This window comes from Roseburia hominis, assembly GCA_040702975.1.
Taxonomy (GTDB): domain Bacteria; phylum Bacillota; class Clostridia; order Lachnospirales; family Lachnospiraceae; genus Allocoprococcus; species Allocoprococcus hominis_A.
Genome location: CP159990.1, coordinates 1 through 115,343 on the forward strand (window position 1 = coordinate 1; position 115,343 = coordinate 115,343).

General features: G+C 45.7%; 97 protein-coding genes and 1 pseudogene (1 of these 98 running past the window's edge). 17 read left to right on the forward strand and 81 right to left on the reverse strand.

What is annotated here, in order from left to right; translation table 11 throughout:
- Positions 1 to 89 precede the first annotated feature (89 nt).
- Positions 90 to 1,562, forward strand: coding sequence for an IS1182 family transposase (locus tag ABXS75_00005; protein ID XCP85230.1), 1,473 nt, complete (start codon positions 90 to 92; stop codon positions 1,560 to 1,562).
- A 125-nt stretch (positions 1,563 to 1,687) separates the two neighbouring features.
- On the opposite strand, the gene ABXS75_00010 is transcribed toward ABXS75_00005, so the two are convergent.
- Positions 1,688 to 1,969: a hypothetical protein gene (locus ABXS75_00010; protein ID XCP85231.1), complete on the reverse strand. Its 282-nt coding sequence runs from the start codon at positions 1,967 to 1,969 to the stop codon at positions 1,688 to 1,690.
- Positions 1,970 to 2,345: 376 nt separating this feature from the next.
- Complete coding sequence (locus ABXS75_00015; GenBank protein ID XCP85232.1) at positions 2,346 to 4,334, reverse strand: thioredoxin domain-containing protein; 1,989 nt, start codon at positions 4,332 to 4,334, stop codon at positions 2,346 to 2,348.
- Positions 4,335 to 4,573: 239 nt separating this feature from the next.
- On the opposite strand from ABXS75_00015, the gene ABXS75_00020 reads away from it, so the two are divergent.
- A complete protein-coding gene (locus ABXS75_00020; GenBank protein ID XCP85233.1) occupies positions 4,574 to 5,929 on the forward strand; it encodes an MATE family efflux transporter in 1,356 nt (451 codons plus the stop codon).
- A 273-nt stretch (positions 5,930 to 6,202) separates the two neighbouring features.
- Here the strand turns inward: ABXS75_00020 and ABXS75_00025 are convergent, their stop codons facing one another.
- The 13 genes from ABXS75_00025 to ABXS75_00085 form a co-directional block, all read right to left on the reverse strand.
- Positions 6,203 to 7,219, reverse strand: coding sequence for a M20/M25/M40 family metallo-hydrolase (locus tag ABXS75_00025; GenBank protein XCP85234.1), 1,017 nt, complete (start codon positions 7,217 to 7,219; stop codon positions 6,203 to 6,205).
- A gap of 147 nt (positions 7,220 to 7,366) precedes the next feature.
- A complete protein-coding gene (locus tag ABXS75_00030) occupies positions 7,367 to 8,365 on the reverse strand; it encodes a LacI family DNA-binding transcriptional regulator (protein XCP85235.1) in 999 nt (332 codons plus the stop codon).
- 151 nt (positions 8,366 to 8,516) lie between these two features.
- Positions 8,517 to 9,155 carry a beta-phosphoglucomutase gene (gene pgmB / locus ABXS75_00035; protein XCP85236.1) on the reverse strand — a complete coding sequence of 213 codons (639 nt, stop codon included), beginning with the start codon at positions 9,153 to 9,155 and terminating at the stop codon, positions 8,517 to 8,519.
- A gap of 194 nt (positions 9,156 to 9,349) precedes the next feature.
- A complete protein-coding gene (locus tag ABXS75_00040) occupies positions 9,350 to 10,237 on the reverse strand; it encodes a DMT family transporter (protein ID XCP85237.1) in 888 nt (295 codons plus the stop codon).
- Between the two features lie 5 nt (positions 10,238 to 10,242).
- A complete protein-coding gene (locus tag ABXS75_00045) occupies positions 10,243 to 12,543 on the reverse strand; it encodes a glycosyl hydrolase family 65 protein (protein XCP85238.1) in 2,301 nt (766 codons plus the stop codon).
- 36 nt (positions 12,544 to 12,579) lie between these two features.
- Positions 12,580 to 15,597 carry a glycoside hydrolase family 2 TIM barrel-domain containing protein gene (locus ABXS75_00050; protein XCP85239.1) on the reverse strand — a complete coding sequence of 1,006 codons (3,018 nt, stop codon included), beginning with the start codon at positions 15,595 to 15,597 and terminating at the stop codon, positions 12,580 to 12,582.
- 119 nt (positions 15,598 to 15,716) lie between these two features.
- A complete protein-coding gene (locus ABXS75_00055; GenBank protein ID XCP85240.1) occupies positions 15,717 to 16,538 on the reverse strand; it encodes a carbohydrate ABC transporter permease in 822 nt (273 codons plus the stop codon).
- On the reverse strand, positions 16,538 to 17,464 hold the full coding sequence (locus ABXS75_00060) for a sugar ABC transporter permease (GenBank protein XCP85241.1): 927 nt from the start codon (positions 17,462 to 17,464) through the stop codon (positions 16,538 to 16,540). Before ABXS75_00060 ends, ABXS75_00055 begins: the two co-directional genes overlap by 1 nt.
- A gap of 28 nt (positions 17,465 to 17,492) precedes the next feature.
- A complete protein-coding gene (locus ABXS75_00065; GenBank protein XCP85242.1) occupies positions 17,493 to 18,728 on the reverse strand; it encodes a sugar ABC transporter substrate-binding protein in 1,236 nt (411 codons plus the stop codon).
- A gap of 453 nt (positions 18,729 to 19,181) precedes the next feature.
- Positions 19,182 to 20,744, reverse strand: coding sequence for an ABC transporter ATP-binding protein (locus tag ABXS75_00070; GenBank protein ID XCP85243.1), 1,563 nt, complete (start codon positions 20,742 to 20,744; stop codon positions 19,182 to 19,184).
- 592 nt (positions 20,745 to 21,336) lie between these two features.
- Positions 21,337 to 22,350 (reverse strand): radical SAM protein, encoded by a 1,014-nt coding sequence (locus ABXS75_00075; protein ID XCP85244.1) that lies wholly within the window; start codon positions 22,348 to 22,350, stop codon positions 21,337 to 21,339.
- Entirely contained in the window at positions 22,350 to 22,613 is a 264-nt protein-coding gene (locus tag ABXS75_00080; protein XCP85245.1) for a PqqD family protein, read from the reverse strand. The genes ABXS75_00075 and ABXS75_00080 overlap by 1 nt, the downstream gene beginning before the upstream one ends.
- A 291-nt stretch (positions 22,614 to 22,904) precedes the next feature.
- Entirely contained in the window at positions 22,905 to 24,749 is a 1,845-nt protein-coding gene (locus ABXS75_00085; GenBank protein XCP85246.1) for a helix-turn-helix transcriptional regulator, read from the reverse strand.
- Between the two features lie 409 nt (positions 24,750 to 25,158).
- Here ABXS75_00085 and ABXS75_00090 point away from each other — a divergent pair, with 409 nt between their 5' ends.
- From ABXS75_00090 to ABXS75_00100, 3 genes are all read left to right on the forward strand, one after another.
- Entirely contained in the window at positions 25,159 to 26,001 is an 843-nt protein-coding gene (locus ABXS75_00090; GenBank protein ID XCP85247.1) for an Rpn family recombination-promoting nuclease/putative transposase, read from the forward strand.
- A 306-nt stretch (positions 26,002 to 26,307) separates the two neighbouring features.
- Positions 26,308 to 27,162, forward strand: coding sequence for an Rpn family recombination-promoting nuclease/putative transposase (locus ABXS75_00095; GenBank protein XCP85248.1), 855 nt, complete (start codon positions 26,308 to 26,310; stop codon positions 27,160 to 27,162).
- A 306-nt stretch (positions 27,163 to 27,468) separates the two neighbouring features.
- Positions 27,469 to 28,341, forward strand: a complete 873-nt coding sequence (locus ABXS75_00100) for an Rpn family recombination-promoting nuclease/putative transposase (GenBank protein ID XCP85249.1) — start codon at positions 27,469 to 27,471, stop codon at positions 28,339 to 28,341.
- A gap of 240 nt (positions 28,342 to 28,581) precedes the next feature.
- On the opposite strand, the gene ABXS75_00105 is transcribed toward ABXS75_00100, so the two are convergent.
- From ABXS75_00105 to ABXS75_00140, 8 genes are all read right to left on the reverse strand, one after another.
- Positions 28,582 to 30,480: an ABC transporter ATP-binding protein gene (locus ABXS75_00105; GenBank protein XCP85250.1), complete on the reverse strand. Its 1,899-nt coding sequence runs from the start codon at positions 30,478 to 30,480 to the stop codon at positions 28,582 to 28,584.
- 3 nt (positions 30,481 to 30,483) lie between these two features.
- Complete coding sequence (locus ABXS75_00110; protein ID XCP85251.1) at positions 30,484 to 32,232, reverse strand: ABC transporter ATP-binding protein; 1,749 nt, start codon at positions 32,230 to 32,232, stop codon at positions 30,484 to 30,486.
- Positions 32,204 to 32,782: a MarR family transcriptional regulator gene (locus tag ABXS75_00115; protein XCP85252.1), complete on the reverse strand. Its 579-nt coding sequence runs from the start codon at positions 32,780 to 32,782 to the stop codon at positions 32,204 to 32,206. The genes ABXS75_00110 and ABXS75_00115 overlap by 29 nt, the downstream gene beginning before the upstream one ends.
- 254 nt (positions 32,783 to 33,036) lie before the next feature.
- Positions 33,037 to 33,969, reverse strand: a complete 933-nt coding sequence (locus ABXS75_00120) for an alpha/beta fold hydrolase (GenBank protein XCP85253.1) — start codon at positions 33,967 to 33,969, stop codon at positions 33,037 to 33,039.
- Between the two features lie 35 nt (positions 33,970 to 34,004).
- Complete coding sequence (locus ABXS75_00125; protein ID XCP85254.1) at positions 34,005 to 35,381, reverse strand: citrate/2-methylcitrate synthase; 1,377 nt, start codon at positions 35,379 to 35,381, stop codon at positions 34,005 to 34,007.
- Positions 35,382 to 35,476: 95 nt separating this feature from the next.
- On the reverse strand, positions 35,477 to 36,157 hold the full coding sequence (locus tag ABXS75_00130; protein ID XCP85255.1) for a TIGR00266 family protein: 681 nt from the start codon (positions 36,155 to 36,157) through the stop codon (positions 35,477 to 35,479).
- Between the two features lie 145 nt (positions 36,158 to 36,302).
- The gene (gene rsmA / locus ABXS75_00135) at positions 36,303 to 37,193 is read right to left on the reverse strand and encodes a 16S rRNA (adenine(1518)-N(6)/adenine(1519)-N(6))-dimethyltransferase RsmA (GenBank protein XCP85256.1); all 891 of its coding nucleotides are present in this window, start codon (positions 37,191 to 37,193) and stop codon (positions 36,303 to 36,305) included.
- Between the two features lie 303 nt (positions 37,194 to 37,496).
- Positions 37,497 to 38,258 (reverse strand): TatD family hydrolase, encoded by a 762-nt coding sequence (locus ABXS75_00140; GenBank protein XCP85257.1) that lies wholly within the window; start codon positions 38,256 to 38,258, stop codon positions 37,497 to 37,499.
- A gap of 235 nt (positions 38,259 to 38,493) precedes the next feature.
- On the opposite strand from ABXS75_00140, the gene ABXS75_00145 reads away from it, so the two are divergent.
- Positions 38,494 to 38,784 (forward strand): hypothetical protein, encoded by a 291-nt coding sequence (locus ABXS75_00145; protein ID XCP85258.1) that lies wholly within the window; start codon positions 38,494 to 38,496, stop codon positions 38,782 to 38,784.
- A 269-nt stretch (positions 38,785 to 39,053) separates the two neighbouring features.
- Here the strand turns inward: ABXS75_00145 and ABXS75_00150 are convergent, their stop codons facing one another.
- The 12 genes from ABXS75_00150 to ABXS75_00205 all read right to left on the reverse strand — a co-directional run bounded on the left by ABXS75_00150 (position 39,054) and on the right by ABXS75_00205 (position 50,780).
- Positions 39,054 to 39,356: a metal-sensing transcriptional repressor gene (locus ABXS75_00150; protein XCP87205.1), complete on the reverse strand. Its 303-nt coding sequence runs from the start codon at positions 39,354 to 39,356 to the stop codon at positions 39,054 to 39,056.
- A 100-nt stretch (positions 39,357 to 39,456) separates the two neighbouring features.
- Positions 39,457 to 40,446: an ABC transporter substrate-binding protein gene (locus ABXS75_00155; GenBank protein ID XCP85259.1), complete on the reverse strand. Its 990-nt coding sequence runs from the start codon at positions 40,444 to 40,446 to the stop codon at positions 39,457 to 39,459.
- Between the two features lie 26 nt (positions 40,447 to 40,472).
- Positions 40,473 to 41,261, reverse strand: a complete 789-nt coding sequence (locus tag ABXS75_00160) for an ABC transporter ATP-binding protein (GenBank protein ID XCP85260.1) — start codon at positions 41,259 to 41,261, stop codon at positions 40,473 to 40,475.
- A gap of 19 nt (positions 41,262 to 41,280) precedes the next feature.
- A complete protein-coding gene (locus ABXS75_00165; GenBank protein ID XCP85261.1) occupies positions 41,281 to 42,351 on the reverse strand; it encodes an iron ABC transporter permease in 1,071 nt (356 codons plus the stop codon).
- Positions 42,352 to 42,738: 387 nt separating this feature from the next.
- The gene (locus ABXS75_00170; GenBank protein XCP85262.1) at positions 42,739 to 43,122 is read right to left on the reverse strand and encodes a hypothetical protein; all 384 of its coding nucleotides are present in this window, start codon (positions 43,120 to 43,122) and stop codon (positions 42,739 to 42,741) included.
- A 79-nt stretch (positions 43,123 to 43,201) separates the two neighbouring features.
- Positions 43,202 to 44,434: an ABC transporter permease gene (locus tag ABXS75_00175; GenBank protein ID XCP85263.1), complete on the reverse strand. Its 1,233-nt coding sequence runs from the start codon at positions 44,432 to 44,434 to the stop codon at positions 43,202 to 43,204.
- A gap of 122 nt (positions 44,435 to 44,556) precedes the next feature.
- On the reverse strand, positions 44,557 to 46,182 hold the full coding sequence (locus ABXS75_00180; GenBank protein ID XCP85264.1) for an efflux RND transporter periplasmic adaptor subunit: 1,626 nt from the start codon (positions 46,180 to 46,182) through the stop codon (positions 44,557 to 44,559).
- Positions 46,183 to 46,184: 2 nt separating this feature from the next.
- A complete protein-coding gene (locus tag ABXS75_00185) occupies positions 46,185 to 46,886 on the reverse strand; it encodes an ABC transporter ATP-binding protein (GenBank protein XCP85265.1) in 702 nt (233 codons plus the stop codon).
- 302 nt (positions 46,887 to 47,188) lie between these two features.
- Positions 47,189 to 47,506, reverse strand: coding sequence for a hypothetical protein (locus ABXS75_00190; protein XCP85266.1), 318 nt, complete (start codon positions 47,504 to 47,506; stop codon positions 47,189 to 47,191).
- 270 nt (positions 47,507 to 47,776) lie between these two features.
- A complete protein-coding gene (locus tag ABXS75_00195) occupies positions 47,777 to 48,691 on the reverse strand; it encodes a hypothetical protein (protein XCP85267.1) in 915 nt (304 codons plus the stop codon).
- Positions 48,688 to 50,118: a HAMP domain-containing sensor histidine kinase gene (locus ABXS75_00200; GenBank protein XCP85268.1), complete on the reverse strand. Its 1,431-nt coding sequence runs from the start codon at positions 50,116 to 50,118 to the stop codon at positions 48,688 to 48,690. Before ABXS75_00200 ends, ABXS75_00195 begins: the two co-directional genes overlap by 4 nt.
- An 83-nt stretch (positions 50,119 to 50,201) precedes the next feature.
- Positions 50,202 to 50,780 (reverse strand): response regulator transcription factor, encoded by a 579-nt coding sequence (locus ABXS75_00205; GenBank protein XCP85269.1) that lies wholly within the window; start codon positions 50,778 to 50,780, stop codon positions 50,202 to 50,204.
- A 298-nt stretch (positions 50,781 to 51,078) separates the two neighbouring features.
- Here ABXS75_00205 and ABXS75_00210 point away from each other — a divergent pair, with 298 nt between their 5' ends.
- The gene (locus ABXS75_00210) at positions 51,079 to 51,924 is read left to right on the forward strand and encodes a C39 family peptidase (GenBank protein XCP85270.1); all 846 of its coding nucleotides are present in this window, start codon (positions 51,079 to 51,081) and stop codon (positions 51,922 to 51,924) included.
- 123 nt (positions 51,925 to 52,047) lie between these two features.
- On the opposite strand, the gene metG is transcribed toward ABXS75_00210, so the two are convergent.
- Positions 52,048 to 53,973 carry a methionine--tRNA ligase gene (gene metG, locus ABXS75_00215; GenBank protein XCP85271.1) on the reverse strand — a complete coding sequence of 642 codons (1,926 nt, stop codon included), beginning with the start codon at positions 53,971 to 53,973 and terminating at the stop codon, positions 52,048 to 52,050.
- 1,112 nt (positions 53,974 to 55,085) lie between these two features.
- Here metG and ABXS75_00220 point away from each other — a divergent pair.
- The 4 genes from ABXS75_00220 to ABXS75_00235 all read left to right on the forward strand — a co-directional run bounded on the left by ABXS75_00220 (position 55,086) and on the right by ABXS75_00235 (position 58,102).
- A complete protein-coding gene (locus tag ABXS75_00220) occupies positions 55,086 to 55,604 on the forward strand; it encodes a DUF6431 domain-containing protein (protein ID XCP85272.1) in 519 nt (172 codons plus the stop codon).
- 89 nt (positions 55,605 to 55,693) lie between these two features.
- Positions 55,694 to 56,962, forward strand: a complete 1,269-nt coding sequence (locus tag ABXS75_00225; GenBank protein ID XCP85273.1) for a DDE-type integrase/transposase/recombinase — start codon at positions 55,694 to 55,696, stop codon at positions 56,960 to 56,962.
- Entirely contained in the window at positions 56,962 to 57,768 is an 807-nt protein-coding gene (locus tag ABXS75_00230; GenBank protein ID XCP85274.1) for an AAA family ATPase, read from the forward strand. The genes ABXS75_00225 and ABXS75_00230 overlap by 1 nt, the downstream gene beginning before the upstream one ends.
- 19 nt (positions 57,769 to 57,787) lie before the next feature.
- A complete protein-coding gene (locus ABXS75_00235) occupies positions 57,788 to 58,102 on the forward strand; it encodes a DUF6618 family protein (GenBank protein XCP85275.1) in 315 nt (104 codons plus the stop codon).
- A 171-nt stretch (positions 58,103 to 58,273) separates the two neighbouring features.
- On the opposite strand, the gene ABXS75_00240 is transcribed toward ABXS75_00235, so the two are convergent.
- The 6 genes and pseudogenes from ABXS75_00240 to ABXS75_00265 form a co-directional block, all read right to left on the reverse strand.
- Positions 58,274 to 58,933: an SEL1-like repeat protein gene (locus tag ABXS75_00240; GenBank protein XCP85276.1), complete on the reverse strand. Its 660-nt coding sequence runs from the start codon at positions 58,931 to 58,933 to the stop codon at positions 58,274 to 58,276.
- A gap of 174 nt (positions 58,934 to 59,107) precedes the next feature.
- Positions 59,108 to 59,472: pseudogene (locus ABXS75_00245) on the reverse strand (MGMT family protein).
- A 5-nt stretch (positions 59,473 to 59,477) separates the two neighbouring features.
- Positions 59,478 to 60,593, reverse strand: a complete 1,116-nt coding sequence (locus tag ABXS75_00250) for an SEC-C metal-binding domain-containing protein (GenBank protein ID XCP85277.1) — start codon at positions 60,591 to 60,593, stop codon at positions 59,478 to 59,480.
- A 132-nt stretch (positions 60,594 to 60,725) separates the two neighbouring features.
- Complete coding sequence (gene aspS / locus ABXS75_00255; GenBank protein ID XCP85278.1) at positions 60,726 to 62,105, reverse strand: aspartate--tRNA(Asn) ligase; 1,380 nt, start codon at positions 62,103 to 62,105, stop codon at positions 60,726 to 60,728.
- A 601-nt stretch (positions 62,106 to 62,706) separates the two neighbouring features.
- On the reverse strand, positions 62,707 to 63,501 hold the full coding sequence (locus tag ABXS75_00260) for a Type 1 glutamine amidotransferase-like domain-containing protein (GenBank protein XCP85279.1): 795 nt from the start codon (positions 63,499 to 63,501) through the stop codon (positions 62,707 to 62,709).
- 16 nt (positions 63,502 to 63,517) lie between these two features.
- Positions 63,518 to 64,537: a Gfo/Idh/MocA family oxidoreductase gene (locus tag ABXS75_00265; protein XCP87206.1), complete on the reverse strand. Its 1,020-nt coding sequence runs from the start codon at positions 64,535 to 64,537 to the stop codon at positions 63,518 to 63,520.
- 250 nt (positions 64,538 to 64,787) lie between these two features.
- Here ABXS75_00265 and ABXS75_00270 point away from each other — a divergent pair, with 250 nt between their 5' ends.
- Complete coding sequence (locus ABXS75_00270; protein XCP85280.1) at positions 64,788 to 65,120, forward strand: hypothetical protein; 333 nt, start codon at positions 64,788 to 64,790, stop codon at positions 65,118 to 65,120.
- A gap of 464 nt (positions 65,121 to 65,584) precedes the next feature.
- Here the strand turns inward: ABXS75_00270 and ABXS75_00275 are convergent, their stop codons facing one another.
- The 3 genes from ABXS75_00275 to ABXS75_00285 all read right to left on the reverse strand — a co-directional run bounded on the left by ABXS75_00275 (position 65,585) and on the right by ABXS75_00285 (position 69,464).
- The gene (locus tag ABXS75_00275; protein ID XCP85281.1) at positions 65,585 to 66,058 is read right to left on the reverse strand and encodes a MazG family protein; all 474 of its coding nucleotides are present in this window, start codon (positions 66,056 to 66,058) and stop codon (positions 65,585 to 65,587) included.
- 117 nt (positions 66,059 to 66,175) lie between these two features.
- Positions 66,176 to 67,438 carry a hypothetical protein gene (locus tag ABXS75_00280; protein XCP85282.1) on the reverse strand — a complete coding sequence of 421 codons (1,263 nt, stop codon included), beginning with the start codon at positions 67,436 to 67,438 and terminating at the stop codon, positions 66,176 to 66,178.
- 625 nt (positions 67,439 to 68,063) lie between these two features.
- Positions 68,064 to 69,464, reverse strand: a complete 1,401-nt coding sequence (locus ABXS75_00285) for a nucleobase:cation symporter-2 family protein (GenBank protein XCP85283.1) — start codon at positions 69,462 to 69,464, stop codon at positions 68,064 to 68,066.
- Positions 69,465 to 69,769: 305 nt separating this feature from the next.
- Here ABXS75_00285 and ABXS75_00290 point away from each other — a divergent pair, with 305 nt between their 5' ends.
- Positions 69,770 to 70,231 carry a hypothetical protein gene (locus ABXS75_00290; GenBank protein XCP85284.1) on the forward strand — a complete coding sequence of 154 codons (462 nt, stop codon included), beginning with the start codon at positions 69,770 to 69,772 and terminating at the stop codon, positions 70,229 to 70,231.
- 137 nt (positions 70,232 to 70,368) lie between these two features.
- Here the strand turns inward: ABXS75_00290 and yqeC are convergent, their stop codons facing one another.
- A complete protein-coding gene (yqeC, locus tag ABXS75_00295; protein ID XCP85285.1) occupies positions 70,369 to 71,049 on the reverse strand; it encodes a selenium cofactor biosynthesis protein YqeC in 681 nt (226 codons plus the stop codon).
- Between the two features lie 243 nt (positions 71,050 to 71,292).
- Here yqeC and ABXS75_00300 point away from each other — a divergent pair, with 243 nt between their 5' ends.
- Positions 71,293 to 71,880 carry a TetR/AcrR family transcriptional regulator gene (locus tag ABXS75_00300; GenBank protein XCP85286.1) on the forward strand — a complete coding sequence of 196 codons (588 nt, stop codon included), beginning with the start codon at positions 71,293 to 71,295 and terminating at the stop codon, positions 71,878 to 71,880.
- Between the two features lie 208 nt (positions 71,881 to 72,088).
- Here the strand turns inward: ABXS75_00300 and ABXS75_00305 are convergent, their stop codons facing one another.
- From ABXS75_00305 to ABXS75_00395, 19 genes are all read right to left on the reverse strand, one after another.
- Complete coding sequence (locus tag ABXS75_00305; GenBank protein ID XCP85287.1) at positions 72,089 to 72,325, reverse strand: DUF3343 domain-containing protein; 237 nt, start codon at positions 72,323 to 72,325, stop codon at positions 72,089 to 72,091.
- Positions 72,325 to 72,528, reverse strand: coding sequence for a sulfurtransferase TusA family protein (locus tag ABXS75_00310; protein XCP85288.1), 204 nt, complete (start codon positions 72,526 to 72,528; stop codon positions 72,325 to 72,327). The genes ABXS75_00305 and ABXS75_00310 overlap by 1 nt, the downstream gene beginning before the upstream one ends.
- Before the next feature lie 52 nt (positions 72,529 to 72,580).
- Complete coding sequence (gene yedE, locus ABXS75_00315) at positions 72,581 to 73,678, reverse strand: YedE family putative selenium transporter (protein ID XCP85289.1); 1,098 nt, start codon at positions 73,676 to 73,678, stop codon at positions 72,581 to 72,583.
- Positions 73,679 to 73,766: 88 nt separating this feature from the next.
- Positions 73,767 to 74,903: an aminotransferase class V-fold PLP-dependent enzyme gene (locus ABXS75_00320; GenBank protein ID XCP85290.1), complete on the reverse strand. Its 1,137-nt coding sequence runs from the start codon at positions 74,901 to 74,903 to the stop codon at positions 73,767 to 73,769.
- A gap of 216 nt (positions 74,904 to 75,119) precedes the next feature.
- Positions 75,120 to 76,037: a selenium metabolism-associated LysR family transcriptional regulator gene (locus tag ABXS75_00325; protein XCP85291.1), complete on the reverse strand. Its 918-nt coding sequence runs from the start codon at positions 76,035 to 76,037 to the stop codon at positions 75,120 to 75,122.
- The gene (gene selB, locus ABXS75_00330) at positions 76,037 to 77,950 is read right to left on the reverse strand and encodes a selenocysteine-specific translation elongation factor (GenBank protein XCP85292.1); all 1,914 of its coding nucleotides are present in this window, start codon (positions 77,948 to 77,950) and stop codon (positions 76,037 to 76,039) included. The genes ABXS75_00325 and selB overlap by 1 nt, the downstream gene beginning before the upstream one ends.
- A complete protein-coding gene (selA, locus tag ABXS75_00335) occupies positions 77,947 to 79,341 on the reverse strand; it encodes an L-seryl-tRNA(Sec) selenium transferase (protein ID XCP85293.1) in 1,395 nt (464 codons plus the stop codon). Before selA ends, selB begins: the two co-directional genes overlap by 4 nt.
- 68 nt (positions 79,342 to 79,409) lie before the next feature.
- Positions 79,410 to 80,450 carry a selenide, water dikinase SelD gene (gene selD / locus ABXS75_00340; protein ID XCP85294.1) on the reverse strand — a complete coding sequence of 347 codons (1,041 nt, stop codon included), beginning with the start codon at positions 80,448 to 80,450 and terminating at the stop codon, positions 79,410 to 79,412.
- Positions 80,451 to 80,722: 272 nt separating this feature from the next.
- On the reverse strand, positions 80,723 to 81,331 hold the full coding sequence (gene yedF, locus ABXS75_00345; GenBank protein ID XCP85295.1) for a sulfurtransferase-like selenium metabolism protein YedF: 609 nt from the start codon (positions 81,329 to 81,331) through the stop codon (positions 80,723 to 80,725).
- Between the two features lie 233 nt (positions 81,332 to 81,564).
- A complete protein-coding gene (locus tag ABXS75_00350; protein ID XCP85296.1) occupies positions 81,565 to 82,143 on the reverse strand; it encodes a xanthine phosphoribosyltransferase in 579 nt (192 codons plus the stop codon).
- 138 nt (positions 82,144 to 82,281) lie between these two features.
- Complete coding sequence (locus ABXS75_00355) at positions 82,282 to 82,938, reverse strand: nucleotidyltransferase family protein (GenBank protein XCP85297.1); 657 nt, start codon at positions 82,936 to 82,938, stop codon at positions 82,282 to 82,284.
- On the reverse strand, positions 82,929 to 85,211 hold the full coding sequence (locus ABXS75_00360) for a molybdopterin cofactor-binding domain-containing protein (protein XCP85298.1): 2,283 nt from the start codon (positions 85,209 to 85,211) through the stop codon (positions 82,929 to 82,931). Before ABXS75_00360 ends, ABXS75_00355 begins: the two co-directional genes overlap by 10 nt.
- Positions 85,199 to 85,675 (reverse strand): 2Fe-2S iron-sulfur cluster-binding protein, encoded by a 477-nt coding sequence (locus ABXS75_00365; GenBank protein ID XCP85299.1) that lies wholly within the window; start codon positions 85,673 to 85,675, stop codon positions 85,199 to 85,201. Before ABXS75_00365 ends, ABXS75_00360 begins: the two co-directional genes overlap by 13 nt.
- A complete protein-coding gene (locus tag ABXS75_00370) occupies positions 85,665 to 86,519 on the reverse strand; it encodes an FAD binding domain-containing protein (protein ID XCP85300.1) in 855 nt (284 codons plus the stop codon). The genes ABXS75_00365 and ABXS75_00370 overlap by 11 nt, the downstream gene beginning before the upstream one ends.
- A gap of 149 nt (positions 86,520 to 86,668) precedes the next feature.
- Positions 86,669 to 89,563, reverse strand: a complete 2,895-nt coding sequence (locus ABXS75_00375) for a translation factor GTPase family protein (protein ID XCP85301.1) — start codon at positions 89,561 to 89,563, stop codon at positions 86,669 to 86,671.
- A 91-nt stretch (positions 89,564 to 89,654) separates the two neighbouring features.
- Positions 89,655 to 89,813, reverse strand: a complete 159-nt coding sequence (locus tag ABXS75_00380) for a hypothetical protein (protein ID XCP85302.1) — start codon at positions 89,811 to 89,813, stop codon at positions 89,655 to 89,657.
- Between the two features lie 374 nt (positions 89,814 to 90,187).
- Positions 90,188 to 91,276: a diguanylate cyclase gene (locus tag ABXS75_00385; GenBank protein ID XCP85303.1), complete on the reverse strand. Its 1,089-nt coding sequence runs from the start codon at positions 91,274 to 91,276 to the stop codon at positions 90,188 to 90,190.
- Between the two features lie 373 nt (positions 91,277 to 91,649).
- On the reverse strand, positions 91,650 to 92,390 hold the full coding sequence (locus ABXS75_00390; GenBank protein XCP85304.1) for a peptidylprolyl isomerase: 741 nt from the start codon (positions 92,388 to 92,390) through the stop codon (positions 91,650 to 91,652).
- Between the two features lie 316 nt (positions 92,391 to 92,706).
- Entirely contained in the window at positions 92,707 to 93,648 is a 942-nt protein-coding gene (locus tag ABXS75_00395) for an L-lactate dehydrogenase (protein ID XCP85305.1), read from the reverse strand.
- A 214-nt stretch (positions 93,649 to 93,862) separates the two neighbouring features.
- On the opposite strand from ABXS75_00395, the gene ABXS75_00400 reads away from it, so the two are divergent.
- Positions 93,863 to 94,117, forward strand: coding sequence for a barstar family protein (locus ABXS75_00400; protein ID XCP85306.1), 255 nt, complete (start codon positions 93,863 to 93,865; stop codon positions 94,115 to 94,117).
- Between the two features lie 14 nt (positions 94,118 to 94,131).
- Here the strand turns inward: ABXS75_00400 and ABXS75_00405 are convergent, their stop codons facing one another.
- Both ABXS75_00405 and ABXS75_00410 read right to left on the reverse strand, forming a co-directional pair.
- Complete coding sequence (locus tag ABXS75_00405) at positions 94,132 to 94,566, reverse strand: hypothetical protein (GenBank protein XCP85307.1); 435 nt, start codon at positions 94,564 to 94,566, stop codon at positions 94,132 to 94,134.
- A gap of 412 nt (positions 94,567 to 94,978) precedes the next feature.
- Positions 94,979 to 97,120, reverse strand: a complete 2,142-nt coding sequence (locus ABXS75_00410) for a CAP domain-containing protein (protein ID XCP85308.1) — start codon at positions 97,118 to 97,120, stop codon at positions 94,979 to 94,981.
- Positions 97,121 to 97,887: 767 nt separating this feature from the next.
- Here ABXS75_00410 and ABXS75_00415 point away from each other — a divergent pair.
- Both ABXS75_00415 and ABXS75_00420 read left to right on the forward strand, forming a co-directional pair.
- Complete coding sequence (locus tag ABXS75_00415) at positions 97,888 to 99,363, forward strand: nucleotide sugar dehydrogenase (protein XCP85309.1); 1,476 nt, start codon at positions 97,888 to 97,890, stop codon at positions 99,361 to 99,363.
- A gap of 16 nt (positions 99,364 to 99,379) precedes the next feature.
- Positions 99,380 to 100,465 carry a GDP-mannose 4,6-dehydratase gene (locus ABXS75_00420; protein XCP85310.1) on the forward strand — a complete coding sequence of 362 codons (1,086 nt, stop codon included), beginning with the start codon at positions 99,380 to 99,382 and terminating at the stop codon, positions 100,463 to 100,465.
- Positions 100,466 to 100,565: 100 nt separating this feature from the next.
- Here the strand turns inward: ABXS75_00420 and ABXS75_00425 are convergent, their stop codons facing one another.
- From ABXS75_00425 to ABXS75_00490, 14 genes are all read right to left on the reverse strand, one after another.
- Complete coding sequence (locus ABXS75_00425; protein ID XCP85311.1) at positions 100,566 to 100,814, reverse strand: hypothetical protein; 249 nt, start codon at positions 100,812 to 100,814, stop codon at positions 100,566 to 100,568.
- A 13-nt stretch (positions 100,815 to 100,827) separates the two neighbouring features.
- Positions 100,828 to 101,172 (reverse strand): hypothetical protein, encoded by a 345-nt coding sequence (locus ABXS75_00430; protein XCP85312.1) that lies wholly within the window; start codon positions 101,170 to 101,172, stop codon positions 100,828 to 100,830.
- The gene (locus ABXS75_00435; GenBank protein XCP85313.1) at positions 101,147 to 102,322 is read right to left on the reverse strand and encodes a hypothetical protein; all 1,176 of its coding nucleotides are present in this window, start codon (positions 102,320 to 102,322) and stop codon (positions 101,147 to 101,149) included. The genes ABXS75_00430 and ABXS75_00435 overlap by 26 nt, the downstream gene beginning before the upstream one ends.
- Before the next feature lie 127 nt (positions 102,323 to 102,449).
- The gene (locus ABXS75_00440; GenBank protein XCP85314.1) at positions 102,450 to 103,412 is read right to left on the reverse strand and encodes a hypothetical protein; all 963 of its coding nucleotides are present in this window, start codon (positions 103,410 to 103,412) and stop codon (positions 102,450 to 102,452) included.
- Between the two features lie 321 nt (positions 103,413 to 103,733).
- Positions 103,734 to 104,930 carry an NAD-dependent epimerase/dehydratase family protein gene (locus tag ABXS75_00445; GenBank protein ID XCP85315.1) on the reverse strand — a complete coding sequence of 399 codons (1,197 nt, stop codon included), beginning with the start codon at positions 104,928 to 104,930 and terminating at the stop codon, positions 103,734 to 103,736.
- Between the two features lie 35 nt (positions 104,931 to 104,965).
- Complete coding sequence (gene wecB, locus ABXS75_00450; GenBank protein ID XCP85316.1) at positions 104,966 to 106,135, reverse strand: UDP-N-acetylglucosamine 2-epimerase (non-hydrolyzing); 1,170 nt, start codon at positions 106,133 to 106,135, stop codon at positions 104,966 to 104,968.
- Between the two features lie 149 nt (positions 106,136 to 106,284).
- On the reverse strand, positions 106,285 to 107,322 hold the full coding sequence (locus ABXS75_00455; GenBank protein ID XCP85317.1) for a polysaccharide biosynthesis protein: 1,038 nt from the start codon (positions 107,320 to 107,322) through the stop codon (positions 106,285 to 106,287).
- Positions 107,323 to 107,342: 20 nt separating this feature from the next.
- Positions 107,343 to 107,816: a DapH/DapD/GlmU-related protein gene (locus ABXS75_00460; protein XCP85318.1), complete on the reverse strand. Its 474-nt coding sequence runs from the start codon at positions 107,814 to 107,816 to the stop codon at positions 107,343 to 107,345.
- Between the two features lie 70 nt (positions 107,817 to 107,886).
- Complete coding sequence (locus ABXS75_00465) at positions 107,887 to 109,434, reverse strand: lipid II flippase MurJ (protein ID XCP85319.1); 1,548 nt, start codon at positions 109,432 to 109,434, stop codon at positions 107,887 to 107,889.
- Positions 109,424 to 110,728 carry a hypothetical protein gene (locus ABXS75_00470; GenBank protein XCP85320.1) on the reverse strand — a complete coding sequence of 435 codons (1,305 nt, stop codon included), beginning with the start codon at positions 110,726 to 110,728 and terminating at the stop codon, positions 109,424 to 109,426. Before ABXS75_00470 ends, ABXS75_00465 begins: the two co-directional genes overlap by 11 nt.
- A gap of 15 nt (positions 110,729 to 110,743) precedes the next feature.
- On the reverse strand, positions 110,744 to 111,913 hold the full coding sequence (locus ABXS75_00475) for a glycosyltransferase (protein XCP85321.1): 1,170 nt from the start codon (positions 111,911 to 111,913) through the stop codon (positions 110,744 to 110,746).
- 18 nt (positions 111,914 to 111,931) lie between these two features.
- Complete coding sequence (locus ABXS75_00480) at positions 111,932 to 113,011, reverse strand: CapA family protein (protein ID XCP85322.1); 1,080 nt, start codon at positions 113,009 to 113,011, stop codon at positions 111,932 to 111,934.
- A gap of 187 nt (positions 113,012 to 113,198) precedes the next feature.
- Positions 113,199 to 114,563, reverse strand: coding sequence for a hypothetical protein (locus tag ABXS75_00485; protein ID XCP85323.1), 1,365 nt, complete (start codon positions 114,561 to 114,563; stop codon positions 113,199 to 113,201).
- On the reverse strand, positions 114,563 to 115,343 hold the 3' portion of the coding sequence (locus tag ABXS75_00490) for an SDR family oxidoreductase (GenBank protein ID XCP85324.1). 194 nt of this gene lie beyond the right edge of the window; only the last 781 of its 975 coding nucleotides appear in the window; the start codon falls outside the window, past its right edge — the gene reads right to left on this strand; the stop codon is at positions 114,563 to 114,565. The genes ABXS75_00485 and ABXS75_00490 overlap by 1 nt, the downstream gene beginning before the upstream one ends.

Below are 115,343 nucleotides of genomic sequence, written 5' to 3' on the forward strand. Positions count from 1 at the left end.
AAGGGCACTGAAAAAGTCTGATTCTAAAAAAGAATTGGGCTTTTTTAATGTATCCATTATAATAGAATCATGAGGAAGGAGGTTCTGCCATGTTGAAAGACCATTCACAGTTGAAACTTTCATTATCACCCTATCAGGGGATTTATGATGCAATCATTCCAGCAAATCATCTTTTGCGTAGAATTAAAGAAAATATAGATTTTAGTTTTGTAAATCCAATGCTCCGTAAACAGTATTGTGAAAATTTCGGGCGGCCGGCGAAAGAACCGGAGATGATGTTTAAACTGCTTTTTCTGAAAAAGCTGTACGATCTGTCCGATGAAACCCTGATCAGCAGTGCTCAGACAGACATGGCATATAAATTTTTTCTGGATCTGGAACCAGAAGAAAAAATGATAGATCCCAGTCTTCTGACGAAATTCAGAAAGACCCGCATCACGGAAGATATTCTGGAGGAAATGCTGAAAGAAACAATCCAGCAGGCTCTGGACAAAGGTCTAATCAAATCGGGAACGATTATCGTGGATTCTACCCACACAACTGCATCCGTCCGAGCGAAATCCCCCACACAAATCCTGAGGGATATGAGTAAACAACTTCGGAAAGAGATTTATAAAAATGCTTTTGAATTATCAGAGAGATTTCCAGAGAAACCATCTTTGGAAGCAGGATTGGACGAAGAGATCGCCTATACGAAGGAACTGCTCCAGGTTCTGGAGGAAGGGATAGAAACCTGTGGAAATCAAAAGATACAGAAAATCTCTAAAGAGATGAAAGAACTGCTTGAGAACGAACAGATCAGAGAGATCCGTTCCAAAGATGATAAAGATGCACGGTTTGGGCACAAAACGGCGACCAGTACGTTTTATGGGTATAAGAATCATCTCGCAATGACAGAAGGCCGTCTGATTGCTGGGATAAGTGTAACAGATGGAGGAGCACCGGATGGTCAGGAATTGCCGAAACTGATAGAAAAAGCACAGAAAAATGGAATAAAAGTAACAGAAGTTATCGGAGATATGGCATATGTCAGTGATGATAATCTGGAAGTTTGCGGAAAAGAGATTGCACTGATTGCCCGAACGAATACAGCTGTAGCGGCGGCTGCAAACGGAAACCTTGCGGAGGGGTTCTGTTTCAATAAAGATGCAGGGTTGCTGCAATGTCCTGCCGGAGAGCTTTCCATGCGAGTGGAAAAGAGAGCTGCCAAAAACGGAAACACCTATTTAAGATATATATTTAGCAAAGTTAAGTGCCGGAAATGCCCGCAAAGAGAAAACTGCCGTGTAGGAAAATCAAACTCAAAAGAACGGAGTTACAGTATCACGCAGGCAAGCGCGAAAAACATGGAAAGGCTTAAATTTGAAGAAAGTGAATACTTCCAAGAGAGAATGAAAATCCGGCATAGGATAGAAGAAAAGAATGGAGAATTAAAAGAAGCCCACGGTTTGCGCAGAGCAGATTCAAGAGGGTTATTTGCTATGCATGTTCAAATGTATTTTACCGCATTTACAGCAAATGTAAAAAGGATAGTAAGATTACAGGAATTGGCTATGGCTTAAACCATAGCATTATTCTGTAATCTTATCGAAAAAGAACTGAAAATCACAAAAAATCGTCATAAAAGAAAAACTCCCACTTAAAAAATGGAAGTTTTTCAGTGCCCTTTGTTTATAGGGGATTCAAGCTAAAATCGAACATATGTTGCTGCAAAACTGTGGGGCGCAAGCTCCTGTTCCTGAAGAAGTAAATTCAGGTTTTCCAATACGCCCAATACACGAAGCACATTCAACATACTATCTAAATAAACGCTTTCCCCTTTTTCCATCCGAACAATTGTTCTAATTGCCACTCCGGATTGTTCTGCCATACCTGCCTGAGTTATCTGCATCCTGATTCTGGTATCCCGGATTCTCTGACCAAGTTCCATCATAATTGTCTCGTTATTTTCATTTCCATAAATTGTCACAGCAATATTCTCCTATCCGAAAATGTCATATCTGTCACTTATTATATCACAATTAACTTTAATACGTCAATTGTGGCATATTATGTTTATCCCCCAGATTTTCTTTTTTATTTCTGCTTAATAAATCATTAATAAATTTTCGATTTCTTTTAGAATCTAATCATATTTTAGACACATTTAGGGGATATACTAATACTCAGATAGTTGATAAAACAACTATCTCCCCCCTCATAAAGTAAAAGCAATCGGGGTGACCCGATTGCCGCACTTTACTCTCATTCCTTTAGATAACTATAAAAAGAAAAGTCCGCTAACCTAAATGGTTAGCGGATTTTCTTCGCATCTCTTTGACCGGATCATCGCCCCGGAACACCTTTTACCTGATAAAATTTTGCGGTGAATAGTTATTAGTCGGAGGAAGACAGGTATGATCTTTACATACATAATAAGTCGTTTTGTCATTCAACAACTTGAATTCCTCTGTTGCTTCTGTAACTATTTTTATATCCGCATATAGAGGCAGTCCAGTGATAATCTTCTCCACACATTCTTCCTCTGCCAACACAACCGTAATTTTCTGAGGAGGATACCGATACAGAAGCCGCGCAATTAAAAACATACTATACCCTGCCGGATAATGCTCTGCCTCTGCAGACATATATGCAAACTGTTTCCTGACCGCCTGTTCATCCTCTTCTTTTTGAACCTCTGCATTCCCTCTCCCTGCAATGTCATCCGGAAGAATCTGCGAAAGTCTGACCAGACAATACGCCATCACGGAATTACCGCTCGGCAGTGCTCCGTCATAGCTTTCCTTTGGTTTTGTGATCAACCCCTCATTCCGGGTTCCATATAGAAAATAGCCCCCATTTTCATCTTCAAACTGCTGCCGGGCCTCATTGCAGATCTGCTTTGCACGCTTCAGATATTCAGGCCTTAAGGTTGCCTCATACAGACTGATTAATGCCGCCGTATAGTAAGCATACTCATTCAGAAACCCTTTCACTGACCGTGTATAATCCCGGCAGCTTACGTAAAGCTGATTTCCATCTGCAAGATGCCGTTCTATAAAGCAGTATGCCTTCTCCGCCGCCGAGCGGTAAATCTGCTTTCCCGTGACCCGGTATAGGACTGTCATCGCACAGATCATAAGAGAATTCCATGAAGTAAGAATTTTATCGTCCAGATGGAGCTTCGCCCGGGTTTTACGATAATCATATAAGGCCTTTTTCTCTCTGTCAAATGCTGCGGAGATTTCATTGCCATTCAAGAGGTTCGGAATATTCTTCCCCTCAAAATTCCCTTCCCTCGTAATCCCAAAATATGCGCAGAATCGGTTTCCGCTCTCCTCTCCCAGAACTTTGCATATTTCACCATAACTCCATACGTAGTATTTCCCCTCTTCTCCTTCGCTGTCCGCATCCTGGGCAGAGTAAAATTCTCCGTCCTCCCCTGTCATTTCCCGCAAAATATACTCCGCTGTTTTCTCTGCCGTATCAAGCAGCCTGTCATCGCCGGACGCCTTGTATGCCGCAGAATATGCCAGTATCAGCAGCGCATTGTCATACAGCATTTTTTCAAAATGCGGCACCAGATAGTATCTGTCTGTGGAATATCTTGAAAATCCATAGCCGATCTGGTCAAAGATGCCTCCTCTGCGCATTTTATCCAGAGTGAACGTCACCTGCTCAAATGTCGTTTTTTCTTCATGAATCTGTGAATACAATGTCAGAAAAATCAGATTATGAGGGGTTGGGAATTTGGGTGCCTGCCCAAATCCACCGCACTCCTCGTCAAAACTCTGCGAAAAAATCGCTGCAGCCTGTTTAGGAAGATTCTCATCGCCATCCCCGGATATTTTATTGTCCCGCGTACCCAGATGCGCGAGTATCGTATCTGCCGATGCTGTCAGCTTTTCCTTCTGGCTATTCCATTTATCCACAATGGCAAGCAGCAAATCCCGAAATCCCATCCTGCCATAATGTGATTCGGGCGAAAAATATGTCCCTGCAAAAAACGGTCTTTGCTGCGCCGTCATAAAAATACTCATGGGCCAGCCTCCACTTCCGGTCAACGTCTGACAAACATTCATGTAAACGCTGTCAATGTCGGGCCGTTCCTCCCGATCTACCTTAATGGATACAAAATATCGGTTGAGAATCTCCGCAATTTCCGCATTTTCAAAGCTCTCATGTGCCATGACATGACACCAGTGGCATGTACTGTAGCCGATGCTTAAAAATATCGGTTTGTTCTCCCGGTTCGCCTTCTCAAACGCCTCATCACCCCAGGGATACCAATCCACAGGATTGTCCGCATGTTGTAAAAGATAGGGACTGGTCTGTTCTTTTAAATGATTGCTCATATCATATCTTCCTCTTTCTTTTCATTTATCTGATATTTTGCACCATCGTCAGCAAATTATGCTTTATTATTTTATGCATCTCCATATGTTTACCAATGAAAACGGTGATCCGCAAGTCCCGGCATTTTCTTTTCCAAATCCTCTTGTAACTTCTCACGGAATCATATAAGATATTCCTTAGACATTATTCTAAAATAAGATAAGAACTGCCGTCTGACCGGCAGTTTCATGGGAGGTTTATGAAAAAGAAAAAGGCTTTGGATCTGACTTCGGGTCCGATTCTAAAAACACTTGCCGGATTGGCACTGCCGATCATGGCTTCTTCTTTTCTTGCGACAGCGTATAACCTGACGGATATGGCATGGATCGGAATGCTCGGCTCAAAAGCCGTGGCCGGTATAGGCGTAGGGGGAATGTATGTCTGGCTGTCGCAGGGGCTGGTCGCACTGGCCCGTATGGGCGGGCAGGTCAATGTTGCCCAATGCTGCGGAAGTGGGGAAAAGCAGCGGGCGCAGCATTACTCGGGGGCCGCGATTTGGCTCACCATCGTGTTCGGCGTCATATTTACGGCTATCTGCCTCACATTCACTGATCCGCTGATTGCTATTTTTAATGTGGGAGATCCTGAAACGCTCACCGCCGCAAAAGTTTATATGCGCATTACCTGTGGGCTTACGCTATTTCCTTTCCTTACGCTAACTTTGACCGGACTATATACGGCTCAGGGTGATTCCCGGACCCCGTTCTTCGCCAATCTGGCGGGACTTGTTGTCAATATGATTCTGGACCCGTTAATCATTCTCGGAATCGGGCCATTTCCAAGACTGGAGGCTGCGGGGGCTGCCATTGCTACGACTACTGCCCAATTCCTGGTACTTGTCGTTCTTGTGGCAGGCGTTTTCCGAAGCGGGGAAGACGCCAATATTCTGAAAGGGATGCGGCTGTTCGCGCGGATTCCTTCCGAATATTTCAAATCCATCTGCCGGATCGGGATTCCGACAGCGCTTCAGAGTATGGCCTACTGCGCAATTTCCATGGTTCTGACGCGATTCGTGTCCGACTTCGGTCCCGGAGCGATTGCTACCTTCCGGGTCGGCGGGCAGATCGAGTCCGTGTCCTGGAATACGGCGGACGGGTTCGGGGCTGCGCTGAATGCATTCGTGGGACAGAATTACGGGGCAAAGAAATCCGAAAGAATTCGGGAGGGATATCATATTTCCCTGAAGCTTTTGGTGGTATGGGGACTTGTGATCACCGTTGCTTTCGTCTTTTTCCCGAAGCCGATCGCAAACCTGTTCTTCCATGAAACAGATGTAATTGAGATTGCGACGGAATATCTGATGATCATTGGTTTCAGCGAGCTTTTGATGTGCGTGGAGCTGATGACCGTCGGCGCGCTGTCCGGACTGGGGATGACAAAGCTTTGCAGCACCATCAGCATTTCCCTGACCGGATCAAGAATCCCTCTGGCGATTGTGCTGGTACATATGGGAATGGGGCTTGCCGGAGTATGGTGGGCAATGACCCTGACCTCCATGGCAAAAGGGATCATCTTCTACCTGACATTCAGACGAATCAGTAATAAACTGGACTAATCTGCGGCCAGATATACCAAAATTTATATTTTTTATTAAAAACTTCTTTAGAATTTTTCGATTTCTTTTATTTTCTGCACATACTTTGGACACATTTAACGGGTATACTATAAGTCAGATAGTTGATAAAACAACTATCTCCCCCCTCATAAAGCAGTGCAATCGGGGAAACCCGATTGCCGCGCTTTACTCTCATTCCTTTAAATAACGATAAAAACAGCAGACCCCCGGGTATAGGTTATCCGGGGGTTCTGCTGTCTTAAAATAATATTTTTACGCTTCATATGATGCCAAAAACTCAGCAATCAACTCAATACAGCCTTCCACATCCTTCTCGTCCGCCACTTCGGCCGGAGTATGCATATACCGAAGCGGAATAGACACGAGCACACTCGGTACTCCCTGGCCGGAAAATACGATTTTATCCGCATCCGTATAGGTCAGGCCGCTTGCCGCCTCTTTCTGCACAGAAATCTGCATACGCGCGGCGCACTCTTCCATGCGCGCATTTAATTTCTTCGCCACGATAGGCGCATTGCAAAGCGCCGGGCCTGCTCCCAGCTTTACATCACCGGACTCTGCCGGATTTACCCCCTCATAGTCGGTACAATATGTAACATCTACCACAACTGCCGCTGTGGGGCGGATTCTTGCGCTGGTCCAGTAAGCGCCGCATTTGGTCGTCTCTTCGCCGACCGTCGCCGCCACATACACGCCAACCTTGCATCCCTTTTCTTTTGCACGTCTTAAGGCTTCCATAATAATAAATACGCCCAGACGGTCATCTAATGCACGGGCAGAGAAACGGCCGTTCATCAATTTGCGAATGCTGGTATCCCGCACGATCGGATTGCCCAGTGCCACTTTTGAAAGAGCTTCTTCTTTTGTACGCGCTCCGATATCGATCAAAAAGTCCGCTTCTTTTAGGTCCTTTTTCTCGAACAGGTCGCGGCGTCCTTCCACTACGCCGTATACATCGCCATTCGCTGTCTTAATTACGACCTGCTGTCCCGGATACGTTCCCTGAATGATTCCACCTCTTCGGATTACCTGAAGGCTGCCGTCCTCGGTAACGTTCGATACCATAAGTCCGATCTCATCCACATGCGCTGACAACATAACCTTGACCTCGCACTCGGGATTCAAAACACAGACCACATCCCCCATTTCATCTTCCCGGATCTCATCTGCAATCCCCGTCATATACTTTTTCACGACCTCCTGCGCCGGTTCTTCATAGCCGGATACAGAAATCTCGCTTAAAATATCTGTCAGAAACTTCTCGTTCATCTTGTCATTTCCTCTCTTTCTCTGCCACCAGTATAGCACCAAGATGAACGTCCACTGGACGTTCACTTAGGTATGCTTGGCAACTGACATCCGGCATAAGACTGCCGGATATTTTTTATTGTAATTCTATTCATTCCTCACTGCCTGTCACACACCCATTCTCCGGCTAACGCTCTCCCTTATCTTAAGTGTAGTCGGCACAGACACATGCATACTAATCTCCCGCTCCGATTGAATCCGTTCAGAAAGCATCCTCACAGCCTGACGCCCCATAAAATTCATGTGCACATGAACCGTCGTAAGCGGCGGCATCAGATATTTAATCATCGAAATATCGTTAAAACCGATCACACTGACATCCTCGGGGATCTTAAGCCCCTTCTCGACGATCGCCTTGTAGCAGCCCACAGCCAGAGAATCATTGGCTGCAAAGATCGCAGTGGGAGGATCTGCCTCCTCCAGAAGCTCCTTTGCCAACTGATGTCCGTATTTCGGAGTATATCCGCCGATCTTCACATACTCCTCACGAAACAGTCCCCGCTCTTTCATATATCTGCGGTAACCCGGCAGCCGGGAATCTTCTATGATATGTCCGTCGGAATCTATCTCGCTTCCTCCGATAAAACCGATCCTCCGGTGCCCCATCTCCCAGAAATAGTCCATCACCTTCCTCATCGAATGATTGACATCTGTGACCACAGAGTCCGTAAGCTCACGGTTCCCGATGGTATCCACGAACACCGTCGGTTTTTGGAATTTCTCAATCCGGTCCATCATGGAATGACTGAATGTACCAAGACATATCAGACCGTCCACCGCAGATACCTGATCGATCCCGTCATCAAGGCTAACAGGTACTCTCTTATTTCTCTCTTCCTCTATTTCCTTTTCTATGGCTACACGCACCGACAGATAAAACGTGTCCTGAAGTTCCTCCTCAAGAGAATACGAACAAATAACCCCGATCTTTAACTTTTTTTTCCTCTTCTTCTTAGCCTTCATCTGATATTCAAGCTGTTCTGCAGCCTCAAATACCTTTTTCTTCGTCTCATCCTGCACATTGAGCGTCTCATCATAATTAAGCACTCTGGAAACCGTCGCAACAGACACGCCTGCCTTCTCTGCGATCTCTCTAATAGTTGACATACCTTTCCCTTCCTCAAACAATCTGCTGTTCTCGTCTTAGTATATCACAGCTTCTCCGAGCTAAAAAGCCGTCAAATCCTCCTTTAAGTATACCTGTAGTTCGAATGCGTGATATACTTCACACCTTTGTTCAGTATATCACGAACCCACTCTATTTTACAACCGCTTTCAAATCAGAAAATGTCTCAAGATTCCATGTGGCAAGCCCGCTTAAAACCGCATCTCCGATTGCAGCACACTCCATATTTCCGGCTTTGGCTGCCTGAACGCCTGCGACCGCATCTTCTACCACCAGACAAGCCTCCGGCGCTTCTCCGATAAAGCCGGCAGCCTTGACGAACACTTCCGGATCCGGTTTGGAATGTGTAATATTATTTCCATCGGAAATAGCGTCAAAATAATCGCCAAGACCTAAGCGCTCCAGAATGAAACGCGCATTTTTGCTGGAAGATCCGATTGCCAGTTTAAGCCCCATTTCCCGAAGTGTATCCAGGGTATCCTTCACCTCCGGGGAGAGGTCTGCCGGGCTCATATTTTTCAACAATTCTTTGTAAATCTCATTTTTTCTGGTAACATAATACAGCTTCTCTTCCTCCGACATTACTTTGTCATATTTTTCCAGAATGATCTCGAAGCTGGCCATACGGCTCACTCCGCGCAGTCGGTTGTTGATGGTCTCATCAAAGTAAATTCCAAGTTCGTCGGCAACCGCTTTCCATGCCTGATAATGGTAACCGTCCGTGTGACAGATCACTCCGTCCAAATCAAAAATAACTGCCTGATATCTCATAATCCTACTCCTTTTTCAAACATATTTATCCCTGTATATTCCCAGGGCAAACATCTTTTTTCGTCTATTTCGCCGTTTTTCGACGCATTTATAGCCCCGTTTTCGCTCATTTAGCCGCAAAAAGGGCCGCTACATCAACAAAAATACCCTTGAAAAATATATTTTGTTTCATGCAGCAGCCCATAAGGCCTAATCTACGCCCCCGCCTGACTTTCGTTCCCTCCTGGCTCCGTGCCCGTCTCCGCCAGATTGGAAATAATCACCGCAGCCAGAATGATCACACAGCCCGCGACCATCCGTCCCGTAATCCGCTCATGGAGAATCAGAATGGAAAATAACGTTCCAAACACGGATTCCATCGAAAGAATAATCGCCGCTTTCGTCTCATCTACATATTTCTGGCTCGCTGTCTGCAGCAGATAGCAGACCGTCGTACTGATCACGCCCAGATACAGCACACTGAGCCAGCCCTTCATCGTCACGTCAAAATGAAGCTCTCCGAATATGAAAAGGCTCACAAGTGACAGTACAAACGCCGTACACATCTGTACAAAATTAAGTACCACCGCACGGTACTGTTTTACGAACTCGCTGGTGAAAAAGATCTGAAAAGCAAACCCTACTGCACAGATCAAAGTAAGCGCGTCACCAAGGCCTAAGGTCAGGTTCTTCTCCAGCGACAGGATTCCCACGCCGACCACGGCCATCACTGCCCCCGCAATGCTTTTGATCCCTACCTTCTTTTTCAGGATCACCCAGGCGATGAACGGTACCATCACCACATTGAGAGCCGTGAGAAATGCATTTTTGGACGGCGTTGTATATTGAAGCCCCACAATCTGCAGCGCAAAGCCGGTAAACAGCGCAATTCCCATCAGAATCCCCGCACGGACTTCACACAGCCTAACCCCTTTTAATCCTTTTATGCTCAAAAGCCCCATGAGGACCGCCGCCAGCAAAAAGCGCACCGTCATGATCTGGAACGGCCGCAGGCTCTCAAGCGCCATATCGCTCGCCACAAATCCACCGCCCCATATCACGGTCACCGTAATAAGTCCGGCAATCGACAGATATTTTTTCATGCCTGTTACCTCCGTGCCTTTCTCATTTCTCCATTCACACATACCGTGATCTCTTCGCCCTCAAGAACGGTAAGCTCTACGCTGCCGTCTGCGGATATCGCAACTTCCAGAGAAGTTCCTCTATGGTGAATCCTGAAGTTAAGTCCTTCCCACTCTTTTGGAAGGTTCGGATGAATATGCAGCACCTCATCTTCGATCGATACTCCGGCAAACCCAAAGATAACCGTCTGCCATACGCCGCCTGCATTTGCCGCATGGATTCCTTCTCTGGTATTTCCCTGAAGGTCAATGAGGTCAAGAAGCGCAGCGCGGCGCAGATACCGATATGCCTTGGAACTATCCCCCACTTTCAATCCCATGATCGCGTAGATACTGGGGCTAAGAGAAGATCCGTGAAGGGTCCGTTTCTCATAGAAGCTGTAATTCAGTTTCGTGGTCTCCTCGTCAAACTCCTCTCCCAGAAGGTGGAGCAGCATCACCACATCGGCCTGCTTGATAATCTGAGTCGACTGGCGCTCTACTGTTTTCAGCGCTTCCGGTTTTATCGGCCAGTCATTTTCATCATACTTCTCAATCACCACCTCCTGGAGGTCAAAATAGCCTTCGAACTGCTCCAGAAGCGGAGTTCCCTCCTTGCGCGGAAGATAAATCTTCCCCTGCACCTGCTTCCATGCGTTAAGCTCTTCTTCCGCAATCTGAATCTTCTCAACCAGCGCCTGATACTTGTCCGGACAAGTTTCGCGCATCACCCGGGCAAGCTCCAGACAGTAACGCAGATTCCACCTGGCCAGATAATTGGTGTAAAGGTTATTGTCGACCGGCTCATGCCACTCATCCGGTCCCGTCACCTGACGAATCTCATAACGGTCTTTCTCCTCCACATACTGTAAGCGGCTCGCCCAGAATCTCGCCGTCTCCATTAAGATCTCCGCTCCGCGCCCATACAGGAAACCCACATCTCCGGTTATCTTGACATAATTTGCAATACCGTAGGCAACCGCCGCCGTCACATGATGCTCATAAACCGCCACATAGCATCGGTAGCAGGTTCCGTCCGGCTCGATAGTCCAGTCCGGGCACTGCTCCGTACCGTCGTCTGCGGATTCCCAGGGATACTGCGCACCACAAAAACCATTTTTTCTGGCGTTCGCCCTCGCCGCGTCCAGAAGGTGATATCGATAATTTTCCAGATTCCTTGCTTTTTCCGGGAATACATAGGCGAAAAATGGCATCATGAACAGCTCCGTATCCCAGAATGCGTGGCCGCCGTATTCCTCGCCGTGCAACAATTTTGCTCCGATATTTACCCGATCATCAAAATCACTCGCCGTACTCATCAGATGGAAAATATTAAAGCGTACCGCCTGATCCAGTTTTTCGTCTCCCTGAATCTTAATATCTGCCTGGTTCCACAGCTTCTCATAAACCTGCGTGTGCTTCTCAAATTCTTTGGTAAATCCCTCGGCGGCAAATTCCTGCACAGTCCGGGAGATAGCCTCTTTGATCTCTTCTTTGCACTTCTCCCGCTCTGTGTAAATACTTACGTATTTCACCACCTCATAGGTCTTCCCCTCTGCAGCATCAAAATCCAGGAATTCCACGGCCTGTTCTCCGAAATCATGGAACAGCACAGTCTTGGTACCCTTCACCTCCACGCGGGCTCCGCAGCCCACATGCAGGTGGTTGTCTCTTGTAGCTGCTTCCAGATAAGCGCCTTTTTCTCCCAGAGCCTCGTTCGCTGTAAGGTAAATGTGTTTTACCTTGAATCTGGGTGCGTCGCAGAAATTGATGACCGATCCGTCAATGATATTCTCTATCTCGATAATTCCACTGTAATTCAGCGGAGTCACATATAGTTTTACAGCCATGCGGTGCACGTCTGCGCGGCTTACGAAGCGGACTCCCTCTACCAAAGTCTCTCTTCCTTTTCTGTCACGCAGATGATACTGCTTTACCAGACATGCCTTCTTCATGTTAAGCGCACGCGCAAAGGAAAGGATTTCACAGTTTTCGATTCCTACCAGCTCTTTTTCCACATAAAGTTTGATTCCCAGCCAGTTCGGAAGGTTGGCAAGCTCCCGCATAAAGGTCTCTGATTTGTCAAATACGCCATTTACATAGGTGCAGGGAATGCTTCTTGTGGTTCCTTCCTCATAGCTTCCCCGGGTTCCCAGATAACCATTTGTCAGGCAGAAAAGACTCTCATACTTCAAATTCTCTTCCGGTTTGTAGCTGTCCTGCAAAATCATCCATCTGTCGTCGTCCAAAAATTGATTCAATCGTTCTGAAAATCTTTCTCTTACCATGTTTAAAACTGCTCCTTTTCTCCTATATGTTAAAACTTACATATATTTTATAGTTGCCTGGCTTACTTCCCCGCCTGCGGGCACAGCCTGCAGGGTAAACGCCAACACAAAATCTTCCCGTTTTACTCTGTATTCTTCTAACTGTTCCTCACCGCAGCTATTACTTCCAAGTCCCGAGTGACGGTGATCCAGGTGAATGGTTACATAATCCGCTTTTTGAAGCTCGAACGGGTGCTTTGCCTGTTCTACCATCTTGTCCGTATAGTTAGACAGATTTATTCCCAGAGGCATTTCCATTTTACAAAGCAGCGTATGCTCTCCGTCTCCTATTCCGAACCACTCCACATTCTCGCGATGACCGTTCTCCTGCGGATAGACATAGTTTGTCCACATTTTGTCCACCGTGTTTTGGAAAACTCCCATGTGGCAGGCGCTCATGGAATCCACATAATTCTCTCCCGGGCCCATTCCGCTATAGATGACGTTCTGAAGGCTCCGATCTGCCTGCATCACAACGCCAAGCCTCGGAAGGAACGGTGGTTCAAGCCCGCCTCTTTGAACAGTCTTCGCATCCAGATTTACCTTGATCTGGCCGCATGGATATATTGTATATTCATAGGTGCATTCGTAACCCCAGGACTGGTTCATGCATCCAAAATATTTTTGAATACGGACCACTGTTTTTTCTTCATCTGACTCCCAGGACATTCCCGCATTCTGTTCGCTGGATTTCTGTATGAAATATTTGTTCATCCAGTCGTCCTTCTTATACATATCGTTGTCGATCGTCGCGCGGTATACGGTCATCTCAGGTCCGCCCGTCAGATATTCTTTTCCCTCAAACGCCACAGACAGAAGCGTTCCGAAAACGGTGTGGAATTTTGCACAGATCGCTTCATTTTCCACCGTCAGAATCTTTTCGTTCTCTGTGACAGCAAGCGGCGTTCCCTGCGGTCTTGCCTGATACACTACTCTTCGTTCATTCATTTCAAACTGTCCGAAGGAAACCTCATGCCCTTCGTCTGCATAAGCTGTTTTCTTCTTTTCACGGACAGATATCTCAAGGTAATACGTAACGTTTGCTTCCGGCTCAAAGGCTTCATACGGAATCGCAACACGCTCCTCCTCTCCCGGAAGTGCCGAAAGACTGTCAATCTCGCCGCTCTGGATTACGCTTTCATTTCCCTTGATCTGCCAGTAAAGTGTCAGATCCTTAAGTGTACGGAAGTCATAATAATTTTTAAGACAAATCTCATTATTGCTGCCTTCCTGGCGCGAGATCCCTACAGGCGCGATCACCTGCTTGTATTCCAGAAGAGCCGGAGAAGGCGTCCGATCCGGCATAAGCATTCCGTCGATACAGAAATTGCCGTTTGTCGGGAAATCCCCATAATCCCCGCCGTAGCGGTAATAACTTTGTCCGTTTTCCTCCGTATAGATTCCGTGGTCATACCACTCCCAGATAAATCCGCCCTGAAGCCGCTTGTAGGTCCGGTACAGCTTCTGGTACTCTAAAAGTCCTCCCGGACCGTTGCCCATGGCATGTCCATACTCGCACATTACATGGGGCTTATTGCCCTTACCTTTTGACTTTGCAATCTCCTCAAGCGGTTTCAGACGGGTATACATAGTGGAATATACATCTGTTACCTCCGCCTCGAAATCCCCTTCATAATGAATCAATCTGGTCGGATCCAGCGCCCTGATCGCTGATGCTGCGCTGCGGAAATTGCACCCGAAAGCGGATTCATTTCCCATGGACCACATGATAATCGACGGGTGGTTCCGGTCCCTTATTACCATGCGGACGCTTCGGTCCACATAGGCCTTCTCCCATGACGGATCGTCGGTAATCCAGGTGTAATTCTCCAGCCACTCAAAGCCATGGCATTCCAGATCTGCCTCGTCAATGACATAAAGGCCATACTCATCACACAGATCATAAAAATATTCGTTGGCAGGATAGTGGGAGCAGCGTACTGCATTGATATTATGCTGCTTCATCAAGATCACATCGGACTTCATCTGCTCGTAGGTGACGCTTCGCCCTTCCTTCGGGTTGTAATCGTGATGATTGACTCCATTTAACAAAATAACTTTTCCATTGACACAGAAATTGTTGTCGATCATCTCAATTTTGCGGAAACCGGTGCGCACGGTTATCCGGTGGGACCCTGACGCAATCCGGACCTCATACAGATTCGGCGTCTCTGCAGTCCAATGTGCTGCCCCCGGAAGCTGTGCCTCTACGTGCGCCTTTCCGCCCGCTGTCTTGAATGTCCCCCTTGCTTCCGGTTGTGTTCCGTCAAAGCTGCATTTATCAGATACCGGATACAATTCCCAGGTTCCCTCACATGAGTCCATGCGCGTACGGATATCCATGCTCAGAATTCCCGTCTCATAGGCATCGTCAAGGCTGCCGCATACTGCCGCATCCAGAATCGCATCCTGCGGTTCATTAATTAACTCTACATCGCGGTAAATGCCGGAGAGCCACCACATATCCTGATCTTCCAGATACGTGCCGTCGGACCATTTGTAGACCCGGACCGTGATATCATTTTCACCCTCTTTTACATATTCCGTGATATCATACTCGCCAGGGAGCCGGCTGACCTTGCCGTAGCCTGCGTGCTGTCCGTTCACCCAAACGTCATAGGCGCTGTCTACTCCGTGGAATTTAAGAATGGTATTCCCTTTTAACCATTCGGTATCCAGATTAAATTTCTTTTTATAGATTCCTGTCGGATTTTCCGTGGGTACAAAAGGTGGATTTACCGGAAACAGATACAGCACATCTGTATAGTGCATCCTGTCATAGCCCCGTAATTGCCAAACAGACGGAACATCGATCGTATCCCATCCTCCCATATCTGTATCCGTATTCATAAACCCTTCCGGAGAAAGTTCAGGGGCCTCTCTGTATAAGAAATGCCACTTACCGTTTAGTGACATCTTCTGTGATGAATCCCTGTAAAACGCAGTACGGGCCTGTCTTCTGCCAATCTGATCAAGTAGCTGATCTTCCCATCTTTTCTTTACTCGTCTTACCATATGTTTCTCCTCTTCCTTTCTGTTATCCACTGCGGCAGCGTACGAATCCGGCATGTTTCCATGCGTATCCGGCGCTGCCGCGGGATCTTATGCACCTGCCGCGCTGCAGCAGACGCCACTTATTTGATTGAGCCGCTCGTACCTTCCACAATGTACTTCTGTGCAATGATGAAGATAATGATCGGCGGAATGATCATAATGATCGTGATGCAAAGCATCGGAATGATCTGGGTCTCGTGAACACCCTTGAAGGATGCAAGCCCGAGAGCCAATGTGTATTTGCTTCTGTCCTGCAAAAAGATGAGTGGTCCAAGATAATCGTTCCACACACTGATCATGTTCAGCACGCCTACCAGAATCAGAGACGGCTTCAGGATCGGCATGAAAATCTTCCAGTAAATCTGGAACGAATTGGCTCCGTCAATACGCGCTGCCTCCTCGAAATCCTTCGGGACTCCCATAAGGAACTGACGCATCAGGAAAATGTAGTACGCAGAACCGAACCATGCAGGAATAATCAGCGGTTTCAGGGTGTTGATCCATCCGAACATCTTGAATTCCATGTACTGCGGGATCATGGTAACGTCCCACGGAATCATCATCGTAGACAGCAGGATCATGAACAGGATGTTTTTTCCCTTGAAATTGAACCGTGCAAATCCATAAGCTACTAAAGAACAGGAAAGAATCTGTCCTGCTGTGGTTCCCACTGTTACCAGAATAGAATTCCACAGATACGTTCCAAAGGGCTGTGCCTTCCATGCGTTCACAAAGTTCTCAAAGAGCCACTTTGCCGGGAAGAGCTTCGGCGGATAGGCGATTGCCTCTGCCTCTGTCTTAAATGCCGTAAAGAACATATATACGAATGGTGACAGGAAATAAACTGCCACAAGGCCAAGCAGGATATAAATAATGACTTTAGAAGTCTTAGACATTTTCATTATTTTTTACCCCCTCTCTTTTTCTTCTTTTCCGTACCGCCGGCCTCTGTCTCATAGAATACCCATGCGGAAGAGGATTTGAATACCAATGCGGTCAGACACAGGATAATCACGAACATTACCCATGCGTTCGCACTTGCATAACCCAGTTTGTGGTGCTTAAATGCATTGTTGTAAGTGTACAGCCCGTAGAAATATGTGGACTTCAGCGGACCGCCGCCTGTCAGAAGCATTACCAGTGTTACCTGCTGGAAAGAACTGATAATGGAAGTGATCAGGTTGAACAGGATCGTCGGTGTAATGATCGGCAGTGTAATGCTGAAAAACTGTCTTGCCGGGTTCGCACCATCAATGGCAGCGGCTTCATATACGTCAATCGGAATATTCTTGATATCCGTATAGAAGATCAACATCATACTTCCTACTCCGAAGGCGCTGGCGATGATAACGGCCAGAAGTGCCCAGGCCGGATCGACCAGCCATTTCGGTCCTTTGATACCAATCAGAGATAACAGGTAGTTCAGAACACCATAATCTCCGTTCAGTATCCATCCCCAGAGGATGGATACCGCAACGCCCGAAATAACGGTAGGAATATAGTAAATCGTTCTGAATATCTTGACACCTTTTACCGGCTGTGTGATCAGCATCGCCAGAAACAGCGCGATGATCATGTTAAGCGGTACAAAGATTGCCGCATATTTCAAACTTATGGTAAGTGATTTTAAAAATTGCTTGTCGCTGGTAAACATTTTAACGTAGTTACCAATACCCACGAATGTCGGGTCTGCTGTCAGCGGCCAGTCAAAGAAACTCATGACCAATGAGAAAATAAGCGGGCCGATGGTAAATACAAGGAAACCGATGATCCATGGCAAAATGAAGAGATACGGAGTCGCCTTCTTCATCAAATTATTCTGCTTCATTCCTTTATCCCTCCTATCGGGGTATGTATTATTGCTCTGCTGCCTCGTCTAATACATCAGATACGTCTTCCATCGCACTCGGGTTGAATACGCGCTCGAAGGACAGAGACAGGTTCTCTGATAATTCTGACCAGCTCTCGATGATAAAGCTTGCTGGTGTGTAGTCCGCGCTCTGCTCAAGCATGGTGTAGAATGCTGTGTATTCCGGCTGCTCCATGATTCCCTCAGACTCAACAACGCTGTGAAGTACAGGAAGCTCTCTTCCGATTCTTTCTTTGTTCATTTCTTCACTTGTCCAGAACTTGATGAACTCCCATGCAGCTTCTTTGTTCTTGGAATCCTTAGACATAGAGATTCCTGATGAGCTTAAGATGCTGACAGAATCGCCCTCGCCTGCAAATGCCGGAATATCAACAACGCCGAAGTTCACGCCGTCTTCTTTCAGAGTGTTGATCGACCAGGAGCCGTAAACGTACATAGCTGTATTTCCGGAACGGAACTCATCGGTACCGCTCTTCTCAGTCGCAACCGCATAGCCTTCTTTTTCCATATCCTGGAACATCTTGAATACTTCTTTTGCCTTGTCGGAGTTCAGGTTGCCGTCAAGGTTGCCCTCTTTATCCGTATAAGCGGTTCCGTTGCTCCACAGATACATCTCAAAATCATACGGGTCCGGTTTCATCTGGAAAGAGAAGCCCTTCTTGCCTTCACATTTTTCGGTGATGGTCTTGGAAGCTGCAATCACATCGTCCCATGTCCAGTCGTTCGTCGGCTCCTCAATGCCTGCTTCTGCGAAAATGTCTTTGTTGTAGAACAGCGCATGTGTGGTAAATCCGATCGGAATACCATATGTTTCTCCGTCCAGAGAGTTGTAGTTCCACAGAGTGTCATAGAAATTGGATTTGTAATCAGCGCCTTCGCTTTCAATGTAGGAATCCAGCGGTTCCAGTCCCTGATAGTACGCCGGGTAGTTCCACATATACATAACGTCCGGTGTATCGTTTGAACCCATGCCGGCACTGATCTTGGTATCGAACTCTCCGCCGTATGCTTCCAGTGTTACTTCGATATCGTCATGCTCTGCATTGAACTTATCTACCATTTCCTGCTGAGCATCTACATCTTCAGCCTCATCCCAGGATGCAAAACGTACCTTTACTTTTCCATCGCTTGTTTTACCATCTTCTTCCTTGCCGCCACATGCGCTAAGAATCATAGTTCCTGTCATTGCGAGTGCAAGTAATACTGCCAACCGTTTTTTCATAACTAAAATCCTCCTCTGATTTTTTACTGGTTTTTGGGAAGTTTTTCGGAAGACTTGCCGGCATTCTTCCGTTAAACGCCCTGTGCTAAATACTACTTCTTTTTACCTTTGTTTTATTTCGTATTTAACTTATGTAATAATCATACACTTTAACTAGTAAAAAGTCAACGTTTTACTAGTTAAAAAACTGTATTTTTCACATAATAGACATTTTCAGGACTTTGATTTTGTCTATTTTTCACAATTTTTTAAGTGTATTCTTGGTTTTTAATTTTATGAAATCGGTTTTATGTTTGGTAAAACTTTCATTTTTTACCTCTTCTCAGGTATGCCCAGCTATAAAAATAACCTTGCCGGAATAACAATATTGTTCATTCCGACAAGGTTATTTTGTACCTTCTCCTTCACCATTTTGAATCCTGAAAGGTATTTTCTCTACGCGTTCCGGCACATTTAAAGTATCTTTCCATCCGCCATACGAATCTGACAGCTATACTTCTCCAAATGCTCCTTCGCAGTATTATGCGTAATTGCAATAATCGTTCTGTCTTCCATCTCCAAAAGCCTGTCCATAATATACTCCGACAGTTCGGTATCAACCGCTGAAAGAGCCTCGTCCATAAGAATCACTTTTCTATTGGAGGCCAGTGCCTTCATGATGATGACAAGCTGTTTTTCCCCGCCGCTTAAAGACTTTGCATTTTCCTGTTGTAAAATATACTGCACTTTGGGGTGGCCGCCCAATATTTTCTTGCTTTCTTTCATATCATAACATCCGAACAAGGTAATATTATCCTCGATCGATGCATCATAAACATGTTGGTTCTGTTCGATGATTTCACAGATCTGCGAAATATCCGTGTTCCTAAGTTCATGCCGGTCGAACCTGATCTTCCCACTTTCGTAGGGCAGCCGTCCCTCCAACACTTTTAGAAACGTGGATTTACCGGAACCGTTTCCCCCGGTAACCGCATATTTTTTATTCTTTTCAAAAACAAATGAGACCTCCCCCAGATGGAACTCCCCATTTTGTGCGCTTACCTGCGATACCTCGATTCCCTTATCAAATTCCTGCGGGATTTCTTTTGTCTCAGGTTTTTTCCGGTTCATGACTTCACCCAGCCCGCTCCAGATTCCTTTGACTGCCATGATTTCCCCAATGCAATTCAGGATATCCCTGACAGGGAAAACGAACTGGTCCACATAGCTTAGTGCTGCAGCGGCCGTGCCGATCGTGATCTCCTTCTGAACCAGGAGAACCCCCACTGCCCCAAAGGTGGCAAGTCCGATCAAAAACATGGTCGTTCCGTTTAGAATGACAGAAAATGCCCTGAATTTCCCGTAATGCTCCATACTGTCCTCAGCCTCTACCAGCTTTTCATCATAATGTTTCATGATATAAGGTTTGCTCTGCCTGTTTACATTGGTAAACGCCATCAGGATATCCTGCGCTCTCTCCAAATACTCTGCCAGTTTATCGAGGCTTCTTTTTTTTCTTGCCGATAATTCCTTTCCCGTTACTCCTGGCAGGAAACTGGCAAGACCGGAAAATATCAGAACGACAACCAATATCCGAACGTCCAAAACTGCCAGACACACTCCGTAAGCCAGAATGTGCAGGGAGGATTCTATGATCATCAGTACATTTTCCATCGCCTTTTGCATTTCCGAAATGTCGTTGTTTAACGTGGAGATATATGTAGCCGTCGATTCCTTCTGGAACTCGGGAAAGTCTAAATCCAGCATGCCGTCAAAAACGTCTCTTCTTATCAGAATATAAAAATTTCTGTCCGCCCGCCACGCCGCTCTTTGCGAAATATATTCGCACACTCCTCCGGCGAGGACAATCGCGAGATAAAGGGTACACAGGAAGATGAGGCCTTTTGCATTTAGGAAGTCTCCGTCCAGTAATAGTTTTATGATGAACGGAATGCCTGCATTAACGATGGAATAGCAGCCACTCATTCCGATTCTTAGGACGATGAGCGGGAGGATTTTTATGATGTATTTTTTCATGGTCTTTCTCATTCCTTTATAAATTGTAAATTTCCTCGTTATTGTTTATTTATAGGCGCAAATGGACAATTTTCTACCATTCGTTATCTGACTCGCTTACATAATCTTCAAGCAATATATTACATAGAAATTGCTCCTTGGACCAGCCATTGGAAATAACGTCTTTTAGGGTGTACGATAAAAGATAATCCTATGTACTGGTTAAAAGTTCAAGAATTATCTTATAGCGTACACCCATAGATTACTTTGTTCCTATCTTGAAACAATTATTGCTCAAAGAAGATACATTGCGCCTTCTTTCAAGCGCCCCTCCGACTTAATGCAGAAGAGCTAATTAATCTTATCTTCCATTACAAGTATGGCCATTGCAAAACCCTCCACGAGGATCAATTGCCTCACCACCCTTTATAAGCGGTTTTTTGTACTCTTTCATGATATCACCTCCTCCAAACGTATTTTTATAGTACACAACATATGGCAAAAGTCATATATACATACTATACGTTTTTAAATGCAACATATATGTATAAAATCCACTCCGTTAATGCCAAAGTCTCCAAGTACATTTATTATCGTTAAAACATTACAAGAATTATTTTAAAACTTTTCTTTCCAAATAACGTACAAGCGCAATTTCTCGGGCCACTGATGAGCATCCATAAATATCATCATCTTCCAACAATGCCAATCCCGGGCATCGGTCGCAATGTTCCTTTACTGTACATTCTTTACACGGTTGCAAATCCGATTTGGTTATATTTTGAATTTTAAATAATAATTCAGAATTATACCAAATATCTCTAAGTCTACTATTTTTAACATTCCCAACACACATATATAAAGAATTACACGGGAAGACATCACCTTTCGCGTCAATTGAAAAGCTATAGCGCAATGTAGGACAGGCTTCCGGTTTGCTTTCATTTCTCTTTATATTGCTTGTAACTATCTCGTCTAAATCCTTCACAATAGTTATCAAATCTTCTTTATTAATTCTTAATTTTAGCGTCTCTTTGTCACCATTACTTTTCGCAAATATGACTGGAGATGACAAAAAAGCATATCCCTTATCTTGACAAAAATCATATATATCTTTATACGCAAATGCATTATCTATCATCAAGGGTGTTTTTATTCTCACGGGTATGTCATATTTTCGTATCAGTTCTAATGCTTCCATTGTCTCATTCCATGAACCACTCTTCCCTGTTATCTCATCATGAACAGAACTGTCCATAGAATATAAGCTAACCGAGAATTCACAAATATACATATCCGCAATTTTCTTAACTAATTCTTCGGAAAGCAGTGTAATATTGCTCATTAATATCACTCTCATATGCAGCTTTCTCGCCCATGAAATAATTTCCAGCAAATCTTTCCGTATAAATATTTCACCACCAGTAAAATAAACAGTTAATACCCCCATCTCTCTTAATTGTGTTAAGATATCAAAAACTGTTTGTTTATCCAGATAATACTGAGCAGTATCTGGTATGTAACAATGCTTGCATTTCAAATTACACTGCGTCAATAATTCTATAATGCATGTTACTGGCCTTCTCTGTTCATAAGCCTTCTCATGAAAAATGTCTAATAGCTCCATCAATCGCTCACCTCCACTAATTCCAGCTTATCCAAATCTGCAATAAAATCGTGTAAATCAGCTCTAATACAGTCAGCGTCAGCGCAATACTGAGCACATAATGCCTGACATATCTTGTCCAAACTTCGTTTTTCTATTGCCAGCCAAAAATCTTTAGCACTATTATCTAAAACATAAACTCTTTTATTTTTCTCATTAATTATGTATACTTCATCATCTAATACTTGCCACGATATAGTGGCGGCATATTCCACCTTCGTCATTAGTGCATATCCTTCCCTTCACAGCAACATTTGCCTATTTTTTATTTCTCGCTTTTATCATCTCTTATCCTACATCATTTTTCCAAAAAAGTTTATGATGTTCCACGTGAATTTTTTTCTCGTGAAACATCATAAACTTCTTTGTAATTTTCATTTAAAATTCAAATAAATCAACACAAATTAAGGAGGTCTTTATGAAACACATTAAGAAAAATATTATTATCATTATACTGATACTCTCTCTTATTAACGGAATTGCATCTACCGTTTTGCCTTCTACTCTATCAGTGTTTACTTATGTTGCTGATAATGGAGGCGGATTTGATCCCGGTAATGTTTAAATTTCTCATAAAAGTGGAACTTCGAACTGGTTATATACTTTTCAACCAATTGATATCTGGCCTCATGCCGGTATAGTTTTAACGAATCGCCCCCTCTTACATAGAATAAGGCGCATTCTTCTTTGCTCTCCTGATCCATCGCACTGGCCATGGTAACTAACGCCCTACCTATTCCATTTCCCTTCCCGGCTTCCATGGCCACTTCTATTCGTTCCTTCGAATACCCAATCGCTGTTTCTGTCTGCCCAAGTTCTTCCAAAGCTGTAGCCAGATTTCCTACTACTAACTCCCATTCCAATATATGGAACACATTCCTTACCCGACCGCTATTTAACGCCTGAAGCTGCATTTTCAACACCTGAGCCGCTTCAGCTTTTCTTTGTTCCCCAAATAAAATTAATGCAATTATACTTAATACGCTGTGCTCTTCTGTCGTAAAGCTTTGCTCAGTCATTTTTATCTTTTGTAAATCAACCGTTTCTTGCAGTATCTCTGCAAGAATAGCCAAACTTTCTTCCCCACTTATTTCTCCCTTGCAATACCGTATTTTTGTTTTCTCACTTTGTAAAAACTGTCGGTTCTCAGAGTATGACATATCCAGTCTTTGTTCAATTTCTATCAATTTTTCATATGCCTCATCATACTTCAATTTATGTAATTTCCCGAAATACTCTCTTTTCAGTTCCAGCACCTCATAATCCTCTACCATAATGACCGTATGAACCGTGCTGCCCTTCCGTCCCATTTTCTCCAACAATTTACAGATTACTTTATTCCTCGGACTGCTCCTGCCATTTTCTATTCTCGACAAGGCTTCCTGAGTACAGATATCTTCGCACAAAGCCTCTTGAGATATTCCTCTTGACACGCGCATTCTCTTAATTAATTCGTAATCAATCTCAAACCGTCGATTAATATGCTGAAACAACCGGAATTTTTCAAATGAAATTTCGTATGCTTTTTCCGTTTCCAAAAGGCTGGCACGCTCTTGTCTGAGAACCCTGACCAGTTCCGGTCTAATCCCTCGAAACTCCAATATTTTTGCATACTGTCCCAGGATTTTCGGCATATACAGAAGCTTTCCCGTATCCCTCAAAATAGTCAATGCTCTTCGAGTGTAACCTTCGAGATATTCCGCTTCTTTTCTCCAATCACATATTTTTCCGAGAAGAATCACCGCATACGGAAGCACCTTCACGGCCTCGATATCCAGCAGTTTTCTTTCATTAATATACTCTAAAAGCTCCCTTACCTCTTTTTCTGACCTCGCCTCTCCGATTCCAAGGCAGATTTCCCAGCGGAACAATAAGAGCTTGATTTCCTCCGCACTGAGCGCGATTTCTCTTATTGCGTTTTCAAGCGGCATGCTTTGCCCTATCGCTTCCTCGACATACCGCAGAATTGTCTCTGCATTTTCTCCCTTTATCCAACCAATCTGCGCCCGCTCCTGCATGATAAACTGCCGGTGCAGCGGCTTTGCAGCAACCTTCCGTCTCTCATACTCTTTCAAATGTGTTTCCGCTTCCTCTAACCGGCTGTGGCAGATACTTTTCTGAACGAGATACTGCAATTCGTAAATCTCATAGGCGTCCCGAGGCAGAATATATTCCAGACGTTCTGTCGATTTTCCTAATCTTCCGAATATCCTGTCCAGCATAAAATAATCGATTGCCGTCTGATTTTGTTCGATACGCGCAAAATGAGCCACAGAACACAAGCCCTCGCAGACCTGCTTTTGGCCAAGGCCCGACTCCTGCCTTATTTGATAAATGATGTCTCCAATCTCTTTTCCCATAAAATTAACTCTTTTCTTAGCCCTTACAAGATAATTTTACCAAAATCAGGAAAGTTTCTCAATTCAAACCTTGTGAAATGGCCATATGGGATGCCTTATGGTTATTCTCTGGGAACCTGCCTTATCTGCTTTATTTTCTAAAAGGCGACACCTTTATCTACAATCGGCATTGCAGCCGTCTCTATTAAACTTATAAAATTCTACATATTGCTTTTCCGACGCCTGCGGTGTATGATTAATTCACTATCGAGGCAAAGAATTCAAAAGGGTCACAAATTCATGGCTGATCGCCAAAGCATTTCATAATGTCGACAAAACGGAACGGACAGGAGGGGATAACTATGACCTTATAATTTCTTTTTTTTATTTGTAATGTACCAGATGACTATGATACACTTAAGGAGGATACATGGACTATAAACAAAATATCATACCGCTGAAAGACCTGAACCTGACCAGCAAATTCCTTTTTGACGAAGTAATGGATGATCCGCAGACTCATCAGGATGTGCTCAGTATTATTTTCGGGAAGAAGATTCCGCTTCTTGACAAAGCAGAGACTGAAAAGGAGTTGCGGGTGTCGCCCCTGATTCGCTCCATCCGCCTGGATGTGTTTTCTATTGATGAGGAAAATGTGATTTACAGCACAGAAATGCAGGCACAGAAGAAAGTTGACCTGGCAAAGCGGAGCCGGTACTACCAGGCTCTTATCGACACCGGACTTTTGAAACCCGGTATTCCGGATTACAATTTGCTGAATACTTCATACATTATCCTTATCACGCCTTTTGACCTGTTTGGTTACGGGAAGTATCAATACACTTTCGAGGCCAGATGCCGGGAAGTCCCGGAATGTATACTGGAAGATAAGGCTACACGCATATTTCTGAATACACGTGGAACGAACGACGATGAAGTTTCACAAGAGCTGGTGGATTTTTTGCACTACCTGGAAAATACGACGGCCTCCGTGGCAAGCGCTTCTGGCAGTGAACGAATCCACCGGATTCATGAGCGGGTGCATAAGGTCAAACTCAGCGAAGAAATTGGAGTGAAGTATATGCAGGCTTGGGAAGAAAAATATTTTGATCGGGAAGAAGGACGCAACGACCTTTTAAAATCACAGATTAGGAAAAAACTCATAAAAGGCAAGTCCCCTGAAATCATCGCCGATGAAGTAGAAGAAGAACTGGACACTGTCCTGACAATCATTCAGGAAATTACTGAGGAAGATACAAGCAATAACCAATAGGCGACCCAAGAGGAAGGCGCGCTATTTTATGGCACCTTCCTCTTAATATTTTAACTTTTTACATCACTACTTTAACCTCTATCAAACTTATACCATTCTGCATATTGCTTTTCCGGCACCTAAGGTGTATGATTAATTCACTATCGAGGTAAAGAATTCAAAAGGGTCACAAATTCATGGCTGATCGCCAAAGCATTTCATAATGTCAACAAAATGGAACGGACAGGAGGGGATAACTATGACCTTATAATTTCTTATTTTTGTTTGTAATGCACCAGATAACTATGATACACTAAAGGAGGATACATGGACTATAAACAAAATATCATACCGCTGAAAGACCTGAACCTGACCAGCAGATTCCTTTTTGACGAAGTGATGGACGATCCGCAGACTCATCAGGATGTGCTCAGTATTATTTTCGGGAAGGAGATTCCGCTTCTTGATAAAGCAGAGACCGAAAAGGAATTACGGGTGTCGCCCCTGATTCGTTCCATCCGTTTGGATGTGTTTTCTATTGATGAGGAAAATGTGATCTACAGCACAGAAATGCAGGCACAGAAGAAAGTTGACCTGGCTAAACGGAGCCGGTACTACCAGGCTCTTATCGATACCGGACTTTTGAAACCCGGTATTCCGGATTACAATCTTCTGAATGCTTCGTACATTATTATCATCACACCGTTTGATTTATTTGGTCATGGGAAGTACCAATATACTTTTGAGGCCAGATGTCGGGAAGTTCCGGAATGTATACTGGAAGATCAGGCTGTCCGCATTTTTCTGAATACGCGAGGAACAAACGACGATGAAGTCTCAAAGGAACTGGCAGATTTTCTTCATTATCTGGAAAACACGACAGCCTCCGTGGCAGATGCTTCTGGCAGTGAACGGATTCGCCGGATTCATGAGCGGGTGCATAAGGTCAAACTCAGCGAAGAAATTGGAGTGAAGTATATGCAGGCTTGGGAAGAAAAATATTTCGAACGGGAAGAAGGACGCGCAGAAGGGCGCAACGACCTTTTAAAATCACAGATTAGAAAGAAGCTCTTAAAAGGTAAGTCCCCTGAAATCATCGCCGATGAAGTAGAAGAAGAATTGAATACCGTCTTGACAATCATTCAAGAAATCACAGAGGAAAATACAAGCAATAACCAATAGGCTGCCCAGGAGGAAGGCATGCTATTTTATAGCACCTTCCTCTTAATATTTTAACTTTTTATATCACTACTTTAACCTCTATCAAACTTATACCATTCTGCATATTGCTTTTCCGGCACCTAAGGTGTATGATTAATTCACTATCGAGGTAAAGAATTCAAAAGGGTCACAAATTCATGGCTGATCGCCAAAGCATTTCATAATGTCGACAAAACGGAACGGACAGGAGGGGATAACTATGACCTTATAATTTCATATTTTTATTTGTAATCTACCAGACGACTATGATAAACTGAAGGAGGATACATGAACCACAAACAAAATATCATACCGCTGAAAGACCTGAACCTGACCAGCAGATTCCTTTTTGACGAAGTGATGGACGATCCGCAGGCTCATCAGGATGTGCTCAGTATTATTTTCGGGAAGGAGATTCCGCTCTTTGATAAAGCAGAGACCGAAAAGGAATTACGGGTGTCACCCCTGATTCGTTCCATTCGTTTGGACGTGTTTTTTATTGATGAGGAAAATGTGATCTACAGCACAGAAATGCAGGCACAGAAGAAAGTTGACCTGGCGAAGCGGAGCCGGTACTACCAGGCTCTTATCGACACCGGACTTTTGAAACCCGGTATTCCGGATTATAATTTGCTGAATACTTCATACATTATCCTTATCACGCCTTTTGACCTGTTTGGTTACGGGAAGTATCAATACACTTTCGAGGCCAGATGCCGGGAAGTCCCGGAATGTATACTGGAAGATAAGGCTACACGCATATTTCTGAATACACGTGGAACGAACGACGATGAAGTTTCACAAGAGCTGGTGGATTTTCTGCATTACCTGGAAAATACGACAGCCTCCGTTGCAAACGCTTCTGACAGTGAACGAATCCACCGGATTCATGAGCGGGTGCATAAGGTCAAACTCAGCGAAGAAATTGGAGTGAAGTATATGCAGGCTTGGGAAGAGAAATATTTTGAACGGGAAGAAGGACGCGAAGAAGGGCTAAAAGAGGGTTATTCTTTAAAATTAAAGGATTTAATCAAAAAGAAACTCCTCAAAGGCAAGTCTCCTGAAATCATCGCCGATGAAGTAGAAGAAGAACTGGACACCGTCCTGACAATCATTCAGGAGATTACCACAGAAGACACAATTTCTAATCATAACAACTAAACCGAGATGAACGCCCATTGGCCATTCACTTAGGTATACCTAGGGGCATCCCGTATGGTCATTCGGCCGTCTCACAAGGTATACCCAAAGGGCATCCCGTATGGCCATTCGGCCGTCTCACAAGGTATACCCATAGGGCACCCCGCATGGCCATTCGGCCGTTTCACAAGGTATGCTTAACAACAGCAAGAAAGAAAACGGGAGATGCACTATTTTCGGCACCTCCCGTTTTTCTATCCCCTACGCACTGATCGCATTTCCGGTATACAACTGATAATATTTCCCCTTCTCCGCAATCAACTGATCATGGGTTCCTCTCTCTATAATTCTTCCCTGTTCCAGAACCATAATACAATCTGAATTCCGCACCGTAGAAAGTCTATGGGCAATGACGAACGTTGTCCGTCCGTGCATCAATTTATCCATGCCTTCCTGTACAATCCGCTCCGTTCTGGTGTCGATGGAGCTGGTCGCCTCATCCAGAATCAGAACCGGCGGGTCCGCGATCGCCGCACGGGCGATGGCAAGAAGCTGTCTCTGTCCCTGGCTTAAGTTCGCCCCGTCTCCGGTCAGCATCGTATCGTATCCCTTCGGAAGCCTTCGGATAAATCCGTCCGCATTGGCGAGCTTCGCTGCTGCCACCACCTCTTCGTCCGTAGCATCCAGTTTACCGTAACGGATATTCTCCTTCACGGTTCCCGTAAACAAATGCGTATCCTGAAGCACAATCCCCAGGGACCGTCTCAGATCATCTTTTTTAATTTTGTTGATATTGATTCCGTCGTATCGGATTTTTCCGTCCTGAATATCGTAAAACCGGTTGATCAGGTTGGTGATCGTCGTCTTTCCGGCACCCGTGGAGCCTACAAATGCGATTTTCTGTCCGGGTGTGGCATAGAGCTTCACATCATGAAGAACAATCTTCTCATCAGTGTACCCGAAATCCACGCCGTTAAACACCACGTCGCCCTTGACTTCCACATAATCCACGCTTCCGTCCGCCTGATGCGTATGCTTCCATGCCCAGCGTCCGGTTCTTGCCTCGCTCTCTACGAGCTTTCCGTCCTTCTCTGCCACATTTACCAGAGTCACATAACCGTCGTCCACCTCCGGCTTCTCGTCCAACAGCCGGAAAACACGATCCGCGCCTGCCATTGCCATGACCACCGCATTGAGCTGCTGGCTCACCTGGTTGATCGGCATGCTGAAGCTCTTATTAAACGTCAGGAAGCTTGCAAGTCCTCCTAAGGTAAATCCGCCGATTCCATTCAGCGCCAGGATGCCTCCCACGATTGCGCAGATCACATAGCTGATATTTCCAAGCTGCGCATTGATCGGCCCCAACATGTTGGCGAAGGTATTGGCCCGGTCCGCACTCACATACAGCTTTCCATTCAATTCCCGGAATTTTTCCTTGCTCTCTTCCTCATGACAGAAGACCTTCACCACCTTCTGTCCGTTCATCATCTCCTCGATATATCCATTGACCCTGCCTAGGTTAATCTGCTGCTCTCTAAAATATTTTCCGCTCTGTCCCGCCGCTTTCCTGGAGCTGGTAATCATAATCGTGACCATGATCAGCGTCACGATGGTAAGCGGAATATTTAAGATCACCATGCTGACAAATACACTGACTACCGTAAATGCACTATTGATGACCTGCGGAATACTCTGGCTGATCATCTGCCGGAGCGTATCGATATCATTGGTATATATAGACATGATATCTCCATGCGCATGCGTATCAAAATATTTAATCGGCAGCTTCTGCATATGCTCAAACAGATCATTTCGCAGATCTCTTAAGGTCCCCTGCGTCACATTTACCATAATCCTGTTATACGTATATGTCGAAAGCACTCCGATCGCATAGAACACCGCCACACGGGCGATCGCATGTGCCAGCGGTCCAAAGTCCGGTTCGTCCGTCAGAAGAAACGGCGTAATGTACTCATCAATCAGGTTTTTCGTAAACATGGTACCCTGTACGTTTGCCAGAACGCCCACGCAGATCAGGATCGCCACAAGAAAACAATGTGCTTTATATTTCCGGAACACATACTGCATCAGACGTACAAATAATTTTCCGGGATTTTCCACCTTCGGTTTTGCTCCCCGCATTGCCATTGGTCCTGCCATCTTCTACTCACCTGCCTTCTCATCAAAATCTCCGCCGCCCTTGGTCTGCGACTCATATACCTCGCGGTAGATCGCATTTTCCCGAAGCAGCTCCTCATGAGTTCCAAATCCATTTATACGGCCCTCGTCCATGACGATGATCCGGTCCGCATTTTGCACACTGGAAATTCTCTGGGCGATGATCAGCTTCGTGGTATCCGGTATCTCCTCGGCAAATGCTTTTCGAATCTTCGCATCTGTCGCCGTATCCACCGCGCTGGTACTGTCGTCGAGAATCAAGATTTTTGGTCTTTTAAGTAGCGCTCTTGCAATACAAACTCTCTGCTTCTGCCCGCCGGACACGTTGCTTCCGCCCTGCTCAATGTGCGTCTCATAGCCGTCCGGGAGCCTCTGGATAAACTCGTCTGCACAGGCCTGGCGGCAGGCCAGTTCACATTCCTCACGGGTGGCCTCCTTATTGCCCCAGCGCAGGTTATCCAAAATAGAGCCGGAAAACAAGACGTTATTCTGCAATACCACGGACACCTGATTCCTAAGTGCCTCCATGTCATATTCCTTCACGTTATGACCGCCGACAATGACCTCTCCCGCCGTCACATCGTACAGACGGCTGATCAGGTTCACCAGACTCGTCTTCGCACTTCCGGTTCCGCCGATGATCCCAATCGTCTCTCCCGAATGGATATCCAGCGTAATATCCTTGAGAACCGGCTCCTTTGAGTCTTTCCGATATGCGAATTCCACATGCCGGAACGAGATACTTCCGTCCGGAACCTCATGAATCGGGTCTGCCGGATTCTTTAGATCGCTGGTCTCACCCAGCACTTCTGAAATACGTTTTGCACTCGCCGCACTCATAGAAATCATGACGAATACCATCGACAACATCATAAGGCTCATCAGAATATTCATACAGTAGGCCAGAAGGCTCATCAGTTCTCCGGTGGTCAGGCTGTTTGCCACGATCATCTTCGCCCCGATCCAGCTAATCAAAAGGATACAACTGTAGACCGTAGTCTGCATGATTGGTGCATTAAAGACCAGATTACATTCTGCCTTGACAAAAATCTTATAAATATTTTCGCTGGTCCTCTTAAATTTGCTGGTCTCCTCCTGCTCCCGCACGTACGCTTTTACCACGCGAATCGCGGAAACATTTTCCTGAACGGACGCATTCATGTCATCATACTTCGGAAATGCCTGTTTAAAATACTTTGTGGCATTATTCATAATCGCAAATAGAACGACTCCCAGCACCAGGACCGCCACCAGATAAATGCTCGCCAGCCGGGCATTGATGTAAAATGCCATAACCATCGCACAGATCAGACTGGCCGGCGCCCTCGTAAACATACGAAGCAGCATCTGGTAGGAATTCTGGATATTCGTCACGTCCGTTGTAAGACGAGTTACCAGACCCGCCGTGCTGTATTTGTCAATATTGGAAAATGAGAAAGTCTGAATGTTGTTAAACATCGCCTCTCTTAGGTTTCTTGCAAAGCCCGCCGACGCCTTCGCGCCGAATCTTCCGCCTGCAATTCCGGCAAACAGCCCAATCGCCGCCGCCACTACCATCACCGCACCTACCTTGTAAATGTGGTGAATGTCCCCCGCATTGACACCGTCATCTATGATAGAAGCCATCAGAAACGGAATGACCATTTCCATCAGCACCTCCAGGATCATGAACATCGGTGTTGCAAAGGACGCTCTTTTGAATTCTTTAACTTCTTTCAATAAAGTCCGGATCATCTGTCTCCTCCTTCCCATCCGAGCATTCATTTTTCTGCTTTTGTAAGTTATCTCTCAGCTTCTTTGTCACCTGGAAGAAAACCTCCAGCTCCGCATCGCTGATTCCCTCCAGCGTCCTTACATTCAGGTAATTTACCAGGCTTTCAAGCGCCTCATGTGTATGAATCCCCTTGTCTGTCAGGATCACTTTTTTAAGCCTCGCATCCCGGTCCACGGATTCCCGCCGAAGATATCCCTGTTTCTCCAGCACCTGAATCACTCCGGTCACCGTAGACCTGCTCACCTTAAAAAATTTCTCAAGATCCTTCTGGAAAACCTCCTTGTCTCTGTTATCATACAGGTACCGGATAATCCAGCCATGCATCAAGGTGATCTCGTCGATCCCGGCAGCCTTGACATGCGCCGACATGTTCTGCTTAAACATACAGTTCAGTCTCCGTATCTCCATACCGATCCGCCGCTTCTTATCGGTCTCTTCCATATTCTTCACCGTCCTTTTTAATTGTTCTTTTCCAAACTGTTTAGTATTAAATTGTTTGGTTCCGAACATTTATCTAAGTCCATATTCTATTTTACACAAATATATACTATTGTCAACCACCATAAGGAAAGTTCTATAGACTTTTGTCCGGAACCTGGCCGTCAAATCATAGATGGCTGTACGTTTTTGCCCAATACTTCTCCTCCCGTTAGAGAGTACATATAGCATTAGTCGTTCACTTAGATATGCCTGCAAAGCAAAAAAAGAACAACTGCCCCACAAGGTAATTGTTCTTTTCTCTAATTTTTTCTAGTCTTCTTATTTTACAGCTTATTCCGTTTTTCTTCCAGCCATTCCAGGATATCCGTAAATACCGTATCCCGGTCTGTCTCATTCAGAATCTCATGACGATCATTCTCATACAATTTGATGCTTACGTCCTGAATCCCGCATTTCCTGTAAGTGTCATAGACCTGTTTTACGCTCTTTCCGAAATTCCCCACCGGGTCGTCTGCTCCCGCCACCAAAAAGAGCGGCAGATTTACCGGAATCCTGCGAATATTTTCCTTCTTCTGTGCAAACTGGATTCCACGGAACATGTGGTAATATGCATTAACCGTAAAACGGAAGGTACACCAGGGGTGCGCGCGGTAAGCGTCCACTATGCTCTCGTCCTTAGTCAGCCAGTCCTTATCCGTGCGGGCCGGTTCAAATTTCTTATTATAAGAGCCAAATGCCATATTGTCGATCAGCGCGCTCCGGTAAGTCCAGCCCCTGACCGCGGCGATCACGCGGCAAAGCATTCGCCCCGCTCCCAGCACTACCGCCGGCTGCGAGCCGGTTCCCATCACGATCACGCCAGAAAGGCCCTCGCCATATAACTCCATATATTGCCGAATCAGAAATGAGCCCATACTATGTCCCAACATAAAATAGGGAATATCCGGATATTTTTCCTTCGTTATGAGCCGTAGCTTATGAATATCTCCGATCACACATTCATTTCCCCTGGTATCATGAAAATATCCGTGCAACTCCTCGCTTCGCACAGAACCTCCGTGGCCCAGATGATCATGTCCGACAACATAATACCCATGTTCATTTAAAAATCGCGCAAATGCATCATAGCGGTCAATGTATTCCACCATACCATGGCACATCTGAAGGACTGCTTTGATCTCACCCTCCGGCTTCCACTCGATCGCATGAATCCGCGTCGCTCCATCTCTGGATGGATACGTAAATTCCTGTTTCATCGGTATCAGTTCCTCCTCAAATACTTTATCAAACCTTATCGCTGTTCCAATTTAACATAATCCCTGTAAGGTGCCAGCGGTTTATACGCCGGACGTATGATCTTATCCACATTCTTAAGCTCTTCCAGACGGTGCGCACTCCAGCCTACGATACGCGCGGTCGCAAAGATCGGTGTATAAAGCTGCTCCGGAATGCCCAGCATTCCGTAAACAAGTCCGCTGTAGAAGTCCACGTTGGCGTTGACCCCTTTGTACATCTTACGCTTCTCGGCGATGACTTTCGGCGCCATACGCTCCACCTTCTCATATAATCTATACTCTTTATCATATCCTTTTTCACGGGCAAGCTGCGCCACAAATTTCTTGAAGATCTCAGCACGGGGGTCGGAGACTGAGTAGATGGCATGACCCATTCCGTATATCAGTCCCTTCTTGTCAAACCGCTCTTTATTCAGCAATCCTTCCAGGTAATTTCTTACCTCGTCATCGTCGTCCCAGTCTTTTACTACTTCCTTCATATCCGCAAACATCTGCGTCACCTTGATATTGGCTCCGCCATGTTTCGGTCCTTTCAGGGACGCCATCGCTGCTGCAATGGTTGAATACGTATCCGTTCCCGAGGAGGTAACGACATGCGTTGTGAACGTTGAATTGTTACCACCGCCGTGATCCATATGGAGTACCAGTGCCATATCCAGAATCCTTGCTTCCAGCTTACTGTATTTCCGGTCCTCACGAAGCATCAGCAGAATGTTCTCCGCCACGGATTTTTTCGGGTCCGGCGCATAAATATACATATCTTCCCCTCTGCGGTAATTATATGCATGATAACCATATACCATGAGCATCGGGAACTGGCTGATCAGATTCAGACACTGTCTCAATACATTCGGGATACTGGTATCGTCCGCCTTATCGTCATACGTATACAGATTCAAAATAGAACGGGACAGGCTGTTCATCATATCCGGACTCGGCGCCTTCATAATGACATCACGCACAAAAGTCGGCGGCAATGTACGTCGCTCTGCCAGATTCTCCTTAAAACGCACCAGCTGCTCCATCGTGGGAAGTTCACCAAACAGAAGCAGGTAAGCAATTTCTTCAAACCCGTATCTTCTCGGCACCAAAAATCCTTTTACCAGATCCTTGATATTATATCCTCTGTAATACAGATTGCCGGCGCAGGGAACCTCCTGCCCCTTCACAATCTTCTTGGCACATACGTCAGATATATTGGTCAGGCCGGCAAGCACACCTTTCCCGTTTAAATCACGCAGACCTCTCTTGACATCGTATTGCGTGAACAATTCTTTGTCAATCTCGTTGTTCTTCTCGCAAAGCGCCGAAAGCTCTTCAATCTCCGGTGTAATCTCAAACAATAAGGTTTCCAAATCTTTTACTTGATTCATGTGTTTTCCCCTTTCTTTGGTCCTGCCCCCCCAAACGACGAGTTTCTTTCTGGCACAAAGTTCGGCAAATACCTGGTTATTTACGAAACGTTGTACTAATTCCCGGTCGGGAAATATGGGCGGAGCGCCCCTGCCACCGCACTGATCGGCATGGTCTGAAGCCACACATGACCAGGTCCGGTAATGACCGTATTAAATAATCCTTCCCCTCCAAACACAATATTCTTAGCCCCTTTTACAGACTGAATATCCACCTGGCATGACGCACTCATGGCAGCCAAATAACCGGAATCCACAACGATCTGCTGTCCCGGCTGCAGATCATACTCTACCACATGCCCGTCGAACTCTGCGAAAACTATTCCGTAACCGGATACTCTCTGCAGAATAAATCCTTCCCCGCCAAACAGACCGGAAGCTACCTTTTTATGAAAATGTACCGAAAGGCTGACTCCTGCTTCCGAAGCAAGGAATGCCTTTTTCTGGAAGATGTACTCCTGTCCCGGTCCCACCTCAAAGACGCGGACAGACCCCGGGAAGCTGGATGCAAATGCAATCAGTCCACTTCCACCCTGCGCGGTATAAATATTCTGAAACATCTTCTCCCCGGAAAACATACGCCCAAATGCCTTTCCAATACCTCCGTTCGTCGTAGTCTCCATCAGCATGTTCGGCGACATCCACGCCATAGAACCACTCTCCGTGATCATCTTCTCTCCTGCCTCCAACTGGCAGATTACTACCGGCAGCGTGTCGCCCTTGATCTCATATTTCATTTTAGCCCCTCCTTTTCCTGCCGGCATATCCCCGGCGTCTCTCACATCGTGTTATATTATGATATATACTTAAGTACAGATGCAAAGAAAACCTCGCACCTTCTACATAGTACCATAATTCTTCGCATCATAGCCCCTCCGGACATTATACCGTAGTCTTGGCCTCCATCAGCCTCTTTAAAATATCTGCCAAACGTGCGAATTCGGTAAGGTTAAGCGCCTCTCCCCGAATGCTGCTTCCACGTCCAAGCTCTTCGATTGCTTTTTCTATAATCTCTTTCGAAATATTAAGTTCTCTGGAATTCTTAAGCCCGTTGGCCAAAGTCTTTCTTCTCTGATTAAACGACGCCCGGATAATCTGAAACAAAAACGCCTCATCCTGCACCTGGACCGGGGGCTTCTCATGCCGGGTCAGCCGAATGACTGCAGAGCCAACGGACGGCCTTGGCATAAAGCAGTTCGGCGGCACATTCGCCACGATATACGGCTCTGCATAATACTGCACCGCCAGAGACAATGCGCCATAATCCTTGGTGCCCGGTCCGACCTGCATACGGTCTGCCACTTCTTTTTGAACCATGACCGTGATACTTTCCAGCGGTACATGCTTTTCAAACAGCCCCATGATGATCGGAGTCGTGATATAATAAGGAAGATTCGCCACAACCTTGATCGGGCGCCCTTCGTTTTTCTCTCTCACCAATTCTTCGATATCAAGTCTCAGGATATCTTCATTGATCACGGTCACATTATCGTAACCTTTTAGTGTATCCCACAAAATCGGGATCAAATTCTTATCGATCTCAACTGCTGCCACTTCTCTTGCCGCACACGCCAGATATTGCGTCATGGTTCCGATGCCGGGACCGATCTCCAGGACAAAATCATCTTTTGTGATCTCGGCAGCCCGAATAATCTTATCCAGCACATGCGTATCGATCAGGAAATTCTGCCCGAATTTTTTCTGAAAATTAAAGTTATATTTTTGCAGAATCTCAATCGTATTCTGCGGGTTTCCAAGTGTTGGTTCTCTCACTGATGCTCTCTCTTTCTGTCTGTTCTCCAAACCAATATTTCTTTATAATGCCATGATTCTTCGAATCATGGCCCCTCCGGGAGATTTTAGCGCTCACATTTCTGCGGTGAACGCAGAAATCTATGCGCAGTATAATGTCTGGCGACATTATACCATAAAACGCAGTGCGAACTCACGAGCGTTCCGCTCGTTCGTTCACGGGCTTTCGCCCTATCAAAGCGCAGGAAAAGCAATCCGCCTGCAAGCAGTCGATTGCTTTTTCTGCACTTTGGCACTGCTCATTGCTTTCGTGGACATTATACCTTACAGCCGATACATTTTACGGGCATTTTCCTCTGTGACACGGATCACTTCCTCGGGCGTGATTCCCTTAATCTCGGCAATCTTCTCGGCCACATAGGTCAAATATGCTGAATTGTTGCGCTTCCCCCGATATGGTTCCGGCGCCATGTACGGGCAGTCTGTCTCCAGCAAAATCCGATCCAGTGGGATCTCGGCTGCCACATCTTTTAGTTTCTTAGCATTCTTAAAAGTAACTACTCCTCCGATACCGATGTAAAATCCCATCTTAACATACTCTTTTGCCATCTCTACCGAATAGGAATAGCAATGAATCACCCCGCCAAGGCCTTTCGCGTAATTCTGCATGATATACATGGTATCCGCAGCCGCCTCACGGCTATGAATGATCACCGGAAGATCCAGCTCCCTTGCCAGCTCAAGCTGACGAATGAACCACTGCTTCTGCACTTCGTGCGGCTCGTTGTCCCAATAATAATCCAGCCCGATCTCGCCTACCGCTACGACCTTATCCTCCCGGAATAACTCTTTCATTTTTGCAAATTTCTCTTCATCCAGAGCGCCTACCTCATCCGGGTGAATCCCCACCGCCGCATAAATGAACGGATATTTATGTGCCAGGGCAATCGCATACTGACAGGAATCATAAGACGCGCTGACATTCACGATCGTGCCGACCCCCTGAGACGGCATGGACACCAGCAGTTCCTCCCTGTCGTCTTCAAACTGTTTGTCATCGTAATGACTATGTGTATCAAATATCATATTATCTCACCTTCTAATCTATGTCATATACTGTATCAGCATCGTACTTATTAGTATAACACACTTCTACCCTGCTGGAAAATAAATTTTTCACTTGCCCCAAATGCTCTGCTTATGTATACTATAAATAGTACCGGAATAGTTGTCCGACGGACATACTTCCGGCAAGAGTGATAACCAATGGAAGTGTGGGGAATCTTCCAAAAATATGACTGATGCAAGGAGGATATTTGCAATGAAAGTATTTGACAGTGTAAACAAAACAGAGGTCGAGATCGAACTGTCTGACCTTAAGAAGATCATGATTGACGGACGTCAGGTCGATCTGTATTTTGACCATGTAAAGACGGATGCAGACGGATACCTTTCCTGGGACGTAGAGCACTGGTCTTCCATCGACCCGAAACGTTTTATTCGCTGCTACTCCCTGAAGGGGAAAGTACTCAGCGAGTCCACCGGACATAATTTGTATGACCTTGCGAATGAATTCCATCCGGAAGAGGCTACGAAAATCGAGCTCAGCTAGTACAACGGTTCATACCTTGTGAAACGGCCGAATGGCCATACGGGATGCCCTATGGGTATACCTTGTGAAACGGCCGAATGGCCATTCGGGATGCCCTTTGGGTATAATTAACTGGACTTTATGCGCAGGGTATTTTTCAAAGAATGCATATTGAGCCTGTCAGGGCAATAGGACCCGGGTCATTCCCGGCAAATGTGAGAATGCCTGAACATACGAAAAAGTGCTGATACAACTTCGACGGAATCCGCAAGGTGTAGCAGCACTTTTCACTATTTCACAAACTTGTCAATCGCCTGATTCAAAAGCTCAATCGCCTCGTCATCGCCCTCCTCTACCGCATGGACGATGCAATGATTCAGATGATTCTTAAGAACCACTTTTCCGGTATTATTAATCGCAGAGCGGACAGCCGCGAGCTGAATCAGCACTTCGCTGCAATCCTCATCGCGCTCGACCATGCGTTTGACTGCTTCCAAATGTCCGATTACCCGGGATAATCGGTTTATCACCGCTTTTTTCTCTGCGACGCTATGCACATGCTTATAATGGCCGTCTCCGAGAGCCGCCTGAATTTGTACTTTGATTTCTTTATCCACATTCTCACCCTTGCCTTCCAATCCTGCCTCCAAATTATCTTATCAAATCCACCCGGGCAGGTCAAGCTGCTCCGCCCTATTCTGCCGTTTCCGGGTAAAACGCCTCTGACAGCCTCTCCACCGTATCTGCCATACGATCCCCGGCCAGAACGCTCTCCAGAGGGATCACTGCAAAACGCTCTTCCTTTACACAATCCAGCTGGGATAAGGTATCATTTGCCTTGATCTCTGCAATTTTTTCTTCCACAGACGGAGAATCATAGTCATGAATCAGGATCAGATCCGGGTCCCTGGCAAGCACCTCCTCATAGCTGACCGTGACCCACTGCTTCTCCTCCAGATCATCGAACATATTCTTTCCGCCTGCAAGCTCAATCAAAAGCGATTCAAAATTAATTCCTGAACAAGTAAATACTCCGTTATTTCCACTGTCATATACCAGGACCCTGACCGGCTCCTTTCCCTTGGCCCTCTCCTTAGCAGCCTGAATCCGGGTCTTTTGCTCTTCCACGTAAGCCTCGGCCGTCTCCTCGATCCCGAAAATCCTACCGATATCCAGAATTTCCTGGTACTGCTCCTCCAGTGTGACAGCGGCATTCATATAGACCGTCATTCCATAGCTTTCCAGCTCTTCGATATCCAGGGCACTGTCACCGAATTCCCAATCCAGACCATAGATGAAATCCGCTCCGCTGGTAATTACCGCCTCCCGGGTCGCAGAACCATAATTCAGTTCCGGCATATCCCGATACGCCTCCTCATACTCCGGAAGCGGCCCCCGGCTGTGATTGGCAAGGGAAGTTCCCACAATATAATCCCGAAGTCCCAACGCCACAAACAGCTCCGTACAGTTTGGCCCTAAGGTCAGGACCTTCTGTGGTTTTTGGCTTACCTTGACCTCTCTTCCGTAATTTTCCAGGGTAAATGGATACGCACCCTGATCCTCCTTCGTTTCTCTCTCTTCCACGCCTTTATTCATATCCGCCGCAGACTGCACTTTACCGCACGCCGTAAGTGCTGCGACCGTCAGCAGGCAGACCAGCGTCCGAAATACTTTCTTTTTCATCACGCGCCATCTCCTCCTCTTTTCTTCTATATCTGCCCTGCTTCTCCCACGCCTGCCGGCAGAAATGTGATAGTCACCCTTCCCGTGATCGGGTGTTTCATCACGGAACTTCTGACTCCATAAATTTCATAAATATATTCCGGGGTAAAGACCTCCTCCGGCGTTCCGGAAAGTACGATCTTCCCGTCCTTAAGCACATACAGCCGGTCACAATACAGGGCCGCCATATTCAGGTCGTGAATCGCCGACAGCACCGTCACCTTCAACCGTTTGATAAAATCAAAGATCTGCATCTGATAGCTGATATCCAGATGATTGGTCGGCTCATCCAAAATAAAGAAATCACTTTCCTGGGCGATGGCACGTGCCATCAATACCCGCTGCTTCTCGCCTCCCGACAAATGAACATAATTCCTCTTCGCCATATTTTCCATTCCCAGATGCTCCAGCGCATGATGCACGATTTCTTTATCATGAGCATTATCAATATCAAACCATTTTTTATAAGGACTGCGCCCCATAGCGACCATTTCCTCTACCGTAAAATCAAACGGTACTTCGTTCTCCTGTCCCACGACCGCCAGCTTCCGGGCCGATTTTTTATAATTCATCTTAAGCAAATCCTCGCCGTCCAGCCAAATCGCTCCCTCATCCGGCTTTAATGCACGGTAAATATTCTTAAGCACCGTAGATTTTCCGCTCCCGTTTGGTCCAATCAGGCCGACAAATTCTCCCTCTTCCACAGAAAGCGAGACCTTGTCCACCGCATTTTTCCTGCCATAGGAGAACGTCAGCTCTTCTACCTCAAGCCGCATACAAGCTACCTCCCCTTCTCTATTTCTCTCTGCCGGTATTACGCTTTAACAGCCAGATAAATACCGGTCCCCCAATTACTGCGGTTAGAATTCCCACCGGCAGCTCTTCCGGCGCGATCAGCATTCTCGCCGCTACGTCCACCCATACTACCAGGATTCCTCCTAAAAGTGCAGAGATCGGTAATACATTTTTGTGATTCCCCCCTACCAGAAGCCGGGTAAAATGTGGAACCATAAGGCCCACAAAGCCAATCGTACCGCTGACCGCGATCGTCACTCCCGCCATGAGAGATGCCACAAGCACCAACATTTTCTGCAGGCGGCGTACATTTGCCCCCAGCGCACCCGCACTCTCATCTCCCAGCACCAGCAGATTCAGCCCCCGGTAATTGAGCATAAGAACCACCATACAGCCGACCAGCACCACAAAGGGTAGTTTCAGATAAGCCCACTTGGCGCCGGCAAGGCTCCCCGACATCCAAAATTCTGCATTATGAAGCCCCAACGCATTCGGTGCACTCAGCTTGATCACGTCCGTAAGTCCGTCCATGATCATGGACAGCGCCACTCCCGAAAGGAGCAGCTGCGTAATATGGATCCGTCCCCGCACCCGGGATATGGTATATACAAAAATAATCGTAATCGCCGAGCCAAGAAATGCACTGATCGACAGGGAATACGTTCCCAGAAAAGAAAAGGCCCCAAATAGCATTCCCAGTGTGGCAAATGCAGCCGCCCCCGAGGAAACTCCCAGGATAAACGGGTCTGCCAGATGATTGCGGACCAATGCCTGCATCGTCACCCCGCAGACTGCCAGAGAAGCCCCCACGATCATGCCAAGACAGACTCTGGGAAGACGCAGTCCCAGAATCACATTTACTTCCAGCTGCTCCCAGGTACAAGGTATCTTATTCCCGATGACAGGGAGACGGCTAAGAAGAATTTTCGCCGTAGTACCCGGAGCCACCGTGACCGGGCCAAGCCCCGTTGCCAGCACCAGAGACAAAAGCGCTGCCACACTCAACAATATGATGATCAAAACAATATTCGGTTCTTCCCGGTTAAAATGTTTTTTCAAAAACTTCCCCATATGGTTCCTCCCACCTTTCCTGCCGCCGGCCAGACTGCTGTTCATCAAATTTCACTCTTACCTTTTCTTCCTGCCGGTTTTCTCTTTTCACACATTAACAGACGAACCCGGCCCGCGCAAGCCCCTGGGAGGGATATAACGGCGTAAGAAACCGAGATGAAGGTCCACCGGAACTAGGTATGCCTGGCGCCGAGATAAAGATCCACTGAACCTTATTTCAGGTATGCGTGGCAACAAAGAGACGGTACTCCACCTGCCATTTGGCCGATGCGCACCGTCTCTCTTTTTTATAAATAATTTAAAACTTTCTATAAGCCCGCCGACTAATAGACTCCGCCTTATAGCCTTACTATGTTAAAACGAATGTTACATATTCTCCCTGACAGCCTACTTAGACTGATACAGTCCCCAGATAAACAACGCCGGGATAATAAAATCGATCGCCAGAAGCGGATTAAAGCCTGTCAGCATAGTGGACTGTACACAGGAAATCGCGATCATGACCGTGTAAATTCCAATCGCTGCCGCACAGCCTTTGAAGGATTTCCCACTGAATCCCAGTACGCCTGCCACAATCATAGAAACCGATGAAATCAGGCTCATTCCCATGCTGAGCGGAGTGTAGGCCTCCTTTAGCATACTCATATCCACACCCGGAACCTCCAGGCTATTTACCACATAATACCCCGCCAGGAGACTTATAATTCCCAGAACACTAAGTACAATAACGATAATAGACATGACCTTTAATAATTTGTTAGGTATAAACATAACTGTTACCTCCGTTTCTTTTTACTATACCATTAAATCTTATCCCTTACAACCAATATCCTTCTCTTGCTCCTAAACACTACAACTGCCTGAGCGCCTCGATCGGACTGAGCCTTGCCGCCTTCCTGGCCGGGTAGATTCCAAATATAATTCCTACGCTACAAGAAAAAGCTGTCGTCAAAATGACAGACATCGGGGTGATCCGCGCCGACAGGCCACCGATTCCCAGTGCAGACACAAGACCTGCGATTCCCGCGCCGATCAGGATTCCAATAATCCCTCCGATTCCGGATATGATTGCCGATTCCATCAAAAATTGCATCACAACAGAGGAGGTTTTCGCTCCCAGGGCCTTGCGGATACCGATTTCCCTTGTCCGCTCCGTCACGGATACCAGCATAATATTCATGACGCCGATTCCGCCTACCAACAGAGAAATTCCCGCGACAAATGCCACAAATGCGGTCACGCCGTCCATGATCGTCCCCATAAAGGAGAGATCCATCGCCTGTTGCTTGGTAAATAAGTCCTTCCCATCACTCATATGGCGCGCCGACAGGATACGGATCGCCGCAGCCGCCACCTGGTTTTCACTCGCCTGCTCTCCCAGATAAATGCTCAGCGACGATACATTTTCCGCCCCTCTTCCCCAGTTCGCAGATGCCGTATAGGGCATTTCCATCATGACCGGCATCTCCATGCCAAACATTTTCATCGCCTCATCATTGGCCTCCATAAGCTCCACATCATAATCCCGGACACCGCATATCCTCACAGTTTGAATCGTATTTTCAATATGAAGTTCCAGTTCCATTCCCTCCACGTCCGTCGTTCCATAGAGATAAATCGCGCTGGCTTTATCGAGCACACAGACCAGATTCCCATTTGCCACATCTTCCTCCGTAAAGAAATCCCCGACTACCACCTCCTTTTGCGCCGGATCAAAGCGGGCATCGGGCATGGTCATAGATACGTATGCCTGAAAATCCCCTTTCCGGGTCGTAACTTCTCCCACCAGACTGCTGGCGGATACCACCCCTTTACTCAGATCTCCCAGTTGTTCCTTCAAAGCCTGTATATCTTCCTGGGTAATCAGCTCCGTATTCGTCGTCTCCTCCCCATCTACGATAATTCCCACACTCTTTGCATCGCTTTCCGCCATCACGTCATCTTTTAATCCATTTCCAATGGAAATGATCGTGATAACCGAGGCGATTCCGATAATAATTCCCAGCATGGTCAAAAAAGACCGGCCTTTGTTAGAACGGATCGACAGGAGCGCCATTTTAATATATTCTCCAAATTGTTCCATATGTAAATTCCTCCTGATTATGCCCCTTGCGCAAGACTGCTCATTTTTTGCGATTCTCCACTGCCTGATTCGCCAAATTACTTACTTTCCACTTTTTCGGCCGCCCGATTCGCTTAAGTTACTTACTTTCCACTCTTCTCCACTGCCTGCGCACGCATTCCTTCTTTGACGCTTCCGGTCGAATCATAGACCACCTGGTCTCCCTCGGAAAGTCCCTCTTTAATCTCCACTCTGGTACTGGAGGAAGTCCCCAGTTCTACCATCTGTTTTTTCACCACGCCATCGCGAATGACGTAGACAAAATCGCCGGTGGTTCCGGTATTGATCACCTCGCACGGGAGACATAGAACATTCTTTTCCTCCGCCACCAGCATAGTGACCTTGGCATTAACTCCAACATAAATATTCTCGTCGGGATCATCGATCTGCACCCTCGCACCAATCACCGGATTTCCCTTTTCATTGGGAAGCGCAATTTTATCAATAGATGTCAGCGTCCCACTGTAACTTTGCCGGCCAATTTCCACGACCGCGCTGCTGCCCTCCTTCAATTTATCACAATCTCCTGCCGCCACCTCTATTTTCACCGCTACGTCTGTATTGCTGACCAGTGTAAATAACTCTCCTCCCTGAACCGCCTGGCTGCTTTCCACGGCTTTCACATCGGAAATAATCCCGTCAAACTCCGCTTTTATGCCCTCCTTTCCCAACTCTACCAGTTCTTTTGCACTTAAAGCCGCAAGCTCCGCCATGTTTTCGGAGACCTTCATATTTTTCGTCTGTCCCGCAGTAAGCCCCGTCTCCACACTTCCTGTCGCACTGCTTTTCGCCTGATTCAAACTGGACTTTAGAGTGGCAAGCTCCTGCTTTGCCGCTGCAAGATTGGCTGCAAGCGCCGAAACGTCTGCATTTCCCACTGCCGAAAGGCTTTGCTCCAGGCTGCGGTATGTAATTTGAAGCGCCTCCAGCTCTTTGGTACATACACCCGCCGTTTCCACCAATTCCCTGCGGATCTCATCCCGCTCCTGCTGCGTTTTTTCAGGGTACAGGGCGTCAAGATTCTCCATTTCCCGCTCTGCATTTTCCTTTTCCGCTTTTTTCGTATCCTGCTGATTTAAGTTTTCCTGCATCATCGCCTTGATCTCTTCTAATTTTGCCGCATTATTTCCGGCGGCCTGCGCTTCTTCCTCATAAGCGGCCTCCAGCTTCTGGATCTCCTCTTTCTTTTCCGCAACCTGCTCTTCCATATTCCTGATACTGCTCTCCTGGGCTGCTTTTGCCTGGCTGGCCTGCTCGGCACTTCGCCTGCTCTGCTCGCCTGCGTCCTGATTGGCATATTTTGTAGAAAGAACATTTAGCTGACTTTTCTGATTCTCCCGTTCAAGATCAGCCGTGTCATAGGTGACCAGCAAATCCCCGGCTTTCACAGCCTGCCCTTTTTGGGCTTTACACGACGCGATCGGCGCATTGACCGGAGAGAAGAACACCTTCGACTTCTCACTTTCCACCAGCCCGGACACGCGGTAGGTTTCTTTCACATCGCCTTTTTCTACGCGGACCACTTCCAGATTCTTCGCACTGTCTTTGGGCGATGCCAGCAAAGAAATACCCCAAAACGTCAACACCAAAACGGCCAAAATAGGAAGAATCATCCAGCCCGGAAGTTTTTTCTTCGGCTTTTTCACTTGACTGTCTTTTTCCATCTTTTCTATTTCCACTTTTTCTATTCCTGCTTTTTCTTTTTTCATCGTTAAAATTCCTTTCCGTCAATCTGAAAATAATCTCTTTCTATCTTGCCGTCCCTCACGCGGATTACCCGTTTCGCTTCCGCCGCGATCTCCGCATCATGTGTAATGATAATCACAGTGCGCCCCTGGCGGTTCAGTTCTTTTAAAATATTCATGATTTCTTCCGTAGAGGCCGAATCCAGATTCCCGGTAGGCTCATCAGCGAGTATAATCGGCGGCTTTGCCGCGATTGCTCTTGCCACAGCGACCCTTTGCTGCTGACCACCGGACATTTCCGCAGGCTTATGATGAAGGCGCCCCTTTAGTCCCACCAGAGCCAGCGCCTCCTTCGACACCTCACGCCGGGTCTTTCTGTCCACTCCCCGGTAAATGAGAGGCAGCTCCACATTTTCCAGCGCATCAAGATTTGCGATCAAATTGAAGCCCTGGAAAATAAACCCGATCTGCTCATTTCGAATTACGGATAACTGATTATCCGTCATCTGTGAAACGTCCCGATCGTCCAGATAATAGGTTCCGGAAGTCGGCGTATCCAGGCAGCCCAGCATATTCATAAGCGTCGACTTCCCTGAGCCCGAATGCCCTACGATCGCCACCAGTTCTCCCCTATCAATCTCAAGACTGACGCCGTCCAGCGCACGTACTTCGTTCTCACCGGGGTTATATATCTTTTTCAAATTCTCAATCCGTACCAATGCACCCACAATCTTCCTCCTTGCCCTTCGCTTTTGTCTTATTGTGTTACTGTATTATTATCTTAATACAGAATTATACTACCGGGATTTAGTAATTGCAATATGTTTTTGGATAAAAAAGGAAATAATACAGAATGTGTATAGAGGCATTGCAGCTCCTGCCCATGTTAGAAAAGGGACTTTTTGAATACCCGGTGCAGTGTCTGAATGCTGTCTCAGGTAAATGCTATTGCAACGCAGTAAAAGAGGCCAGAAACAATCATGTCCCTGGCCCCATAAACTATTTATTTCCATATGCTGCAAAATCAAAACTATAATCCATATTCTTTCAATAATTCTTCACGGAAATCTTGATCTCCATCTGCTTTCAGGATTTCCTCAACACGATTATCTTTCACCAGATTCGCATACAACTTGCTAATCCGCTGCTCTCCACGTTTCTCCCCCAGCTTCTCTCCCTTTTCCCGAATCAATCTATCCCTCTCTTCCATCTTCATATACGTCACTCCCATCTGCTTACTTGCTTTAATATTCTTCACAATCTCATGCAGATGCTTTAATCTCTCATCACAAACCTCCGGCAGGCACTCATCAGAACTTTTTTCCACATAATGCAGGAAATCAACCATCCATATCTTTCAACATCTGCTCTTTTGTTTCTTCCATATGTATTTCTCCTTCCATTATAATCTCTCCATTTCCCTATTGCAAGAATGAAGGTATTATAACAGCCTTTATCCCTGAAATCCTTTGGTTTTGCGGAGGTTTTGTATTTTTGGAAGTGTTTCACAAAACCTGTCAAAGCATAGGAATAAATCATATTATTTCTTTTATTATTTTTTAGTTCATATTCCTTATTGCGCATCTATACTGGAAGTTTTCGAGCGACACGAAAAAGTTTACCATACGATTTTCGCACTAAATCCCGTAATCCTTTTCTCCGATGGAGAATAATAGATGATTACCGTCCCCATATCATCCTCACTATATACCACCAAAAGTTCATTCCCATACACAAGAATATCCTCCTTAGCGCTTAGCAGTAACTGAGTCGTTCTATTCCTTATCTCAACATTCTCATACGCCTTCATCTCAAAATCTGCTTCCCCTGTATTCCAATAAAGTTCCAAAAAGTCCATCAGTAATGAACCATGAAATTCATCGTCCGGTATTTCCGCCATGTCTTCCCTATCCCCAGGCTCCTCCTCTACCGCCGCATAATCATCCTGATAAAGAAATATTGGCTCTCTCCACTTCTTTATTTCCTCCACCGCAGCCGTTACTTCCTCATCTGTTCCTTTTTCCATATCAGTAGCTACGTTGTGATAATAGATCAGCCCTGAGCCCCCTTCTTCCCACACCATATTACAAATATATTCTTTTCCATCTGCGCCGCTATAAGTATAGTCCTTAAGATACAGGAAATTCTTATCATCTATCTTCCAATTCGGCGCCGTCTTATTCCCATCACTAAAATACGTCCTCTGGACGTTTTTGTCGTATGCTTGGCAACTTGAAGAAGCCGCCGGAGCACCAAAACGCCTGCTGATTTCCCGGAACACCTCCGTCATCTCTTCCTGTTTTCCGTCATCTTCCACTTCCCGGACATTCGCTTCGGAATATCCATTCCATGGCCAGATAAACAGCTCCTCCTCCCCAACATAAAGAGCCCCTGCCCCGGATGTCTTATCATAAACTTTTACCTCGTCCAGATAGGACGGCAACACATAAGAAATCCATTTAGAACTCAATACACCGACCAATAAAATCACCGCTGCCGCCACATAGGGAGCTGACATTTTTAACCTTTTCATACCCCGTCCCCTTCCTCCATTCGAATAGAAACCGTCGTCCCACGTCCCGGGCGGCTGGAGATACTCAGCCTTGCATGGTGCCGTTTGACGATTTCCACACAAAGAGATAATCCAAGGCCCGCGCCTCCTGCCTTGCGCGATCGGGATTTGTCGACCATATAGAAGGGCTCGGTCACCCTTCTCACCTGCTCTTTGGTCATCCCCACGCCGTCGTCGGAAACAGAAAGCAGAATACTCCCATCACGCCGGGCACACCTAAGCCGGACCTCCCCGCCGCTTTCAGATGCTTTCAGCGCATTATCCAGAAGATTGTACAGCAAGGACTTAAACAATTCCCGATCGACGTACACGTTTACCTCCTCGCTGGATATCCGCAGACTGATCTCCCTTTTTTTAAAAACAGGAAGTAAGGCTGTATTTATTTCTGCAAATAACTCCCTCACTGCCACGATTTCATAATCCAGCCTGACGCTCTCCGTCGTGGCAAGCTCCAAGATTTTCCCGGACAGGCTCTTTAGCCTCCCCGCCTCCTTGACGATGATATCCGCATATTCCCGCCGCTGTTTCTCGCTGACTTCCCGCTTAATGCGCAGGATATCGGCAAACCCCATAATGGAAGTGAGCGGGGTCTTCATCTCATGGGCCAGATTATCGATAAACCGTTTTCGTTCATCTGCAATGCCCTGAACCCTCTCTACATGATTCTCAATGGACTCTGCCATAAGATTGACGTTCTCCTCCAGGGTCTGAAACTCAATATTTCCCTTTATTTCCAGACGCTTACCATAATTCCCGTCCGCCATCTTGTTCAGGAACAGATTGACGTCTCCAAGAGGCGCCAGCAGCCTGTAGACATACACCATCAGCACAATAGCAATTCCCGCTGAAAACAAGATGCTGATCATGCCGATGTTCTGAATCTGTTTGCCCCGGGCCGCATAAATGGAAGAAATGTCTGAAACCGAATAAATCTCATACTCCCGCCCCTCCATCGAGATCTTTGTCCCCGCAATGCAATAGATTACATCCTGATACCTTGTGATCATAGCCAGCGTCCCCTCACTTTTGGCGACCTTCTCCCGGAATTTCCGCTTCTCCTCCAGAATCTCCGGCTTATAGGTGTACCATGGTTCCCCTCCACTGTAAAGCTCCGTAAAGCTGCCGGGAGTCTGCCGGGAAGAGACCACATCATTTACGATGGTACGCACCGCATCCTGCCCCAGGACCACCTTATTCTGGCGCAGCCGTTCATATAGCGCCCGGTTTACGATTCCGACCGCTATATCATTGTGGGAAGAGACAATCTGCTCCTCCTCCTGCTCGATGATGGATTTAAAATTACTCCAGGTTACCGTCACAGCCGTCCCTTCCACGGCAATATAGATACCCAGCAGTGAGATGAGAAATATTTTCTGCCAGAGTTTCATGATCGTTACTGCCTTTCCAGACGATATCCCAGCTTGGGAATCGTAATCAATTTCTTTTGAAGTCCCATTTTTCGTCTGACCTGCTACACATGAATATCGACCGTGCGGCTCTCCCCTTCGAACTCATATCCCCACACCGCAGCCAGAAGCCGCTCCCGGGTAAGCGCAATATCCTGATTCTGCAGAAAAAATACGAGCACATCAAATTCCTTCGGGGTGAGCGCAACAGATTTTCCCCCTTTTGTCACAGTATGCTTCTCGATATCCACCCTTATGTCTTCATACCTAAGACTCCTGCTGCCCTTGTGATATCGCCGCAATACCACTTCAATTCGCGCCAGCAGCTCCACCGCCTCGAAGGGCTTCACGATGTAATCCTCCGCCCCGAGCCTAAGGCCTCTCACCTTGTCCGACACATTCTGCATAGCCGTCAGAAAAATGACCGGCACTTCTCTGTGCTGAATTTTCTGTATCACCTCAAACCCGTCCAGTCCGGGCAGCATCACATCGAGCAGGATCAAGTCGTAATGATTCTCCAAAACCTTCCTGACTGCCTCATTTCCGTCCACACTGATCTCACAGTCATATCCCACAATGGAGACGGCCGCCTCTATCATACGTGCAATATTCTCATCGTCTTCCACAATAAGTATTCTGATCATAACTACCTCCCCTTTTTCTTCTTTTCCATTATAAAGCACCGCCCCGCTCCATAACAAGGTTCGCGTTGCAAAAGAAATGCAAACAAAATGCAAATTTTTCCATCTTTGCAAATCTTTTGCATTCTGCGGGGGATTTCATGGCTTCCTCCTTCCTACAATGAAAACGTCAATATGATATCAGGGTCAAAAAGTCATGTATGACTTAGGATTACAGAAGTGCGGGGTAACCCATATATCATAGGAATTAAAATATCTTCTGACCCCTGCATCATTAAAGAATAACAGAAATGAGGGATTTATGATGGACGTACAGATTAGAAAAAAACGACGCCTGCCAAGGCAGATCAGGAGGAAATACCGCTCTCTCCTCCTCGTAAAATGGCTCTTTCTTGCCGGATTCACATTGATCATAGTCTCCCTTTGCTCCACAGTTCTGAGACAGCGTGGCCATACGATTTCCCGGAATTTTACTGAAATAGCAGCAGGCAGTCATTCTTCCGCAGAATCGACCACAGCGAAACATGCCACAAAGAAAATCATTTCAAATGTTCCTTATATAAATCAAACGGATTCCTATCCGAACGGGTGCGAGAGCGTGACAGCCGTCATGGCCCTTAAATACCTCAATTTTCCGATTACCGTTGATGAATTTATCAACAAGTATCTTGATATGGGCGAAGCGCCTCATTATGCTTCCGACGGCTGCCGCTATGGCTGCGATCCCTGGAAACAGTACCCCGGCGATCCCAGAAGTGAAAATGGCTGGGGGTGCTTTGCTCCCGTCATTGCAAACTCACTGAATGCCTACCTTCATGGTACCTCTTATACCGCCATTACGCTGGAGAAAATTCCCTTGCAGGACATCTGCACTACTTATATTGAAGCGGATCAGCCCGTCCTGATCTGGGCTACCACGGATATGCGTGAAACCTCTTCCGGCTCCTCCTGGATCGTCCCGGAGACCGAAGAGCTCTTTACGTGGACAAAATATCTGCACTGCCTGCTTCTGGTCGGTTATGATGATGAGTACTACTATTTTCATGACCCCTTAAGAAGCGCTGCCTTAGCATACGATAAAGGGATTACGGAAACGGCATACCAGGCGATGGGAGAGCAGGCTATTGTAATTTGTAAGACCAAATAACGTGACAATAGTAAATGGCTGAACAAGGAAGTCTCCCCCTTATTCAGCCATTTCATTATTTTCACTTTATCATGCTGTCAGAATCAAGAAGAAATCTATGATTCCCCAATACCTACAAACCTCCTAGCAGATCTCCGCTCCGGCCGGCATCTCTTTTTCCGGCGTCATCAGCGCCAGATTGCCGTCTGCGTCCTCCGCACAGAGCAGCATTCCTTCCGAAAGTACGCCTGCCAGCTTCGCCGGTTTTAAGTTCACCAGAACCATGACCTTCTTGCCGACCATCTCTTCCGCGGTATAATGTGCCTTGATTCCGGATACGATTTGTTTTACCTGGCTGCCGATCTTCACCTGAGAGCAGAGGAGCTTTCTGGACTTCTTCACTTCCTCGCAGGCAATGATCTCACCTACCTGGAACTGCATTTTCCCGAAATCCTCAAACGTGATCTCCGATTTTGCTTCAATGTCGATGACATTTTCTTCCTCCTCGGGCTCTTCTTCCACTGCCGGGTGACGCGCTTCTACCCTTGCCAGCACTTCCTTGACGTCCAATCTCTGGAACAGAATCTCCGGTTTATCGGTTACGTGGCCATCGCCGAGCTGAGCGAGGATCTTCTCTGAAGTCTCCGGCATAAAGGATTCCAGAAGGCGCGCACCGGCAGAAATGCTCTGAATCAGATTCCAGAGAACCGTCTCCAGGCGGTCCTTTTGAGCCTCGTCCTTTGCCAGTACCCACGGCATCGTCTCGTCGATATATTTGTTGCAGCGTTTGAACAGATTGAAAATCTCGGTGATCGCATCTGCCACGCGTAGGTCGTTCATCTTCTTCTCTACCAGCTTCGGCGTATTTTCGGTAACAGCCTTGAGGTCAGCGTCCACCTCGCCGGTCACGCCCTTATCCGTCACCATTCCGCCAAAATATTTATTCGTCATGGAAACGGTACGATTTACCAGATTTCCAAGTGTGTTCGCCAGGTCGGAGTTCATACGCTCTACCATCAGTTCCCAGGAAATCACACCGTCATTTTCAAACGGCATCTCATGCAGTACAAAATAGCGGACTGCATCTACGCCGAAGAAATCTACCAATTCGTCCGCGTAAAGAACATTTCCTTTGGATTTGCTCATCTTGCCATCGCCCTGCAGAAGCCACGGGTGTCCGAAAACCTGTTTCGGAAGCGGAAGTCCCAACGCCATCAGGAAGATCGGCCAGTAAATCGTATGGAAACGAATGATATCCTTTCCGATCAAATGCAGATCAGCCGGCCAGTTCTTATTGAACCGCTCCTCGCTCTCCCCGTCACAATGATAACCGATTCCGGTAATATAGTTGGTCAGCGCGTCAAGCCACACGTAAACTACATGCTTCGGATCGAACTCTACCGGGATTCCCCATTTGAAAGAGGTCCTGGATACACAAAGATCCTGGAGTCCCGGAAGCAGGAAATTGTTCATCATCTCATTCTTTCTGGATACCGGCTGGATAAATTCCGGGTGGCCGTTGATGTGCTCGATCAGTCTGTCTGCATATTTGCTCATCTTGAAGAAATATGCCTCTTCCTTTGCCGGCTGCACCGGGCGCCCGCAGTCAGGACATTTGCCGTCTACAAGCTGGGATTCCGTGAAGAAGGACTCACAGGGAGTACAGTACATTCCCTCATAATATCCTTTGTAAATGTCACCCTGATCGTACAGTTTTTTGAAAATTTTCTGTACTTCTTTCTCATGGTAATCGTCGGTCGTCCGGATAAATTTGTCATAGGAGGTGTTCATCAGATCCCAGAGACGTTTGATTTCCGTTGCAACGCCGTCCACAAATTCTTTCGGGGTGATTCCGGCCTCTTCTGCCTTCAGTTCGATTTTCTGACCATGCTCATCCGTTCCGGTCTGGAAGAATACATCGTATCCCTGGCTCCTCTTATAACGCGCGATCGCGTCCGCCAGTACGATCTCGTAAGTGTTTCCGATATGCGGTTTGCCTGATGTATAGGCAATCGCAGTGGTAATGTAATACTTTGGTTTGTCAGCCATGTTTTTCTCCTTCTTTCTCATTGTTTTCCTTAATTCTGCCGTGCTGCCTTCGCAGCATAGCTGCCAAGTCGCGGGCTGCGCCCTATGTTTGCCGCAAATGGCCCGCCGATGCATGTATACACCGCTGTCCTTTTCCGGCAAACGCACGGCTTTAGCCTAACACGAAAAATACCCGCCTTCCTGTTTTTAAGAAGACGGGTGATATCCGTGTTACCACTTCTACTTCGCCTCTGCCCTCGCGGACAAAAGCCTCGACAAGTGTCAGAATGCTCTCTAACACTCCCCCGCTGTAATGGGCGGACCCATCGCAGCCTTGCATGGAAACAAATGTACTCCCCAAATATACCTGACACCCAGGGCGCCTTCCATGTTCAGTGCGCTGCTCAAAAGCCATGTTCAGCCATTCTTTCCTTATCCCTCTCAGCATATGGGAATTCTCTGTAAAGTTCCAAAAGGCTTACTCTCTTCGTCATTGCGTTTTCTTATTGAACTGTAAAAAATCGTATCACACTGCAAGGTCGATTGTCAAGAGCCTCCTTGCTTTTAGCTTCCCCTTATTTTTATTTTAACAAAACAGCAGTTTCCTGATTGAACAGAATGATATAATTCCCTCTTTTTTTTATTTATCATTTTCTTCAAATGGAGTATATTTCCATTCTATTGATTCGCTCATAATTGTAGCATATTTAAAGCTTTTCCTTCTATATAACTTATATCTAACATTCCCATAAAGTGGCTGGTAGCTTTTGTCAGCTTTATATGTCCCTATCCTTTCCTTTCGAATATAATCTGTCAGCCAGCAAATTAAAGTTCCTGTCTCCTGCACAAATACAGCAAATTAAAATCTCAACATTTAATTATTATCTATGTCAGCGTGCAGTAAAAAACAGCACACTTTTATCTTGACCATCCTGCTCTATTCCAGTATAGTTTTTATGGAACAAAAAAGAGAAAGAACAGCCCCTCCTACAGTTCGTTCTTTCTCTCATACACCAGCATACCTGCCATATACGGGATCATGTCCCACTCATGAGGCTTTGGCATCACTGACATTTATTATGATAAGAAATAATTCCCTGTTTTGCAAGTTAATTCGTATAAAATCTTCATCAAAAAAGCTTTTTGACTCCTTCATGGACGGTTTCCGGCCTGAACTACAGACCTGCCCCTGTTGTGGGGCAAAGGGAGCTTGTTCCGTCCATGCCTATTATGAACGTTCCCTGGCTGATTTCGTTGGTGGAAAGCCTGTCTGGCACAGCCTCTGTATCCTGCGCCTTGTCTGTTCCTGCGGCCATACCCATGCCATCCTTCCGGATTTCATCATCCCTTATTCCTCCTACGGCCTTTTCTTTATCCTCCGTGTCCTGGCGGAATATTTCCTTCGGCTTGCTTCCGTAGAAAAAATCTGCGCACGCTTCTGTATTAACCAAAACCAGCTCTACCATTGGCTTTCCCTGTTCAAAAAGCAGAAGGAAGAGTGGCTGGGCCTTCTCTCTTCCAGGGAGTCCTCCGGCCTCTCTTTCCTGAAAGGCCTTTTTCGGATGCCCGCTTATTCCGGCTTTGCATCCGGTTTTGTCCGCCGCTTCTCTGTCTCCTTCCTCCAGTCCCACAGAAATCCGGCGGCTTACTGCCAACAGCAGTTCGGCCCCTGAACCGTTTCCCAGACACCACATAACACAGGGATGGTCTCCAGGCTGTTCTTCCTATATGCTGATAGAAAACAGTAAAGGAGGATTTTTTTATGCATTACAACACCAAAAACTTTTCAGACGCATCTGCTATGGCACAGTTCCGGCTCGCACTCATTGCACCGGTCATCCATGGCCTTTATCCGGATGCGTCCAGAAACGCCTATTACCAGCGGGTAACGGAAAAACCCCTCACCCTGCCTGACGGCTCTGTATTCCAGTACAGCCCCAAGACCCTCAGCAAGTGGGCCTCTCTTTACCAGAATGGCGGCATTGACGCGCTCATGCCCCGGGAACGTTCCGACAAAGGCTCCACACGCGCCTTGCCGGACACGGCCATTGAAGAGATCTACCGGCTGAAAGAGGCTTTCCCACGCTTAAACGCAACCCAGATCCACCGCCATCTTGTGGAGGAAGCTTTTATCCCCGCCTCTGTCAGCGTCTGCGCCGTCCAGCGCTTCGTGAAAAAGCATGACCTGAAGTCGGCGCGCAATCCATCTATGAGGGACAGGAAAGCTTTTGAGGAAGATGCCTTTGGGAAAATGTGGCAGGCGGATACCTGTTACCTCCCTTATATCACGGAAGGCGGGCAGCGCAGGAGGGTTTACTGCATTATGATCATTGATGACCACTCGCGTTTCCTGGTGGGCGGCGGCCTTTTTTATAACGATAACGCCTATAACTTCCAGAAAGTTTTAAAAAACGCAGTTGCCTCCCACGGCATTCCGGCGAAACTCTATGTCGACAATGGCTGCAGCTACTCAAATGAACAGCTCTCCCTGATCTGCGGCTCCATCGGCACGGTCCTCCTTCATACAAAAGTGCGGGACGGCGCCAGCAAGGCCAAGATCGAACGCCAGTTCAGGACATTCAAGGAGACCTGGCTTTATACGCTGGACATGGATTCCATCACGTCCCTGGCACAGTTCAATTCCCTCCTGCGGGACTATATCCGCACCTACAATACTTCCATGCATTCCGGCATCGGCTGTACCCCCATGGAACGTTACCAGAAGACGCGCTGTGCCATACAGATGCCAAAGTCCAGGGAATGGCTGGAGGAATGTTTCTTAAACCGCATCAACAGGAAGGTGAATAAGGATTCCACTGTCTCCATCGACAAGGTCTCCTATGACGTCCCCATGCAGTTCATCTCATCCAAAGTTGAGATCCGCTTCCTTCCCGACGATATGTCCTCTGCCTACATCCTTTATGAGGGGGAGCATTATCCCATCCGGCCGACAGATAAAAATGAAAACTGCAGGACAAAACGTAACAACACCCCTTCTATTGATTATTCAAAGATAGGAGGTGCCTGCTGATGTTCCGCACTTACTATGGGCTGGCCTTCAACCCTTTTGACAAACAGATGGCCTCTGAGAAGGACCGTTTCCTCTCGAAAGACATCTCGGAGATGCTCTCACGGCTGGACTACCTCAAGGATACCAGGGGCATCGGGCTGTTCACCGCACGCCCCGGCATGGGCAAGTCCTTCGCACTGCGCTGTTTTGCCAAAAGCCTGAACCCGAATCTTTACCACATGGAGTATCTCTGCCTCTCTACCGTCAGTGTCATGGAGTTCTACCGCCAGTTCTGTTCTACGCTTGGTATAGAACCCAAAGGCGGCAAACCCGGCATGTTCCGGGCGATCCAGGAGCAGGTCCTCTATCTCTACCGTGAAAAGAAGCAGCCCCTCCTCCTTGCCATCGATGAGGCACAGTATCTCTCTACCGGCATTCTGGAGGATATCAAGATGCTCATGAATTACGGCTATGATTCCCTCAACTGCTTTACTCTCATACTCTGTGGGGAGCCCCATCTGAACAATACGCTCAAAAAGCCCGTCCATGAGGCACTGCGGCAGCGTGTTACCGTCCACTATAACTTCTCCGGGCTCTCCGATTCGGAAGTCGGGCAGTATGTCCTCCACAAGATCGCCTGTGCTGGCGGAGCTTCCTCCATTATTGACCATGCAGCCCTGTGTGCTGTCCACAGCCACTCCCAGGGCAGTCCCAGGCTTGTTGATAACCTGATGACCAACGCGCTGACACTTGGGGCACAGATGGAAAAGAAGGTCATTGATACAGAGGTCATCCTGGCTTCCGTCAGCAGCCAGAACCTCGGCTAAGGAAGGAGGGGTACTGTTTATGGAATACACCTGTATTCTCAGGCACGGTTCACGGAAAGAATGCTGGACTGGAAAACTTACGCTGCTGCGGAAACTTCCCGGCCAGTACGAAGCAGAAATCAGCGGGAGAGGGACTTACTTCCACATCCTTGCCGGGCGGCATAAATATGGGAATTACCTGTGCATCCCCAACCATGATATCGGGTGCGAATTATCTGATTTCTCCGATATCTTCTGGAACGAAGAAAGGCTCCGCAGTCTGATGCGGAAGGTAGACGCAGTAACCGTGGCCACCGCCCTGGTGTATCTGCCTGCCCTGGCTGATAATATTTGAAAGATTACGAATTTTACATGGGCTGTGGATCCCACAATGGATTCCACAGCTCTTTGTATTTCAGAGCAGTCTCCCTGTTGCCAACAGCGTGCCGCGTTTTTGATAGAAGAATGCATTTGCAGGTTGCACTGCGCAGTCAACGGGATAAAAATCAGAAAAATAATTCGCCGTTTATGTCTCCTTCAATTTGCCGTCCAACATATAATCCGCACCTGGTACATATGAATAGAAATACGTATCCTCAATAGTATCTTTATTCCATTCATATTCTGTTGTCAAACTACTTTCAAGTAACTCCACTTGTTCTTTTGTTGACAGTTTCAAATAATCTTGACTGTTTAAGCTCTTATCTGGATATACTTCACCTAAAAGTACGTCTACAAACCTTTGCACTTGTTCATTTTTTTCTCTCAGCGCAATATTTACCCACTCGTTTGTCTCAGTAATATCTTTGGGACATATAATCTCTATACCAACAATACCATCAATATATTTAGAATCTGTTTCATAGGCTTCTTTAAACAATGTTCTAGCTTTTTCGACATCCGCATGAATTCCTAATCCTTTATAATACATATATGCCATATTATTTATTGCTTCTGGATTGGTTTCAACCTTTTCTATTTTGTAAATATTTATACAATTTCCAAAATTACCCGCATTATGTTCCAGGTATGCTTCATATAGCAATTCATATGTAGTCATCTTATCATAATCTTGTTGCATTTCTTTTAACGTAAAGTAATGCGTTAAACATGCACTGATGCCAACAACTATTATTTCAATTAAGACTGTCGGAAGATATTCCTTTAGCTTTTTATTATTTTTCATAGCTTTCCTCTCTAATTCAGTACGTAATATCTGCCAAAATATCCTCACCGACTCTCAGCCAGACGTTTCTTTATTCCATTTACTATGTCTTCAGTCTGATTGTCATGTCTAGGCTGGAATTCAATATATGGCAAATGCTTGTCCCCAATTTTAGACCTCCCGCCTAACTAGAACTTATATCCCCAGCATCTCAAACATCTCGCGCAGTTCTTTGGCATCAGCCAGGGTGTTCTTCCAGCCATCCTTCTTTAAGTCCACCTTCCACCCTGACTCAGTCTGCTTTACTTCAATCCCTTCTCCCTGAAGAAGCAGTCTCTGCAGATCCGGCGTCTCAAAAGCGTCGACCCCGCTCAGAATTCCGGAGGCGTTCACAATCCGGTGCGCAGGGGTCGCCTCCCCCGCCAGGTTCTTCCTCAAAGCATATCCCACCTGCCGGGAATTCTTCGGTTTCCCACAAAGAAGGGCAAGCTTCCGTAGGTTGCAGCCTTTCCCCGGGGAATTCTTTGGCATACCAATTCCAAACGTTTATAAAAATCCATGTGTCTTATTTTCTCCCACAGCATTTCTTATACTTTTTTCCACTACCGCAGGGACAGGGATCATTCGGATAAATTTTCTTATCCTTCACGATTGGTTTTTGCTTTTCATGCTCTTCCATATAATCCATAAAACCACCGTCAAAATAATCCCCAAACGGATAGGAATCCTCATCCTCCCAGGTATCTTCCGGACCATACGTGAGCGGATCTTCTAACATCTTCCGGAAAAATTCATCACTTTTCTTCTTATAATCTTTCCCTTTTTCCTCATCTCCAAGTGACTCTAGCAGAATACCCGCGCGCATGAACCAATCCTGCGTATTATAATCGCATTCCACGCCTTCCAGAACATTCACGATCACTTCCCGCGCCCTATCCTTCTGCTCTCTTGCCATCCAATGCAGTGCGCTCTCATATGCACACTCAAAATTGTCCGGTTCCCTCGCAAGCCACTCTTCAAACCATCTGTCACTTTCCTCCAGTTTTTTCTGGGCCAGAAGCGCTTTTCCAATCTCAGCATTAAATGCGTTCGGGGCTGTCTCCTTCCACGCAAAGGTCTCTTTCACCTCTTTGCAAAATGTAATCAATTCCTCAAATTTTCCAGCCACAAAATAAGCCGTGGTCATATCCTGCAGCCATTCCTCAAATTCATACTCAAAATCTGTCGCCTCATCTACTTCGAACAGTTCCGGTTTCTTATACGCATTGGCCACATTTCTTTTGACACGCTCCCACACAGGCAGCCATGCTGTCAGACATTTTTCCATCTCATGCCGGTCATAGAACCTCTGCCCTTCATCAAGGCCCTTTCTCACACCTTTCCAGATGTCTTCCTCGTCCGCATATAATTCCCGGTCCCACTTGTCCCCGTTAAGGAAATCCTCATCCAACATAGCTTCAAGCTGTCTGCGGTACTCTTTCTCATCGTACTCTCTCTTCCCGTTTAGCATATCGTACATATTTTCAAGGAGAACTGCGCCGATCTTCTCCTTGGCCTGCCGCTCGCTGTATCCCCGGTCAAGGAGTTCCTCGTAAGCCTCCTTCACAAAGGTGCATTCCTCCATGCCGAGCTGATTCTCTACCACTTCCACAATCGTACTTTTTAACCTTTCATTTTCCATCTGTCGTCCTTTCCTGTCCGCGTATTTCAAACAGTGTGTTATTCTCTTCTAACCTCCATTCTAACACAGCTGTTTTATTATGGCTATGCTTTTATGACTATTGAGAAATACGGTCAAAACAAGCGCCCTCCTCTATGGCACTACCCGGCTGATATCCCTCGGAAACAACGCGGCCAGCCGCACATTTTCCATCGCAAGAAGCCTTGCTGTAAAACGTTCCAACCCAAGCCCCAGACCTCCATGCGGAGGCAGTCCACACTTGTGCGCCATCAAATAACTCTCAAAATCCCGCACATTCATGCTGCGTTTCCTCATTTTCTCTATTTGCCCGGGAAACTCATGAATACGCTGCCCTCCGGTAGTCACCTCAAGCCCTCTGAATAACAAGTCAAAACTGCACGTCACCTCCGGATTTTCCATATCGTCCATCGCATAGAACGGTCTTTTTTCACTGGGATAATGAGTCACAAACACAAACTCGCTTCCCGTTTTCTTCTTCACCAGCTCACAGAGCAGCTTTTCTTCCTCCGGTTCAAAATCCTTCCCATCCCGTATTTTTCTATTATACGCTCTTGCGACCCACTCCTTAGCCTCGGCAAACCGAAGCGCCGGGATGCTCCTCACCTCCGGTACGCGCACATGCAGAAGCTCCAGCTCCCTGCTATAATTCTCCTTCAAGTATGCCAGAGCACTTTGTATCATACAGGTCTCCATCTCCATAATCTCCTCGAAATTCCTGATATACCCCATCTCAAAATCCACACTGGTATACTCATTCAAATGCCGCGATGTGTCATGCTTTTCTGCGCGAAACACGGGTGCAATCTCGAAGACCCGTTCAAAAACTCCCACCATCATCTGCTTATAAAACTGGGGACTCTGCGCCAGATACGCCTCCTTTCCAAAATAGTTCAGACGGAAAATATTTGCTCCCCCTTCTGCGCCTGCCGCCACAATCTTCGGCGTATGAATCTCCGTAAATCTCTCCTGGACCAGATACCTTCTAAATCCCTCACATAACCCTGCCTGAATGCGAAAAATTGCCCGCTCCCTGTCATTTCTTAGCGTAACCGGCCGATAATCCAGTAAATGTTCAAGCGAAGTATCTACCCTTTTCTGGTTGATCACTACCGGTGAGGCCTCCTCCGGGACCGATAAAATCTCCACGTCCTTAATCTGAAGCTCATATCCGCCTCGCGCCCTTTCTTCCGGAACAACGGCTGCCGTAAGGATTACGCAGCTCTCCTGCACCAGCTTTTCCAGAGAAATGTCCGTGTACTCTTCACTGTACACGCACTGCACGATTTCCCGTTTTGTCCGAAGAAGCACGAAGGCAAAACCGCTCATTTTCCGGACTTTGTAAATGCTTCCGTGAATTCTGACGGTATGACCGATATACTGTGTTAATTCCTCCGCCTCAACCTCTCTTGGCGAGACGCACTGCTCCCGGACATTTGTACTTAAAACATTCCCTGCCGTTCTATTTATAACCTTGATTTCTTCCATTTCCATTTTGGTAATCCTCCTGAGATATATTTATATATTCAACGAACATTTGTAAACTGCAGTATATTACCTGCACTATATCTCTAAGGACATCGTCTCTATGTCCCATACAATCACTTCCCTTCCCGGTTCCCGTATGGCACATCATTCTTGATTTTCCTGCCAACTTACTATACCTTGTGAAACGACCGAATGGCCATGCGGGATGCCCTTGGGTATACCTTATGAAACAGCCGAATGGCCATGCGGGATGCCCTTGGGTATGATTTCCGAACCAGCACGCCTCCGCACCTCCTTATAAATAGGAAATTCATATAAAACGGCAATAAAAAACCACACGGGTATATATTCAACTCTCTACCAGTGTGGTCTCCCGCCATCATACCAGGTTCATGCCCGGCATCAGGTGTTCTATTTTTCCACACAGGCACAACGCGTCAAGCACTTGCGCCTGTAAAACACTCAGCCGCAAGTGCTGTCAATCGTCGTCCCTGTTCAGCTTAGTTAAGCAAACATTATGCATCATTTGAAACCAGCCCTTACCTTTCTTTTAGGAATAGGTATTATATTAGCATTGTTTTGAAAACTTTGCAAGGCTATTTTCTAATTATTCTCCTCTTGCCATCTCCCACTCCCGGCTTTCCCCGTCTGAACAAATCTGCGTACACGCCCCATCACAAATCCAATAGCTTTCCCCATATACCTGCGGTTTTCCACCATTTTCATCATCGCGAATCATAATATAGCTCCCATCCGGCAGCGCACAAAAAGTTTTCCCCGCACTATCCGGGTAAATAATATCCTCCAAAACACTTTTTCCATCCAGCATGCAATCCTTTAACATCTGAAAATGCGGCAGAATCATCACCTCCGTAAGTCCCAGACCCGGAAGAAATCTTTGATAATTTTCATCAACACTCTCTCCTTCCTCCTCAGGTGCCGCGTAGACCACCTCCGCACTGTTCATGGTTCCTGCACTGATTCCGATCACAATCCCCTCATATCCTGCTATCCTGCCTTTTAGCCCGATTTCCCGAAAGAAATGGTTCTGCGTAGGCACATGCCCGCCTGCCAGAATCAGCACATCAAAATTGCAGACTTTCTCTCCCATCTCTTCCCGCTTCCTATCGTCCCAGACCTCCATGGAAGCTGCCGGTAGCCCACTCATTTCAAAAGCCTCCCGCAAAATGCTCCGCATACCATCATTCACCTCTATCGCAGCAGGATTTGAACTGATAAGCAAACATTTTGCACCGCTTTTCCAAATATTCTTCAACTTATCCACAAATTGATTCCTGTTATCCAGCTCACAGGCGACCCGCCGCCCCTCCTCCTTATACGAACCACCCGGATTGCTTGTAAGAAATACGACTCTGCCCATTCCTTCTTCCTCTTTCAACATTACTTTTCATCCCCTCCTACCTTATCCTGACCGGCATATTCTTCTCACTGGACTCGACGCTTGCGAACACTGCCTTCATCGCATTCAACACATCTTTTCCATCTATCTGAGGTCTCTTATCCTCCATAACAGCCTCCACAAAGGCGTCAATAATCCCTGATTTTCCCTGGTTTTGATCTATATCGTAGAAAATATTCTCTCCTTCCTTTGTACTGATAGAAATCGCATACCACGGGTCCTCATAAATCTTCATAATACCTTTCGTCCCATAAATACAAGTTGAATCATCATCCTCCCCATAATAAGTCCAACTTGCCGTCATCGTTCCGACCACGCCATTTTCCAGTGTATAAATGCAGATTGCATTATCATCTACTCCTATCAAATTTCCTTCCGGGTCTCGTTTGTCCAATGTAGTGATTTTTGCAATTGTTTCAACAATCCTCGTATCCAGTAAATACTGGATCAGATCTGTTTTGTGCACTCCTAAATCCGCCATTACCCCAATTCCTGCTCTTTTCTTATCAAAAAACCAGTTGTTCGCTCCCCCGCTTGCGCATCCCACTTCCGGTCCTTCATGCCCAAATGTAGTTTTAAATGTCAAAACCTTACCTATTGCTCCTTGCGTAATGAGCTCCTTCGCCCTGACATGCGCTTTTGCAAATCTCTGATTATGCCCAATCATCAATTTTTTTCCATTTTTCTCCGCCGCTTCCACCATATCGATGCACTCCTTAAGCGTAACCGCCATAGGCTTCTCGCACAATACGTGCTTCCCTGCGTTCAATGCCTTAATACTGACCTCTGCATGAGCGCTATTTGCCACACATACGCTCACTGCATCTATATTCTTATCTTTCAGCAATTCTTCCAGTGTCTCAAATGCGCGCCCACCATATTGATTTGCAAGCGCACAGGCTCTGTCAAAATGAAAATCATAATAGCCTGCAATTTCTACATTTACATTCGCATCATATTCCGGTATATGCCTTTCCTGTGCGATTCTTCCACAGCCAATAATTCCTACTTTCATAATTCTTCTCCATTCTGCCTGTCACGAAGGCCTCCTGCCTACATTCTAGCATGTTAAAAATATACTGTAAATCCTGCTCCTATTAATCTATCAGCAATATGTCGGCACATTCCCAATCCCATTACGCATCAACTGATGGACTTCCTCCACATTTTCCGCTATACTACAATTATACTAAACATTCAGCAACACACCACCGGGGAGCGTTCCGCTCTTTCGTGGACACTTAACATCAAATATTTAGGAGGCCCCTATGGAACAAATACTAAATACTTTAGAAGAACGCCATCGCATAGAAATCTATAATGAATACCTGCGTAAGATACTTGAACTTTTGAAACAACTGGAAACAGTCGAGAAAATGTATGAAAAAGCGCTTCTGGAAGAAGAAATGCTGAAGGAAAAGGATACAAAAAACCGCAGCGTGTCCCTGTATGCCAGTCGTTTAAATCGTATTAAACAACAATGCGAGGAACGCTCTGCGGATATTCGGCAGCAATGCCGCCTGATTTTTGAATTAAAAGCCCAAATAGAAGCCCAAAGCTGCGCCTTGAGAAATCTGCAGGGTGCAGACCCCAAAAATTAATTCTTTATTTAAAAATGCGGTAACAAAACGCTATTTCACTTTCAAAACTTGCCACTTGAAAAAGCAAAGTGGATAGTTTATAATCAGTGTAGAAGGTAACGGAGATATTGGATTGTCCCCATTACCCCAGACGGAAACTAATGCAAACGTATTAACGAGTTACACCGGCTATCCCCTATTTGCGGTAGGGGATAGCCATTTCTCTGTCTATTTGTGGTCTTTATGATTATCTATGTATGTCAAAGCTGCAAATACAACCAAGAGCAACGTCAAAATTTCCAACGTATTCATAGCAACCCCCTTTCCGTTTCCGAAAAGGGAACCAGGACTATCCCCATACTGTCTACACTGACTACGAGAATTATAGCATATAGTATCCGGGATTACTATATAAATTAACCCCTCATTTTTAACGAGCCTTTACAGAAATCTACAGGGAAAAGCCGATACCTAACCTTTCTATTTTACAACATCCCTTTCCTCTTTTTCGCTGCGTCTATCAGTTCCCTCGCTTCATCAAATGCCCTGGGAAGGTAGTTCCCCATCCACTCCTTCCCTGTCTTTTCTTTCTGCTTAATGTCCGCCCACTTGGTCAGGACCTCACCGGAATCCGAAACCGTCTCCTCTCCAAATACATGCGGGTGGCGCCGGATCATCTTCTCGGATACTCCCCGAATCACATCATCTAAGGTAAAAAGACCTTCTTCCTCCGCAATCTGCGCATGCATCACCACCTGGAGCAGCAAATCCCCCAACTCTTCTTTCAGGTTATCCGGATTTCCGGTCTTCTCCAAAATCGTAATTCCCCCGATGACCTCCGCTGCCTCTTCGATGCAGGCCGCCTTCAAACTGGAGTGGGTCTGCTCACGATCCCAGGGACACCCGTCCTTGGCCCGAAGCCGCGCAATAACCTCCTGAAATTTCTCTAATTCTGTCATAATTCTCATCTCCTGTCTGAATATGTTCATCAATCTCTCTACAAAAACCGCAAACTACTCTGCGATAGCCTCAAATACTCTGCGACAACTCCAAAATCATTCTCTCATAACATGACCTTACCCGGCCTCTTCCATGGTATCAACATTTTCCTCTACAAATGTAAAATGAATCCCATCCTCAGATTGATAAAGCGCCCTTAACAACTTCCCATTTTCCGCATAATCGCCATCATCACCCTGACCAATCACCATATATACGATGCCATTTTTCTGATACATACTCTCTAGGGAATCGTAAGGATTGTATCCCAGACGTGCGATAATCTCGTCATTTTGCGGCAGATTGCACGACTCATAGATTGCACCGCCGTCCCGGGTCAGATAATACCCCTCCCCTTTTCCGTAGTATCCCGTATTGTCATCTTTCCAGAACACGCAGGTCGCATTGGAAAACAGATCCTGTGGCACCGGAACACTCTCCCAGTTCTCAAAGTCCGCCGACCGAAAGCTTCCATAATAATCGCTGCCGCCCGTACGGTCCAGCGCGAAACTCGCATAACAATACTTCTCCGTTTTCGATAAAAACGTATTTGCCCGATAGCCGCCCGGATAAATCACATTTTGACTCCAATTTTTCCCCTGATCCACACTATAAATCAATATGGTCCTCTGGTTCTGATACCCGACAAAAGCCGTCAGCTCTTCAGTGACCAAATAACTGTTATCCGATAAATATTCGTCATATGTCCCGTTCGGCGTCCCGCAGACCGCCTCATACGCCTCCGGCACCTCGATGAGGGTCTCGCCCCTGTCATAGGTCACATATAGCTTTTTGTCCTGGACAAAATAAGACTGCTCTTTTTCCTTGTCATACGCAAAATGCTGTGTCTGTATTTCTTCTGCTTCCTCCGCAAATTCGGGTGTCTGCATCTGATATTGCACCGGCGACATGACCTTTATTATCTGCCACCTTTTTGCGCCCCGCTTCCACTGCAGGACCCACTGGCCCTCATATTCATTTTTTACGTCCGTACTGATGAGATTCAGATTGCTTACCACCTTTCGGCTCCAACCCGATATGGTCACACGGTAATGTACTTCAATATACCCCTTCGCCAGCTCCTCCAACGAAATAATCTGCGCCTCTTTCACCCGGTAGGCGGGCGGAACTTTCCAGCCTGTATGATCCTTCACCCATTCAGCGAACCATTGCCTGGTGACATTTTCTATTGTCGGCTGTTCCAAATGATCTACGGCAAGCGCTGAGCCGATAATAAATGGTTCCCGATACGCTTTCCATGTAAAGCCGATTACTGCACCGGCAGACAAGGCTAAAATAACAACAACAATAGACAATATTTCCCATATCTTATTTTTCATACGCCTCTCCTTGATGGGTAATGAGCTGTATCAGCACCGCTGCAGCCTGTTCCTACTGTTCCTTTGCGCTGATCATCGCTTTTTTGTCCCTTCTTCTTTCCCACTTCCTCACTATTGTTGAAAGTAATCATAACAGTGGAGACGCCGCTCTGTCAAGTAAGCACATTTTACCTTTAATAACTCCTAAATTGCAAAAGTAAATTCTACTTCCCCTTTAATAACTCTGGAAATGAAAAACTAAAATTTACTTTGTATACCAAATTTACTTTTTCATTTCACACGATAAAATAGTTCTTGAATTGCTGACTCTTCCGGTGTATGATTGATACACTTGCAAGAAATCTGAATGATAAAAAGGATCACAAATCTATGGCGTTTCGCCAGTTTATTTCCATATCAAAGTATGCTTATAAGAACGGAGGGATAACCATAACTATGACCATATAATTTCCCTATTTTTATCTGTTGTGTACCTGAAACCTTTGATAAACTAAAAAAATGGCAACAAAAAACCCCTGAAAATGCTTATTTCATCAACATTTTCAGGGGTTTCCCTATTTAAAATTTCCTTAGCCGGTCACACAATTACGCATCACTTTATTTTCCCATGCTCCAATTCGTGCGCCTATTCTGCCTGTGTCTCCTTCGGAAGCACGATATTCAGCACCAGCGCCATAAGTGCCGCCGGAACGATACCGGAACCTCCGAAAATAAGCTGGATTCCATTCGGCAAATGTGCCAGGATTCCACTGCTGGAGCCGATACCATAGCCAAGTCCCAGTGCTACAGAAACGATCGTAATGCTTCTTGTATTCATCGGTTCCTTCGTAATAAGCTGGATACCGCTGACTACGATAGAGGAAAACATCATAACGGCCGCACCGCCCAGAACACTCTGCGGCATGATGGATACCAGCGCCGCAAGTTTCGGCAGAAGCCCGCACAGAATCAGGAAAATCGCTCCCGTTCCCAGCGCAAACCGATTCACGATCTTCGTCATAGCGACAAGACCTACATTCTGGCTGAATGAAGTATTCGGCAATACCCCAAAAAGGGCTGCGAAGGTAGAACCAATGCCATCGCAGATTACGCCGCCGGAAAGCTCGCTGTCCGTCGCTTCTCTTTCCATTCCGCCTTCCATTACACCGGAAATATCTCCCACAGTCTCCACCGCGGTCACGATAAACATAATCAGGACCGGAAGAATCGCCCGCATGTCAAATACCGGTTTCACCGGAAGAAGTTTCGGGACAGAAAACCAGCTTGCCTGTGCCACCTTATCCCAATTCAGCACCCATGCTTTCGTGTACTCCACTCCATCTGCATTTACCGCAGTAGTCGGAAGCACCATCCCCATGATCGCCGCAACAATATATCCTACGATAATACCGATGAGGATCGATGACGCGCTGGTCATGCCTTTCGTGCCGTGCTTCAGCGCTACGATTACCAGAAGCACAATCGCTCCCAGAACCAGATTCTCGACTGAGCCGAAATCATTTGCCGTATTTCCGCCGCCGAAGGAATTCACGCCGACTCCGATCAGTGAAAGTCCAATGGACAACACGACCGTACCTGTCACGACTGCCGGGAAGAAACGACGCAGCGGTTTCAGCAAAAATCCCAGAACGCCCTCAAAAAGTCCTCCGATAATGGATGCGCCCATAATCGCGCCATACGCAAGTACGCCGCCTCCCATCACCTGTGTTACACTGTTAAATACACCGATAAATCCTGAACTGGTTCCCATGATGATCGGCACCTTACCTCCAATCGGTCCAATGGAATATAACTGTACCAGTGTCACAATACCGGCGATCAGCATGGCATTTTGCAGAAGATCCACCTGCAGATCCGCGAATTCGCTTCCCACACCCATGCCGCAGGCACCGGTGATAATAAGAAGCGGGGTCAGATTGCCCACAAACATGGCAAGCACATGCTGAAGTCCCAGAGGGATCGCTTTCTTAAGCGAAAGTTTTCCATAGAAGTCAAATTCTGCTCCTTTGTTCTCTGACTGATTCATCTTTTGCTCTCTCCTTTTTTTGCATTCTTTTCAACGCTAGAAGTATACCTTATCCTGGAAGATTTGTACAGAATATTTTTAGATTTTTTGACAAAATTACATCTTGTAATTTAAACTTTTTAGGTATATGATTAATACACTTGCAAGAAATTCAATTATTAATGGGTTCACAACTTCATGGCGTTCCGCCAGATTATCTCCAGATCGAAGTGCATTTTAAAGAACGGAGGGGTAACTATGACCATATAATTTTCTACTTTTATCTGTTACACACCAGAAAATTATGATAAACTAAAGGAGAATATATGCACAAAAAACAAAATATCATACCGCTGAAAGACCTGAACCTCACCAGTCGGTTTCTATTCGACGAAGTGATGGATGACCCACAGGCACACCAGGATGCACTTAGTATTATTTTCGGCAGGAACATTCCGTTGCTCAGCAAGGTCGAAACAGAAAAGGAACTACGAGTGTCACCGCTCAGTCGTTCAATCCGCATGGACGTATTTTCTATGGATGAGGGGAATTCTGTTTATAATACAGAACTCAGCGAAGAAATTGGAGTGAAGTATATGCAGGCTTGGGAAGAAAAGTATTATGAACGTGAAGAAGGACGTGAAGAAGGGCGCAAAATCGAACGCCAGGATATGATAAAAAAGAAACTTCAAAAAAACAAATCTCCGGAAACAATTGCAGACGAATTGGAATTGACTCTTGAAACAATTCTCAAGCTCATCAAGGAAATGGAAGCAGAACCGAGATGAACGTCCACTGGACGTTCACTCAGGTATGCTTGGCAACCAACGTTAGGTCCACTGAATCTTATTTCAGATATGCATAGCAACATGAATAGTATAAATGAAGGTCCGACGGACCTTCATTTATATTATATACATCTCATCTACAATTCGCGATACCACCAAGCCTTTACCGAAAGAATCCCTCCCAAATCCTTCCCCTCTCCCCATGTCCTCGCCGCATCAAAAATATCCCGCTGCTGTTCCTGTGAAAGCAGATCTCCCTGCGAGACTACATATCGATACTCACATACGACGCATTTTTTCTGCCCCCAGGGCGCAGTAAGTGCACGCACCAGATGAGACGGCGTGATCACCTCTTCTTTCCCACATTCCAGACATTCACAGGCTCTCTCGTACCTGCAACACGCCTGTGCAAATGTCTGCCCGACGGCACCGGATCCAGCTACGCCGATCACCAAATCCGTCTCCACTGGCAGCACCGGTTCATGCTCCGCGGGAACCTTAAACGGAAGCCTCCTGCTGCCATCGGCCTCTACAAGCACCACGTCGTAGCTCTTCCGCAGTGTTACCGGATATTCCCGGGAAATCCCCTTAATTTTTCCATCTCCACACGGTAGCCCAATCGGCTCAAACCCGTACTTTCCTCCTACTGCCATATGTGTTGTGGTCGTCACTGCCACAGATGCCCCTCTTTCCTGCAATTCCCGCGCCAGTTCGAAAATCAGCGTTGTCTTACCCCCGGCGCCCACTACACTAATGATACGATGCTGCTCTAGTCTGATGCGCAACTTATCTGCCAGCGAAAACTTCTGCATTTCCATAATTCCCTCATTCCAATCACATTCCGGATATTTTTCTTACTACCATGCAGTATACTATGTTTTTCTCTCCCCTGTAAACCCTCGGTATCTATTTCATTTTTCACACTTTATTTAAAAGTTAAATATTCTATGACTTCCATATGTTTTATGTTATAATGGGAATATGGGATCGTATGCAGACCTGTAATCTTAATTCCGATCTCCGTTTTTTTAACTGCAATTATAGAAAGTGAGGATTTATGAATGCCAAAGAAACGCCGTTCCACCAAAAGCCGTATTATCAAGGCTGCCTGGAATTTATTCTATAAACATGGATATGACCAGACCACGGTAGATGAGATCATTGCTGCGTCCAAGACCTCCAAGGGGACCTTCTACCATTATTTTAAGGGAAAAGAAGCTCTGCTCAATACCTTGTCCTACCTGTTCGATGACAAATATGAAGAACTGGCAGGGGTGGTCGACCCGGGACTTTCCGCCTACGATAAACTGCTGTATTTTAATCACGAGCTTTTTTATATGATCGAGACCAGTATTGACGTGAATTTGTTGGCCTCCTTATATTCTTCCCAGCTCGTGACCAAAGATAAACGCTCTCTTCTGGAAAGCGACAGATATTATTTTACCTGGCTCACCGAGACGATCACCGAGGCGATTAGCTCCGGGGAGTTCAAGGACACCAGCACGCCGCAGGAGCTGCTTAAGATTTACGCCATGTACGAGCGGGCACTTCTCTACGACTGGGCGCTCTGCAAAGGGCGGTATTCCCTGACAGAGTACAGCGACAAGCTGCTTCCCCATGTGTTGGATCAGTTTAGAGAAGGATTCTAAATCGTTAGTATGAAAACGAATTAAAGATTCGCCGAATCTTTACTAAGGCACACATAATAGCCAAATAATGGCCAACAGACCATACTTCAGATATGCCTGGCAAATAAAAATACAGTAACGAAACACATTTCCTGCTTCGCTACTGTATTTTTTATGAATACCCTTATGAGTCAAATCGCCCTCAACAAGCAGCGGAATATTTGCCTCTCTACACCATGCACTCATGCATGTCCTCTTCCTGGACTCCGATACCGCTCATCACCTGTTTCAGAACCTCTTTATCGGCAAGGTCTGCGCACCATGACAGGCCGCACCCTGCGGAGATCGCTCTTGGCACCGGAATCAGACGGCCCGGAGCGTTCTGCTCCTTGCAGGCCTTCTCCATCGCCATCGCATCGGCAGTCGTATGGAAGGTCACTACCAGTTTTAATTCTTTCTGTCTCATTATTCAATCACAATTTCAAATTCAGAGCCCTTCTCTGTGGTGGTCGCTTTCTTTCCGCGGTCTTTTGCAAACTTTTCCACGTTGGTTCTCTGGTGTGCTTCGCTTACCAGCACCTTGATCGGCCCTTTCGCGCTTTTTAGCGCCTCAGCAGTCATCATCAGCGGTTCCGGACAGGAAAGTCCTCTTGCATCTACTTCCTTCATATTATTTTACCTTCTTTCTTAGAATAGCATATTGTTTTCTAAATGACCAGACCTATTTTGCAGACTCTCTCTTATTAGTAAATGCGATTACGAACAAGACTACAATACAGATAATACAAGCCACTTTTCCGTTCGTTGATACTGCGCCTGCGACCAGTTCTTTTGTCTCGGCATTAATCGCTGTTCCGCTTGCTGCAAGTCCAAAGTTGTGGCAAAGTGCTGCGCCGAAGAACAAGCCCAGAACAGTCACTGCCGCATCAGAGGAGCCCTGTCCTGCAAGGATCAGCTGGCGAAGCGGACAGCCGCCGGCCAGAACTGCTGCAAAGCCAACTGCATACATGCCAAGAATATTCCACAAATGCTCGGAGTGTGCAATGATTCCCGGTGTGTTAAAGCCTAACACGAACCTGTTCGTCGCAGCGTTGAAGATCAGCATAACAACAAACAGACCGACGATTACACTGAGCAGGTCAAAATTCTTCATCAAAACAACGTCACGGATACTTCCGGCAAAGCACATTCTGGATTTCTGTGCAAATGCGCCGAAAATCAGGCCGCCAATCAGGGACATAATGATCGGAGCATGCATGCTTCCCGGTCCCGCCTGGCTTGCCTTTAAGAGTGTGGTGCAGGTAGCAAGGATCAGGATTCCGACCATGATAGCCGGAAGCACGGCGCCACTTGTTTTGTTCGTCTCATGCGCACGTCCAAGGCTGAAGCCTTTCTTCAGTGCAAAAGCTCCTGTGGATACGCCCAGGATAAATCCGATCAGCGCAACCCACGCATTCAAGTCACCTGCGGACATACGGATCACCATACGAAGCGGGCAGCCCAAAAATACAAGGGAACCAATCATAATAATCATTCCCAGCACGAAACGGATCATCGGTGAAGAACCACCTGTGGAACGATACTCCTTCGTTGCTACGGAAATGATGAATGCTCCAAGGATCAGACCGATAATCTCCGGTCTCGCATACTGTACCACCTCTGCCTGGTGCATTCCTAAGGAACCCGCCATATCACGCACGAAGCAGGCAATACAAAATGCCATGTTTGCCGGGTTTCCAAAGTATGCCAGACAAGCCGCTACTAATCCGCACACCACGCCGGCAAGCGCAAGTTTCTTCTTTGAATCTGATAAATTCATGTTACGTCCTCCTTTTTCTCTCGGCAGAAGGGCAATTCTTTTGTTCGCTTTAACCCTCTCATTTTGTTTTCACGCCATCTAAAAAATCTTATTCTTCTGCCAGTTCTCTCACTGCCCTTATGGCAGTTTCTATTTCCTCATCCGTGTTGAAATGTGAGAAACTGAATCTCACCGCTCCCTGCTCCACCGTCCCTAAGGCTTCGTGCATAAGCGGTGCACAATGCGCCCCCGGTCTTGTGGAAATGCCATATGTCATAAGGAGCTCATCGCTCACTTCTGAAGAATCATAATCACCGATATTTAAGCTCACGATGGCACAGCGGTCTGTCGTCGTAAAATCGCCGTATACCTTCACGCCGGGAATATCCTTCACCCCATTATAAAATCTGGTCATAAGTTCCTGCTCTCTGGCACGAATCTGATCAATGCCTATTTCCATCAGATACCCGATCGCAGCTCCCAGTCCCGCAATACCATGTCCATTCAAGGTTCCGGCCTCCAAAGCCGTCGGCATCTCCGAAGGGTGCTTCTTATTGTAAGTCTGCACGCCGCTGCCGCCGGACTTAAGCGGTCGCAGAGTCAATCCCTCCCGCACGTACAGCCCGCCGGTTCCCTGCGGTCCCAGCAGCCCCTTATGTCCGGTAAAGCATAAAATATCGATTTGCATCTTCTGTACGTCAATCGGAAATACCCCCGCAGTCTGCGAGGCATCTACCACAAACAGGATTCCATGCCTATGTGCGATCTCCCCGACCCGCGCGATATCCACCAGATTACCGGTCAGATTTGAACCGTGCGTACACACAATCACCTTTGTATTCTCCCGGATCTCCTTCTCAAAATCGTCATAGTCTATCGTGCCCTGGCGATTGCTCTTAATAATGCTCAGCTCCACCCCTTTTTCCTGCAATTCGTACAGCGGGCGCAGAACAGAATTATGTTCCAGCATCGTCGTGATCACATGATCCTTCGGCTCCAATACTCCTTTTAGAGCCGTGTTCAGACTTTCCGTCGAATTAGACGTGAACGCAATCTGCTTCGGGCTTACCGCATGAAAAAAACATGCCAGCTTTTCTCTGGCATCATAAATCGTCCGCGATGCATCAAGCGACGCCGCATGTGCTCCCCGTCCTGCATTTCCCATAGAACACATGGCAGCCGTTACCGCTTCGATCACAACCTGCGGCTTCTGCATCGTTGTCGCTGCATTATCTAAATAAATCATATCCCTCTCCTCTTTAACCTGATATCCTAAGATATAAAATAAACAAAATTTTTCCATCAATTCTACTCTTAGTATAGTACCTGGATATCCCCTCGTCTAATTGAAAAGCATAATAAATCCCCTTCATTTATAGATGGATTCTATAAATGAAGGGGATTTATATTTCTTGTCTTTCACACAAAAAACCAGGGGTGCCAAAGCAACTCATAAAGAATTTTACTCTTCCTCCTGCCGTGTTTCATACAGTCCTTTAACTACTTTGATAAAACGCTCTGCCGACGCGGATAACTGATAATTCTTATTATATACCAGATTCAGATCCCTGCCGCCTCCCTTTCCTGATAGGGGAAGCTCCAGTACTGCGCCGGATTCGATCTCGTCATAGGCTGCCAGCCGGGAGAGCATGGCGATTCCGATCCCGGTCTTTACCGACTTCTTGATCATCTCCGTATTCTCGCTGCTGGCCACGATATTCAGTTTATCCACATCAACCCCGGCTCTTCTTAACTGCTTTTCCGCCTCTTTTCGTGTCCCTGAGCCTTCTTCTCTCATAATCACATTCTCAGACTGCACCCAGCGAAGCGAAGTCTCTGTTTCCTTGATCCTTCTATATTTCTCTGTATTCGGAGTCAGTACGACCAGCTCGTCCTTATAAAGAGGAATATATTTGCAATGCTTCTTCTCCAGAACAGTTCCGGTAAATCCTACCTCTACCATATGTCCCACGATCTTCTCCACTACCTGGCTGCTGTCCATCTCCATGATCTTGAACTGCTCATGAGGGTGCTTTTTGCTGAATTCCGCCAGAATGCCTGGAAGAAGATACTGTGCCGGAACCGTAGACGCTGCGATCGTAATACATTTCGTTTCTTTTTTGGCATCCGGGGCGAAAATTGATTCGATTTTCTTCTCTATATCAATCATTTGCCGCGCATACTGATAGAGCGTCCTTCCATCTTCTGATAACGTTACTTCCTTTGTATTTCTCACGAACAGACGCACATTCAGTTCCTTTTCCAGCGTGGAAATATGCGCGCTGACTGTCGGCTGAGTCAGGTAAAGTGACTTAGCCGCTTTGGAAAAGCTGCCGCTCTCCGTCACCTGTACAAATGCCTCTAATTGTTTTAAATTCATTAGTATGCTACCCTTTCACTCTCTGCTCCTAATTTCTTAGTAACCTTGATGCTGTCCATATACTCTAAAATTGGTTTTGCACTTTTACGGCTGGTGGAGAACATATCTCTGACCTGGGCGATCGTAATGACGTCCTCGCCCTTCAAATGCTCCCGGATCTTCTCCTTCGCCGCATTCATCAAATGTGCCATGGTAAACATTTCTTCATTAATTCTGAGCGCCACGCCCTCATCGATCAGCATGAGCAGAACGTCCTCCACCGTTTCCCGGGGGATACCGCCGAAATCAATCTCCGTAAACCTGACGAAATCATACCCTGCCTTCTCAAATGCACCCACAAGCAGCTTCTCCGTCTTCTGGTAAATGGCATCTTTAGGCACAACGTAGTCAGATAAATACAGATATTCCTCTCTCCGCCCGAAGACTCCCTCCGCTGTCATTCGCTCAATGTAGGCGTCAAATACGATCGGTTTGACCTTCTTCATAAAGGTGTTGTGAATCTCCGCCTTCTTCATTCCGTATCGATAGGGGTGCTTCTTATGGTACGTACCAAGCGCCTCCATAATCTTCTGCCGCATGGCCAGCTCACTGTCGCGGTGCCACAGGTATACATCCTTTTTCATAGGGAATTCATAGACCGTTCCCTCCGCTTTCAGTTCTTCCAGATATTCCGTCAATTCTTCTGCCGAATGTGCCATCAGCTTCGCCAGTTCAGACAGCGTGATCATCGTATCTCCATGCTCCTTGATATGAAGCTCCATGACATCGGCAAGTGAGCCGGACTCTTTACGCTTAAGTTCCTCGATGACCTTCTCGTCGAATCTTCTCTTTCTCGTCGGATTTGGTTCCAGAACCACGCCGCCGCCGATGGTCTCCATCGGAGAATAAAAACGCACAACAAATCTGTCGCCCCGTTTTAAGGCAATCTCTTCTTCCAACCGAAGCTGCACCAGCCCGCTCTCGCCCGGACCGATTTCTTCTTTATCAAGAAGGACGGCGCGGCAAAGGATCTCACTGGTCCCGGTGTACAGATGAAGACGCTCATGGTTCGTCACAATCCGCATGGAATCCGGCAATACATTCAGTTTCACATCCAGAAGATCCGTATTCTTCATATTGTTCTTCGGCGCGATCACACACCCTCTGTGAATCTCTTTTTTCTTGATATTAGACAGGTTGATGGCTACACGCTGTCCGGCATAGCACTTGTCCTTATCCTGTCCATGTACCTGAATGCTCCGGATCTTACACTCTTTACCGATCGGATACATCTCCAAAACATCATCCTTGGAAATCGTTCCCGAGAGCAAGGTCCCCGTAATGATCGTTCCAAATCCCGACAGCGTAAACACACGGTCGATCGGCAGACGCGGAATCGTCATGGTGTCTTTTGCCGTCACTTCATCCGCCATCAAATGCTCTATGGTCTCGGTCAGTTCATCGAGTCCCTGTCCTGTAGCCGCCGAGACCCGCACTACCGGTGCATTCTCAAGGAAGGTGCCTGCAAGCTCTTCCTGAATCTCTTCCTCCACCAGCTCCAGCCATTCCTCATCTACCAGATCACATTTATTCAGGACCAGAATGCTTTTCTCAATTCCCAGAAGTCCCAGAATATCCATATGCTCTCTTGTCTGCGGCATGATGCCCTCATCCGCAGCGACCACCAGCATGACGAGATCCATTCCCACGACGCCCGCCACCATATTATTGATAAATTTCTCATGGCCGGGAACGTCGATGATTCCCACACGGTCTCCATTTTTCAGATCGAACCATGTAAATCCCAGATCGATGGTGATGCCCCTGCGCTGCTCTTCCTCCCACCGGTCTGTGTTGCGCCCGGTGAGCGCCTTAATAAGCGTCGTCTTTCCATGATCAATATGTCCCGCAGTTCCTATGATAATGTTCTTCATAACAATTCTCCCAGCATTTCCACAATCTTTTTGAACCACCGCGATTCAATTGTTCTTATGTCCAGATAAATAGTGTCATTCGCCGTTCTCGGAATGATTGGCATCTCCAGATGGCGCATGGCCTCTTCCAGCTTCGGCACACTGATCTGCCGGGGCTTTAATGTCACTGCCATACTTGGGATCCTCTCCAAAGGAAGAGAACCGCCGCCAATCTGAGACTCACATTTCTCCACGCCGATCTCGGCATTAAGCTGTGCATGTTTCAGCATCCTCTGCAGGGTGCGGGCACGCTTTGCGACCTCTTCCGGCTTCTCGTTTATCATTCTCAGCACCGGAATATTTTTCACTGCCTTTTCCTCGGATAAATATTCCATCAGAACCAGTTCCAGCGCCGCCGCCGTAAATTTATCGATCCTGAGCGCACGGGTGAGCTGATTCTTCTTCATCTTGTCGATGTATTTCTTTTTTCCTATAATAATCCCTGCCTGCGGTCCTCCCAGCAGCTTGTCCCCGCTAAAACACACCACATCGGCACCCTTGCGGATCGAATCCTGCACCGTCGGCTCATAGGTGAGGCCATATTTGCTCAGGTCCACCAGCACTCCGCTGCCCAGATCCTCAATGATCGGAAGGTCATGCTCCTTCGCCAGCGGCACCAGATCGTCGATGGTGACCGTATCCGTAAATCCCACGATCCTGTAGTTGCTGGTATGTACTTTGAGGAGAGCCTTGGTCTCCTCGGTGATTGCCTCCTCGTAATCGGAGTAGTGGGTCTTATTTGTAGTTCCCACCTCCACAAGAGAGGCGCCGCTTTGCTCCATCACATCAGGAATCCGGAATTTACCACCAATCTCCACCAGCTCACCGCGGGAAACGACGACCTCGCCGCCCTTTGCCATAGAACTTAAGATCAGCATCACGGCTGCCGCATTGTTGTTCACCGCCATAGCCGCCTCAGCTCCGGTCAGCTTGCACAATAATTGCTCAAAATGAGAGTATCTCTCTCCCCGCCGTCCGGCTTCCAGATTATATTCCAGGTTGGAGTACCCGGTCACAATATCGGCTAACTTGGCAGCATGCGCCTCGCTGATCGGTGCGCGCCCCAGATTCGTATGCAGAATCGTCCCGGTGCCGTTGATGACCATGCGCATATTCGGCGTATGCATCTCCTCCACTTTGCGGCAGATACTTTCAGGAAGCGCCTCCACTTTCGCAGACGCTTCTGCTTCATCCTCGCAGGTTCCGATATATGCACGCAGACTTTCCATCTCGCTTCGGATTGCCTCCATAACGGTATCTCTGCCGTAGTCTGCGATCAAAAGCTGAATACACTCCATTTCCAACAAAACATCTACTTTGGGGATCCTTCGGTATAGTAAATTCTTATTCATTTTCTTCCTCTTCTACTCAAAATGTGATTTCCCTTACTTCAAATAACGATATCTGGCAGTTTTCGTGACTAATGCAAACGAATCAGCTTATCACTCTTTTCAGATACCGTACCGATAATGGATACTTTGGTATCCATATTCTTCTTCTCGAACTCCTCCATGATCGTCTCCACATACTGCGGCGCCACACTGATCAAAAGGCCGCCGGAGGTCTGCGGATCGTAGAGCAGGTCAATGAAATGCTCTTCCACATTTCCCATATCAACCTTCATGTGGGAATAACCACGGTTCTTGTATGCACCGGCAGGCACCAGTCCCATCTTCGCATAGGCGATCGCCTCATCAAAATATGCGATGTCATGGACGTTCAGTTCAAAGGTCACTTCACTGGCCCCGGCCATCTCCACACAGTGTCCCAAAAGCCCGAAACCGGTAATATCCGTGCATGCGCTGACCGGATAGGCCTCTACCACCTGCTTTGCCTTCTTATTCAGTGACGCCATTGCGATCTCCACTTCCCTGATGGCAGCCTGAGACGCCATCTCCGCCTTGATCGCCGTATTGACGATTCCGCTTCCCACCTGCTTGGTGAGGATCAGAACATCTCCCGGCTTGCAGCCGTAGTTCTTAAAGATTCGTTTCGGGTGAACAAATCCGGACACGCAAAGCCCGTATTGGGGCTCGTCATTCTGTATAGTGTGTCCTCCGACAAGAACGGCTCCCGCCTCTTTTACCTTGTCAGCCCCGCCTGCCAGAATATCTCCTAAAATGGACGGGTCCAGACAGTTCGGAAATCCGACAATATTAAGAGCCACCTTCGGCTCCCCGCCCATGGCATAAACATCGCTTAGGGAGTTTGCCGCTGCAATCTGGCCAAACATATACGGATCGTCTACGATAGGGGTAAAGAAATCAACCGTCTGTATCATCGCAATGTCATCTGTTACCTTGTAAATTGCCGCGTCATCAGACGTCTCAATTCCGACCAGTAAATTATCATCATGAAACTTCGGCAGCTTACCCAGAACCTGGGCAAGGGTCTCCGGACCGATCTTGGCAGCTCAGCCCGCCGTTTTTGTCATCTGCGTAAGTCTTACATTCTTACTCATATATATTTTCTCCTGTTATTTTATCATGCAAATCTCTTACCTTAGCTGCCCGGATTATCTCCATACAGCAGAATCCTCCGCAGTTTCAAATTCCAATATCGCTTTAAAACTGCGGAGGCATCTTATTTTACATCTTTATCTGACCGTCGCAAAGCGTCGTGTCAGAATCTTTTATGGTATAATGTCGCCAGACATTATACTGCGCATAGATTTCTGCGTGACCGCAGAAATGTGAGCGCTAAAATCCCCCGAAGGGGCCATGATTCGAAGAATCATGGTCTGATGATCTTGCCTGCTTCAGCCATTGCTTCAACAATGCTGTACATATTCGTCACAGAACCAACTGCCAGCTTGTCCTTGAGATGATAATAATCAAGACAGGTACCGCAGGTCAGAATCTCTACGCCCTGCGCCTCCAGAGACTTCAGATCCTCCAGAGAATCAGAGCCCTCTGCCGTCAAGGTCGCCCCGCCATTATAGAAGAGCATCTTCTTCGGCAGCACATCAAGCTGAGTCACCGCATAAATAAATCCCTTGATCAGGACTTTACCCAATTCATCATTGCCGCTTCCCATGCGATCGGAAGAAACAACTACGATCGTGTTGCCTCTCTTATCCGGTGTGCAGTTCTCCTGTGCTTCTTCCGAAGCTCCTTCCGGCGCGCCCTGCATCTTGACCGTCACCTTATACTCTTTCTCTCCCAGCTTCTCAGAGCTTACCTCTCCGCCCTGTGCAGATGCCATCTTAGACACATTCTGCACTGCGATCTCATTGTCCACCAGGACCTCGATCGTCTCCGGGCCCGTAAGAGCCTGCATTGCTTTTTTTGTCTTAATAACCGGGATCGGGCAGTTATCACCCATTGCGTTTACTGTAATCATTTGTCGATTACCTTCCTTTCTTTGTAAGTGAGCAAAATCCCCTTCTTCACTTATAGAAATATTCTATCACTAAATGCGCCGGTAGTAAACCTCTTTTTTTACTCTTTCGACATTTATATAAAATAGAATGTGCTCTCGTACTCCTCTATGAAATAAAACAAAAGAGAATCCCCAAAACGAGATTCTCCTTCCTGTTATTTTCACCTAAATATATATCCGGATCAGGTCCTTTTTTAGTCCCGGAATACGATCTCCCCGGTCTTTTCATCCATCTTGTCCACGATCGCCAGGGATTCCAAATGAATTCCCTTAGAGCGGATCAGATCGCCGCCGACCTGGAACCCTTTCTCGATCACCACGCCTGCACCCACAAGCTGGGCGCCAGATGCCTCGATCAGAGTCGCCAATCCTTCTAAAGCCTTGCCGTTGGCAAGAAAATCGTCGATAACAAGAACCTTGTCCCCTTTGCCAAGGAATTCTTTGGCAACAATGATATCATAAACACGACCATGTGTGTAGGATTCTACCTTTGTTGTGTAAACATCTCCGGCGATATTCTTTGTCTGCGTCTTCTTCGCAAACACCACCGGCACTCCAAATACCTCCGCCACCACACATGCGATTCCGATGCCGGATGCCTCAATCGTCAGGATCTTATTGATCTCTTCGCCTTCAAAACGCCGTTGGAACTCCTTGCCTATCTCATGAAAGAGTCCCACATCCATCTGATGATTCAGAAAACTGTCTACCTTCAGCACGTTTCCTTCTTTAATCTTTCCATCTCTGCGAATCCGTTCTTTGAGTAATTCCATCTCCCGTATCCTCCACCTGTTTACTTTTAAGACATTATACACCATTCTACCATTTCTGCAAACCTGTTCTCTTAAAATTCTGCAATTTTTCCAGTTCTGATCTGAGCCTTGTCTCTGCTTTTCTGCCTATATTTAGACTTATAAAGTTCTCTCTACCTGGCTGCAATAATCGATATCCCGCAATTCTTTTTCATCCTCTATCGCAAAATACCGCACGTCCTCCGGGTGCGCCTTCAGCACCTTCCGCCCGCCCCGGTCGCCGGAAAGTCCCAGCAGTTCTTCAAAATATATGCGTGAAAACCATGTCGGATTCCCCACTGCATCCTTGCATCGCACGCTGCCAAGCGGCGCGAGGGTCTTCTCCATCTCCATCAGGAACCCTTCCGCACTCTCTTCCGTCAAATAAGGCTGATCGGCCACAAAAAATGCACAGGCATCAGCGTGGCACTCCCGGCTCTCCTCCGCCGCCAGCACTCCGGCCTTTACTGAGTAAGAGGCACCCTTCGCACTATCCGGCGACCAGACAGGCCGGACTTTTCTTCCTTCCTCCTGCATCCTGCGGACGGCCTCATAAATCTTTTGATGCTGCGTCACCACCAGCACTTCCCACCCGGAATGCCTTTCACAGATATGAAGCAGGCGCTCTAAAAGATGGAGATACATCGGTTTTCCCTCTACCTCATACAACAGCTTGTTCGTATCACTTACAGTCTCTCCCGTCTCCCGGTCGGTCATCTCAACCCTTTTGAAACGGCGGCTGTTTCCAGCCGCCAGATAAATCAGTTCTACTCGCATCTTTCCAGAATCCCCATAGCAATTTTCTCACTGGTAACAGGAAGCTGCCCAAACCAGATACCCGTCGCATTTGCGATCGCATGGATCAACGCCGGAGCCGGGGTATTGATCACGATCTCGCCGATTGATTTCGCGCCGAAAGGCCCGGTCGGCTCATAGCTGCTCTCAAATTCCACTCTGAGTTTCCCCATATCCAGTCTGGTAGGCACCTTATACTGCATCAGGGAATTATTCAGCATCTGTCCCTTTTCATTATACTGAATCTGTTCGTAGAGAGCCATTCCGATTCCCTGCACAATTCCACCTTCCACCTGCACCCGTGCAAGATTCGGATTAACCACCGTTCCACAGTCCACGACTGCCACGTAATCCAGAATCTCCACATGTCCGGTCTCCTTGTCCAGCTCAATCTCCACCATACCAACCATAAAGGGCGGCGGAGAAACCGGAGAGGAATTACTTTCCGTCACCTGCAATGCCACATTATTTCCGCACATAGACGCCGTTCCGATCTCCTCAATCGAAACCTCCTCACCAGTCGACAGATTCCTTGCCCTCTGTCCGTCAAATTCCAAATCATCCGAGCTGCATTCCAACATCTCGGCTGCTCTTTGCACAATGCGTTCCTTAAGCGTTTCACATGCCCTCTCGACCGCGCGCCCGGTCACATAGGTGGTACTGGAGGCGTAAGAACCGGAATCATACGGCGATGTATCCGTATCCGCACCGGAAACCGTAACGTTCTCCACAGGACATTCGAGACTCTGTGCAGCAATCTGGGCCAGAATCGTATCACAGCCAGTGCCCATATCCGCCGCACCAATAGACAAGGTATAAATGCCATCCTCGTTCAGCTTGATTGTCGCCGAGCCAACGTCCACACCGGAAATACAGGAGCCCTGCATACCCATGGCAACGCCCACGCTGCGCACTTTTCCATTGCCCATATCTCTGCATGGATACTTTTCTTCCCAGCCGATCATTTCCTTGGCACGCTTCATACAACGGTCAAGAGCACAGCTTGTCGCCGTCTCTCCATAGTACGCCGGCATAAACTGTCCTTCCCGGACCATGTTCTTCATTCTAAGTTCCACCGGATCCATTCCCAGCTTATCCGCAAGTTCATTCACAGCGCTCTCCACCGCGAAAATTCCCTGCGTCGCTCCATAACCACGGTACGCCCCCGCAGACATCACATTCGTATATACTACATCATATGAAAAACGATGCGCCTCAAGCGAGCCGTACAGCGGGATGGATTTGTGGCCGGAAAGCCCTACGGTCGTCGGCCCGTGCTCCCCGTAAGCCCCTGTATTTGACAGCGTATACACATCGAGCGCCCGGACTTTCCCATCCCGGTCCGCTCCCACCTTCACCGTCACTTCCATCTCATGCCGCGGCGTGGAGGCAGTCTGCGACTCCTCCCTGGTAAATACCATCTTCGACGGTTTCTTCGTCTTCCAGGTCACAAATGCCGGAAACACCTCAGAAACCACGGTCTGCTTCGCGCCAAATCCACCGCCGATCCTGGGTTTGAACGCCCGAATCTTTGACTTGGGGATTCCCAGCGCATTCGAAAGAATCCTGCGCACATGAAATACGATCTGCGTGGAACTCATCACATTCAATCTGCCATACGCATCGATGTAGCAAGCGGTCCGGAAGGTCTCCATCATCGCCTGCTGTGCTGCCTGTACACGGTAGGTCCTCTCCAGCACCACATCGCAATCTGCCAGAACCTGGTCCACATCGCCGGTGCCGGACGTTTCGCTGGCGCAAAGATTTCGTTTGTTATCCGCACCCACCGGACAGAGAGACCTCCAGCTTTCCTCCGGATGCACCAAAACCGCATTGTCCTTAGCCCCATGCAAATCAAGGATCGCCGGAAGCACCTCGTATTCCACCTTTATCATCTTAAGCGCCCGGTCGACACAAAGTTCGCGCTCGCCCGCCACGATGGCCACCGGATCACCCACATAACGCACATGCCTGTCAAGGATCAGGCGGTCATAGGGACTTGGCTCCGGATACGTCTGCCCCGCCATGGTAAATCTCTCCTGGGGCACATCTTCCCAGGTATAAATGTCTTCGATCCCCGGCACCTTTTTCGCAATATCCGTCTTAATGGATTTGATCAGCGCATTGGCGTGAGGGCTTCTCAGCACCTTTACGATCAAACAATCCTTCGGTGCCATATCATCGGTAAATACCGGCTGCCCGGTGACCAGCGCCATGGCATCCTTTTTCCGAATCGGTTGTCCTACTTGTCGCATACGGCACCTCCTTTTTTCCTGTATTCGATAAAGGCACGGATTCCCCGGAGCTGTCCCTCATACCCGGAACAGCGGCAAAGATTTCCTGCCAGATATTCTTTGATCTCATCGTCCGTCGGGTCAGCTATCTCCCGGAACAGGGCAATCGCATTCATGATCATTCCCGGATTGCAGAACCCGCACTGCTCTGCTCCCTGATCTGCAATAAATGCGCCGAATTCCTCGGCCTCCTCCTTAAGCCCCTCCAGCGTATCCACCTTGCGGCCATCTGCACGCGCCGCCAGGATCGAACAGGAAAGGACCGGCTTCTCGTCCAAAAACACGGTACAAAGGCCGCAATTTGAGGTCTCACATCCACATTTCACACTATAGCAGCCATGCTGCCTTACCCAGTCGATGAGCAGAAGGTCCGGGCGGATCTCTTCTGTAATCTTCTTTCCATTTAACTGAATACTAATCTGCATTCTGCTGCCCTCCCTTATCCATATCTACTCCGGTATCTGCTGCAAACCTGTCATGAAGCTCGAAAAGCCCCCGGCGTATCAGAACATTTGCCAGATGCTTTCTATACGCTGCGCTTGCGCGCATATTACTTCCGGTCGGCACCTGCTCGGCAAGTTCTCCGGCAAGCTCTCTTAATTCCTCCGGCGTACAATCTGCATGCTCCAGCTTCTCTTTCCATGCGTCGTCCACGTTCACACACATCGCCCTTAGCGGTCTTGCCCCAACAACTACCCGCGCACCGTCCCGCTCTGCAGCGATCGCCACTGCCAGCACCGGAAAATCTGTCTTAGTGTTTCGATGTGTCAGATACACTTGGCGTCCCGGCGTCTTTTTCACGATCACGCGCACCAGAATATCATTATCGCGCTCCCTCTCTGCGAACTCCTTAAGCGTCACCAGCCCACCTTTAAACAGCTCAACATACGTATCAAGCGCCAAAAATGCGGTCAGAACATCAGAAAATCCGAATCGTCCAAAGAGGCTTCCCCCAATCGTCGCCAGATTGCGGAACTGCACTCCCACAATGTCCTTCACACTCTCCCGGATGATCCCGCTGCTCCACTTGGCGAGCCCCTCATGTTCCTCCAGCTGACGAAGGGTCACCATGCAGCCAATGGAAAATTCCTCTTCATTTTCCTCAATCTGATCCAGTCCCAAACCAGATAGATCGATTGCGGTCTGGATCTGTGCGTCGCTCATCTTCATCCAGAGCATTCCACCCAGGATCCGATTGCTCCGTTTTTGATTCAGCTCATAGGCTTCCTCAAGAGTCTTCACCTTAACATACTCTCTAATCTTAAGCATTTCCCCATTACCTTTCTTTGCTTATTATTGCAAAATGCATTCCTCTATAGTGTAGCGAAAAAAGCGAAAAAAAACAATCCTTTTCCCCGCAAAAAACGAACACAAAAACGAACATCAGCCCTTCATCATGCTTCTGCTCCTACAATACTCTAAACCCTGTCATCCAGTTTTTTCCTGCCCAGACGTACCTCCTCCATATGACTTGCCAATTCCTCATCCATATGGTCAAACAGATAATTCTTTCCCGGCTCCCGCCGCATTTTGGCCTCTTCCCGAATCTGCTCATTCACAATGCGCACTTCCTCCAGAAACTCCCTCGAAGAAATCAGCGTCCCTCCCTGTCCAAGAGTGACAACCTGCTCCACCCCGTCGGAAGTAACCACCGTCACGTGATATTTCCGCCCGATCTCATGCACCACTTTCTCAATATACTGGTCTGCTGTCTCGGCCTCTTTCGTGTAGACTACATGAATATTGTGATATTTTTGTATCTCTAAAGTATCTCCCTGCACCTTATAGGCATCAAATACCAGAATCACCACACATTTTTTGAATCCCTGATAATTGCTGAGAATATCCATAAGTTTCCCTCTGGCCCCTTCAATATTATCCCTGGCCAGTTCCTTTAGATCCTCCCATGCAAAAATCACATTATACCCGTCCACGAGCAGATACTCCGTAACTTCCTCTTCCTTCTTCCTGGATTTCCTATGCGCAGGCACCGTGACCGTCTTCGGTGTGCGGACCGGTTTGCGCTCCACCTTTCCATAGGTGCGGATAAAGATCTCTTCCAGTTCTTTATCCTCCCTGGCATTATAAGAAGTAGGAACCATGGGCTTTTTCTTTCCCGCGTTCGCTCCTGCCATATCCGCTGATCGCTCCGTGCGTCCTTCGGAATCTGCCTGCCTTGCATTCTCCCCCGGAGCATTCGGCTTTCGTCCCTCGCCGTTCCTTCTTGCCGCCAGCACTTTCTCCATCCGGCTCTCCAGATGCATATATGACGGCACTTCCTCCCATGGCACATTAAATCCCGCCCCATGCGCGCAGAAAACGGAGCCCGCCGGATTGTCCAGATCGTGCTCCGGCTCATACCCTGATGCCGCCAGCACTTCCTCTTCGTTATGACACGCTTCATATCCCCGGAAGGTACAAAAAATCCTGCCCTGGCCCTTCGTATACGCGGTCACCTCCATCTGGTAATCCCGCATCGTCGACACGGGCGCTTTTCCGACAATGACCGCCATATCCTGCCGAAGCTTTGGCGATTGAAATTCACCACACATTTTCTGGATATCCGTAAGCGCCCGTCCCACAGACTGGGCCGGAATCTCCATACAAAAATCATAGAATGGCTCCAGAAGCACACTTTCCGCCTGCATCAGTCCCTGCCGCACGGCACGATACGTAGACTGTCGGAAATCGCCTCCCTCCGTATGCTTCAGATGTGCCCGCCCGGCAATCAGCGTAATCTTCATATCCGTAATCACAGATCCCGTCAAAACGCCCCGGTGATCTTTTTCCATCAGATGCGTCAGGATCAGCCGCTGCCAGTTCCGGTCCAGTTCATCTTCACTGCATTCGCTGGCAAATACCAGACCGCTTCCGGGCTTTCCTGGCTCCAGCAAAAGGTGTACCTCCGCATAATGGCGCAAGGGCTCAAAATGTCCCACACCTTCCACCGTATTTTTAATCGTTTCCTTATATACAATATTTCCTGCGCCAAAAGAAACTTCCAGACCAAACCGCTCTTTTATCAGGCTCTGGAGGATCTCGATCTGGACCTCCCCCATGACCTGCGCATGTATCTCCCCCAATTCTTCATTCCAAACAATCCGAAGCATCGGTTCCTCTTCTTCCAGCTGCCTTAGATTTTTCAGCATCGTATGCGCGTCACAGCCGTCGGGCAGAATAACCCGGTAATTCAGCACTGGCTCCAGTATGGGCGCCCTGGAATCCTCTTCTATACCCAGCCCCTGCCCGGGATAGGTATAATTAAGCCCCGTCACCGCACAGACCATTCCGGCTCCTGCCTCCATAGCCATCTCGAATTTCTCACCGGAATAGATCCGGATCTGATTTACCTTCTCTTCCCAATGCTCCGATGCGTCAGCCGCATTTCCCAGCATATCCTTCACCTTAAGGACGCCGCCCGTTACCTTCAGATGCGTCAGCCGATTCCCCTGACTGTCGCGGGAAATCTTATAAACCTTGGCCCCGAATCGGTCTGCCTTGCCGGAACCTGCCCCAAGCCGCGCTTTCTCCCAGCACTTCGCATAACGCCTGAGACCGTCAAGCAGCTCCATCACGCCGCACGCCTTCAGCGCCGAACCAAAATAACAGGGAAACGCCTTTCTTTCCGCGATCAGACGACGGACCGTGTCGTCTGCGAGCTGCCCCTCCTCCAAATACTCATTAAGCGCTTCTTCCTCGCACATGGAAAGGTTTTCCCAGAATTCTTCTTCCTTCTCCTTTTCATCAAATGCGATACAGCCGTCGCCAAAGACCTGTCTCAGCTCCGCAAGCCTTTCATCCCGGTCCGTCTGCGGCTGGTCCATCTTATTGACAAATAAAAAGACCGGAATCCGGTATTTCGCAAGAAGACTCCACAAAGTCCGTGTATGCGCCTGCACGCCGTCCGCTCCGTTTATCACCAGCACTGCATAATCCAGAACCTGCAGCGTCCGCTCCATCTCCGCAGAAAAGTCCACATGCCCCGGCGTATCCAAAAGCGTCACCCGCACAACATCGGACAAGGCGCCGCCCTCACAGTTTCTCGCATCCGCCCCTGCTTTCCCTTCTGCTTGTCCCCCCGAAATCTCCGCCGTAAGGTCAAACACCGCCTGCTTGGAGAAAATGGTGATTCCCCGGCTCCGTTCCAGCTCATAATTGTCCAGAAATGCATTTCCGTGGTCTACTCTGCCTAGTTTCCTTATATTTCCACATAGATATAAAATACTCTCTGATAACGTCGTTTTTCCCGCATCCACGTGGGCGAGGATACCGATACATATATGTTTTTCAGGTTTATTCGATGTAATTCCCATCAAAAATACCCCTTTCTGTTGTCTATGATATCAACATTATCATAACACAGAAAGAGGCGTTGGTCGATAAATTATTCTTTTAGGTAAAATCTTAAATATTATCCGTCTTCTTCCACACGTATTGGCTGACCCCAAATATGATCGTAAGCAATACTATGAGGAATCCACATCCTGTGGTCAAGGTAAAGATTCCAAATGTATCGATCACCTTACCGCCTGCCAGATTACCTACAATACCTGTAAGCGCCATAGAAGCGTTTCTGTATTATTTACAATTTATGGCATTTTTTGTTTTTTATCACTCAAATTAATTGTTGGATTTTAATATATTTACAGGACCTCATATGAAGTGTTATAGAACTGTAAAAAGCTGTCTAAAAATAGAATGTGCGCTCGCACATTCTTCGCGAGCGAGCGGGCTGCGTAGCAGCATTTCCTTCCCGCGAGCTGTGCATTATCGCACGAAGTGCGTTTTATTTCATAGGAAAATGCCACGCACTTTCCTATGAAATAAAAAGGGAAAACCCCCTGCCGCGCAAAACGCAGCAGGGGGCTTTCCCTTACCATTACTAAATTTACTCTTATTTTAAATCATTTTTCAGATTGATTTATTCCATCTTCTCATCAGGGGATTTCCACACTCACTACGCAGTTTTTCCCCTTGTCTTTTGCTTTATACAAACACTGATCTGCCAGATTCACCATTGTAGCTATACTTGTATCTACCATCGTTCTGGCCATGCAGAGGCCTACGCTGACCGTCACCTTCATGACCAGATTGCCTGACCTGAACTCTGCTTCCTCCACAAGGCGCCGGAATCTTTCCGCCGCTTCCTGATAATCATGCTCACAATGCAGATATACGGTAAACTCTTCCCCGCCCCAACGACAGTAATATGTCCGTCTGCAAAAAGCCTTCTCCAAAATTTCTGCAATCCCTTTCAGCACAATATCTCCATTATTATGGCCATACCGGTCATTAACATTTTTAAAATTATCGATATCAATGATCATTACGGCCACTTTTTCCGGTTTTGGATTCTGGTAATCCGCATCCACAAGGGAGTTAAAGCCATACCGGTTATAAACCCCCGTAAGCGCATCGTGGCAGTACAGATGACGAAATTTTTGTTCGGATTCCAGAAGCTGCCCCTGCGTCTGCGCGCGAATGATCTCAACAAACAGTGCCAACAGATAACAGGCCACAAAATAAAACGGAAAACGAAGCATGAACTCATCTGTATAACGGTACCATAACAATTTTTTCCCAAAAGGAACCCAAAACAAAAAGATGAGCATGAGAAAAACAATCGTACTATAAAGTGTTCCGGATTTTCTTCCAAAAATCAACAGTGAAAAGGAAGGAACCAGGCACACCCAGAGGGCACTGAACCCATTCGGGATACCGGAAACCAGAAAAAATGCCAGCAGCACAATCGTTTCTCCCGCAAAGAAAATATATAACATTTTCCCTTTCTTATCATCTCGTTTTGCAAATACTACATTTACAATGCAGGCCACGGAAAAAAACAGCGTACTCATCATCAGAGTATATTCTCTGGTAAAAAAATTGACCACCGTCATAACAAGCGAAACCAATGCAAGAAGGATATTCAGCCATTCAAACATCAGTCTTTTTCTCGTATCATCATCGCGAATTGCTTCTTGCATTCCAGCCATAGTATCATTTATTTTCGTCCTGAACCAATCCATTTTTCTTCCTCACTATACCACCCTGATTTTATAAACCACCCTGCCTGCTATTCGGACCTTTGCATCTCACCATAACATCCAGCACAAAGTTGACCTTGTCCATATAGGCAAAGGCCGGATACCCCTGATATATATAGTTCATTATATTGTAACACTTTTTCTTTCGAGCTGGGAATCAATTTTGTTTCAAATTGTGTTAAATTTGCATATTTACCTTTTTCATAAAAATGAATAGCTGCCTGACGTTCATTCAGGTATGCTTAGCAGCCAAAAAACGTCCACCGAACGTTTTTGTCGTATACATGGCACCAAGAAAGAGGATATCACAAAACTCAAGTGATACCCTCTATATAATGTAATCCAACCCATTTAATTATTTCATATATTTCTTCTTCAGTTCTTCCACCTTATCCGTATAAGCCTTATTCTGCTTTTGCTGGAGAAGATTTCTCCGAATATTCTCTTTCACTTCCTCAAATGGAGCCGTCGTCGCTTCATTTTTCTTCTCGACCTTGATCAAATGATATCCGAACTGCGTCTTTACCGGTCCGACTACATGTCCCACTTCCGCGTCAAATGCTGCATGTTCAAACTCCGGCACCATCTGGCCTTTTCCGAATTCGCCCAGGTCTCCTCCCCTTTGTCCGGACGGACAGGTCGAAAATTCTTTAGCCGCCTCCTCAAATTCCTTCTCGCCTTTTACGATACTCTCCAGAATCTCGCTGCATTTCGCCTCATCTTCCACAAGAATATGCTTTGCACTTACCGTAGCTCCCTTGGAGAACTGCTGCGGATTCGCCTCATAATATGCCCTCGCCTCTTCCGCGGACACCTCCAGCCCACGCATCGCCTCGGCCATCGCCATCTGCGCCAGAATATCACGCTTTGCGCTTTCCAGGATCTTCTTGAAATCCTCCGTCTCGTCCAGCTTCATCTCTTCGCCCATCTGCGCATACAAGTGAAGCGCAACAAGCTGATCAATGCACTGCTGTCTGAACTGTGGATTGGAAAGATAAACTCTCTGTTCCTTTGGCAGATTCTGCGCAAACGCGTCCAGATCCGCCTGGGTGATCTCTCTTCCTGCTACAACTGCTAATACTTCCTGACTACTCATATTTCATAATTCTCCTTTTCCTTCTTTCTTCGGAACTATTTTCCAAAGAAATATCGATGATAATGACTATGAATCTATATTAACATACCCGATATTCCTTGTCACCGAAAGATTTTAGATACCATCAAATTCGGCATCAGCTTTTTCCCCCCCTAGACCTCTATTCCTTTTCCATTTATTCCGGTACGTTTAAATGCACTGATACGAACATCCGACCTTCACTTCGGAACGCCTGGCAGCAAAAATGGCATCTCTACGCCGCGCATACCACGCCTGCCATACAGATACCATTCCAAAACGCACTATAAATTTTCTACTAATCCAACCCCGCCAGAACTTCATGCAGCTCCGTCGCAGACTGCAAAAGCTTCTCTTTTTCCTCCTCACTTAGCGGAATCTCCAGCACCTGCTCCGCTCCGTCCTGGGAAACGATCGTCGGAACACTGATGCAAATATCATTCATTCCATATTCGCCCTGCATCAGGCTGGACACCGGAAGGACCGAATGCTCATTCCGCACAATACACTCCGCAATTCTCGCGACCGCCATCGCAACTCCATAATACGTCGCGCCCTTACGCTCAATAATCTCGTAAGCGCTGTCCCGCACCTGTCTGTAAATCCGCTCCATCGATTCCTCGTGCTCATAATGCCCGCGCAGCTCACAGAAATCATTTACACTGATGCCGGAAACATTTGCCCCACTCCAGACCGCCAGCTCGCTGTCTCCATGCTCACCGATAATATACGCATGAACGCTCCGGCTGTCCACATTCAAATGCTCGCTGAGCAAATATTTGAAGCGCGCAGAGTCCAGAACCGTACCGCTTCCGAACACTCTCTCCTTCGGATAGCCGGAAAGTTTAAGAGCCGCATAAGTCAAAATGTCCACCGGATTTGCAACAATCAGCAGGATTCCTTCAAAATTCCGCTTCGTGATCTCCGGAATGATCGACTTGAAAATCCCCACATTTTTATGCACCAAATCCAGCCGTGTCTCTCCCGGCTTCTGGTTCGCTCCCGCAGTGATCACGATCAGCGCACAATCACTGATGTCGTCATAAGTTCCCGCATAAATCTGCATCGGGTGCGTATACGGTCGGCCGTGGCTCAGATCCATCGCCTCTCCCTCTGCCTTCGCCTGGTTCGCATCAATCAGGACCAGCTCGGAAAATAATCCTTTCTGCATCAGACTAAATGCGGAAGATGCACCCACGAATCCACAGCCAATTACTGCCGCTTTTTGTATATTCATCATATCCTCTTACCTCCGTAATATTTTCCCTGGACTATCTACAAAATACCACCTTACCTTTTAAATGGCAAGGCACATATTTCTAATTATGTGATAACTTTTATCAAATTATTCCCGCATATTGCAAAGTCAATTTCCACCTCCCCTGTATATTCCCCCCAGAAACTGGAAATTCTATAACCAGATACCATACTATTTTCAAAAGGAGGAACCGCAAATGAAATCCATTATTTTAAATGGTCTTTATATGGAAGAACCCGAACACGCCCACAAATATTTAAAAGAAAAGCTCGAGCTTTCCGACGATTACCAGAACAGCATGGACACTCTGCAGGACTGCCTGAATAACATGCAAAACACCCGCATCGAGGTCTACCACAGCGACGGGCAGAGCAAATATTTCCGCGAACTAATCCAGGTCTTTGCTGCTGCCGGAAAAGAAAATGATGATATTATCGTATCATTACAGTAAAAATCCTGACCATTTTAAGACAATTCCAAAGAAATTTGCTGATTACACCAGATAATCCCAATTTCAAGGAATATCGGATAGAGATAGCTTGCCCCGAACGTCCCCAATTTTTTCGGCCCGGTGATGTCCACCTGCTTTTGCTGCAATTCGATCGCCTTGTGAAATGCAAGAAAAACGGTCGCTTTCGTGATCGACTTATCCTTACGGGTAACAAACATTTCATGCCCGCGAATGGAATAAGAAAATTCCAGTTTTTTGGCCGTCATAAAGGGAGTCCCTTTGTACAACTCAATCACCTCCCAAAGACAGTCGTCAAGCGCTGCAGGAACCATTTCCTCTTTACATGCAATCTGCTCACGCACCATTTCCTGCAGGCGCTTCACACTGTCCGGCACCTTCTTCGGCTCTGTTTTCCAAAAACTTTCCCTCTCTTTTCCCAAATCCTGCATGACTACTCCTCCTAATGCCAGCCATTTATTTTATCTACATTCCAGATTGTCGTCATCTTTCGACATCCGAATATTAAAAAATATATGTTTTCATTACACCGCTTCCTTTTAATCTCTCCATATCAAGCACACCTTGCATTAAGTCTACGGTTATAATCAAAATACGTTTTCTTTTTAACAACTATACCCTATCGCCTATTACATTGCAATATCTACGTCATTTCTCTCATCAAAATAACAAGCACTTTCCGTCACATTATTGATGACAATTAACAGCCGCATCCAGCATAAAAAGGTCTGAGAAGACCCCACCCGGAATCTTTCCAGACCTCTTTCCTACCCTTGAGGCAAAACACATTTTACCTCCTGTTTTCTATCTTTTCTTTACGCTCTGCGCTCCAGAAATCCAAAACTACCATCCTCTTTTTCTCATCCTTACGCCAACGGCGGCTCCTGCAAGTGCGAACACCATTAATCCCACCAGCAGCGTAGTCGGCGCGGTATCTCCCGTCTGTACTGTCCTGATCTGGTTCTTATTTTCCTCCGCTTTTGTGGCAGAAGCAGTTCCCTTCACCGTAAAGGTGGTAGAAACAGAACCATCCTTATAATTCACCAGATACGTATGCTTTCCGGCGCTTAATGTGTTCAGATACTCCGGCTTCAAGATCACCGTCGTGCCGCCTGCTTTCACCTCATAGTATTTCTGATCTACGACCTTTCCATCCACCTGCACATTGACAAGATCTGCTGCCTCTCCGTCAGATACGATCGTAAGCCCCTCTTTTGTATCCTTCTTCCAAACACTTTCGGCGCCCTTGGTTATCCGGTATTCCAGCTTATCAAGAATAATCGTTCCCCCGATTCCACACTTCGTACAATGGAATCTTTTAACACCCGTCGTCTTATGTGTAGGTTCCTTCGTCACCTTTCCCTCGTCCCAGACATGACCCGTCTTCGGGATGATTTCCTGTGCCTTCAGAACTTCCTTGCAGACAGAACAATGACTTCCCTCCGTCTTGCCGTCTTCCGTACAGGTACTTTCCTTTGCCTCGTCCTTGACAACCGTATGCGGAAGCTTCTCTAACTCTTCCGTCTTCTTCTCACCACAGACTGTACAGGTAAACTCTTTGCTTCCTGTCTTTGTACAGGTCGCCTCTTCTTTTACCACACCTTCGTCCCAGGTATGCCCCTTCGCCGGAATTACTTCCTGCTCCAGGAGCACATCCCCACACTTCGAGCAATGGCTTCCCGCCGTAATGCCATCTTCCGTACAGGTTGCCTCTTTTCCCGAATCCTCCACAGCCTTGTGCTCCAGTTTCGGCAGAACCTTCGTCTCGGTCTCATCACATAACTCGCAGGTAAATTTCTCTTCGCCCTCTTCCTTACAGGTCGCTTCCTTCGTAATCACGCCCTCGCCAAATACATGCTTACATACAATCTTAAACGTTTTTACACAGGTCCCGGTATAATTTCCAGTACCTTTAATTGTAATCGTCGCCGTGCCCGGTTTGCAGTGATCTGCATATTCCAGAAAATAATCCGTCCCTTCCGCCAACGTCCTGCCTGCTGCCGTAACCGTCGGTTTGGGAGTAACGGCTTTGTCCTTTCCTTCATACGTATATTCCTCTGCATCCAATGTGACCGTCGCATTCTCCAGGGATATCTGATTCACGGTCACCCTGACTTCCACCTGTGTTCCTTCCACGTTCGCCGTAAGTTTGGTACTTCCCGCTGCATTCGCTATGATCCTGCCGTCCGCCACAGAAGCAATGTCCGGATTCTCTGCCTTCCATTTGGGGGTAAATACCTTTTCTTCCGACTGCCACTTATCTCCCAACTTGTAAGTCACCGTAACAGTAGGTACATCCGCCGTCGCGCCAAATTCTATTTCCTTCGTCTGCTCACTGACGCTGACACTTGCCGCAAGACTGGCCTTCAGGATTTCCACCTTAGCGTCCCCGGCAGCATCATTTGCCGCTGTCTCTGCAGAATTCGAAACCTCATCACTAAATTCCTGTACCCAGAAATGCTGTCCGCCATAAATCACATGGCCGATTCCGACTGCTTTGTAGCCTTCATCCAGCATTGCCCTTCTATGTCCCTGTCCGTCATATTTTTCTTCTGTTTCCAGCCATGTCGTAAAAGCGGCTTCAGCGCTTTTTTGCCCCATCGCAATATTTTCCGCCCGTCTTGTGCCTTTTGCCGGAAGCGTACTCCAGGCTGTTCCATTCGGCCGGGTATGCGAAAAGGAAATCGCAAGCTCCTCTGCCCTTTGCATAGCAATCTTTTCCAGATCATAATCATAAGTCAATGTGCCTAATTTCCCAACAAGACTGACTTTATTCTGACTATTTTCATCCCAATGCCACGCTTCGTCGCTTTTGCGGAAAGCATTGACCATCGGAAGCATTTTTCTGGCTTCTGTCTGTCCGTAAGTCACACGAATCGAAATATCTGTCGTATCGCCCTCCGCTGCCGAAGCCTGTACGCAAAAACCAAGCGCCAGAACAAAGCTCGTCAACAAGGCAATTATTTTCTTTCGTTTCATCTTCATATCCACTCTCCTCCTGTCCTGAAATATTAGAATATGCCGCCTCCATAGCGTATGAGCATTTTCACACATATCACTATACTATCTGCAAAATATGTTACTGGTATCTTCTATTATATTTATCCCGATCGTAATGCTGATGCATCCAACAGCTTCGCTATCTGGCCGATTTGCCAGCCACCAGTTTTTCCTCCGTCCGAAAGACAGATTCATCAGCCCGCTTATTTATTGCGGCATAATCTTATTATAAGAATACCTCTTTTTTCCAGGGTATGCAATAAATCAGATGGAAAATTCTAAAAATTAAGAATTTCTAAATAATATTTACAGAATTCTTCATCTTTTTATCATTATCGACGGATTATACCTTGTAAAACGGCCGAATGGCCATACGGGATGCCCTATGGGTATACCTTATAAAACGGCCGAATGGCCATACGGGATGCCCTATGGGTATACCTTGTAAAATGGCCGAATGGCCATACGGGATGCCCTTGGGTATATTTTTTCAAAATCTTACCCTGGATTTTCCAAAATGGAACTCCAGCCTTTTCCCTTCCTCACTCTTTTCCCCTTTTCCAGGATATAAAATGCTGTTTAAAACAGAATTTTCTCTTTTCTTTCTTCGTCCGTTGACGGCAATACTCTTTTCTGATAGCATGATTTGTGTAACCAAAGAATTCGTAAGTTTTGCAAATGTTGTTTAAAACAGCATTTATATTTTTATTATCAATTCTCCCGCTTTTTCGGGGCAAGAGGTAAATCATACTATGAAAACATTATCAAAAACACTTTTAGCATCTACCATAACCACTCAGCGTAAGAAGCTGTCCATGACGCAGGCACAGTTAGCCAGGATTACCGGCATGCACCGAACCATGATCGGCCGGGTGGAAAACGAGGATTATATCCCTACCATCGAACAACTCCAGCAGTTGGCGGAGGTTCTGGATTTTGAGATTATTGATTTATTTATCAACGAAAGCGCTGGAACTCCGACCTATATCAAGCCGGACAAAAAATATAATATCGCGGTAGCCGGTACCGGTTATGTGGGCCTCTCCATCGCCACCTTACTTTCCCAGCACCACCACGTCACCGCCGTGGACATCATTCCGGAAAAGGTAGAAATGATAAGTAAACACATTTCCCCGATCCAGGATGAGTATATCGAAAAATATTTAACGGAAAAGGCGCTGGATCTTACGGCTACGCTCGACGGCGAATCCGCCTATAAAACGGCAGATTTTGTCGTGATCGCAGCTCCCACCAATTATGACAGCAAGAAGAACTTTTTCGACTGTTCTGCCGTCGAAGCGGTCATCGAACTGGTGCTGAAGGTAAACCCGAACGCCATTATGGTCATCAAATCCACGATTCCAGTCGGATATACCAAATCCGTCCGGGAAAAATACAACACCAAAAACATTATCTTCAGCCCGGAATTTTTAAGAGAATCCAAGGCGCTTTACGACAATCTGTATCCTTCCCGGATCATCGTCTCCTGCGACGAAGAGACCGAAGCTGCCGCTTACACCTTTGCGGCGCTTCTGCAACAGGGCGCGATCAAGAAAAACATCGATACATTGTTCATGGGCTTCACCGAGGCCGAGGCCGTAAAGCTCTTTGCCAATACCTATCTGGCTCTCCGCGTTTCTTATTTTAATGAGCTGGATACCTACGCCGAATCGAAAGGGCTGAACACGCAGGAAATTATCACCGGCGTCTGCCTTGATCCACGAATCGGAACCCATTATAACAACCCCTCCTTCGGTTACGGCGGCTATTGCCTCCCGAAAGATACCAAGCAGCTCCTGGCCAACTTCCAGGACGTACCGCAGAACATGATGTCCGCTATCGTGGAAAGCAACCGGACAAGGAAAGATTTCATAGCAGACCGGGTACTGGAAATAGCAGGTGCTTATGAGGCAAACAGCGAGTGGGACATTAAGAAAGAAAAAGAGACCATCGTCGGCGTTTACCGTCTGACCATGAAGAGTAGTTCTGACAATTTCCGCCAGAGCAGCATCCAGGGCGTCATGAAACGAATCAAGTCCAAAGGCGCGACCGTGATCATCTATGAGCCCACTTTGGAAGACGGAACCACTTTCTTTGGTTCCAAAGTCGTCAATGACCTTGACAAATTCAAAGCCCAGTCACAGGCCATCATCGCAAACCGCTATGATACCTGCCTAAACGATGTCGCAGACAAAGTATACACGCGCGATATTTTCCGCCGTGACTAATATAGGAGAACGATATATGCAAAAAATAGAGTTAACAAATAAGACCATTTTTGTCACCGGTGGCATCGGTTTCATCGGTGCCAATCTGATCCTGGAATTATTAAGAACGATAGAGCCGGTCAAAATCGTGTCTGTAGACTCCAGAAGCGATTATTACGACGTATCTATTAAAGACTGGCGTCTGGAAGAAATTAATAAAGAAGCTGCCAAACATGCTTCTTCCTCTTTTGATTTCATCTTGGGAGATATCGCCGACAGTGCATTGATTGGCGACGTATTTACCAAATACAGGCCGGATCTCGTAGTCAACCTGGCCGCACAGGCCGGGGTACGCTACTCGATCACGAACCCGGATGCCTACATCCAGTCTAATTTAATTGGCTTTTATAACATTTTGGAAGCCTGCCGCCACTCCTATGATGACGGTGCAAAAGGTGTGGAGCATCTGGTCTACGCTTCCTCCTCATCCGTTTACGGAAGCAATAAAAAAGTTCCGTACAGCACGGAGGATAAAGTGGACAATCCTGTCTCCCTGTACGCCGCCACCAAGAAAAGTAATGAACTGATGGCACATGCTTACAGTAAACTTTATAATATTCCTTCTACCGGTCTCCGTTTCTTTACCGTTTACGGTCCTGCCGGAAGGCCGGATATGGCTTACTTCGGCTTTACTAATAAACTGCTAAAAGGGCAGACTATTCAGATTTTCAACTATGGAAATTGTAAGCGTGATTTCACTTACGTAGACGATATCGTAGAAGGTGTAAAACGCGTGATGCAGGGCGCACCCGAGAAAAAAGACGGGGAGGACGGGCTCCCGATTCCACCGTATGCTGTTTACAATATCGGAAATAATAATCCGGAAAATTTGCTGGATTTCGTAGATATCCTACAGCAGGAGCTGATCCGCGCAGAAGTATTGCCGGCAGATTATGATTTTGAGGCGCACAAAGAACTGATCGCTATGCAGCCGGGAGATGTTCCAATCACCTACGCTGATACCAGCGCACTGGAACGGGATTTCGGCTTTAAGCCCAGTACCAGTTTGAGAGATGGACTTAGAAAATTTGCTGAGTGGTATAAAGAATTCTACAGGGTGTAAAGGAATAGTAAGGCACAGCCTCTTTTTCTGTGTCTTACTATTAGGGTACCGTTTAGTAAACATTATTTTATTGCTTTATAAAGCATTAGCTATACTTCACTTAAGAAATAACTCCCAGTTCCACAACAGCCCCCGTTCTATATCGAATCGTTATTTTTCTCTGGCCCTCGTTCTGCTCCTCAAAGGATAAGTCTTCTATACCATATTTATCAATCAAATACATGTCAGCAATACGGAAAATGCTTCCCTCGTCCTGAACCTCCTGAGGTACTCCAAAAATAGTACAAAAAAGTCCTTTTTTGTAAGAAGTGATTCTGTAATTCAGAATATCCTGTATGTCCATTCTCATGTTGCCTTGCCCTCTATTCCTTTACCAAAAGTAATATCATCTGATATATCTTCTCTAATTTTCCATTATTCCGTGCATACAGATCCTTTAATGCAGCCTCGTCATAATGCTGATACTGCGGCCCTTCACAGATATAACCAGCGGCATTCAATTTATGACGCATACCATCCCATCCATCATCGCAAAAATATGGCCTGCTTCGAAAAACGGATATGTCCGGCTCCACCGGATACTCTTTATCCTCCAAAAACAGATTCAGCTTTCCTCTCAGCAAATCCACAGACAGCATATCATCCAGAACCAGCCATGGATGAGAAATCCGTATTTTTTTCTCACTTCGAATAACCATCCGCAGCATGGAGACCTGCTCCAAACCACAAAAACGTGCATATAGTAAGTGAAGTTCCTCTGCAATTCCCTCTGCCTCCGGTAGCTCGGAGCAATTCTACCCCTTCCAGAAATGCCCGTGCTTTCCTGAGATATTCTTGTTTCTGTATTTCCAGCTTCTCCTCAAAAGATTTCATTTCTTTATACAAAGTCATTCTCGCCCTGCCTGCCAGCATCTCCAAATGGTTCCGTTCTTCTTCCGAAATATCTTTCGCTTTTAGACTCCTCTGTACCGTCGTATTACACATAACCGGTATTTTGCTCAGCGGCCCTGCGGGTGGCCTGAGCTGATCCAAAGTTGGTCCTCCCAGAAAAATACAGTCATATTCATTTTCCACCAGATTCACCTCAGGATATGACACCTTCGTACATAACAGGATTTCCTCAGACAGCTCATTCTCTATAAATGTAACATGGATATTCTTCCAGGCGTTATCAAAATCAGGGACATCATACATCACAACAAACAACTGCATCCCGGGAATTCCACCCAGGCATCGAAATCTTTCTGCCGGTTCACCTCCCGGCATAAAATGTTCATTCTTACTGTAGTCCGATACAACAGAACATGTCGCAAAATATTCCATCGACAGAACCATTTGCGGAATCAATAACGTTCCATATGCATTGCTGAAATACCGATTCACATCAAATTTGTCAGAAGCCATGTAAATTTCGATGACATTGGCAGCATCAACCTGCAACTTATGATGATAGGGCTTCTCCTTATATTCAGGAGCCCGACTCGCGATCCAATCCGGAATTTCCATCTTTAGCAGCGGTATCGGAAACAATTGATTCGTATTTGGCGCCTGAATTCTTGTTGCCGGAAGCGTACGATACTTTTCTTTTCCTCCCTTTTCCTCATCCTTCAGATGAATTAATACAGGATACTCATGTGCCCCATGATGATAACTCATGTTCACACGCTGCGGATGCTCAACATTCCAAATAATAGGACTTAGCGAAAACAGCCGGTATGTACAGACCTGGTATGGATTTCCTCTAAACTCCAGTTTAATATCATACTTGCAGTCTTCAGCTTTTTGGAAGATCAGCCGGCAGATATCTTTTCCGTGTTTGATGACCGGAATATTGATTGTATTCTTTTTCCTGCTCATATACAGCCGACCTCCCCCTCTTCATGCTCGATTCTCATCTCTTTATAGGACTCCAAGATTAAACTCTTCTTTTGAGGACTCTTTGAAAAAGTCAATGCCGATTGGTAATTCCATTTTCATAAAACGCCTACTCCTTTTCCAGATATCCTCGGACCTCCTTCTCAGAAATTCTATATTTTTCGGAAATCTTAGCAATCGCCTCCTCTTCCGCTATTCCCAGTTCCTCATAAGATTCTGCCAAAATCCGGATTCCTTCCGTCCGCGCCTCTAATCTGCCCGCTTCCATACCAGCCTCCATACCGGCCTCCATGCCAGCCTTCATACCAGCTTCCATACCAGCTTCCATACCGGCCTGCATACCAGCTTCCCGGCCTTCTCTCTCGCTCTCCCTGCGTATACGTGCTTCTAATTCCCACATCTTCATATAGCCAAGTTCCACCTCCTCGTCCTGCTTGACTTCCGTCACCAGACGGTGAATATGCTGTAAGTCGTCATTTACAGCATTCTCCTGCGTACTTTCTTCTATATATCTTAGCATATCACGCAATTTCTGACTAGTATTTCCTACCTTTCCTTTCGTATAAAGATAAATCGTTTTCAGGCCATCTTCATACGATACGCTTCTGTCCTCCTCACACTGACTGGATATCGTATAAATCATGCGATCCTTTCCATACGGATCATAAGGCAGAATCATGATAATCGTCACATTTCGCATATCCTTATATTCGACTCCCGTTTTCAAAAGCTTCGTATCCATAAGCGCGTGGTAATATCTTCCTCGCTTCGGCTCTGCCCCCTCTTTATATTTCGTAGGCTCGATATCATAAATATCCGTGTTGATTTCCGCATCGCTTCCGTTCTGCTCCGGGAGTTCTTCAATATAGGCGTCCATCACAATTCCTCGTTCGGAAATCCCCCTTCCCTGCAGCTTTCTCTGGGCAAGGACTTTCACATTCCTGATTGGACGGTCCAATATCGTCTCTAATAAAATCCGGCAGAATTCCGCCCCTTTTTCATCCCTGGATATTAACTCGTTGAATAAGAAATCATCCAGTACATTCAAATCTTTTAGTGTTCTTTTGACCATAGGCATCTTCTCCTCTACTAAATGTATTTTCTATACAGGGATATTCGTGTGCGGGAAAACCGCCTGATTAATATGATAATAAGATTATAAATCATAGAATAGTTCCTGGATAGGTGGATTCTATGATATCATAGCCGACATGGAGTGTAAAGGGAGTTTAGAAAGATATAATAATTAATGAAAAAGCCCTCTGCTGGCAACATGATATGTTCCCCACAAAAGGCTTTTAAAAGATGTCTTTTACTGACTCTACATAAACTTGTACTTCTACGATTCCTACACTGCCTCAAACATTACATTTATATTTACCTCCAATTATACCTATACCGGCTCGAAAAAAGTGTCTGGTCTTTTGGAATCAAAAATCTCGTTACAAGTCATCACCGTCACAAGATTTTCCGTTTCACTCAAATTAACAATATTATGTGTCCATCCGGGAATCATATGGACTGCTTCAATTTTATCTCCACTAACTTCAAACTCAACAATCTCGCCGGTATTAATATTACGTTCCTGAATCAAACCGTGACCGGCAACTACGATAAACAGTTCCCATTTAGAGTTATGCCAGTGCTGACCCTTCGTGACGCCAGGCTTACTGATGTTGATAGATACCTGACCACAATCTTCCATATGAACAAGTTCCGTGAAACTGCCACGGTCATCCACATTCATTTTCAGAGCATATTTAAATTTATCTGTTGGCAGGTAAGTCAAATATAGACTATACAACTTTTTGGCAAAAGAACCATTCGGCATCTTGGGTATCAGCAACGTGTTTGGTTGCTGTTTGAATTGCTTCAACAAATCAACGATTTCACCCAAAGTAACCTTATATGTGACTGGAACACAGCAGTATCGTCCCTTTTCAGTAATAACTGTTTCTAAACCGTCAAATTCACAATGAACTTCCTTATTCTCCAAAAGGTCGAACATCCCCTCCACCAAATCATCAATATACAACAATTCCAATTCCGTAGAACGGTCATTCACTGTAAAAGTCTCGTTATTCGCCACGGCCCAACAAAAGGTTGATACAGCAGAATTGTATTTAGGACGACTATGGCCCATTAAATTCGGGAAACGATAAACAGCCACCTTTGCGCCGGTTTCTTCAGCATAAGAGAAAAATAATTCTTCTCCAGCCTTCTTGGAACGACCATACTCGGAATTACCAAAACGCCCTGCAAGAGTTGCCTGTATAGAAGATGAAAGCATAATTGAAGCTTTATTCCCATACTTTTTCAATAGCTCCAAAAGTTCAGAAGCAAAATCAAAATTCCCCTTCATAAAATCTTCTTGACTCTCTGGACGATTAACTCCGGCAAGATTAAATATAAAATCTGCTTTCTGACAATATATATTTAGTTCCTCTTTTGTAGAATCTAAATCATAAGAATAGACCTCATCAATCTTCAGACTGGGACGTGTTCTATTCTTATGATCTCTTATATTTTTCAGATTATTGACAAGGGCGGTTCCCACCATACCTTTTGCGCCGGTCACTAAGATATTCACAAACTGACACTCCTCTTCTTTTTCCAGTGTGTTTATCAGACATCTTTTCTCCACACCATCTTATTTACAACATTTACATAGCTCTGAATAATACGAACGATCTTCATACTCACGCACTCATCCGTATAATCACCACATGGATGACCGAACACACCATTCTTCTTCATCGTGATTGCCATATCGGTTGCCTGTAGCAACTCTTTCGTGGAAATACCAGCAAGAATAAAATTCCCGGCTTCCATTGCTTCCGGACGTTCAGTAGAAGTTCGGATACACACCGCCGCTATTGGATGACCGATAGAAAGATAGAACGAACTTTCTTCCGGGAGTGTGCCGGAATCGGATACAATAGCCAAAGCATTCATCTGGAGACGGTTGTAGTCATTAAAACCAAGCGGTTCATTCACTCTGACACGAGGATCCAGTTTAAATCCTGACGCTTCCAGTTTCTTACGCGAACGAGGGTGGCAAGAATACAGAATTGGCACATCATATCTTTCTGCCAAAGCATTGATTGCATTAAATAGAGAAGTAAAATTTTTGTCGGTATCAATATTTTCCTCTCGATGTGCAGAAAGCAGAATATAGCCATCTTCCTCCAGGTCAAAACGTTCCAGAACATTGGATACCTTAATTTTGTCTAAGTTTCCACGGAGCACCTCCGCCATTGGAGATCCTGTCACATAGGTGCGCTCTTTCGGCATACCAAGTTCATGCAGATACTTTCTTGCTGGCTCAGAATACGGCAAATTTACATCGGAAATAACATCCACAATACGACGGTTCGTTTCTTCTGGCAAACACTCATCCTTACATCTATTACCGGCCTCCATATGGAAAATTGGAATATGAAGACGTTTTGCAGAAATTGCCGACAAACAGGAATTTGTGTCACCCAACACAAGAAGCGCATCCGGTTTGATTGCTGACATCAGTTCAAAGGAACGAGCAATCACGTTGCCACAAGTCTGCCCCAGGTTTTCACCAACTACATTCAAATATATGTCAGGTCCACCCAGATCAAAATCTGACCAGAAAATATCGTTTAAATTTTTGTCGTAGTTCTGACCGGTGTGGGCCACACAGCAGTCGAAATATTCGCGGCAGCGCTTGATGGTCGCTACCAGACGGATGATCTCTGGGCGTGTGCCTACTATGATTAGAAGTTTAATTTCGCCGTTTTCTTTCCAATTAAAATCATACATCACTGTTTCCTCCAGCATCTTTTCTAGATAGGATTTATTATATCTTATCTGCCACTCATGTTCACCTTTATTAGACTACTTTAAATTGAGTCGGAAAAATTAAGCGCTGAACTTTTGGCTTAGTAGCGATAAAGCTATTATCCCTGACATTATTTATCTCCCAATGCTTCTCTCACATAGTCTGTAGTCAAAATCTTCTTCACCACTCCATCTACATCAAGAAGAGTAGTATTGTGCGAAGTATATGACTCTTCTGCCTCTGTCATTACTTGTCCTTTGACAAAATACTTTTCATAATTTAAATCCCTGTTATCAGCTGTAACACGAAAATACTGTCCCATATCTTCCGAACGCAATCGTTCTTCCCGTGTCATAAGTGTCTCATAGAGCTTCTCTCCATGGCGGGTGCCTATAATGTTTGTACCCGTATCTCCAAATAACTGCTGAAGCCCTTTTGCAAGATTCCCTATAGTGGAAGCATCCGCTTTCTGAATAAATAAATCTCCCGGATTAGCGTGTTCAAATGCGAATCGCACCAACTCTACAGCTTCATCAAGATTCATTAGGAATCGAGTCATCGCCGGATTAGTTATGGTGATTGGACTACCGGCCTTAATTTGATCAATAAAAAGTGGAATCACGGACCCTCTGGAACACATGACATTACCATATCTTGTACAGCAAATTACAGTCCCGCCACGCTCAGCCGCTACTCTTGCATTTGCATAAATAACATGCTCCATCATTGCTTTTGAGATTCCCATTGCATTGATTGGATATGCAGCCTTATCTGTAGATAAGCATACCACACGTTTAACACCTGCATTAATTGCGGCATGTAGAACATTATCTGTTCCTTCCACATTTGTCCTCACTGCCTGCATAGGGAAAAATTCGCAACTTGGAACTTGTTTCAAGGCCGCTGCATGGAAAATATAATCTACCCCCGGCATGGCATCTGCAACAGATTGCGAATCACGAACATCCCCAACATAAAATTTCACTTTACCTGCGTAATCCGGGTATTTTGCCTGTAATTCATGTCTCATATCATCCTGCTTTTTTTCATCTCGTGAAAAAATGCGAACCTGTCCCACATCAGTTGCTAAAAAATGCTTTAAGACAGCATTGCCAAAACTACCTGTCCCTCCTGTTATCATAAGTGTCGATCCATTAAATACTGACATATTGTATTTCTCCTCTGTTCTTAGAAATATATACCTTTTGAATCACCAACATATCCATAGTGTTTCATTAATGCTCTGTCTTTCTCTTCGCCTTTCAAATGTCCAAGATGTAGGGATTCTTTTTGTATTTTTTCGAGATATTCATCAGCTGATTTGATTACTCTTGCCGGAACTCCCACAGCAACAGAATTATCAGGAATATCCTTCGTAACGATAGCTCCCGCACCGATTACAACATTATTGCCTACCGTTACGCCCGGAAGAAGAATAACATTATTTCCAATATAAACACCATTTCCGATAGTAATAGGTTTTGTAATTTCAAGATCGGGAATGAGATGCCTATACAAAAGAGTTCCGCCATCGTGAGTAATGAATTTCACTCCTGTTGTAATGTGGACATTATCCCCAAGTGTAATTATCCAAGGCTCTGTTCCCCAACTAATATCTCCGTATAAATGTACCCCCCCGCTGGGAAATTTACACCTACACATCTAGCATATTTTAGTGGCTTGAACCTATGAAGATATTTTCCTTTAATCTTGCTAATTAACCTTCTAATATTCATCTGTTTTGCTCCTTACCTTTTTTAATTCTTGATAATATCACCTTTGTGTATTCATTCTTCAAACCACATAAAACCCCAAATGCAACAACTACATAAATAAATCCCGATGATAGAATACTAACTATATTGCTGCTAATCGGCAAAAATCTTTGTACTATAATCATTATAATCATCGCCGCTATACATGCTATTACAATTTGTACTATTCCTTTTTTGTCGAATATCTTGTGTCGCTTTATTGCCTCAATACCTCCTGCCCTTTTTATCAGATAGAAACATTCAATCAGGGCACAAATCACAGTAGAAACCGTTGTCGCAATGGCAATACCAAATATCTCCCAGAATTGCTTTAATGTCAGACTCAAACAAATATTCATTACAACGCACAACGAATTAATTATTGTCGGCTGTTTTGTATCACCAATAATATAGAATAACCTTGTGGCAAATTCTTTGAGTGACATAAATAAAAGGCCACAAACATAAATAGTAAATAAAATCGATATTTTGGAAACATCATCTGCCTTCATAGCGCCCCGGTGAAACAGCAACTTAATAACTCCATCGGAATTACCAATTAACAGTAATGTGATTGGAAGTGTCAAAAGAAGCATTATCTCAAAATACCTTCTGAGACTTCGATTCAACCCATCTTTATCTTTTTCAGCATATTGGCGAGAAATAATAGGATAATATATTGTCAGTAATGTAGATGTTACAATACCATTGATTGAATTAAAAATCCTGTGAGCATAACCTAAGCAACTTAAAGAACCGCCTGGCAAATCCGAACTAATGATATTATCCGCAGCCAGATTAATCTGATCAGCCGCAGTTGTAACCATCACGGGAATTGACATTTTTAATATATATTTGAAGTAGGAATCCTTTAAATTAATAATTAACTTATGCTGAAAGAGACGCCCTCTTGACCAGGAATACAGAATTGCCAACTGCACTATCCATGCTCCTGTGCAAATAAATGGATAGGAATAAATTCCAAACACCGGAGCAAGGACTATATTTAATATGATGATAAATATATGATTAAAAAGCGTAAGAAGTGCCGGGAGCACATATCTTTGATTTGCATTGCATAAGTTATTTAGTGTGTATGCAGCAACGGTAAACGGAAATGACATGGACAACAGACATATCATTCTCCTTGTGTGCAATAAGCCTTCTTCTGAAAACCCGGGTGCAACCAGCTTTGCTAAAACAGGTGCAGACACGCTTACTGCTATGAACAGAACTATATTGAACATTACAAAAGCATTCAGAACATTTGAAGTAAATTCATCTGCCTGCTGATTTCCGCCTTCGCTCCGACACTTTGTATATATAGGAATAAACAAAGTAAGCACGCATATTGTCAGGGAATTATTTACAAGATTTGGAATCGTTCCCGCCGCATAATATGCGTCTGTAACAACATCTGTGCCAAAATAATATGAAAATATGATTGTCACAAAAAATGCCACTATTTTTGAAATAACTGTTATTATAAATAATAACAGACTAGCTCTAGCTATTTTACCGTTCATGCATATACCTTCCCCTAAAAAGCAACCAAAAAACAATCAGGAACCATGTAGAAATAAACGAGTCATACCCATGAAACAACTGATTATTTGCAGGTGTAAATAGAATAAGTACAAAAACATTAACAACAACAAGATAAGAAATAATATTATCGTTCTCAATAACCTCTTTCCATGCTTTTGATAAAAAGTACCCTACAAACACAAAGAATATCATGGCACCAATCCAAGTATAATCTGAAGCTAACCAAGGGAAAATCGTGTTCCATGATCTCAAGCCATTTCTTCTAAAGTTTTCCGTCATTCTACTTAAGTATGTTCTTTCATATATCCCTGATATACCAAATTTACTTAATAATCTAGTGAGTGCATATGAGCTGCCTATACCAAACGACCATTCAAATGGCAACTGCATACACAAAGATAACCCATAATATCCCTGAGAAAGATAGCCTGACATAATGCTCGCCATACCAAATCCTAATTTTTCACCAAAAACCTTAAATATAATATGGTTGGTATCAAAATAATATTCTCCAGAAGAATGCAAGTGGAAGTTTGAGGCATTTATCCCCATAGGTTTATATCTCAAATACTGCATATACGAAAACAGAAAGAGCGCTCCAATTAGTATAACAGCAATAATCCTTATAGATTTTTTGCTGTTTTTTTTACCTGCGTGCATCCTCGTAACATAAATAGCAACTGCAAAGTATATTACTATGTCACTGACTCCTTTTTGATTTCCATATCCAAAGAGGAACACTAAAATATATAAAACTACATTGAGAACAATGAGTTTTTTAATGTTTGGTGATGATTCCCTGAACTTATATATTCCCAATGCATTCGCAATCATTCTAAAAGCTGCACACAAAAAACGAATTAAAATTACGATATTTGCATTATCCTCGATTCTCGTATTGTACAGGTTTCCCAGACTCGTCAGACTGAAAGAAAAATGTCCCATTGCAAGAACATATCCGAACTCAATCACAAGAGATACTATCGAAACAGTCAATGCTCTTCTTAAGAGAATTGCTTCTTTATAATTAATATATGTATTGGAATTAAATGTATTAGTCTTTGGTTTCGTATGTTTCCCAACATAATATCCAAAATATAAACAAATACATACCCCCGCCATAAATGGTAATACAAGCCAATATTTGTACTCGCCATTGAAATACTTAATAGGTCCTATGATACTAAGCATCACCGTTGCAATATAATATACCACGGCGACCTTCAAGGGAAAATTTTGTTGTCTTTTGTAAATTTCTGATCTATTTGTCATATCAATCACTTACCTTTATAGACCTGCAATAAAACCTTTTATGGCCTCTTCATATTTTTCGTAACAAAATTGTCTGCTCTCAAAACAATACTTTTTCATTGTCTTTAACAGGGATTTATCACACCCCAAAATCTCTTCTAATTCATCTACAATATTTTCTTCTCCTTTTGATTCGATAATAAAACCCGTTCTCTCATTTAGTATGTATTTGTCAAGATCGCTGGTGTTTGTAGTTATAACAGGTGTCCCACACGAAATGCTTTCTACAACCTTAGTCGGAAATCCAGCCATAGTAGCGCGATTTCTGTCCCTTAGCAAGATAGTAAAATCCGCACAATTCACTGCATCTTGGACGAATTCCATACTTTCTTTTCCATGGAATCTAATTTCATTAATTTCCTGTATTATCTGTTTATCTTTCGGATATGCTGTTAAATATTGCTCTTTTGTAATTCCATATATGTCAAAGTCTACACACACGCCTCTTTTTATAACCCTGGCAATTCCCCGAACAGCTAGATCTAGTCTATCCTTCACTTCAGCCGGACTTTTTATCTTTCTTCCCATTCTGAATGGGATACCAGCATAAACCACTCTAATAGCCGAATTGTCACCGTTATTCTCAGAATAATCCTCAACAATTGGCGGAATAACTACAGTTCTACATCCTCGTTGATAATAATAATCAGAAAGGTATGAACTTATAGCGATTATTCCATCACTTCTTCTATTGTAGATACCTTTCTCCAAAAATGTATCTGTACCTTTGATAAAATTGAAAAAGATATTATCTCCTCCAGAAGGCAACCAGTCTACAACATCGGCTATTAACTTAATCTTTCTATTCTTACAAAATGATAAAAGCCTTCTATCAAATTCCGCTAATCCTGGTGAGCCATATCTTATAATATACCCGGGGACTCCAACTTTTTTTATTACCTTGCTTACATAGTCAATAAAAACTGATGTCTTATACAGACTACATTTTGGAAACGAATAAAACTCAATGTTATCTCCATATTTAATAGGATCATTAGATTCTTCATCATTTTTACTTTTTCCTATAAGAATAACCCTGTATCCCAGCTTATTAAATAGTAAGGTATTACCATATACCCTTTTCCCTGCAGCATTTTTTTCTGGTCTACCGAAATTTCCCAAATATATAATTATCTTATTTTCCATCGTTTCCTACCATCTAAGTTATTGCGAGATGTACTTTTTAATTAACTGATTATACTTCTCCAAATTCTTTTTACTTCCCACAATCATCTTAATGCTCTCTAAATTTAATCTCTTTAAGTACCATTCTAAATTGCGTAATTTCTTTCTTTTATTGATATATGTTGTAAGATCTCTTGATCTCTTTCTTACATATTCGTCACTCGGCACATTTAAGAAGTTCGACCACTCCACAATCTTATCCATTATACTATTTTCTATTTCGTACACTTCACCTTCAAACGAGAATGGAATTATCTTATAATTATTTATAGTATTATTCGAAATATCAACAATCATAACAAAAGATTCTTGATTATCTTTCGATAATTTTACTAGTGGCGAAGTTGATTTTTTTGTATAAACATCATCAAAGCAAAAGTTTCCAAGACTATATGCAATAACACTTTCCCCAACTTCTTCAATTCCTTGTATCACATGAGGATGATGTCCATGTATCAAAATTTTTCGAGCTTTACATAATTTTCTCGCCAGTTCAATATGATCATAATTTGGATAATGTACATGCTCCTGACCCCAATGTAACGAAAGAATTGGAAGCATATTCTTTTTTTCAGCTTCTATAAGTTCTTTTTCAATAATAATAGGATCAAGTACATTTACATATGATTTTTTTACTCCCAGCCCTTTCCCATTAGTAGAATAACAACAATATCCCATAAGAATAATACTGGAATTATCACCCTCAATAACAGTCGATTTGCTGTCCACCCCATACCATTCAATATTATTCTTCTCAAGTACTTGAATTGTATCCATCATTCCCTGAGCTCTATAATCATACATATGATTATTCGCCAATGTTACATGCGTGATATTTAGGAATTTCAACAATTCGACATCCGATGTATTGCCTTTTAGGTATGCAGATTTCCCCCCTACCGTTCTAGTTTGACTCGTTAATGGACTTTCAAGGTTTGCCACAACATAGTCACATTGTTGAAGTAGTTCTCTAATAGTTTCAAATCTTTTATGATATTTTGAATTACTTGTTGTATTTTTCCCAAATAATGCTGTATCTCCCAAAAAAGCAATCTTCATTTTCCCTATCTCACTTTCCGGTAAATCATTTCAACAATCTCATCTGGCACAAAAACAGATTCATCATGCCATACATAATTATCTACATATGCTCCAAAATCTCTCTGAACATTATAATCGAAGTCATAACGCATTTACTATAATTCCCATTAACCATGCAGAATAATTGAAAAGATGTTTTACAATATCACTGAACTTCATTCCTAATCATTCTAAACTTTCCACTGCTTTCCCTTAAAATATTGTCAACAATTTTTATATTTATCTTCATACTCTTACCGAACTTATGTTCAAATTCATCAAGAAGAAGTTCTTCATGTTTTTTATTGTAAACACCTTTTTCCACTTCAAGAAGTACCGTTATTTCATCCATACGTTTCTGGATAAACTGTGCACGGATAACCGCATTCGGAATGTTCTTCAATAAATTAGCAACATTTCCAGCATTGATTTTTGCACCATCCGCTGTATACAAAAAATCAAGCTGTCTACCTTGAATCTCATCAACTATTGGCCCACACAGTCCGCAATTACATTTTTTTAATGATGGAAATCTCATTCTGTCCCCTATCCTATAGCGAATCAGAGGTGTTCCATGTGTTGTAAAACTGGTAACTAAAACTTCTGTTTCAGATTCATCTATATGTTCAAACACACCGGACGCTAATTCCATGTGGAGGACTTGGTTAACACACTCCGTCACAAAAGGAGCTCCTTCGCTGGAGGCGTACTGGTCATATACCTTGCACCCAAATACTCTTTCCAATAATTCTCTGCCAGATGATGTTAATGTTTCTGATGTCGGAAATATTGCAATTGGATGAAATTTGATTGTTATTCCTTTTCTTTCGATATAGCTTGCCAAATCACACACAGAAGTAAAAAAACCATCTAAGGCAATTGGCTGAAATTTATTCAAGCTCTCTACATATGCCCCCATATTCTCTTCCGTCAGATGAAATGATGAATAAATCATCTGCTTGCAGGCTGCATTGTAGCGCCAAAACACCTTCTTCTTTTGATTCGGTGGGACAATATGTTTTCCATTAAAAGTTGCACGGCGCATTTTAAGATGTTCAAACCCGACCCTCGCCTTAAAATTATCCAACATGGCCATGCGTTGGTTCATATCGTCTGCTGTCATCCGTACAATTAAGGACTTTCCTGTAGTCCCTCCAGTATGCTGGATTACTGCACCCTTCTCAGGAATTGTCATTACTGTATCAATATGGCTTCTTAATGTTTCTTTATCAACAACAGGGAGCTGCTTCAAATCATCTATAGATCGAATTGAATCAATATTGATCCCCTGATATAAATCCCTGTAAAATTCAGACTTTTCAACTGCATATTTGATTAATTCTCGTAATTTAGATATTTGTAATTCTTCTTGTTCATTTAATGGCAGTGCATCGAATTTTTTGAAATAATCTCTATATTCCCAATAATTCTTCCCATACCTCTCTCTATGTTGCTGAAAACCCTTAGCTGAACACATGATATTCTGAAAGAAAATTGGTGATTTATCATAAATTTTTCCCAGTGTTCCCATCACAAATTCTCCTTGTACCATTCAATCGCCGCCTTGATTCCCCTGTCAAAGCTCCAATCCGGATCATATCCCAGCAATTTCTTCGCTTTAGATATATCAGCATTACTATGCTTAATATCGCCTGCCCGCTCAGGTCCAAAGACAGGCTCTGCATCGACACCAAGCGCCTCAGTTAAACCATAATAAATGTCAAGAAGATATTCTCGTCCACCATATGCAATGTTAAATGCTTCTCCTGCAGCTTCTGTCGGAGCCAAACACGCCTTCAGATTTGCTTCAATAACATTTTCAATATATGTGAAATCACGACTCTGCTTTCCATCACCATTAATCGTCGGAACCTCACCGTGTAATAGTTGTTTGATAAACTTAGGAATAACCGCAGCATAGGCTCCATTCGGATCTTGCCTGCGTCCAAACACATTAAAATAACGTAGTCCATAGGTATCAAGGCCGTAATGACGGGTATACTGCTTCGCCCATTCTTCATCGGCACGTTTTGATACTGCATAAGGAGAAAGCAAATTTCCTTCCCTGCCCTCTTTCTTTGGCAGATTAGGCTCGTCCCCATAAACAGAAGAACTAGAAGCATACACAAACTTTTTAACTCTATTTTGCCTTGATGCCTCCATCATATTCAACGTCCCCATAATATTATTAGTACAATAAAACAAAGGCATCTCAATTGAACGTGGCACAGACCCCCATGCAGCCTGATTAAGTACATAATCAACACCTTCACAGGCACTCATACATGTTTCAAAATCTTTAATGTCACCT

Bases quoted from the DNA above. Each gene is read 5' to 3' on its own strand.
- ABXS75_00005 (XCP85230.1), top strand. From the start codon at position 90: ATGTTGAAAGACCATTCACAGTTGAAACTTTCATTATCACCCTATCAG.
- ABXS75_00015 (XCP85232.1), bottom strand. From the start codon at position 4,334: ATGAGCAATCATTTAAAAGAACAGACCAGTCCCTATCTTTTACAACAT.
- ABXS75_00020 (XCP85233.1), top strand. From the start codon at position 4,574: ATGAAAAAGAAAAAGGCTTTGGATCTGACTTCGGGTCCGATTCTAAAA.
- ABXS75_00025 (XCP85234.1), bottom strand. From the start codon at position 7,219: ATGAACGAGAAGTTTCTGACAGATATTTTAAGCGAGATTTCTGTATCC.
- ABXS75_00030 (XCP85235.1), bottom strand. From the start codon at position 8,365: ATGTCAACTATTAGAGAGATCGCAGAGAAGGCAGGCGTGTCTGTTGCG.
- pgmB (XCP85236.1), bottom strand. From the start codon at position 9,155: ATGAGATATCAGGCAGTTATTTTTGATTTGGACGGAGTGATCTGTCAC.
- ABXS75_00040 (XCP85237.1), bottom strand. From the start codon at position 10,237: ATGAAAAAATATCTGTCGATTGCCGGACTTATTACGGTGACCGTGATA.
- ABXS75_00045 (XCP85238.1), bottom strand. From the start codon at position 12,543: ATGGTAAGAGAAAGATTTTCAGAACGATTGAATCAATTTTTGGACGAC.
- ABXS75_00050 (XCP85239.1), bottom strand. From the start codon at position 15,597: ATGGTAAGACGAGTAAAGAAAAGATGGGAAGATCAGCTACTTGATCAG.
- ABXS75_00055 (XCP85240.1), bottom strand. From the start codon at position 16,538: ATGAAAATGTCTAAGACTTCTAAAGTCATTATTTATATCCTGCTTGGC.
- ABXS75_00060 (XCP85241.1), bottom strand. From the start codon at position 17,464: ATGAAGCAGAATAATTTGATGAAGAAGGCGACTCCGTATCTCTTCATT.
- ABXS75_00065 (XCP85242.1), bottom strand. From the start codon at position 18,728: ATGAAAAAACGGTTGGCAGTATTACTTGCACTCGCAATGACAGGAACT.
- ABXS75_00070 (XCP85243.1), bottom strand. From the start codon at position 20,744: ATGAAAAAATACATCATAAAAATCCTCCCGCTCATCGTCCTAAGAATC.
- ABXS75_00075 (XCP85244.1), bottom strand. From the start codon at position 22,350: ATGGAGCTATTAGACATTTTTCATGAGAAGGCTTATGAACAGAGAAGG.
- ABXS75_00080 (XCP85245.1), bottom strand. From the start codon at position 22,613: ATGACGAAGGTGGAATATGCCGCCACTATATCGTGGCAAGTATTAGAT.
- ABXS75_00085 (XCP85246.1), bottom strand. From the start codon at position 24,749: ATGGGAAAAGAGATTGGAGACATCATTTATCAAATAAGGCAGGAGTCG.
- ABXS75_00090 (XCP85247.1), top strand. From the start codon at position 25,159: ATGGACTATAAACAAAATATCATACCGCTGAAAGACCTGAACCTGACC.
- ABXS75_00095 (XCP85248.1), top strand. From the start codon at position 26,308: ATGGACTATAAACAAAATATCATACCGCTGAAAGACCTGAACCTGACC.
- ABXS75_00100 (XCP85249.1), top strand. From the start codon at position 27,469: ATGAACCACAAACAAAATATCATACCGCTGAAAGACCTGAACCTGACC.
- ABXS75_00105 (XCP85250.1), bottom strand. From the start codon at position 30,480: ATGGCAGGACCAATGGCAATGCGGGGAGCAAAACCGAAGGTGGAAAAT.
- ABXS75_00110 (XCP85251.1), bottom strand. From the start codon at position 32,232: ATGATCCGGACTTTATTGAAAGAAGTTAAAGAATTCAAAAGAGCGTCC.
- ABXS75_00115 (XCP85252.1), bottom strand. From the start codon at position 32,782: ATGTTCGGAACCAAACAATTTAATACTAAACAGTTTGGAAAAGAACAA.
- ABXS75_00120 (XCP85253.1), bottom strand. From the start codon at position 33,969: ATGAAACAGGAATTTACGTATCCATCCAGAGATGGAGCGACGCGGATT.
- ABXS75_00125 (XCP85254.1), bottom strand. From the start codon at position 35,381: ATGAATCAAGTAAAAGATTTGGAAACCTTATTGTTTGAGATTACACCG.
- ABXS75_00130 (XCP85255.1), bottom strand. From the start codon at position 36,157: ATGAAATATGAGATCAAGGGCGACACGCTGCCGGTAGTAATCTGCCAG.
- ABXS75_00140 (XCP85257.1), bottom strand. From the start codon at position 38,258: ATGATATTTGATACACATAGTCATTACGATGACAAACAGTTTGAAGAC.
- ABXS75_00145 (XCP85258.1), top strand. From the start codon at position 38,494: ATGAAAGTATTTGACAGTGTAAACAAAACAGAGGTCGAGATCGAACTG.
- ABXS75_00155 (XCP85259.1), bottom strand. From the start codon at position 40,446: ATGAAAAAGAAAGTATTTCGGACGCTGGTCTGCCTGCTGACGGTCGCA.
- ABXS75_00160 (XCP85260.1), bottom strand. From the start codon at position 41,261: ATGCGGCTTGAGGTAGAAGAGCTGACGTTCTCCTATGGCAGGAAAAAT.
- ABXS75_00165 (XCP85261.1), bottom strand. From the start codon at position 42,351: ATGGGGAAGTTTTTGAAAAAACATTTTAACCGGGAAGAACCGAATATT.
- ABXS75_00170 (XCP85262.1), bottom strand. From the start codon at position 43,122: ATGTTTATACCTAACAAATTATTAAAGGTCATGTCTATTATCGTTATT.
- ABXS75_00175 (XCP85263.1), bottom strand. From the start codon at position 44,434: ATGGAACAATTTGGAGAATATATTAAAATGGCGCTCCTGTCGATCCGT.
- ABXS75_00180 (XCP85264.1), bottom strand. From the start codon at position 46,182: ATGAAAAAAGAAAAAGCAGGAATAGAAAAAGTGGAAATAGAAAAGATG.
- ABXS75_00190 (XCP85266.1), bottom strand. From the start codon at position 47,506: ATGGTTGATTTCCTGCATTATGTGGAAAAAAGTTCTGATGAGTGCCTG.
- ABXS75_00195 (XCP85267.1), bottom strand. From the start codon at position 48,691: ATGAAAAGGTTAAAAATGTCAGCTCCCTATGTGGCGGCAGCGGTGATT.
- ABXS75_00200 (XCP85268.1), bottom strand. From the start codon at position 50,118: ATGAAACTCTGGCAGAAAATATTTCTCATCTCACTGCTGGGTATCTAT.
- ABXS75_00205 (XCP85269.1), bottom strand. From the start codon at position 50,780: ATGATCAGAATACTTATTGTGGAAGACGATGAGAATATTGCACGTATG.
- ABXS75_00210 (XCP85270.1), top strand. From the start codon at position 51,079: ATGATGGACGTACAGATTAGAAAAAAACGACGCCTGCCAAGGCAGATC.
- metG (XCP85271.1), bottom strand. From the start codon at position 53,973: ATGAGAAAGAAGGAGAAAAACATGGCTGACAAACCAAAGTATTACATT.
- ABXS75_00220 (XCP85272.1), top strand. From the start codon at position 55,086: ATGGACGGTTTCCGGCCTGAACTACAGACCTGCCCCTGTTGTGGGGCA.
- ABXS75_00225 (XCP85273.1), top strand. From the start codon at position 55,694: ATGCATTACAACACCAAAAACTTTTCAGACGCATCTGCTATGGCACAG.
- ABXS75_00230 (XCP85274.1), top strand. From the start codon at position 56,962: ATGTTCCGCACTTACTATGGGCTGGCCTTCAACCCTTTTGACAAACAG.
- ABXS75_00235 (XCP85275.1), top strand. From the start codon at position 57,788: ATGGAATACACCTGTATTCTCAGGCACGGTTCACGGAAAGAATGCTGG.
- ABXS75_00240 (XCP85276.1), bottom strand. From the start codon at position 58,933: ATGAAAAATAATAAAAAGCTAAAGGAATATCTTCCGACAGTCTTAATT.
- ABXS75_00250 (XCP85277.1), bottom strand. From the start codon at position 60,593: ATGGAAAATGAAAGGTTAAAAAGTACGATTGTGGAAGTGGTAGAGAAT.
- aspS (XCP85278.1), bottom strand. From the start codon at position 62,105: ATGGAAATGGAAGAAATCAAGGTTATAAATAGAACGGCAGGGAATGTT.
- ABXS75_00260 (XCP85279.1), bottom strand. From the start codon at position 63,501: ATGTTGAAAGAGGAAGAAGGAATGGGCAGAGTCGTATTTCTTACAAGC.
- ABXS75_00270 (XCP85280.1), top strand. From the start codon at position 64,788: ATGGAACAAATACTAAATACTTTAGAAGAACGCCATCGCATAGAAATC.
- ABXS75_00275 (XCP85281.1), bottom strand. From the start codon at position 66,058: ATGACAGAATTAGAGAAATTTCAGGAGGTTATTGCGCGGCTTCGGGCC.
- ABXS75_00280 (XCP85282.1), bottom strand. From the start codon at position 67,438: ATGAAAAATAAGATATGGGAAATATTGTCTATTGTTGTTGTTATTTTA.
- ABXS75_00285 (XCP85283.1), bottom strand. From the start codon at position 69,464: ATGAATCAGTCAGAGAACAAAGGAGCAGAATTTGACTTCTATGGAAAA.
- ABXS75_00290 (XCP85284.1), top strand. From the start codon at position 69,770: ATGCACAAAAAACAAAATATCATACCGCTGAAAGACCTGAACCTCACC.
- yqeC (XCP85285.1), bottom strand. From the start codon at position 71,049: ATGGAAATGCAGAAGTTTTCGCTGGCAGATAAGTTGCGCATCAGACTA.
- ABXS75_00300 (XCP85286.1), top strand. From the start codon at position 71,293: ATGCCAAAGAAACGCCGTTCCACCAAAAGCCGTATTATCAAGGCTGCC.
- ABXS75_00305 (XCP85287.1), bottom strand. From the start codon at position 72,325: ATGAGACAGAAAGAATTAAAACTGGTAGTGACCTTCCATACGACTGCC.
- ABXS75_00310 (XCP85288.1), bottom strand. From the start codon at position 72,528: ATGAAGGAAGTAGATGCAAGAGGACTTTCCTGTCCGGAACCGCTGATG.
- yedE (XCP85289.1), bottom strand. From the start codon at position 73,678: ATGAATTTATCAGATTCAAAGAAGAAACTTGCGCTTGCCGGCGTGGTG.
- ABXS75_00320 (XCP85290.1), bottom strand. From the start codon at position 74,903: ATGATTTATTTAGATAATGCAGCGACAACGATGCAGAAGCCGCAGGTT.
- ABXS75_00325 (XCP85291.1), bottom strand. From the start codon at position 76,037: ATGAATTTAAAACAATTAGAGGCATTTGTACAGGTGACGGAGAGCGGC.
- selB (XCP85292.1), bottom strand. From the start codon at position 77,950: ATGAAGAACATTATCATAGGAACTGCGGGACATATTGATCATGGAAAG.
- selA (XCP85293.1), bottom strand. From the start codon at position 79,341: ATGAATAAGAATTTACTATACCGAAGGATCCCCAAAGTAGATGTTTTG.
- yedF (XCP85295.1), bottom strand. From the start codon at position 81,331: ATGATTACAGTAAACGCAATGGGTGATAACTGCCCGATCCCGGTTATT.
- ABXS75_00350 (XCP85296.1), bottom strand. From the start codon at position 82,143: ATGGAATTACTCAAAGAACGGATTCGCAGAGATGGAAAGATTAAAGAA.
- ABXS75_00355 (XCP85297.1), bottom strand. From the start codon at position 82,938: ATGCGAGTAGAACTGATTTATCTGGCGGCTGGAAACAGCCGCCGTTTC.
- ABXS75_00360 (XCP85298.1), bottom strand. From the start codon at position 85,211: ATGCGACAAGTAGGACAACCGATTCGGAAAAAGGATGCCATGGCGCTG.
- ABXS75_00365 (XCP85299.1), bottom strand. From the start codon at position 85,675: ATGCAGATTAGTATTCAGTTAAATGGAAAGAAGATTACAGAAGAGATC.
- ABXS75_00370 (XCP85300.1), bottom strand. From the start codon at position 86,519: ATGCTTAAGATTAGAGAGTATGTTAAGGTGAAGACTCTTGAGGAAGCC.
- ABXS75_00375 (XCP85301.1), bottom strand. From the start codon at position 89,563: ATGGGAATTACATCGAATAAACCTGAAAAACATATATGTATCGGTATC.
- ABXS75_00380 (XCP85302.1), bottom strand. From the start codon at position 89,813: ATGGCGCTTACAGGTATTGTAGGTAATCTGGCAGGCGGTAAGGTGATC.
- ABXS75_00385 (XCP85303.1), bottom strand. From the start codon at position 91,276: ATGGATTGGTTCAGGACGAAAATAAATGATACTATGGCTGGAATGCAA.
- ABXS75_00390 (XCP85304.1), bottom strand. From the start codon at position 92,390: ATGAGTAGTCAGGAAGTATTAGCAGTTGTAGCAGGAAGAGAGATCACC.
- ABXS75_00395 (XCP85305.1), bottom strand. From the start codon at position 93,648: ATGATGAATATACAAAAAGCGGCAGTAATTGGCTGTGGATTCGTGGGT.
- ABXS75_00400 (XCP85306.1), top strand. From the start codon at position 93,863: ATGAAATCCATTATTTTAAATGGTCTTTATATGGAAGAACCCGAACAC.
- ABXS75_00405 (XCP85307.1), bottom strand. From the start codon at position 94,566: ATGCAGGATTTGGGAAAAGAGAGGGAAAGTTTTTGGAAAACAGAGCCG.
- ABXS75_00410 (XCP85308.1), bottom strand. From the start codon at position 97,120: ATGAAGATGAAACGAAAGAAAATAATTGCCTTGTTGACGAGCTTTGTT.
- ABXS75_00415 (XCP85309.1), top strand. From the start codon at position 97,888: ATGAAAACATTATCAAAAACACTTTTAGCATCTACCATAACCACTCAG.
- ABXS75_00420 (XCP85310.1), top strand. From the start codon at position 99,380: ATGCAAAAAATAGAGTTAACAAATAAGACCATTTTTGTCACCGGTGGC.
- ABXS75_00425 (XCP85311.1), bottom strand. From the start codon at position 100,814: ATGAGAATGGACATACAGGATATTCTGAATTACAGAATCACTTCTTAC.
- ABXS75_00430 (XCP85312.1), bottom strand. From the start codon at position 101,172: ATGCTGCGGATGGTTATTCGAAGTGAGAAAAAAATACGGATTTCTCAT.
- ABXS75_00435 (XCP85313.1), bottom strand. From the start codon at position 102,322: ATGAGCAGGAAAAAGAATACAATCAATATTCCGGTCATCAAACACGGA.
- ABXS75_00440 (XCP85314.1), bottom strand. From the start codon at position 103,412: ATGGTCAAAAGAACACTAAAAGATTTGAATGTACTGGATGATTTCTTA.
- wecB (XCP85316.1), bottom strand. From the start codon at position 106,135: ATGTATGATTTTAATTGGAAAGAAAACGGCGAAATTAAACTTCTAATC.
- ABXS75_00455 (XCP85317.1), bottom strand. From the start codon at position 107,322: ATGTCAGTATTTAATGGATCGACACTTATGATAACAGGAGGGACAGGT.
- ABXS75_00460 (XCP85318.1), bottom strand. From the start codon at position 107,816: ATGTGTAGGTGTAAATTTCCCAGCGGGGGGGTACATTTATACGGAGAT.
- ABXS75_00465 (XCP85319.1), bottom strand. From the start codon at position 109,434: ATGAACGGTAAAATAGCTAGAGCTAGTCTGTTATTATTTATAATAACA.
- ABXS75_00470 (XCP85320.1), bottom strand. From the start codon at position 110,728: ATGACAAATAGATCAGAAATTTACAAAAGACAACAAAATTTTCCCTTG.
- ABXS75_00475 (XCP85321.1), bottom strand. From the start codon at position 111,913: ATGGAAAATAAGATAATTATATATTTGGGAAATTTCGGTAGACCAGAA.
- ABXS75_00480 (XCP85322.1), bottom strand. From the start codon at position 113,011: ATGAAGATTGCTTTTTTGGGAGATACAGCATTATTTGGGAAAAATACA.
- ABXS75_00485 (XCP85323.1), bottom strand. From the start codon at position 114,563: ATGGGAACACTGGGAAAAATTTATGATAAATCACCAATTTTCTTTCAG.